This is a genomic window from Ruegeria sp. TASC047, assembly GCF_059612445.1.
The window spans coordinates 1-112,594 of the sequence record NZ_JBXWQP010000050.1 but is presented as its reverse complement, the minus strand read 5'-3'; the positions used below and the strand labels follow the sequence as shown (position 1 = coordinate 112,594).

Sequence of the window (112,594 nt, the reverse complement as noted above, 5' to 3'; positions counted from 1 at the left end):
CACCCGGCAAAATCAACCATCTTGCCGCCCAACTCAACGTGAAGCCCATACAACGGCGTGCGTCTAATCTCGGTCATTGATCCAACCTTTCACTCAACGGGACTGGTCGCGAACAACCATGACGGTGCAATGCGCGTTGCGCACGACACGGGCCAGGTTCGGACCGATTTCATAATTCGGAAAATCACCCTTGGTCGATGCCATGACGATCAGGTCAAAGCCGTCCTTGTAGGCGCGCTTGAGGATTTCACGGTAAACGCTGCCTTCTTCAACATGGACAGGCACGTCCGATGCGTTGCCATGATCCAGAATGGCCTGAACCGCATTTCGCACGTGATCTTTGGCGCCGGCGCCGTAGTTGGCGGGCAGGTTCGGCAGCTGGATGATCTCGGGGATGACGGCAACCGCGTGCAGTTCAGCTGAGTAGAATTTCGCCTGTTCCAATGCGACTGGCAGGGCATTTTTCCACGAACGGTCGTCGGTGTGATCAATGGGCAGCAGGATTTTCGTGGCCATCACGTCTCTCCTCGAGATATGGAATTCTGTTTCAAAGGCGGGGGGCCGGAATGGCCCCCCGGTTTCAAGTCAGACCAAGCTTATTCGGCAGGCGCGCCGCCCGGCTCTTCGGACTTGCCGCTCGAGGCGAAGAACTCTTTCGTCAGCTTGAAGACGATCGGGCTCAGCAGGGCCAGGGCGATCAGGTTCGGAATGGCCATCATGGCGTTCAGCGTGTCGGCCAGCAGCCAGACAAAGCCCAGATCCGCGGTTGCACCGAAGTAGATCGCGATGATCCACAGGATGCGGTAGGGAAGCAGGGATTTCACGCCCAGCAGGAATTCGACGCATTTCTCGCCATAGAAGGACCAGCCGAGGATGGTAGTAAAGGCAAAGATCGACAGAGCGATGGCGATGATCGACCCGCCGATACCCGGCAGAGTGGTCTCGAACGCCAGCGAGGTCAGCGCCGCACCGGATTCCCCCGATGTCCAAGCACCTGACGAGATGATCGCCAGACCGGTGATCGAACAGACGATAATAGTGTCGATGAACGTTCCCAGCATCGCGATCAGGCCCTGGTTGACCGGGCCTTTGGTCTCGGCTGCCGCGTGCGCGATCGGAGCGGAACCCAGACCCGCTTCGTTCGAGAAAACACCCCGCGCCACACCAAAGCGGATGGCGGCCCAGACGGCTGCACCTGCGAAACCACCTTCGGCGGCTGATTGGGTGAAGGCGTAGGTGAAGACCAGCGACAGCGCATGACCGATGTTGCCGATGTTGATGATCAGGACCAGCAGTCCGGCAACGATATAGGCAATCGCCATGAACGGAACCAGTTTACCGGCGACCGCACCGATACGGGTGATACCACCCAGAATAACAGCGGCGGTCAGAACCATCAGAGCGACACCGGTGACCGAGGTGTTTACTCCGAAATTCGATTCCAGAACCTGTGCAACACCATTGGCCTGCACGCCGTTACCAATGCCAAAGGCCGCAACTGCGCCAAACAGGGCAAAGGCAACACCCAGCCACGCCCATTTCGCGCCCAGACCGTTCTTGATGTAGTACATCGGGCCGCCGACGAAGTTGCCCAGCTCGTCCTTTTCGCGGTATTTCACCGCGCAGACAGCCTCGGCATATTTGGTGGCCATGCCCACCAGGGCGGTCATCCACATCCAGAACAATGCGCCCGGACCGCCCAGGAAGACAGCAGTGGCAACACCGGCGATGTTCCCCGTACCGATGGTGGCCGACAGCGAAGTCATCAACGCGTTGAACGGGCTGATCTGCCCTTCGCCCTGACCTTCACGGCCTTTGAACAGCAGGCTGAAGCCCGTGCCAATGCGCAGGATCGGCATGAACTTCAGTCCGACCTGCAGGAAGAAGCCGACGCCAAGGATGAGAACCAGCATCAGCGGCCCCCACACGACGCCATTGATGGCCCCTACGATTGAATTTAACGCTTCCATGGATTCCCTCCCATTTGCGTTTGGTTTATGCCCCTTTGGCGATAGCCCGCTGGCGAGCCTGCCTGAGAGCAGCGAAATCTTCGTCCGCATGGAACGACGACCGGGTCAGCGGGGTTGCTGACACGTGCAAAAAGCCCTTGGACCGGGCAATCTGTTCCAGCTGGGCGAACTCTTCCGGTGTCCAGAACCGGTCGATTGGATGGTGTTTCGGGGTTGGTTGCAGATATTGGCCAACGGTCAGGAAATCGACCTGCGCTGCACGCAGATCATCCATGACCTGACGCACATCCGTGAGTGTTTCCCCCAGGCCCACCATCAGGCCGGATTTGGTGAATAGTTCCGGATTGGCGCGCTTGGCATCATCCAGCAGCCGCAGCGACGTGTAATACCGCGCGCCAGGACGGACGGTCGGATATAGGTGCGGCACGGTTTCCAGATTGTGGTTGAACACGTCCGGTGCGGCGTCAAAGACTGCCTTGGCGGCGTCGCCCTTGCCTAGAAAATCGGGGGTCAGAACTTCGACCGTGGTGCCGGGCTTTTGGTGGCGTACCGCCCGAATGGTCTGGGCAATATGCTCGGCCCCGCCATCGGCCAGATCGTCGCGATCGACCGAGGTGATGACGACATGGCGCAGGCCCAGCTTCCTGACCGCCGCTGCAACGCGACCGGGTTCGAAAGCGTCCAGCGCGTCGGGGCGGCCAGTCGATACGTTGCAGAACGAACATCCGCGTGTGCAGACCTCGCCCATAATCATCATGGTTGCGTGGCGCTTGGACCAACACTCGCCGATATTGGGGCAGGCCGCCTCTTCGCAGACCGTCGCCAGATTGTGATCCCGCATCAGGCGCCGGGTTTCGTAATAGGCGGAGCAGTCGCCTTTTTTCTTGCGTATCCACTTGGGTTTGCGCGGAATGACGCTGTCGGCCTTTTTGGCTTTTTCCGGGTGACGTGGTCTAAGCTGGATGGTCATCTGGCTGGTCCCCGCTACGCGTGAATTGCCCGGCCCATGGCGTCAAGGCAGGCTTCTTTCACAGCCTCGCCCATCGCCGGGTGGGCATGGCAGGTGGCTGCGACCTCGGCGACGGTGATGCCCTTGGCCATGGCCAGAACCAGCTCGGCAATCAGATCTCCCCCATGCGCACCGCAAATATGCGCGCCCAAGATCTTGCCTTCGGAACTGGCCAGCACCTTGACGGCCCCGTCGGTCTCGCCGGTCGAGCGCGCCCGCGAATTGGCCATGAAGGCAAACTTCCCGACCACGTATTCAATGCCCGTTTCTTGCAAGGCTTCTTCGGTCAGCCCGACCGAGGCGACCTCGGGGTCGGTGTAAACCACGCCGGGCACGGTATTGTAGTCAACATGCCCCGCTTCGCCTGCCAGCATCTCGACACAGGCAACGCCATCCTCTTCGGCTTTGTGCGCCAGCATCGGCCCTGGAACGCAGTCGCCAATGGCATAGATGCCGGGAACAGAGGTACAGAATGTGTCATCCACCTGAATAAATCCGCGCGGGTCGCAGGCTATCCCCAGTTCTTCCAGCCCCAACCCGCGCGTTACCGGTCGGCGTCCGACGGCGATCAGAACCTTGTCGGCCTCGATCACCTCTTCCTTGTCTTTGCCAACCCGATCCAGAGCAAGCGTCAATCCGGCCGTGGTCTTGTTGACGGATTTCAATGCCCGACCAAGCTGGAACTTCAGGCCGCGCTTGGCCAGCGCCCGCTGTGCCAGTTTTGCAATCTCGCCATCTATGCCGGGCAGCACACGGTCCAGATATTCGACGACGGTGACTTTCGCGCCCAGACGCGCCCAGACCTGACCAAGTTCCAGACCGATCACACCTGCGCCGACCACCACCAGATGATCCGGCACGCTTTCCATCGCGATCGCGCCGGTCGAACTCAGGACGTCCTGCTCATCAATCTCGATCCCCGGTAGCGAGGTAGGTTCCGACCCGGTCGCGATCAGAATGTTCTTTGCCTCATAGATGTCAGCGTCAACCTTGATCTGCCCGACTGAAGGGATGCTGGCCCAACCTTCGATCAGGTCAACGCCGTTCTTCTTGAACAGGAATGCGATGCCTTTGGTCAGGTCCCCCACGATCTTGTCCTTGCGCTCCATCATCGCGCCGACATTGATGCTGCCCCCCTCGACCGCAACACCGTGGGAGGAGAGATGTGCAAGCTCGGCATATTTGGCCGAGGAGGTCAGCAACGCTTTGGAGGGGATGCACCCCACGTTCAGACAGGTGCCGCCAAGAGCGCCGCGCCCTTCGACGCAGGCAACTTTCAGTCCCAGCTGAGCCGCGCGGATCGCGGCAACATAACCGCCCGGTCCGCCTCCGATGACAATCAGATCGTAGGTGTTCATTTCGCGCACTTTCAGTAGATCGGGTGGCTTGCGCAAAGCGCGCGAACCTTTTCGCGGGTTTCTTTTTCGATGGCCGCGTCGCCTTCGGGCGACTGCGCCAACGCGTCCAGAACATCGCCGATCAGATGGCCGATCTGTTTGAACTCTTCAGGGCCAAAACCCCTGCTGCACCCGGCGGCAGTGCCCAGACGGATACCGCTGGTGATGGTGGGCTTCTGGGGATCGCCCGGAACGCTGTTCTTGTTACAGGTGAACCCGGCACGTTCCAGCGCGGCCTCGGCATCCTTGCCGGTCACACCGATCGGGCGCAGATCGACCAGCATCAGGTGGTTTTCGGTGCCACCCGAAACGATGTCACATCCACGCGCCATCATGACATTGGCCAAAGCCGATGCACTGTCGACAACGCGCTGCATGTATTCTTTGAACTCCGGCTTCAGCGCCTCTCCGAATGCAACCGCCTTGCCGGCGATCACATGCATCAGCGGTCCACCTTGCAAGCCCGGGAATACGGCAGAGTTGATCTTTTTCGCCAGCGCTTCGTCATTGGTCAGAATGATCCCGCCCCGCGGGCCGCGCAGTGTCTTGTGGGTGGTTGAGGTGACGATATGCGCGTGCCCAATGGGCGAAGGGTGCAGGCCAGTTGCGACCAGACCCGCGATATGCGCCATGTCCGCCAGCAACCACGCACCAACTTCATCTGCGATCTCGCGGAAACGGACAAAGTCGATCTTCTGGGAATAGGCCGATGCGCCTGCGATGATCAGCTTGGGCTTTTCCACCCGAGCCAGCTCGGCCACCTGGTCGTAATCGATCAGGCCGGCTTGGGTCAGACCGTATTGTACCGGCCGGAACCACTTGCCGGATTGGGCAGGTTTTGCACCGTGTGTCAGGTGTCCGCCCGCATCCAGCGACATGCCCAGGATGGTGTCACCGGGGCTCAGCAACGCCAGTTTGACCGCCCCGTTCGCCTGAGCGCCGGAATGGGGTTGAACGTTGGCGTATTCACAACCGAACAGCTGTTTCAGCCTTTCGATGGCTTCGACTTCGACCTCGTCGACATATTCGCACCCGCCATAATAGCGGCGCGCAGGATAACCTTCGGCGTATTTATTGGTCAGGACCGAGCCCTGAGCCTCGATCACAGCTTTCGAGACGATGTTCTCGGACGCGATCAATTCAATCTGTTCCGCCTGACGTATTCCTTCGCGCGCGATCGACGCGGCGATTACCGGGTCAGCCTCATTCAGCGACGTTTTGAACATTATCCCCTCCTTCGGTTCCGAATCCTCAGTACGAAACTTTGTTTCCAATAGTGGAAAATGATCCAACAAGGCAACAAAAATCTCTTATTCAAGAAGTTGCGTATGTATGGGAAAACCTGTAGCCTTTGAAAAACAGGGGGAAATCCATGGTCGATGAAAGCCAAAACGATGTTTCCGGGCTGGAAGAACCGGACGAAGGCGAGGCTTTGGGCCGCTCCATTCGCGATGCGCGGCGATCAAAAGGCTGGACTTTGGAAGAGGCTGGCCGTGCTGCGGGTATTGGTCGGTCCACTCTGTCCAAGATCGAAAACAACCAGACACGGCCTAGTTTTGAAATCGTGCGGCGCCTGACACAGGCGCTCGACATGAGCACGCCACAGCTGTTCCTGCAATCGGGTCAGTCGGGCATCTCGGGTCGCCGCGATTTCACCCCAAAAGGCGAGGGGGAATTCAAGACCACGCCCACCTATCATCACGAACTGCTGTGTTCTGAACTGACCAGCAAACGGATGCTACCCTATATCGCAACGATCAAGGCGCGGGATGTATCCGAGTTCGACACTTGGATTCGGCACTCTGGCGAAGAATTCATGTATGTACTCAGCGGCGAGCTGATTTTCCTTTCCGAACATTACCGACCCTTACCCATGAAGGCGGGGGATTCACTGTATTACGACAGTGGAATGGGCCATGGCTGTATCTCGACCAGCGACGAAGACGCCAAGATTCTGTGGGTTTCGCTGGAGTGACATCAGAAAACCGCATGCTTTATTGCAGGTTGTGAAAAGCAACAAACGGCTTCCCGCCAGTCCGGGCTCATCGCCCCGACAGGTTTCCATTCCGAAATGCGGTCGGCGTTTGACCGAATTCGGCCTTGAACGCGCGGGTCATGGCGCTGGCGTTTTCATATCCACAGCGCCCCGCGATCTCGGCGATGGATTGTTCCGTATCCTCGGCCAGATTGCGCGCGCGGTTCAGGCGCAGACGCCGGTACAGCGCTTGCGGAGTTGTTTTCAGTTCCGCCTGAACACGCGTTTCAAGCCGTTTTTGCGAACACCCGATTTTCCGGGCCACACTCCGGACTGACAGCGGTGCTTCAAGATGCGCCTGCATGACGGTCAGCGCACGATTGACCAGCGTGTCCTCGGATTTCAGAGGCAGGTCATAATGGCCACGCCCGTTCCGGCTCATGAACAGGTGCTCAACCTCCATCGCCAGCAGCGGGCCGTGATCCCGGCGGATAAGGGTCAGGGCCAGATCGAAGGCTGCCATGGCCCCGGAACAGGTCAGACGGTTGCCATCGATGACAAACCGTTCCTGCACGGCCTCTACCGCCGGAAACCTTTCTTCGAACCGCGAAAATTCGTCCCAATGAATGGTTGCCCTGTGGTCATCCAGCAATCCGGCGCTGGCAAGCAGCCAGCTTCCCGTATCCAGCCCGGCCAGGTGCTTGTGTTTCTTGGCCGCAGCCAGCACGGCACGCATGGTCGACCGCGTATCCAGCTTCAGGTATCCATATGACGGCATGACAACAAGAAAATCCCCCTGTTGATCGCCGATGGCCCCGTTCGGGGTGACGACAAGGCCGCTGGAGCTTTGAACAGGGTTGCCGTCAAGCGAACAGAAGCGCCACGCATATAACGCCTGCCGCGACAGGGTGTTTGCCGCCCGCAACGGTTCGACCATGTTCGCAAGGCAATGGTTCGAGAACCCGTCGAACAGCAGGACATTGTACTGCTGCGATAATATTTTCGAATTTGGCATGAAACTGATCTATCTCTGCATGCCGTGACCATGAGCGATGGCGTTTGGTTGGTCAACCACCGATCCAGGGAACACGCGCCATGCAGTTTGGTCTGACAGAAGAACAGAACATGATCGTTTCGACGGTCCGCAGCTTTGTAGAAAAAGAAATCTACCCGCATGAAGACGCGGTGGAACGCAGCGGAACGGTCCCGCTGGAGCTTGGCAATGAGATCAAGCAGAAATGTATCGATCTGGGGTTCTATGCTTGCAACTTCCCCGAGGAAGTGGGCGGCGCGGGCCTGTCGCATCTGGATTTTACACTGGTCGAGCGTGAGCTGGGTCGTGGGTCGATGGCGCTGACGCATTTCTTTGGCCGCCCGCAGAACATCCTGATGGCCTGCAACGATGAACAGCGCGAACGCTATCTGCTGCCTGCTGTGCGCGGGGAAAAGATGGACGCGCTGGCGATGACTGAACCGGATGCCGGATCGGACGTGCGCGGCATGAAATGTCAGGCGGTGCGCGACGGTGGCGACTGGGTCGTCAACGGATCGAAACACTTCATCTCGGGCGCGGAACACGCGGATTTCTTTATTGTCTTCGTTGCCACCGGCGTGGATGAGACCCCGAAAGGCCCCAAAAAACGCATCACAACCTTCCTGGTGGATCGCGGCACACCGGGCTTTGAAGTGCGCGACGGTTACAGATCCGTCAGCCACAGGGGCTATAAAAACTGTATCCTGTATTTCGACAATTGCCGCCTGTCCGATGCCCAGGTTCTGGGCGAGGTCGATGGCGGCTTTGCGGTGATGAACGAATGGCTCTACGCGACCCGGCTGACGGTTGCGGCCTTCTCGGTCGGTCGTGCGCGGCGCTGCTTTGACTATGCGCTGAACTACGCCGCCGAGCGCAAGCAATTCGGCCAGCCCATCGGCAAGTTTCAGGGTGTCGGTTTTCAGATTGCCGACATGATCACCGAGATTGATGCCGCCGACTGGCTGACCCTTGCCGCTGCTTGGCGTTTGGATCAGAACCTGCCCGCAAACCGCGAGATCGCCTCGGCCAAGCTCTATGCCTCCGAGGCATTGGCGCGGGTCACCGACACGACGCTGCAAATCTTCGGCGGCATGGGCCTGATGGATGATTTCCCGATTGAACGGTTCTGGCGCGACGCCCGGGTCGAACGGATCTGGGACGGCACCAGCGAGATTCAGCGCCACATCATCAGCCGCGATCTTCTGCGTCCGCTGGGCGCCTGACCATGACCAAAGACCTGACCCGGCTGCTGCGCCCGAAATCCATCGCTGTCATTGGCGGCGGTGCATGGTGCCAACAGGTTATTCTGCAATCCGAACGCATAGGATATGCCGGTCAGATCTGGCCGGTCCATCCCAAGGCTTCGGACATTGCGGGCCACAAGGTTTATGGGCATATCGAAGACCTGCCCAACGCACCTGACGCGGTTTTTATCGGTATCAACCGCCACGCCACGGTCGAAGCGGTTCAAGTCCTGTCCAGCATGGGTGCGGGTGGCGCTGTCTGCTTCGCCTCGGGCTTTTCCGAGGCCGTGGCCGAGGACCACACCGGCGGGGATTTGCAGGATCAACTGATCGCAGCGGCCGGTGACATGCCCATTCTGGGCCCGAATTGCTATGGCTTCATCAACGCGCTGGACGGGGCATTGCTGTGGCCGGATCAGCACGGGGTTGTGCCCGTCGACAAGGGCGTGGCGATCCTGACGCAAAGCTCGAACATCTCGATCAACCTGACAATGCAGAAACGCGGGCTGCCGATTGCCTATATGGTCACCTGCGGAAATATGGCTCAGACCAGTCAGGCGCAAATCGCCTCGGCCCTGATCGATGACCCGCGCGTGACTGCCGTGGGCCTGCATATCGAAGGCTTCAAGAACATCCGCGAGTGGGAGGCGCTGGCCGCCAAAGCCCATGCAAAAGGCATCCCTCTGGTCGCCCTCAAGGTCGGCGCATCGGAACAGGCGCAAGCGGCAAGCGTTTCCCATACCGCATCTCTGGCGGGCAGCGATGCCGGGGCGCAGGCGCTGCTTGACCGGCTTGGCATTCCGCGCGTTTCGGCACTGCCTGACTTCCTTGAAACGCTTAAACTGTTGCACTGCTACGGGCCGCTGCCGGGGGGCAACATTTCCTCGATCAGCTGTTCGGGGGGCGAGGCGAGCCTGATTGCCGATATGGCCGTCGGCAAGGGGTTGCAATTTCCACGGCTGAGCGGTGAAAAGCTGACCCGCCTGCGCGGCGCGCTCGGGCCAATGGTCGCGCTGAACAACCCGCTGGATTATCACACCTATATCTGGCGTGACGAGCAGGCGATGACGCGGGCCTGGTCGGGCATGACGGGTGACGATATCGACATGACATTCTCGATCGTCGACTACCCGACCACCGACTCCACCGATTGGGCCTGCGCAACGCAGGCAGCGCTGAACGTACGGGCAGAAACCGGCGCCCGGTTTGCGATTGTCGCCACCTTGCCGGAACTTTTGCCGGAAGACATCGCACAACAGCTGATGGCCGGGGGTGTTGTCCCCTTCATGGGTCTGCGCGAGGCGCTATCTGCGACCCGCGCCGCAGGGCAGGTCAAGGCCCCATCCGCAGCGCCCGTTTTGCAACCGGGCATGATGGAACCAACCCAAACCCTGACCGAAGGCGCCTCGAAGGCGGCGCTGGCGGCATGCGGCCTGCGTATCCCGCAGAACCGGACGGTGCGGGGCGCGGAAGCTGCCCGTGCCGCAGCGGACCAGATGGAAGGCCCCTTTGCCGTCAAAGGTGTCGGGCTTGCGCATAAATCCGAACACAGCGCCGTTCGGCTGGGCATCCGGGCCCAGGACGTCGCGGCTGTCGCGGCAGATATCGGCACCGAAGACATCCTGATCGAGGAGATGGTTACCGGACCCGTTGCCGAACTTCTGATTGGCGTGGTGCGTGATCCCGCCCATGGGTTTGTTCTGACCCTTGGGGCAGGGGGCGTGCTGACCGAACTGCTGCGCGACACGGTATCCTTGCTGGTGCCCAGCCCGCCCGAAGACGTCCGCTCCGCCCTCGGTCAATTGAAGATCGCCCCGCTGCTGGCGGGCTATCGCGGTCAACCGGCGGCTGATATGGATGCGGTTGTTGCCGCGGTCGAGGCCGTTCAGACCTATGTCATGCAAAATGCCGACACGCTTGGCGAGGTCGAGATTAACCCGCTCCTGTGCACGCCGGACAAAGCCGTTGCCGTGGACGCCCTGATAAGAAAGGCCTGAGATATGGACCCGATCAAAACCCGCCGCGATGACTCGATCCTCGAGGTCACGCTGGACCGCCCTAAGGCAAACGCGATCGATCTGATCACCAGCCGCAGAATGGGCGAGGTCTTTGCTGAATTCCGCGACGACCCGGACCTGCGCGTGGCCATCCTGACCGGCGCTGGCGAGAAATTCTTTTGCCCCGGCTGGGATCTGAAAGCTGCCGCCGACGGCGACGCGGTGGACGGAGATTACGGCGTCGGCGGGTTCGGAGGCCTGCAAGAGCTGCGCGACCTGAACAAGCCCGTGATTGCCGCCGTCAACGGTATCGCCTGCGGCGGCGGGCTAGAGCTGGCCTTGTCAGCAGACATGATCCTAGCAGCTGACCACGCCACTTTTGCCTTGCCGGAAATCCGCTCGGGCACCGTTGCGGATGCCGCCAGCATCAAACTGCCCAAGCGCATCCCCTATCACATTGCGATGGAGCTGCTGCTGACAGGCCGCTGGTTTGATGCCGAAGAAGCCAACCGCTGGGGTCTGGTGAACGAGATTGTCGCCGCTGATCAGCTAATAGACCGCGCGTGGGAACTCGCCCGCCTGCTGGCGTCAGGGCCGCCGCTGGTCTACGCGGCCATCAAGGAGATCGTGCGCGATGCCGAAGACGCCAAGTTTCAGGACGCCATGAACCGCATCACCAAACGGCAACTGCGCAGCGTGGATGTTCTCTATTCCAGCGAGGACCAGCTTGAAGGTGCGCGTGCATTTGCTGAAAAACGCGATCCGGTCTGGAAAGGCAAATAATAACGCGGTGTGTTTGTCGCGCGGATCCGGTAAATTTCCCATTTACTGATCTGCGCCACAGGTGCACAGTTAGGCATGCCTTATTTCGAACGAAAACCATACGTTAGCACGCCACTTCCGGTCAGCCCGATCGCGCCGCAGCCGGATGCGCAACCGATCTCGGACATTGCCCGCCGCGTGCTTGGGGCTGAACGGGGCGCGCAACAGCCGCTTGAAGGGCCATTTGCGTGCCGCAAAACCTGCCACCCCGGCGGTACCGCAACCATATTGCTGTCCTTTGACGCACCAAACGGTGGCGGGCCTGTCGCATTACAGTTCGAACCGGGCGACCTGATCAACCGGAACGGCGACACTCTTCCGGCAAACCGGGTCAATGTTGTCCCCCCGCAAATCCAGTTAAACCCCGGCGAGTCAACAGATGTTGCCGTCATTGTAACCGTGCCGGATCTTGCCGATCCCGGCGAATATCACGGTCGGATTGCCTGCACGGGCACAGTGCAAACCTCGATCGTCGTGATGTATGAGGTGGCGGGCGCTCAAACCTGACGGGTTACGAGATAGTCCATGAAATGGCCCAGAAACGCGCGCGGCACTTCTTCAGTGGCTGCAAAAACCTGCGCAAACTCCTGACGGGCCGAGGCCAGCAAGTCATTGGCCGCGTCCTGTGCATATCGGATGCAGCCATAGTGATCCATGCGATCCAGAACCCAGCTGACATCCTGCGTCGAGCGGCTGTCGCGCGGGTTTGACAGCATCTCCGACAGGCGCGCTTTTTCGGGCTCGTCCGCCTGCAAGCTAAGCCGCCCCAGCATCAGCGTGCGTTTGCCTTCGTAAATGTCCCCGCCGATCTCTTTGCCATATTTGTCCTGCGAGCCCACGAGATTCAGAACATCATCCTGTATCTGAAACGCAGCCCCCAGAAAAAACCCAAACGCGTTAAAATCGTCCAGGTTCAACGCGCCAGACGCCACATCATGAGGCCGGGCAATCAACGCCCCGATGCGCATGGGGTGAATGAAGCTGTACCAGCAGGTCTTTTTCAGACACATCGTCAGATAATCCGATGCATCCACGTTCAGCCGGTTGTCCCGTATCCAGCCAAGCTCCAGCGCCTGACCTTCAATGGACTGCTGCAACAGATGATCAAACTCGTCCACCACGCGTATGCCGGTTTCAGGGCCCAGCGGCCCAAGGTTCTGGCGCAACAGGCGCAGGGCCAGCGATTGCATCCCGTCACCGGTATTGATCGCCAAAGGGACCCCAAGACGCTTATGCATACATTCGCGCCCGCGCCTGAAATCGCTTTGATCCTCGATATCGTCATGGATCAAAAACGCGTTGTGCAGCAGTTCAAGAACGGCGGCTGACACTCGCGCGGTCTCGCTGTCACCACCGAAAGCCTCGCAGGTGGCCAGCAACAGCGCGGGCCGCAAACCCTTGCCCGAGGTTTCGATGTAATCCCGCATCGGCCCGTACAGATAGGCCTGCGGCTCGCCCGTCGGCAGCAGTTGCAAAAGCGTCTCACGGGCCCGATCCCCGTATGAGGTCAGCGTTTTCAGAAAATCCTGCTGTACCGCAGGATCCAGATGTGCTGTGCCAGTGGCCACAGGGTCATCCCTTCTGGGTGATGATCACACGGGTTTTGGTCTCGTTCCTGCCCGTCTCGGCAAGGTTTGGTCCGGTTGCGGAAAAAGGTGAATCCGTCAGCGGCAAGGCTTTGGACAACACCCCTGTCTGGCCGCTGTCCCGGCCCAGATCAAAGGCAACATCCTCTGCAATCTCCTCTCCCGGGATCGGAAGATCAGCGGTCGGCTCGTAGGCCACCATCAGGTCAAACAGCTCTTTCGGAGGGCAGATCATGCGCAACGCGTCCGCAATCGCAGGGTCTTCGGTAATCCCGCCGGGTTTTGAATATTCCGTAGCCGGTTTCGCAATGACGGCAAGCGGCCCTTCGCCGCCACGCTCAACACCCACTGCATCCTGTCCCATCCTCAGCGCGGCTTCGACCGCAACTGCAAACCGGTTGTCCCAGGGCAGGCCGGCCTGATAACGGGCAAAATCATAGGCGCGCAGCGGTTTCAGGATATCCGGCTCGTGCAGGTCCCAGATCTGGCAGGGCTCTGCTTTTGATCCGCCGCGTTGCAGGATGGCGTTGACCGCCCGGCGTGCCGCTTCGTTTGCCCCTTCCATGGTGGCAAGGTCGGTGTAGGTGCGCACATAATCCGATGCCAGCATGAAATTCGGGATCAACGTGGCCGCCTCAGGGCGCAACCGCCAGCTGTTGATGCGGTTGACCAAAAGCGGCTCCACATTGGTTTGGCGCTTGGGGTCGTTGGGATCCTGCACAATATCCGGATCAAGGAACCAGTAATGCATGTCCTCGTCGCGCAGGACGGTCTGGCCATCTACGTTGACGCTCCGCTTGAGCTGTTCCCAAACCTCTTGCGCAATCTCCTCGCGGCTGCAATCACGCGCGGTTTTTCCGTTCAGGCCCGGCTTGTCCCATTCCGAAATATCTATTGAAAGCAGACCTTTGGTCTTGCCTTCTGCCCAGTTTTCAAAGTTGATGGCCGACCAGAACTGTTTTTGCGAAACCGCGGTCAGGGCCCAGGGGCAGTCAATGAAAATGACATGGCCGTGCGTCAGTTCAACATCCTTGGTCAGATAGAATTGAATTCCGTTCATCCATTGCACATCTTCGGCCAGCAGGGGCAGCTTGGCCAGAGACGGGTCGATTGCCGTCATCGCAGGGGTGATCAGCGGCGCGATCCGTTCGATCGGCATCGCACCGATGAACCAATCCCCGGTGACCTGCTTTTCTTCGCCATCCTGTTCAACCGTCGCGCTGACGATGCGGCCATCCTGGCAGTCGATGCCCGTGACCTTTGAGTTGAACTTGTACACGACCCCCTTGCTTTTGAGGTAATCCAGCCACGGCTGTATCCAGACAAGGTTGGTGGGACCGTTCAACAACCGGTTGCCATGCGGCTCGGGCGTCGCGATACCCAGTTGAAGCTGAACGGCAATGTCGCCCACCGTCTTTGTACTGGCAGTTGTCGCCTTCGCGGCCACTAGCGAACGGGTCAGGCCAATCGCCAGAAACTTCTGATACGCTTCCGAGCGTTGTTCGGCACCGATGAAATCCCACCACCCGATGCGTTCATATTCGTCGAACCGGCGTTCCTTGCAGGATGTCGCGATGCGCCACATGCAGGCGATGAAATGTTCGACATCCTCATAGGCGATCTGGTCCCGGGGCGAGAGCGTGAATGCAACCGTCTTGAGCGCGTCGGCCACGTCTTTCAGCGTGCGGGGAAACCGTTCGGGTACGATGATGCCTGGGTCGTCAAACTGGCTGACCAGAACCTGAGTGGTGGACACCAGATTATCATAACAGGTGCCTTTGCCGTAATAGGGCGTGCGCGCCATCGTATCGGTGATATGGCGGTAGAAATTCGGAAAGAACCGGAACCCGTGCTCGCCGGGCAGCCAGGGGCGTTTCACGCCTGGGGGATAACTGGCACCGTCCATCTCGGCCCATTGTTCAAGAGCCTTGATGTGTTTCGCCTTGGACCCGTGTTCGCCTTCGCCCTTCATCACGGGGATGCTGCGTGCCTTACCGCCGGGGATCAGCTGGCGCTCGTGAATCTCGACCTCGTACCCGCGCTCGATCAGCTCATGCGCGGCGCTCATTCCGGCCACGCCACCGCCCAATATGACAACCTTTTCAGCCATCGGATGTTCCTTTCGCGGAATAGACGTCAAAGCGCAGGGTGATATCGGACAGGCTGGCTTCGCCGATGCCGAACCCCTGCAACCTGTTCATCCAGGCATAATTCGGGTTTGACGTCAGGTATCGCGGCGCAAGCCGGACCGGGGCTGAGGCGGGCAGATTGCCCTTCGCCAGCCCGGCATACCCATCTGGGCCAAAGTCACAAACGCCGGTATCTTCAAACAGGATCGGCGCACCCCCTTCAACGGGTTGAATAAGCGCTCGGGCGTGCAAAAGCCCAACTCCGTCGGACCGCACGCGCATCCAGTCGCCCCCCAGCGGATCGATCGTCCCCTTCAGATGAGGCCCTTCAACCGTTCCGCCCCCTTTGATCCCGAAATGCAGCCAGATGCCGTCCGGTGTTTCACCCGAAGGATAGAACTCGTCGGTGAACGGCACTACAAACCTGCCCACATGTTCAAGCGCGGGCACTTGCGTGACTGGCTTTGCCGGGCTTGGCGGCGCAGGTTCGGAGGGCTTTCCGGGGCCAGGATCATATTCGCGACCACCGGTCGTCAGCACCGGTCGCCAGGTCAATGTCTTTTCCTGGGTCACAGATGGCAGCATGGCTGCAAACTGCTGAAACCCTGTCATCGGGTCGCATTGCAAGGGCCAGCCGCGAATGGCGCGTTCGGGGCCACCATCTTCGGAACAGATCACGCGGACCACGTCATGCGAAGACACGGCGGGTCCGGCTTCGATCAGCACCCGATTAAGCCCATTTTCGTTGATCAGCTCGGACCAACGCAATGTCACGCCCCGGTCTGTAAACTCCCCCATGACCAGATCTCCGGTCAGCACGTAATGGTGCAGATCGCCTGTGCTTCTTTGATCCTCAGGTGGAATTTCTGCTGCACGCGGAAGATGTGCTCACCGTCAGACGAGGTTTGCAGATACTTCACCGCGATATCCGAAGGCACGACAATCTCGACCGGCGCGCCTTGCAGCGATACAAGTGCTGCCTTGTTTGCGGGAAGGGTGCCCGATCGCAGCAGCGGGCCGTCAAGGAACGGAAGAATACTGTCACGCGGCAGCACCATCGAGTTTTCGATCGGCGTGGTCACGGCCTGAAACAGTCCGTTACCCATCACGCAGGCAAAAGGCCCAAGGTATCCGTGCGCTTCCAGCTTGTTGATGCCCGCAACCACGGCCTCGAATACTTCAGGGCCGGAACAGGGCTTTTTCTTCCCGTTGATCGAAATGGACTGACCTTCGCCAGCCTCCAGCAGCCCCGGGTATTTGCCGCCCCCGCTGACGGTATAAATCGGCGGCAGATCGGCAGGTGCGCCACCGGCATGTTTGGGGGCTTCGCTGCTGCCTGGCTGGCCGTTGAAAACGATGTCATCCTCGACCTTGGCCACGACGGCGGCGGCCCGGCGGAACATGATCATGGCCGCGGCCAGTTCCGGATCAGCCACCTGCGCGCCTTTCAGGTAGACGTTCACGGAAACCGTCGTCAGCCGCAGGGTGTCATAATCATTCACTTCCAGACGCTTGGCCGCGCCCGATGCGTTGTCGACCAGACCCAGCTTGTTCAGGGGAACAGATTGCGTGTCCGCAGGCAGCGGCCCATAAAGCGGCAGAAAGCTCGCAGCCACCCGCGCACGCAGCGCCTCATCATGGACCGCCTTGTTAACGGCATTCCACTGTTCGGTGTTCCAATCCAATGCATCGGTCATTGTAAATCCCTCTTGGTGATGCTGCCCTGTTTGGCCGGGCAGTCCGTCTCGTTCATTCGGCTTTCGTCAAACTGTCCAGAAGTGCCCCGGCGCGTTGTTCCTGAACAACGGCACCACATTCGCGGGCAAGCGCCAATGCCTGTTCAACCTCGGCAATCGCGCTGTCCCGATCACCCTTGGCTGCAAAGGCTTTGGCCCGCACGCGGTGATATTCCGGTTTGTTCAGCGTTTCTCCTCGTTCCCAACCGGGGGTACACACGGTTTCAAGCCGGTCCAGGGCCTGATCAATATCCCCGTGATCGATCATCAACTCAGACAGAACAATCTGATTCTGCGGAAAAGTAAAGTTTCCACCAGACTTGGAGATCAGGTTCATGCAGGCCTCGATATGGGCCGGAACGCCCTCGATGTCTCCTTTTCCCGCCTGCGCAAGACCCATGTAGATATCCTGCATGGCGTGAAGATACAGGAACCCTTCCTCGTCGGCGATCTTGCGGGCTTCCTTCATGGTCACATCCAGCCGGTCCCACTCGCCCGCGTAGGGCAGGAACATGCTGCACGCGCCCATGATGTAGACAAGGTTGGGTGCGTGGTTCAGTGCCCGGCTGACGTCGATGGCTTTCAGACGTGCGGCCTCCGCCTCATCAAACTTGCCCTGCTGCCACAGAAGGCACCCCTGAATGGCCAGCAAAGACGCCGTGGTCGAGGACTGGGTCATCGGCATCATGGCCATGTCCAGCTCGGGGGTAATCAGGGCAAAGGCACGGTCAAGCTGCTGCTCGCAATCCGCGAATTCCCCGCGGAAGTAATGCGTAAAACTCAGCGCGCGGGCCGCCAGCACGTTGGCGACAGGATCGCCGCTCATACCGGCCATCGCGTCCAGAGCCTGTCCCATCTCCATTGCGCGGTTCATCTGGCCCGCGACAAAGAAATTGGTCCAGCGGCAGAAAGTGGCCGCGAAAAGGGTTTCTCCATCGCCCAATGCATGGGCAAGCTCCATCGCGCGGGCGGCTGTCTCTCCGACCTGATCGGAGGACCATCCATAGATCGCCATGTAAGCTGGCAGGATATTCATCTGCACCCGAAGCTCGAATCCGTCACGCTCGGCATTGGCGGGCATCGTTCCGATATTGCGCAGTGCCGCGCGAAACGCCGAGATCGCAGGCAGGTTCGCCAACCGCGTCAGGGCTTGTTCGCCTGCCGTAAACCAGTTGGACACCGCCTCATCCTTCAACCCGCCATGGTCGCAGTGATGCGCCACGGTATCGGGGGCGGGGTTTCCGAATGCGTTATGTCCGGCCAGCAAGGCCCGGGCGATTTTCAGATGAACCTTCTGCCGGTCTTCGCGCAGCAGCGAGTTATAGGCCGTATCCTGAACCAGCGCGTGGTTGAACGTATAGGTGGCCGTTCCGGCTTCGCCCGTGATCAGCACAACCCCAGCCGCCATCAGCTGCATCAGTGCGCTTTCCACATCCATGGTTTCCTGCGCCACCGCCTGGATCATCGCCGAGGTGAAACTGCGCCCGATAACAGACCCAAGCTGCGCAATGGGCTTGGCGTTTTCCATCCGGTCAAGACGCGACATCAACGAATCCTGAAGGGTCGCGGGGATACTCAGGGCATCCAGAACCTCGGCGTTGATCGGCGCATCTTGCGGCAGCTGGTCCAGAACCGCCTTTGTCATCTCTTCGATGTAAAGCGGCACGCCATCGGCTTTCTCGACAATCTGCCTGATCAGGATGACCGGCAAACTGTACGGCTCGGCCACGCGCCGGACCAGTTCCGAGGCTTCACTGCCGGCCAGAGGCGTCAGATCGATGCGCGCCGCGCGGCCCTCGTAATGCTCTGGCGGCTCATATTCAGGGCGATGCGACAGGACCACCAGTATCGGGAACCCGTCCAGTCCTGATGCCAGCGCCTCCAGCACGTCCAGCGTGGTTGCGTCAGCCCAGTGCACGTCTTCCACCACCAGCAGCAAGGTGCCGCGCCTGTCACACAGGCTGCCAAGGCTGCGCAACAACACGTCCAGCGATTTGCGGGCCTTCTTCAGGGGATCGGGGTCCGGCGCTGCGCCCGTTTCGACCCCGGCCATATCCAGAAGAACAGGCAAATCCGTGTCGCTCAGTCGAGAGGCGGCCTGAACAAAATCGGAAATCGCGGCCCTGATGCTGTCATCGGACTTGTCGCCTGAAACACGCCTCAACTCTCCTACGATCGGGTGAAGCGGAAGGCTGGCCAGATGCGGAATGCACTGCAAGGTAAAGGGTTTGACGCCAATTGTTTCAGACAGGGACTTGATTAACCGCGACTTGCCAATGCCTGCGGCGCCACCGACAAACGCAAACCTGCCGGACCCCGCCTGTGCATCTTTCCAAAGCTGGGTCAGGACCGAAAGATCGTCGCCACGGGCGACAAGATCAACAGCTGACTGTCCGACACGCGCATCGAACCGGCTGGTCGCAACGCTTTCGGAAATGGCGCGATAGACCGTGCGCTGATTGTCAAATCCTTTCAGGTTGTGGCTGCCACGGGGCTCGAATTCGAATGCACCCTGTGTCAATCGCCACGTTTCGGCGGAAACGATCACCTCCCCCGGCTCGGCCAGACCTTGCAAGCGGGATGCAAGGTTCGCGGTTTCACCGACCAGAAAGTCCTGCGACCCAAGACTTGTTGACGAGACCACTCCCACAACAACCATACCGGTGGCAATTCCCGCGCGCAGATCCAGTTTTTCGCCAAACCTGTTTTCAAGGTTTTGTACGGCTTCGATGGTTTCCAGCACGGCGCGAACGGCGCGTTCGGCATCGTCCTCCATGGCTTTGGGATATCCGAAATAGACCATGATCCCGTCGCCCTGCCTGTAGGCCAGATGACAGCCATGCTGTTTCAGGGTGCCAATCGCCGTATCCAGATACAGGTTCATGATCTGCATCAGGTCTTCCGGGTCATACCGCTGGGCCAGCTGCGTCGACCCTACGAGATCGCAGAAAACCAGCGTAAGCTGCCGCCGTTCGGCTTCGGACCTAAGCTCCTGCCGGGTCGATGCTTCCTCAGATTTCAGACGGGCCTGCGCCTTGCGAAACCGTTTCCGTTCGCCAACCGTCAACCCCAGATCACGCAGTTCGGGATCTGTCAGCTCGTCCAGAATATCATCATCCACACCTTCCTGCCGAAACAGGGTGGCATGGTTTTCCAGATCAGCCAATTGAAGAACTTTTGAGATACGCGGCGATGCCTCAAGGACCCCCGTCATCGTTCTGCGCCCCCGCCCAATTTTCTTCCCCCCTTATTCCCCTCAAAACATATTGTATTTGTATAAGCAAAAATAGAGAGGAATTTACGTTCTATCCACATGACGCTGGGACACCATTGTTAACTTGTTATCTGCTGTGACAGATGTCGTTTCGAATTTCCACTCCACTTTGAATTTTTCTTGCCAAATCATTGGCTTTCGGTTTCATATTGATTTTTCACGCGCGAATTCGGGCCTGGCCTGCTGCCTTGCCGCGCGGAATGGGAATGGGTGTTTTGCCCTTGGCGCTAGGGCCTCGTACGCTTTCATCGAAGTTGTGGAAATGCGAAAATCAGACCCTGCCGATTTTCGTTGCTGCCGCGCTCCTTAAACGCTTCCGCTACGTCAATGGACGTGTCGCGCGCGGTACAAGCACCCGCTTTGGCGCTGGAAACGTGACCCGGCAGGATACCGGTTCCACCAATGGGCAGAACCGGTGTCTTATTCAGACAGTTGCGCCTTTCAGACGGATGGCAGTGCCAAGGCTGCCCGCGCAAAGCCCGACCAGAACCGAGATGCCCAGTTCCAGCGCTTCCACATGGGCAAACTGAAAGCCCGCGAAAACCAGCGTTTCCAGAATGCCGACACCGGCCCCCAGTGCCGCACCCAACCACAGCTTGCGGGTCATCATTCCAAGCGCCAGTCCCAGTATGCCGGGCAGGCCCAGGACATTGGCGCCGATTGTTCCAAGTAAGTCTAACATGTCTGCCCCCACCCTAATTCGAGCTGTTGTTCAGAAACGCGCGGATGTCGCTGCCCGAGGCGGAAGCATGTTCCTGAAGAACCACGCCCTCCACGGCCTCGCTTATCTTCTGGTATTGTTCCAGATAGTTCGCGGGCAGATTATGCGCGATGCCCTGATGGCAATCGATGCATGTCATGCCGGTGTCGATGGCGCGCTGGTGTTCCGACCCGGCGCGGGTTTCCTGAATGGTAAAGTCCATGTAGTCAAAGTTATGACAGTTGCGGCATTCACGGCTGTCCGATTCCTTCATCTTCTTCCAGACGGCCGAAGCCATGCTCAGGCGATGCTCTTCGTACTGCTCGGGTGTGCTGATGGTTCCGGCCAGCTCATGATAGACGTCTTTGACGGCCATGATCTTGGCTTTGATCTTGTGGCTCCATTCATCCGGCACGTGGCAGTCGGAACAGATCGCGCGAACGCCGGAATGGTTGTTGTAATGAACCGTTTCGCGATACTCGCCCAGGTTGGTTTCCATCGTGTGGCACGAGGTACAGAATTCTTCGGTATTCGTCAGCTCAAGGGTCCAGTGAAATCCACCCCAGAACAGGATACCGGCCAGAAATCCGGCCAGAACCAGAAAGCCTGAACTGAACAGCACCGTCGGCGTCCAGATCGCGTTCCAGAGGCGACCAAGCAAGCCGCGGTTTTCAGGAGAGTCGGCCATATCGGTGCTCCTTTCAGTCTTGCGTTGGATCAATTGCCGGCGGAGGGCTGGAACACGTTTTCGACCAGCGGCGGGGCGTCGGCCTGCGGTACGTGGCACTGGTTGCAGAAATACCGGGTTCCGGCGATCCGATCCAGTTCGCGGCCTTCGCGGTCCAGATAATGGGTCATCGAAAGGGTCGGTGCATTTCTCTCACCAGCTTTGGACCAGTCATGGCATGACAAACACTGATTGGTGCGCACATCGATTTGATACTGTTCGATCGAATGCGGGATCAGCGGCGGCTGCTGGCGATAATTACGCTGCATCCGTCCCTCTACATTCTTGTGGATTTGATCCAACGGGATCAGCTCGTCCACGTCCGCACCGCGCAGGGTTTCAACCTGAGCAGATTGCGCGACGGCCCATCCGCTCAGCAACAATACGGGTAGAAGGGCAATTCCGCCTGTAACGATTGATTTTTTCATCTTGGCACTCCCCTAGATAGGTCTGGCGGCGCGCGGCTCGGGCGCGGCAACTGGATCGGAAGGTTGGACGACATGGTCGTCGAACCGGTGAGTAAAGGTAAAAACGTCGACCGCGCAGACATCGATGCAGCGGCCACAATTCGTGCAGTCGGGTGACAGGATCAGCGGGGTACTTCCCGGTTTGCCCTTCAGCGCGGGCGAGATCACCTGATTTTCTGGGCAGACCGCATAACAATCCATGCAGTCATCGCAGGCGGCGCGGTTTGCGGCGCTGATCCGCAGCAGGCTTTTTGCTCCAATCAGGCCATAGAACTCGCCCACCGGGCACAGGTGTCCGCACCATCCGTGGCGCGAGACGAAGACGTCAAAGACAAAGATGGCGGCGATCAGGGCCCAGACAAAGCCCATTCCAAAGACCAGCCCGCGATGCAGCATGGTGATCGGGTTGTTCAACTCCCACGCGATCATGCCGCTCAGACCCGAAACAAGCAGGACAGTTGCCAGAATCCACAGGCGCGTGCCGCGCTTGGGCTGCCAGCCTTTCGGCAGGTCCAGCTTGCGGTGCAGCCAGTTGGCCGCGTCTGTCACCGGGTTTATGGGGCAGACCCAGGAACAATAGACACGGCCACCAATCAGCGCGTAGACCACCAGAACGATCAGCCCACCGATCAGCGCGGTCATTTCGGGCCAGTGGCCTGCAACCATGCTCTGCAACAGGATGAACGGATCGGTCAAAGGCAGCACGCCCAGCGTCAGCGACCCAGCCAGCGTGCCCTGAACAATCCAGATACCGAACCATGGGCCCAGCAGAAACAGAACCAGAAAGAACAGCTGGCTTGCACGGCGCAGCAGCAGATAGCGATGCGCGCCGATCCAGCCCTTGCTGGCGATGGCCTCGTGACCTGTGGGCATATCTGTGCGGGCGCTCATTGTCCCACCCCCGGCAGATCATATCCCGGTGCAAAGCCGCCGGGCGTGGCCAGATTGTCCGTACCCGGTCCGGGCAAACGGTCCGGCAGATCGATGATCCCCTCGACCACCGGCGCGCCTTTCGCGGCCTTTTCTTCCCAGCCCTTGCGGTAATGCTCTGCCGAACTGCCCCGTGCCAGCCGGGCAGGCAGCACCTTGATGGCGGCCTCGGGCAGAACACAGCTTTTCTCGCACATGCCGCAGCCGGTGCAGCGGTCGGCGTGGACGGTCGGGATGAACATCGCGTGATGACCCGACCGCGTGTTGTGCGTGGTGTCCAGCGTGATCGCCTCGTCAATGACGGGGCAGACGCGGTAACAGACATCGCAGCGCAACCCGAGGAAGTTCAGGCAGTTCTCCTGATCGACCAGAACCGCGACCCCCATCTTGGCATCGTCGATATTGTCCAAAGCGGGGTCCAGTGCCCCGGTCGGACATGCAGCGACGCAAGGGATGTCGTCGCACATCTCACAGGGAATATCCCGGGCGGTGAAAAAGGGCGTTCCCGTCGCTACCGCGTCCGAGCCTAACTCGGCCAGTTTCAACGTATCGTATGGGCAATCCCGCACGCATAATCCGCAGCGGATGCAGGCCGACAGGAACTCCTTTTCCGGCAGCGCGCCGGGCGGGCGCAAAGCCTCGGCCGGCAGGGCGCGGGCGTCGCGGGCCAGATAGGCCAGCACCGTCCCGGCGACCACGCAGCCGCCCGCCGCCCGCGCCGAATCCTGCAGGAACCGGCGCCGCTGCGGCGAAAGGGGTTTGTCGGCAAAAGACATGAGGATTTACCCGTACGATCCTTGTTGCCTATGCACGCTCGACCTTGCAGGCGCATTTCTTGAAGTCGGTCTCTTTCGACAGCGGGCAGGTCGCGTCCAGCGTCAGCTTGTTGGTCAACTGGCCTTCATCAAACCACGGCATGAACACCAGACCGCGCGGCACCTTGTTGCGCCCACGGGTCTCGACCCGGCTGGTGACCTCGCCCCGACGGGTGGACAGAACTATCTCCTGACCCCGGCGCAGATCCCGATCCTTGGCGTCCTGCGGATGCATGTAAACCACAGCCGCCGGGTAGGCGCGGTGCAGCTCTGGCACACGGCGCGTCATCGACCCCGAATGCCAGTGTTCCAGCACACGACCAGTGCACAGCCACAGATCATATTCCGCATCCGGTTCCTCGGCCGCAGGCTCGTAAGGCGCAAAGATGATGCTCGCCTTGCCATCCTTCTTGCCATAGAACTTCACGCCCGCGCCCTCTGGCACATAAGGGTCATAGCCTTCGCGGAAACGATACAGCGTTTCCTTGCCATCCACGACCGGCCAGCGCAGGCCACGGGCTTGGTGATAGGTTTCAAACGGAGCCAGATCGTGCGCGTGGCCGCGTCCGAAATTGGCATATTCCTCGAACAGACCCTTCTGAACGTAGAACCCGAAATGCTCGGATTCGTCGTTGTCAAAGCCCTCGGCCGTTTCCGACAGCGGGAACTTGTCGACGCTGCCATTGGCAAACAGAACCTCGTACATGGTCTTGCCGCGATGTTCCGGCATGGTGGCCAGCAACTCTTCGCCCCAGACCTCCTCAACGGTGAAACGTTTCGAGAATTCCATCACCTGCCACACGTCCGACTTGGCCTCGCCCGGTGCCTTGACCTGCTGCCGCCAGAACTGGGTGCGGCGTTCCGCGTTGCCATAGGCACCTTCCTTCTCGACCCACATGGCGGTGGGCAGGATCAGGTCGGCGGAAACCGCTGTGACGGTCGGGTAGGGGTCTGAAACGGTGATGAAATTCTCGGGGTTGCGATACCCGGGATAGCCTTCTTCGTTGATATTCGGTGCGGCCTGCATGTTGTTGTTGCACTGCACCCAATAGGCGTTCAGATCACCATCCTTCAGCTTGCGGTGTTGCAGCACGGCGTGAAAGCCGGGCTTGGCCGGAATGGTACCCGCTGGCACATTCCAGGCGGTTTCGCAAATCTTGCGGTGCTCGTCATTCATGACAACCATGTCGGCAGGCAGACGGTGGGCAAAAGTGCCAACCTCACGCGCGGTTCCGCAGGCCGACGGCTGACCGGTCAGCGAGAAGGGCGAGTTTCCGGGCTCGGAAATCTTGCCCACCAGCAAGTGCACGTTATACATCAGCGAATTCACCCACGACCCGCGGGTATGCTGGTTGAACCCCATGGTCCACAGGCTCATGACCTTGCGGTTCGGGTCGGCATATTGCTGGGCCAGACGCTCCAGCTTGTCCGCCGGAACGCCGGACAGCTCCGAGGTGTATTCCAGCGTGTATGCCGATACCGCCTCGGCATATTCCTCAAAGCTGATCGGCTCCATCTTGCCGACATCGGGGTTCGCGGCCTCTTGTTGCAGCGGGTGATTGTCGCGCAGGCCATAACCGATATCGGTGGCGGTCTTGGTGATGTTGACGTGGTTCTTGACGAACTCTTCGTTCACCGCGCCATTCTGAATGATGTAATTGGCAATGTAGTTCAGGATCGCCAAATCGGTCTGCGGGTTGAACACCATGCCATTGTCGGCCAACTCGAACGAACGGTGCTCGAAGGTCGACAGAACATGCACTTCGCATCCCGGCTTGGTCAGGCGCGTATCGGTCAGACGCGACCACAGGATCGGGTGCATCTCGGCCATGTTCGACCCCCACAGAACAAACGTATCTGCGTGCTCAAGGTCGTCATAGCAGCCCATCGGCTCGTCGATGCCGAAGGTCCGGATAAAGCCGACCACGGCCGACGCCATGCAGTGACGCGCGTTGGGGTCGATGTTGTTCGACCGGAACCCGGCCTTCATCATCTTGGCCGCCGCATAACCTTCCCAGACGGTCCACTGACCGGAACCGAACATACCCACGCTGGTCGGGCCTTTCTTGGCCAGCGCCTCTTTCCACTTGGCAGCCATGACGTCAAAGGCTTCGTCCCAGCTGACCGGCTCAAACTCGCCATTCTTGTCATATTCGCCGTTGGTTTTGCGCAAAAGCGGCGTGGTCAAGCGGTCCTTGCCATACATGATCTTGGACAGGAAATAGCCCTTGATACAATTCAGACCCCGGTTGACCGGCGCATCCGGGTCGCCCTGCGTGGCGACTACGCGGCCATCCTTGGTGCCCACCAGAACCGAACAGCCCGTACCGCAGAACCGGCAGGCGGCCTTGTCCCAGCGGATATCAGGCGCGGCGGCCTGGGCGCTGGCCGAACCAGCGGCCAGTGGAATGCCGGCAGCCGAGGCCGTGGCAGCCGCTGCGGACGCTTTCAGAAATGTACGACGGGATTCAGAGATGGTCATTGCATGGGCCTCCTGCTGGACGGTTGGCTTGGAGCATCGGGACGCGGAGCAGCCTCCGCGGGATCTTCGAAATGGTGATAGGTCAGCGATAGCGAGATCACGCCGGGGATCTGGTGCAGATCCATGATGGTTTCCGAGGCCAGCCGGTCGGCTGTATCCTCGACAACCACGACGAACCGGCCATCCTCGGCCTCGGCATGAAGCTCGACGCCATCGGTGCCGGTCATCGCCGCGCGCGCGGCGTCGGTGTGATCGGGGGCGATGTGGACAAGACAGCCACAGATATTCATTGGGTCACCTCCGGGTGCAAAGGGGCGGGGCGGTGCATCGTGATGGCCCCGGCGGGGCAGGCGGCAGAACATGTGCCGCATCCGATGCAGGTTTCGGTTTCAAGCGCCGGTTCAGCCCGCCCGCCCAGTTGCAGGCGAAAGCGGATGGCTTCCTGTTCGCAAGTGTCCTGGCACAGGCGGCAGCTTACCCCGTTCATCGACAGGCAGCTTGCAGCCTCGATCCGTGCGCGCCACGGCCACTCTGCCACACGCTCGGGCAACAGCGCCGGGGTCGGGCAAACCTCGGCACATGCACCGCATAAGGTGCAGCCGCCTGCAGAAAGATCCAGAACCGGAAAGCCGCTGTTGTCGAATGTGATGATCTCTTCCGGGCAAGCCCCGGCGCAGTCTTCGCAGCCTGTGCACAGATCGGCAAATCCTGTCACGCCCGCGCCCGGCGGACGGATCGCATCAGGATCCTCCCGTAGGATACGTGCGCTCAGAAAAGCGCGTCTGCTGGTCAACTGGCTCATGGCTGGCGACTCGAGTGTGGATAGATTGGTTCGCGTCCTTACTTCCTAGCTGCGCGAAGCAGCACACGAATTGACCTATATCATGTTTTTCGCGAATTTTCCTAACCCACCTGAGAGTTGCGACCATGCGTCATACATTCAGCTCGATATGGGCCTCGGGAAAACGCCGCAAGATTTCAGTGACTTGACTTTGAGATGTCGCGCAAATTGCCGTGGACAGACCATCTGCCATCACCGCATCAGGGGCAGAAACCGAAACCGTTCTGTCCCGGTTTGCAGGCCCGTCCGGGGTGATGATGTGACCGAAACCCTGTCCCAGCTGCGTCCCCAGCGATGATGACGTCGCGACAGCGCGGTCACGCAGCGCGACCCGCTTCAGAACCCGCTGGTCCGGCGCGGCCAACCCGACTTTCCAGGGCGTGCCGTCGCCTCGCGCACCTAAGGCGGCAACCTCTCCCATATCGACCAGAACATCACGCAAGCCAAAGCCCCGCAGCAGCGCGGCGATCCGATCCGTGATCGCGCCTTGGGCGATACCGTTCAGCGTCAGGGCCGACTGGCCCGGCACCGGCAGCCGCACCGACGCAGCATCGAAAGACACCCGTTCCCAACCCACAGCAGCGCGGGCGGCAGCCAGATCTCCGGGGCCTGCCCCTGTTGCCAAAGCATACCACAGGGGCTGAATGCTGGGATCGAAAGCGCCGCCGGATGCCTGATGCAGCGCACTGCTCAGGCTCAGCACCTCCAACAGCTCAGGCGCGGGTGCGGTCAAAACACCGTCGCGGTTCAGGCGGCTCAGCTGTGACTGCGGACGGTACAGGCTGAAGATATCCTCCAGCCGGGTCACCTCACCCTCGACGGCGGCAATGATCGGTGCGGCCTCGGCATCCGCCAGCCCGACCAGCCGCAGGCTGGCCGCAGCCCCAAGGGCTGTGCCGCGCCAATGCGCGTCCGAAGCCATGGCCGGGGTGGCCGCACAGGCAGCTGAAATGATCAGAAAACGGCGACGGGACAGGGCGGTCATACGGGGGTCTCCAATGTCAGATCAAGATCGACAGGGCCCAGCACTTCGGCATCGGGAATGTCGGGCAGGCGCATTGCGGTCCCGCCATAGGTCTCCGCGAAAACCTGCGCATCGGCAGGATCGGCAAAGGGCACCACTTCGCGCGCCCCCATGCCACCTGCCACATCGGCACCAACGACAAAAGTCGCACCATCCGCAGCGATCCAGTTCGAAATCCCCGGCTGCCGCCAGCTTGGCGCGACGCCCATATCGCTGACATATATGGCAGTGATATCCGCATCGCGCTCGGGGCTTTTCAGATAGGCCACCATGTCCCGCACCTGCGCGAAAAACAGCGGGGCCGGATAGCCTTCCAGATGAACCTGCCCCTTGGGGCCGCCATGCTCGGCGACATTCATCTGACAGAAATAGCTCAGCGCATCCGGTGTCAGATCGACCGGGTCAGGTGCCTCGGCGAACTCTTCCTTGCAGGCCACCAGTGCAAGCAATGCGATCAGGGCAAGGCGTCTCATGGCTCGACCCTCCGGAAAGCCAGCCGGGCGAGGGCAAAGCCCAGCACCGGCCAGATCAGCAGCGACGCGGGTGCGGCCCAGACCGGCAGGGCCTGTGCGGCCCCGGTCATGCCCGAAGCCATGGCCACGCCTTCCGTCGCGGCGATGTTCCACAAACGGAACGCGTCGGCCGGGTTGGCCACCATCACCCATGGAAAGACGGATTGGGTAAAGGTGCCGCCCTTGTCCATGACGACGGCCCCCAACAGGCCCAGATCGTAAAGGACGACAAAAACCAGCCAAAGCCCGGCCGACAGACCCGCTGCCGCCGTGGCGCCCCTCGCCAAAGCGGACAGCAGGTATCCAAGCGCCAGAAACACGGCGCCCAACAGGATCGAGGTCAGGATAAGTCGCACCAGCGCCATCAGGCTTTCCGGCCCCGCACCACCAAAGAACGCGGCTACCGCACCTGCGGTGCCAAAACCCACGGTCATGGCAAAGGCCAGCGCGGCCAGATGGGCGCAGAACTTGCCCAACAGGATTTCCCCGCGTCCAGCCGGATAGGACAGTAGCAGCGACAGGCTGCCCCGGTCCACATCGCCCGCGATGGCATCGAAGGAAATCATCAGCGCCAGCAAAGGCGCAAGGTAAACCGACAGCGTGGTCATCGACGCGACCGAGACGGTCAGCATATCAACACCCAATGTGCCGGTGGGCGCGCTGCCCGCAAAGGTCAGCGCCAAGGCGAACAGCACCATGATCAGCGTGGCAACCAACAGCCAGCGGTTGCGGCGCAGAATCAGCATTTCAGTTCGGGAAATGGCAAGGAAGCGGGTCATGTCCTCTCCTCCTGTGCGTAGTGGCGATAAAGGTCCTCCAGCTTGGGCGGTGTCATTTCCACATCCGCCACTGCATCGCCCAATCCGGCGATCCGGCGCAGGGCCTCCATCTTGTCTTCGGGTGTGCACAGCAGCTCGACCGATGCGCCGTTGATCCGGTTGCCGCCCAGTTCGGCGGCCAGGGCATCCGCATTGGCGGTGGCGCGCACCTTCAGGCGGATCGGCAGACCGGCCAGCGCCGACAGGTTGTTCAGCGTGTCATCGGCCACCATCCGACCCTTGCGCATGATGGCGATCCGGTCGGTGCGCGCCTCAACCTCGGTCAACGCATGGCTGGCAATCAGCACCGCGGTACCCTGCGCGGCCAACTCGTCAATAATGGCATAGAGGTCCTGGCGCGAGATCGGGTCCAGGCCCGATGTCGGCTCATCCAGCAGCGCCACTTTCGGCTGACCCAGCAGCACCTGCGCCAGCCCCAGTCGTTGCCGCATCCCCTTGGAATAGGCACCGATCCGGCGGTCCAATGCGTCGCTCAGGCCAACGCGCTCCAGCAGGCCGGGAACATCGGCTTTTGACCCGGACAGTTTTGCAAACAGCGTCAGCTGCTCGCGCCCGGTCAACGCCGGGTGAAACGAGACCGCCTCGGGCAGATAGGCCGTATCCCGTCGCGCTTGCGCGCTGCCGGGGGTGGCGCCCCCGATCCGAATGGCTCCGTCCCGAATGGGTGTCAGGCCAAGGATGGACTTGATCAGGGTCGATTTTCCCGCGCCGTTATGGCCCAGCAGCGCCACGCGCTGACCGGGGGCAAGGGACAGGGTGATATCGTCAAGAACGCGGGTTTTCCCCCGGTTCTTGCAAACATGGTCAATTGACAGGGCCTTATCCGTCATGAGGCACCTTTTTCATAGCTGGGGGTTCAGGGGCTTGCATCAATGGGTTGCTGTCCATCACACCCCCCGGCAACAACGCCGGGAAGGCCGATTGCGACCAGCGCACCAGCTGCACGGCAGGCGAGCCGAGCAGCAATTTGGCTGCGGGTTGGGTCCACAGCACATGGTCCATACTGTCATTGGGTCGATAGGGGACATCGGCGATTCCGTTGCCATCCACATCATAGGCGGCAAAATCGGACCAGTAATTGCCGCGCCCGTCTTCGGACCACTCGACCCACTTGGTCGAGACGTATTTCACCTGCGTCCGGTTTCCGATGAATGAATTGCCAACAATGCGGTTGCGTTCGCTGCCAGCGGTAAAGTGGATACCGATGCCACATCCCTCGAACCAGTTGTCGGTGAATTCGTTCTTGTTCGAGTTATACAGGAAGGTGCATTTTTCCTTGGCACCTTTCACGACATTGCCGGTGATGACGCTCTTGTTGGCATAGTTCAGCATCACGCCATGTTCGCGGTCCCCGATCGAGACGTTGTTGGCGACCCGCACATTGGTCGTGAACATCACCGCATAGCCCAGATCGTTGCCGATCGAGACATTGTCGCTGACGACCGAGTCGTCGGCATACATGTAGTGAACGGCAAACCGCAGATCGCGGAACAGGTTGCCGGTAAAGGTGTTCTTCTTGGACGAATTCACAAAGATCCCGTCGCGGCCATAGCGGATGTCATTGCCTTCAACCACCGCACCCGGCGCGTTCCAGACATAGACACCATTGCCGCGCGCATTCATATGGCGATCCTGCCGCCCTTCAATCCGGTTGCGTCGTACGATGCTGTCCTTCGCACCGTGGATGTCGATGCCGTAAAGATTGCCCAGCAGCACGTTATCCTCGACCACCGGCGCGCGCGCCGTCTTGGTCAGCTGGATGCCGCTGTCGATCCCGTCATGGTCCGATCCCGATCCGATCACCGTCAGACCGCGTACGGTCACGCCCGGCCCGGTCACTGTGATCACACTGCCTTGGCCTTGGCCGTCGATGGTGGCCTGTCCCAGCCCGTCGAGGGTCACGGGCCGGTCCAGAACCAACTGCTCGACGTAAACGCCGGGGCTCAGGCGAAGGGTGTCCCCATCCGCCGCCTGCGCCAGTATCTCGTTGATGGCCCCCGCCCGATTGGGCACATCCCAGTCCGCCGCCCAAAGGGGCGAGCCGAGCAGGAGCGGTATGAGCAGGGGCCAACGCATGTTTATGCGCTCCGCGGCTCAACAAACATCCGGCCGCGCATCTCCATGTGCAGCGCGTGGCAGAACCACTGGCAATAGAACCAGTGCACGCCCGGACGGTCTGCAATGAACGTGACCGAGGCGGTGGCCTGCGGTGCGACCTCCATCGCGATACCGAAGTTCGACAGGCAGAAGCCGTGGGTCACATCGTCCACGTCGTCCAGGTTGGTGACATAGACGGTCACCTCGTCACCCTGTTTGACGGTGAACTTCTCCATGCTGAACACGGGCGCGGTCGAGGTCATGTAGACCCGCACCTTGTTGCCATCCCGGATTGGTTCCTCGGCACCTTCGTCCAGATCGACACCGTCAGCGGCAGCCTGCGCCCGCGCCTCTTCCCACATCGGGTCGTTGCGGTCCCAGACATTGACCGGGTTCACCTTGGACCGGTGAACAATGATCGAGTCATGGGGCTCGGCAAAGGTCGGGCCGTCATGGACCACCTTCATCTTGTCGCCGGAAATATCGATCAGCTGCTCATTCTCGGGCTTCAGAGGACCCACGTTCAGGAAGCGGTCTTTCGAGAACTTATTCATCGAAATCAGCCACTTGCCATCCGCTTCGGCGGTTTCACCCATCGAGGTCGAGTTGTGGCCCGGCTGGTAATGCACGTCGACCTTGTCGACGATCGGGTCAACATCGGCACCCGCATAGGCCTCGATCGCCTTGGCGATGTCCCACTTCACCACCTGGCTGTCCAGGAACAGGGTGGTATAGGCGTTGCCCTTGCCGTCGAATGCCGTGTGAAGCGGGCCAAGGCCCAGCTGCGGCTCGGCGACAACAGCGGAACGCGGATCGGCGTTTTCGCTGAACAGCGCATCGACCTTTTCCACATCGATCACGGATACAGTCGGCGACAGCTTGCCGTTGATCATGATGTGTTTCTTGTCGGGTGCCGCGTTCACACCGTGTGGCGAGTTCGGGATCGGGATGTACCGGGTCAGGTTTCCACCCGCCTCTTTACGCCCGTCCACGACCTTGACGCCGTTCAGTTCCTGATAGTTACCTGCGGCAATCGCATCCTCGATGCCCTTGAGGTTGAACACGACCACATGGTCCAGCTCGTTCTCGGTCATCTCGGCCAGGTTCATACCCATTTCCGAGTTATACGAGGTCGAGAAGGCGTATTTGCCCTGATAGTCGCAGTCGGTGTTGTCGAGGTTGCCCGACACCATCACCTGCCACGCAATTTCCATGCTGTCGCCGTCGATGGCAGTAAAAATGTTCACATATTGCGACGGATCATCAAGGATCTGGCCGTCATTGACCAGTGGGGCCTCGTGCTCACCATTGGCAAAGACATAGCCGGTGCGCGGGAATTTCTGCGGACGCAGGCCGTGGATGTCATGCGCGTTCGGGATCTCGATGATCTTGTCGCATTTCATCACGTCACAGCGCACACGGGCCACGCGGGTGTTGGCCTTGTCGTTCATGAACAGATAACGGCCATCATAGGTGCCGTCGGTGAACGACATATGCGGGTGGTGCAGGTCGCCGTTGTCATAGGTGACCTTGCCGTTTGCAGCCAAGAACTCCTTGGTTTCAGGCAGCAGGCCTTCGGTCAGAACCTTCAGCGACTCGTTGGTCTGGCCCCAGCCCGTGGCCGAGCAGCGGTTGAACACCGGCACCCGCATCAGCTCGCGCATGGACGGCACGCCCAGAATGCGCAGCTCGCCAGTCTGGCCCGACGACCAGAAGCCGTAATATTCGTCCAGCTCGCCCGGTTCCAGATGCTGCTTGGCGGCAGCGCTGGCCTCTTTCGCGGTCATCAGGGTCGATCCCAGACCGGTCCCGGCGATGACGGCACCGGTGGCAGTGGCCCCCAGCATTCCGCGGCGCGTGATGTTCAGTTTGTTTTCTTGGTCCGACATGGTCGTTCCTCCTTTTTAGGAAACGGTTTTCGGTTTGGCGTTCGGATGGTTCGCCGGTGGTTGCCCGAGGGGGGTCTTAGGTGTGACCGACCCGGTCTTGGCCCGCCGTTTCAGTTGGCGGATAACGACGGGACATTTGTCCTCGGACTGATAGAGCACCTGACAATGCAGGCAGGTGACGCACTCGTTCGGATTGATCTCACCGGTGGGGTGGATCGCCTGAACGGGGCATTCATTGGCGCAGGTCTGACAGGGCGTGCCACAATCGTTGTAGCGGCGCAGCCAGTCGAACATGCGGATACGGGCAGGGATCGCCAGCGCTCCGCCCAGCGGGCAAAGATAGCGGCAATAGAACCGTTCAACGAACAGCCCGATCCCCAGCAGGACCAGCGCAAAGACCACAAACGGCCAGTCGCGCATGAATTTCAGAATGATCGCGGTCTTGAACGGCTCGATCTCGGCATATTGCTCGGCCAGCGGGATCGAGACGAAACTCAGGCCAAAAAGACCCAGAAAGATCATGTATTTCGCAGGCCAGAGACGCTCGTTCAGGCCCCAGGGCAAAGTCCATTGCGGCACTTTCAGCGCCCGCGCGATCTTGTTGGTCAGCTCCTGAAGCGCGCCAAACGGGCACAGCCATCCGCAATAGGCCCCACGGCCCCAGAACAACAGGGCTGCGGCCACGGCAAACCACTGGATAAAGACCAGCGGGTCCAGCAGGAACGCATCCCACGAGAACCCCGTGCGCAAACTGCCCGCCAGCGCCATCAGGTTCACCACGCTCAGCTGTGCATTGGCATACCAGCCGATGAAGAACAGGGTTATCGTCAGGTACCCGATGCGGAACCAGTAGAAGACGCGCGCATTCATCGTGGCGTGGAACTGGAAGAAGAACGTGGCAGTCAGCACCAGCAGCATGACACCAAGCCCGGCGATCTCGACAGTGCGATCCTTCCAGATGCGCTGCCACAGGGCGGCCTTGGCAGCCGCTTCGCCGGTTGCATCATCCACGACCGATGGCGCGGTGACGGGCAACAGGTACTGTTCCGGCAGTTTGTATCCCAGATCGAAGGTCAGAAAGGTCTTTTCAACCGCCCCGACGGCACGCTGCACCAGCAATTGCAGGCGGAACGGCTCGGCCGGGTCAAACTCGGCATCAGCGGGAATCTTGAAGATATCCAGTTCGGTAAAGCTGGGGGCATCTGGCGCGGCAACCTCACCCAGACGGCGCTGCTGCTTGTCAAAGAACCGCACTGAGCTGTCGCCCTGGATCAGCTGAATCCGGTCAAAGATCCCACCCCGGACATAGCCCGAGCCCTTGAAACTATAGGCCCCGCGCCCCAGTACCAGAATGGCCTGTTCGCCCTCGTCCAGCCAGTTGGTCAGGTTCTGGTATTCGGCCTCACCCAGCAGCGACATGCCGATAGACGGGACCGAAACCAGCGCCAAATGCATGTCGATGAAGGTGTCATCCGGCTCGCCCAGTTCGGGTCGCTTGATCGCGCGCTGATCCCCGGTGGCTTCAAAGGCGGCATTGACCTGCCCGACATCCAGCGTCATCCGCCGGACCGAGCCGTCTCCCGACAGTGTGGTCCAGTCGTAAATGGCATCCTGCGCCATATCGACTTCGCGCTGCGGCCCACCAGCCTGTACCGGAGACAATCCACCCAGCCCTAGCGCGCGGGCTACTTTGATCCCTCCGCGCACAAGGCTGTCGTCGATCACCATGATCGTCACGGTCGCGCCCGAGATAATGTCGAGGTCATGCCCCTCGCCCCCGGTTTCGGCCTCTCGTTTCAGGTCAAGCCCCGCATAGCCTTCGGTCAGTTCGACCATCCGGGAATTGGGAATACCGATCAGCACGATGGGTTCGGAATGCTTGACCAGCTGAACGCCGGTCAGAACAGCGTCCGCGTCGATGGCGGCAACCACGTGAATGGGTTTGCCGGAATAGCCGGTCGTGCCGACAAAGTCCGAAGTCAGAAAAGCCCACGCGATGGTATCGCCACCCCGAAGGACCGGGGCGACCTTCACGTCGCTGCGTACCGGGCCAAACGCGTCGGCACCCGGGGCTAGGTCAGCCGGATCAATGTCAGGAAGAAAGCTGGCAAGACTGTCGGCGCGTGCACTGATTGCGACACCGCAGGACAGAATGAGGGCCAGAAGGAAATGGATTGCGCGACTTATGACCACGGCGCACCTCCGATCAATTGGGTGGACGCCATGGACGCGCGCGGCGCGCGTTCAGATTCTTCTTGGGTCGTGAACGGGGGCCCTCGGGTTTCGGGCCACAGGTGTTTGGGGTTGTACAAAATGCACTTCCCCCCATGTTCAAAGCGTACATTTTGAACATTTCCGATGCTTGCGGACAGCAAAGCGCCCGGCATCGGTGCTGACGCCGTCACCGCACAAAGCGCACAGTCCGCGCATTTCGGGCAGGGCGCGGTTGGATCGGTGCTTTCCTCATCAAGGTCCACCTCAACCCAAACCGCTCCTGCCTCCGAGCAGATCTCCACCCACATGCTCTCACCGGGACTCGCCAGCACCGGGCCAAGCATTTGCAACAACAGAAGGAAAATGCCTGCCAGTCCACACGCCGCGCGTAACGCGCGAACAGGGAGGGTGTGGAAGGAGTTAAAGGCAGGCATGGAGAATCCAACTCGGTATTCTTTCCCGAGTCGTAGGCGGTTTTCCCTGTCCGATACTTGACTTTCGTCAGGCCTTTGGAATTTCCCTTCAGCCGTCCGCTTCGTCCATCAACCCACGCACCCATCGCCCTGCCAACCAGGACGCGGGTATGCCTAATGGTATTGACCAAAGGATTGCCGGAACCGGTCCAATCACCCCGAAACCGGCGCTGTGCAGGATCAGCCCGGCCAGAAACAGGTTGATGGCCACGGTCAACATGGTGGCTGGATAAAGCAGAATGGCCAGTTTCCAGACCGGCCATTTGCCTTCAGTGGCTGGTGCCTTCCGAGAAGGTGATTTTGTTCCAGACATTGTACTTCCCAGACGGTTTACGCATCGGCAGGCGGCGCACTTCTTCCAGCGTCTGCGCATCATAAACGATCACCGCGCCGTCATCTTCCCAGATCGAGACCAGCGCGTGGCGGCCATCCTTTGTGAACTCTACATGTGCCACGGTCTTGCCCGGGGCAGGGCGTAACGTCTTCACGATTTCAAGGCTTTGCTTGTCGATCACATGCATGGCATCCTTGTTGGGACCAAAGAAGACATCGGCCCAGACGTAAGGCGAGTTTTCGTGACTCCGCATGAAGAATCCCGGCCCTTCGGTCTTGATCCGCTTGACGGTTTCCCAAGTCTCCATGTCGATCACCGACACCGTGCCGTCGGTCAGATGCGGTGTGGCCATAACGGTCGTATCGCCATGCTTCCACGTAATCCCCGAGCCCAGATGCGGCATCCCCGGCAAGTCCAGATCGGCCACCTTGTGCCCAATAACAAGGTCGATCACCTGTCCGCCCTTGCCATCGCGCGCGGCACCCATGACGTATTCATAGCTTTGATCGAAAAAGAAATCGTCCAGATAGTCGGGCGTGGTGATCTTGCGCACCGGGAAGGGGTCAGGGTTCTTGAACTGCCCTTCGATGCGGAAGTCGTGACCCAACCCGGATTGCGGCGGGTTGGCTCCGTAAAAGACCTCCCAGATCTCGGGAACATCCTTGAGCGCCAGAACAAAGCTCTCGCGCGGGGGGGCCTGATACACTGCGGATACGCGGCTGGATTTTCCCGCTTTTCCTTTGATCGCAATGACTTTTGCCACCGACAGGTCTTCGGTCGACAGCAGGGTCAGACTGTTTGGCAGATAATTCGCAACGGCCAGCCACTTGCCGTCGCCGGACATTGCGATGTTTCGGCTGTTAAGCCCCGCCCGTACGCGCCCCACCTGTTGCAGGGCCCAGATGTCGTATTTCTGAACCCAGCCATCCCGGGACATGATGAAAACGTAACGCCCATCCGGGCTGAACTTCGGCCCGCCGTGAACCGCGAAGGGTGTCTCGAACCGGTCCAAAACCTCAAACGTGTCACCGTCCAGCACGCTGACATGATGATCCCCGGTTTCGACCACCAGGGTGATGTTCATCGGGTCACTTGACCACACTGGCGCATCAACCGGGATATAACCGTCATCCAGCGTGCGGCTGTCCATGATATGGGCCTCGCCCCATTCGGGGTCGGATTCCAGCGGTGATTTCAACCAGCCGGCCAGCTCTTCAATCTGCAAAGCATCGAGTTCGTGCGAGAAAGCAGGCATTTGCGTCGCCGCGCGCCCTTCCGCAATCACCGCCGCGATACGCGGCCCACGCATGCGCTGCAGCGTCTCTGAGATCAGTGCCGGGCCCACACCGCCCAGGCGGTTTTCACCGTGGCAGGACGCACAATGCTCGGCATAATCCGTTGGTGCATCCGCCCAGGCACCACCGGCGCCCAGTACAGAACACATCAACACGACCTTCATCTTTTCAAAAATACTTCCGTCGGAGGCTCCGTTAAGTGTCTCTAGCGCCCATGTCGAAGGCTCAGAGCAGACGGGACTAAAAGAATTGATGCGCCGGATCATGGCTTTTCCCCCGGAACGGCGTAACCCGCAGACGCTCACCTGCGTCGTCAACACCGATTTCTTCGTTTGTCAGGTAACAGGCAGGATCTTCGGCCCAAGGATCACCGGTCAGTTGCAGGGCTCGAATGCGGGTGTTGCCACCGCAGACATCCTTTAGCTCGCAGGCCCCACAGCGCCCCTTGAGGGGGCGCGGGCGCGTGCGCAGCATGGCCAGCATCGGATCGTCGCTGGTCCAAAGCTCGGAAAACGATGTCGTCTTAACGTTGCCTACTGTGTAATCAGACCAGTACGTGTCAGGATGAACCCGGCCCAGATTATCGATATTGGCCACACCCAAACCGCTGGAATTTCCTCCCCAAGCGGCCAGATGCTCGCGGACATGCGCAGCCTTGTCAGAGTCGAAATGCGCACGAATCCAGTTCAGGAAATACCCCGCATCTGCATCATTGTTGCCGGTCACGATGTCCAGCGGGCGACCGCCCGAGGCAGCCTCCCACGCGCGTTCCAACAGCAAATCCATTCCTTTACGGGTGCGCTGATGCTCGGCATCCTCGCCGCGGTTCTTGTCACCGCGCCCGGCATAAACCAGGTGCGACAGGTAAAACTTGTCGACGCCCTCGTCATCGCATAGCTGCAGCAGGTCCTGCAGGTGATGCTGCGTGCCTTCGGTCAGGCAAAACCGCAAGCCAACCTTGATGCCGCGCCTCTTGCATTCGCGCACACCGCGCAGGGCGTCGGCAAAAGCCCCTTCAACACCGCGGAACCAGTCATTCGTGGCCCCGATCCCATCCAACGAGATGCCAACGTAGTTGAAACCAACGTCGGCAATCATGTCGGCTGTTTCATCATGAATTCGTGTGCCGTTGGTCGACAGCGCCAGCATCGGCACAAGGTCGCGGGCACGTTTGGCAATGTCGAAGAAATCGAACCTGTCCAGTGGTTCCCCACCCGAGAGGATCAGGGCCGGGACGCGAAACTGGCCCAGATCCTCAAGGGTTACCATGGCTTGCTCGTGGCTGAGCTCGCCCGGGAACGCAACATCCGCCGAGACAGTATAACAATGGCGGCACTTCAGATTGCAGCGCCGCGTCAGGTTCCAGATTACAACCGGTTTCACAGGACCGGGGCGGCGTTTTCGCACCGGGGTCGGTTTGACCAGCTGGTGCATGTATTCGGTCAGGCGGAACATCGTCTCAGCCTTTCTTTTTCAGGCGCAGCCCGGTCTTTTTCAGAATGCGCGTGGAATAGAGGATATCCTTGGCCCGGCAGGCATCACCCAGGATCATAGTGATCTGGGCGCGTTTTTCCTCGACTTCATCCCGATCCGATCCGTGAACCATGGCAAACAGATTGTAAGGCCAGTCGGGCAGGGCGCGCGGGCGTTCATAGCAATGGGTGACAAAGGGTAGAGCACCGATCTGAGCGCCCAATTCGGCGATGCGGTCATCTTCGACATCCCAGACAGTCATGCCGTTCGAGGTCATGCCAAGCTTGTAGTGGTTGGGGGCGGCCGCGATGCGGCGGATTACGCCGCGCGCTTTGAGGGCTGACAGCCTCTCAAGCAGATCGGCTTCCTGCATCCCCAGATCATCAGCAACCTGAGCATATGGAGCAGAAACCAGAGGCAATCCGCCCTGTAGCGCTTGGATAATCTGTCTGTCTGTTGCGTCGATCATGCCGCCACCCGAAAGCCGATGTAGAATTCCTGAAGTTTGGGGAAACAAAGAACCTCGATCCCCGTTTCCCGTTCGATTGCATCGGCTGTGGCCTTGATCCCTTCGGGCGTTTCAGTGGCCAGTACGAACCACATGTTCAGCCGGTGCGTGCGTTCATAATTATGGGCGACCTCGGGGTGTGCATTGACTTTGGTCACGACGGCTTCAAATTCCCCGGCTGGAACGGCCATCGCACAGAGGCAGAAGGCACCGCCCATTGCAGCGGCATCGAAGAACGGCCCAAAACGTGTGATGACGCGGGTCTCTTTCATGCGCGTCAGGCGCGCCAGCAATTCGGCCTCGGACAGGTCAAGTTCTTTGGCGACTGTTGCGTAAGGATGTGAAACCAGTGGCAGATCGTCCTGCATACGGTTCAGGATCGCACGGTCAGTATGGTCCAGCGTCATGCGGCGACCTCTTTGGTTTGAATCAGGGCACCGGTCTGCTTGAAACAGCGGGTAGAGAACAGAACCTTGTTCCGTGCACCTGTCAGTTCGGACAGGGTCGTCGCACGGGCCAGTACGTCCAAAGCTTCGCTGCGGGACCGCGCGTGGATCATGGAATACAGGCGATATGGCCACACATCGGGCACCGGGTTGCGCTCGTAACACAAGGTCACCCCTGGGAAAGCGGCCAAAGCGGGGCCAGCGATGTCGATCTGCTCTGCCGGCAGGTCCCAGACCACCATCGCATTGGCCGACCAGCCAAGCGCCCGGTGACGTACGATGACACCCAGCCGCGAGATGATACCGGCAGCGTGCAACGCGATGACCCGCGCCATCACCTCATCAACGTCCCGGTTCAGCGAATGTGCCAAAGCTGCATAAGGTTCGGCGACCAGAGACAGTCCCGAGCTGAGCGTTTGCAGTAGACACCGATCGCCGTCGCGCATGGCGGATGCATCCACCTGACGCGCTGTGGGCACATTTTTGACCCCTCCGATCATGCGGAACCCAAGATCAACGTTGAAAGGGCGCACCAGCCGCAAATCCAGTACCCGCAGCCCGGTGACTCGGCTGATCCGTGCGAGGGAATCATCCACATGCGCCCGATCCGGGCCGGTAGCGACGAACCATAGGTTCCAAGCGTCCTCGCGCTGATAATTGTGGTTTACACCCGGCTCGGCGTCGATCAGGGCGGCAACCTCTTCCAGCCGCTCCTCCGGGACGGACACTGCTGCCAGCGTACTGGCCGTCACCACGCCGGGTGTGATGGTTGCGCCAACCCGCGTGATGCGGCCTGTGGTGCGCATTCTGGTCAGGCGGTGGATGACTTCGCTTTCGTCCAGTTCAAGAGCGGTTCCAAGAACCTGAAACGGGCGTTCGGTCACCGGGAAATCACGCTGAAATTCATCCAGCAAGCGGCGGTCGATCGGGTCTGTAATGTGTTGCATGACTTACAGACCCGTTTTGTGCGCACGCGCGGTAAAGAAGATACCCGACGGGCTTTCGGCCTCGATCTCACGTAGTTTTTCGAAGCTACGCGTGTCATAAACCATGACCTTGTTCGCATCGCGCACACTGATCCAGACCTCGTGCCCGCGCGGTGTGAATTCCATGTGCAAAACGGCCGGGCCGGGTTTGAATTCGTGAATAATCTGTTTGCTGACGGTATCGATGACCTGAATGGTATCGTTCAGCGGGTGGGCAAAGTTAACCCAGACCTGCCGCCCGTCCGGGCGGGCCATGGCAAAGACCGGCTGTCCGTAGGTTTGCGTGCGTCCGGTCTCGGTCAGGGTGGTGGCGTCGATCCACAAAACCTCGTGGTGGCCAACGGCGGGCAAGACAAATTCGGACCCTGTCAGCGCCCAACCTTCCAGATGGGGCATCTTGTAGACCGGCATTTCCTCCTGACCACGGCCATAGCCGGGTAGAACGCGGATCGGTTCCGGGTTGTCGGACCACAGATCAAGCGCGGTCAGACCATCCTCGCCAAACAGGCCGGTGATATAGGTGCGGCCATTGGCAGTGATCAGCGCGTCATAAGGGTTCTTGCCGATATCGGGGATCTTGGTGATCTCGGGCGCGCCTTGTGCGAAATCCGCGATCCATGTCTCGCCCGTGTCCCACATGGTGAAAACGAAACGGCGACCCGGCGCGTCGACCAGACCAATCGTTTTGCTGCCGGTGGGAATGTCAGCCACCATCTCCAGCGTTTGCGCATCAAACACCCGCACACCGCCGGGTTCGTAATTCGATACAGCGACAAGGGCGCCATCGTCCGAGATTGCGCCGCCAATGGCGTTTCCGGACTGCACAACACGGTTCACGATCTGGCGGGTGACGATGTCAACCTTGGTCAGGCCTCCGTCACGGCCAAAGACATAGGCAAAACGTTCATCCGGTGAATAGACCATCGAGGCGTGGGACAGATCGCCCAATCCTTCTATCCGGGCCAGAGCTGCACGGTCGGACTGGTCCACCAACAGGACCGATCCGCTGGCACGTTCGATCACCAGCCCAAGGTCTCCTGTTGCCATCGGCTCGGCCTGGGCCGTGGTCATCATCAATGTCGCCGCAAGGCTGAGGATAAGGTGTTTCATTGTGCCTCCTGTTCCAGCAGGTATCGGGCAATCCATTCGGCCTCTTCTTCGCTGATCAGGGGCCGCCACGGGGGCATCGCCGTATCGGGGATGCCGTCAAGGATGACGCCGGTCAAAACCTCGGCGTCATAATGCTCCAGTGTTTTCGAGCGCAGATCAGGCCCCAGGCCGCCTTTCAGCGACAACCCGTGGCACGAGCCGCAATCCTGATGCACAAGTCTTTTCAGTGCGTTGGGATCAATGACATCGGCAGCAAAGGCGGAAGTTGCGGCCAGAACCGCAGTTGTCAGAAAGGTTCGGGCAACCCACCCCTTGTGGCCGGGCACATTTCTGTTCGGTGCGGGACACGGCATATGTTTTCTGCACCCCAGCTTAGCCATGGGCCCGTTCCAGAATGGTCGCCACGGGCTGTTCGGCGTAGAGTGAGACAACTTTGCCGATGATGAAAAGCGTTGGTGCCTTCAACCCGGAGGTGCGCACGTCGTTGGCCAATTGGTCCAGCCGTGACACCAGCCGGCGTTCATCAGGTGTCGTCGCATTTCCGATGGCCAGAACCGGTGTTGATCCCGGTAGGTCTTCGGTCATCAGCCCCATGGCGATCTGGCCGATATTGGCCACACCCATATAGACCACCAGTGTCGTGTCCGGGTCGGCCAGGCGTTTCCAGTCCAGATCCAGCACTTTGTCTGCCTGCCGGTGTCCGGTAACATATTGAACCGAGGTGGCCAGACCGCGATGGGTCAGTGGCACGCCGGTCGAGCAGGACGCGCCCTGCGCCGCCGTGATCCCCGGTGCGTATTCGACTGCCACGCCATGGGCCATCAGATAAGCGGCTTCTTCCGAGCCGCGGCCAAAGATCATCGGATCGCCACCTTTCAGACGGGCGACCGTGTGACCTGCGCTGGCCTCTTCCAGAAGGATTTCGTTGATCCGGTCCTGTGGGACGGTGTGGCATTTGGGCGCTTTCCCAACAGGGATCAGCCGCGCGCCTTCGGCGCGCAGATTCAGGATATCAGCAGACACCAGCCTGTCATAGACCACCACATCTGCTTCCTGCAGCATTCGCAGGGCACGCAGCGTCATCAGCTCGGGGTCGCCGGGGCCTGCACCAATCAGAAAAACCTTACCGCTCATGTTCAAACTCGCTGGGTCTGAATGTCTTCGAAACCCGGGGTTTCCTGCGCGAATCCAATGCTTTTGCGGGACGTTGCTGGGTAGGCCGGGCGTGTCATGACGGCAGATTGGCGCAATCGAAAACCAACCTCCTTGACATAAGTTAAGGAGCGCGGGATTTGCTCCCGCGCCCCTCTGTTCAGCCTATGAAAAACCCGGGATCAGGGCTCGACAGTGATCATCCCGATCATGTTCTGTGTCTCCCAATGGGGCCCGCAGAGATAATTCTGAGGGCCGGGTGTGAGGAAGGTCATTTCGACCGTTTCTTCCGGGAACAACCGGTCGCTTTCGGGTTCGCTGCCATCTTTCAGCAACACACTGTGGCTGGTGCGCTTGTCGACATTCACCCATCGGACAGTTGTACCTGCCTTTACGGTCAGTTCGAACGGGCAGAAATTGTAGTTGTACATCAAAACCACTTTGGCGTCCTCGACCGAGGCCGAGGGGTGGCCGAACAGCTCGACATAACGTTCTTCGGCTTCGGCGCAGATCTCGGCGGTTTCATCTGACCAGGCTGGCGCAGCAAGAAGCAGCAGCGCGGGAAGAAGGCGGTGGGGTTTCATGGTCCATGTCTCCTTTCCAAAGTAATTGGGGCCGGGAGAACCGGCCCCAAACTGTTATTGCTTGACCACGTTGATAAACGCGCTGTCGTCGTCGAGCGCTAGGCTGGTATCCAGCGTTACGTGGTGGAACCGTGCGGCGGCAAAGTCATCATGGATTGCAAAACCGACCGTATAGGTTTGACCGGCCTCCAGCGGGACATCGCCGGGTGCGCCGGAGTTCAGCGGACGTGTGAAAACAACCGTCCACATGCCACCAGACAGGTTTGCCGAGGCTGCAATCTCACCATCATTGACCACCCGCTGTTCCAGCAGATAACCATTTGTGGCACTGCCGTCTGCGTAGACACGCATCAGGTCAAGATAGGTACCGTCAGCCAGATACTGCTCGATTTGTTCGGCGGCCTGCAACTTGTCCCAACCGCCCAAAGCCTTGCCGCCTCGACCTTTGATCTCGATCTCGGTGCGGCTTTCGCTGAGGTACTTGGTCACGGTGTCCTGAGCGGTCAGGCGACCGGAAACATCCCCGTTTGCGGCAATTGCATCGGCCTCAGGCGCAAAGGGCATATAGGTGTTGTCGGCGTGGCACGACGCCCAGCACCCGACCTGATCGCCCAGCTCGATACCGGTTCCGGTGATCATCATAGCGACCTTGATCTGGTTTTCAGGATCCATTTTGCCGCCATCGACAAACGGAGCAGGGTTGTGCCCCGCATCCGGCCATTGCAGACGGATGTACAGGTTTTCGTCATCATGTGCCGCCTGAACGGTTGCGTCGATCACACCGCGTTTGCCGGGGATCGGAGTGGGTTCCAACTCGCCACCGGCAACGATCTTGTTACCAATCGCATCCAGTTCCTTGGCATGACAGGTCGAACATTGATCGCCACCTTTGGTCAGCGGACGGGCCCCGCCATGGGTTTTTCCGTTCTGCACCCATTCAAACGACGCCTGGCCTGGATAGAACAGTTTCAGGTCCGCACTGGCCACCGCATTCCAGTCGATGTTGGCACCGACATCGCCGCTTTCACTGCTGGCAGGTGTTGCCGAACCATCGGTTGCAGCCGCTGCCCGCTCTTCCGCGACAGCGGCATCAACTGCTGCCGCAATCTGGGCCTGAACGGCCTCCTGCTGGGCTTTCTTTGCAGCTTTCTCAGCCTCGGCCTCGGCAGCTTCCTTGGCTTCGATCCGCTCAAGGCTGGCAAGGTATTCTGGCGGAATTGGTCGAATGAAGGCCGGATTTGGCGCTTCAAGCTCTTCCAGATATTCGTCGGATGCGCGGTCTCGGATGTTCGAGTGTGCAATACCCTTGTGGCAGTCGATACAGGTCTGACCGGTTTCCATTGCGTTCAGGTGCTGCTGACGTGCACGCGGACGCTGGAATTCGGGCATCATCGATTCAAAGTCATGGCAGTTTCGACATTCACGCGAGTCCGTCGATTTCATCCTCTCCCACTCATTCATGGCAAGATGAATGCGCTTGGCTTCGAATTTCTCACGTGTGTTGATGGTGCCGACCATCTTTCCATAAAGCTCTTTCGAGGCTTTTATTTTGCGGATGATCTTGTGGGTCCAGTCCTTGGGCACGTGACAGTCCGAGCAGACCGCACCAACGCCCGACCGGTTCACGTCGTGGATCGTGCCCTGGTATTCTGCATAAACAAAGTCTCGCATCTCGTGACACGAGACACAGAATTCCTTGGTATTCGTGGCTTCCATGGCGGTGTTGAACCCACCCCAGAAGATGATGCCGGCGGCAAAGACCGCAGCAATGCCGGCCACAGGCATTCCCCACAGGAAATACCGGCGCCAGATCGGTTTTTTCTTATCCGGTTCGGAAGTCATATCCGGGCTCCGTTTTGGCTGTCTTATCTGGCCTTTGGTGGCAGGCCGGTGAGTTTGGCGGATCTGTCAAACGAGGAAAGGGCGGGCGAGGGGCCCGCCCTTTCCGGTTTAGGCTGCGAACCCGTCAGGTGACGTGGTTCGACCGGTTGTGGACATTGAATTTGCCGGTCGGGGCGTAAAGCCCGTCAATCCGACCGATTTCTTCCAATGTCTTGGCGTCGAAGATCACGATCTGGCCATTGGGTTCTTTCGAATCCGACAGGTTCCACTTGGAAACCCAGACCTCGGTTCCGTCGGCGTTGAATTCGAAGTGAACAGCGGCGCTGCCTTCGTCTTCGGTGATCTGGATGGTTTTCACTATCTCGCCGGTCTCTTTCGAGATGACCTGAACCGATTGCTGAATTTCCGGCTCGGGGTGTTTGGTCTGGTCAGCCCAGATGTAGTCCGAGTTCGGATGGGTGCGGACAAACAGGCCGGGGCCGTCGGTTTCCACCTCGTAACAGGTTTTCCAGGCCTGATCCGGGTGACCTTCTGGGTCGTTGCCCCAGACTGTCACGGTACCGACACCCAGGTGGGTTGTGCCCGCCACAGGTCCGCAATTCGGGTCAATCCAGTTGGCGCCCGGACCGGGGTGCGGCAGGGCAGCGGTGTCGATCATCGCCTCAAGCTTGTGCGTTTCGGTATCGACAACGACCATCTTGTTCGATGCGTTTGCCGCGATCTGGAAGTACCGGCCTGTCGGGTCGAAGAACCCATCATGCAGGAACTTGGCCGAGTTTATCTTGTCGATCCGCAAATTGTCGAGGTCGGTGTAATCAACCTGCCAGAGCTGCCCCAGCTCTTTCACAGCAACAATCCATGTGGGTTCATTCGGCGTGGTGTAGATAGCGGCCACACGGGCTTCTTCCACATACTCACCATCTACGTTGGTGCCACGGGTCGAAACGACTTTGACCGGCTCCATGGTCTGCGCGTCAACAATCGCAAAGTGCGGCGGCCAATACCCACCACCGATCACGTATTTGCCGTCACCGGACACGGCGACATCGCGCGCGTCATAGGCGATCTTGACTTCCGAAACCAGCATCTTATCCGGCGTTTGCCAGAGATCGATCTTGGTCATCTTGCCGTCACGGCCCATTGTGTACCAAAAACGTCCAGGTGTTTCGGGTTCGGTGATGTTGTGATGTTCCGAAGCTTTCAGGACGTGCACGGCATAGCCGGTCGGAATATGCGTCAGCACTTCTTTCGTATCACCGTCGATGACGGCAACCTTGCCCACATCGCGTTCGATGACGACAAAGAAGTTTTCCCAGTTGCGACCGTGCAGCGGCTCGGTCGGATAGTCCGCTTCTTCGACATAAACCTTGCGGGTTGCCTTCATCTGTTCCAGCGACATTTCAGGCGGCTTTGGGGCCTCCATCATGATGTAGGTCGCCATATCCTTGATTTCCTGCTCGGACATGATGTCCGAGAAGTTGTTCATCCCGCCTTCAGTTCCCCAGGCGATGATTTTCTCAAGGCGTTCCTGACCCAGTTTCAGGGTGCCGCCTTCGGTTACGGTGCCGTCGGCTGCGGTCTTCTTCCAATGCGGCTCCAGGTTTTTACCGGTAGCGCCTTTGCGCAAAACCCCGTGGCAGCCTGCACATTGTTCAAAGTACAGTTGTTTCGAAGCTTCAAAGGCTTCGTCGCTAAGTGTTGGCTCGTCGGTAAAAGCTGGAGCAGCGACGCTGCCCAACAACATTGCCAATCCGACCCCAAAAGCGCGGCCGGTCTTGTTGTAGCTGATTCCAAGTGACATGATCACTCTCCATTTGCGTGGTGAGGCAATGCGGAGACTGATCCATCATGGGATTGTCATCCTTGACCAAAGTCAACGGGCGCGGCGCTAACTTCGTTCTTTGGGCAAAAACCGGGTGCAGATTTCAACAATAAAACCTGTTTTTTTCGCACATGTTTTTGATGTCTTGATTTCGGTTAAGTGCCCCAATCCCGTCGGACGGTACTGCTTGTTGAAGGACGAGATGGGCCATGGAGAGCAGGCATGTCATCTGCAATATCGCGCATTTTCAGCGAAGGCTTTCGGGTTTTTTTCCTTTCCGCCGGTCTTTATGGTGTGTTTGCTGGTGTCGCCTGGGGTGTTTGGCTGGCCGCACTGGATGGGCTTTTACCATATACCGACCAAAGTTATGGAATGCCCCCGGTCATGTGGCATGCCCATGAGATGATTTTTGGCTATGCAACGGCAGCACTGGGTGGGTTCTTTCTGACAGCAGTTCCAAACTGGACCGGCACGCCGGAAGTGCGGGCGCGCTTTGTCACGATCGTAGCGCTGATCTGGATGGCGGGGCGGCTGGCGGTGTGGTTTTCAGGATCGCTCTCTCCGATTACCGTCGCGATTATCGACCTGAGCTTTGTTCCAATTCTTGTCCTGAAAATTGCCAGCCAGCTGATGCGCAGGCCCAAGCCACAGAACATGATATTTCTGTATCTCCTGAGTTTGGTGTGGGTGGCCAACCTGATGGTTCATCTGGAATGGATAGGTGTCGCCGCGGACACGTTGAATACTGGGGTGCGCGCAGGGCTGCTGACCTTGTGTTCAATGATAGCGATACTGGGGGGACGTATTACTCCGGCCTTTACGCGCAATGCTATGAAACGCGACGGTGTGCCCGAAGCCCTGTGGCCGGTTTCAAACGCGGTGCTGGAAAAGGCCGTGATGGCGCTTGCCCTTGTGCTGCCGTTGTTGGTTCTGACCTTGGGCAGTGTTTCCTTGGCGGGTATATGCGCGCTGCTGCTGGGCGGCGCCCAGGTGATGCGCATGGCACGGTGGAGAGCGGGTTGGGCACTGCGGCAGCCGATCCTGATTGCTTTGCACCTGGGCCTGATGATGCTGGCCCTTGGGTTGTTGCTGTGGGGGGCTGCCGTCATCGGATATGGTAATGAGATCGGCGCGCTGCACATTTTGGGGATCGGGTGCGTTGGTGGCATGACCCTTGCCGTCATGAGCCGCGCCGCCCTTGGCCACAGTGGCCGGCCCCTTGTTGCTCCGTCGCCCATGGCGGTCGGATACGGGCTTATGGCGGCGGCGGCTTTGGTCCGCTGGCTGGGGTCCGGGCTGGCAGGTGCCTATATGGTGGCCATGCTGACGGCTGACGGGCTATGGATTGCCGCAATTGGGTTGTACCTGTTTGCCATGTGGCCCGCGCTGACAGGCCCGCGCGCAACAAAGCAGGGCTGACCCGTTCGTTTCGCCGCGGCTTGCCGTTTCAGGATATTAAGGGGCGTTCATTCTTGACGTGACGCTGGACGAGCGCGCGTGCGCGTCTTCCTTTTGCGGGTATTTGCCGCGCAGCCTGAGGGACGTGCCCCGGTTTAGCCAGTTCCGGAAACAGATTGAAGATTTCCTCTCGGGCGTCAGGGTGAACGCTGGACATGGCCTGCGCACCAGTGAACAGGCTCTCTGACGGGGCCCCTTCCGCGTAGATGATTTCATGACGGTCGAACAGCAAATGGAAATACGTGACTGACACGGTTTCGTCTGCGACACAGATTCCGGGGCTGGCAACAAGTATGTGGGCCGGAACAAGGATTTCTTCGGTTTCAAACATTCTGACGGCGATCCGGGATCGAACCAGCATACGGTGCTGTGGCGAAACAAGCAGGTCGCGCCGTGGTACCCGATCGCCCAGTGAACCGGCCTCGATCCGAATGGGTTTCAGCCTGGGACGGGCGCGAAGCGCCGCTTGATCAAGATGCCGCGTTCCGATCCAACGTATATGTTGCGGTCCATTGTCGGCAGTCACGACCATGTCACCCACCTTCAGATCCTCGATGGGCATCGGACCTTCTGGCGTCATTATAAGTGTTCCGGCAGTAAAGCACGGTACGTCAATGATGGCAGCCGGGTCAGTTGTGTCGGGCGCATTGGTCGGCGTGACATTCACGATGTTCATCGAGTAGGTCGTACCGGGCACAAGTGGTTCAGAGGTTATGTAGCCGCCCAATACGCCGTCAACTTCGACGCGATAAACAGTGATTGTGCCTCCGCCTGGTTTGGACAGAATGTAGGATTCTTCCAGGTATATTGAGCCACTCAAAAAGGTGGTCGAACCATCGAGGGTGGTGATAGTACCGGTCTGCGTCAGGTCATCGCCGTCTTCGTCGTCAAAGCGGTCACCGTTGAAAACATCCCCTGTATCGACAACAGGTGGTCCACCTCCGCTTTGAATAAAACCACCAGCTGCGTCAGTCACGCTAAACAAACGACGATCCGTGTCGGGATCAAAATTGACATCCAAAGTAACCGTGTCCGGCCCGATCGTATTTACCGTGATTACACCAGGCGTATAACCGATATAGGAATAGTTCGCCATTTCCACCCATCAATCTTTGAAACGAAATAAACACCTGTTTTCTCAAGCGCTTGAATAAGTTCGTCATACAATAAAGTCGATGCGAAAATGATGAGAATTGGTTCAGGTTTCAAGGCGATCCCAAGGTCATTTCGTTATTCTCGCTGTTTGCGGATGTCTGATCGCGTTTCTGAGCATACTTGAGAAGTCTTGACTTTCGTTAAGGCAAACCCTGCGCTCACCCTTCATGTTTCATGCACTAGCTAATCTGCGCAAAGGAGAGCGCGATGCGAGAAGTCATGACAAAGAGCATGGCTCGCAACATATTCTATGGCGGGTCACTGTTCTTCATCCTCATCTTTCTGGCTCTATCAGCCCATTCACACCTGTATATCGTCAATTCCGAAAATGCCGCGAAGCTCGACGAAAGTGTGGTTCGGGGCAAACATGTTTGGGAAAAACACGCCTGTATCAACTGTCACACGATCCTTGGCGAAGGGGCGTACTTTGCCCCTGAGGTCGGCAATGTGATGACACGTTGGGGCGTGTTGGACGACCCGGAATCGGCCTTTGAATCCCTCAAGGGCTGGATGGAGGCACAACCCACCGGCATTCCCGGTCGTCGGCAGATGCCGCAATTCAACCTCAGCGACGAAGAGATCCGGGATCTGACCAACTTCCTGATCTGGACGGACAACATCGACGCTCAGGACTGGCCACCCAACGAGGCTGGCTGAGAAGGGGAATGGAGCAATGAAATACGAATCCCAAAAAATCGCCTATGCCTACTTTGCGGTAGCCATGGCACTGTTCGCGATACAGGTGATCGGCGGCCTGCTGGCCGGCTTCATCTATGTATTCCCTAACTTCCTGAGCGAGCTTCTGCCGTTCAACATCGTGCGGATGCTGCACACCAACGCGCTGATCGTCTGGTTGATACTGGGCTTTTTCGGTGCGGCCTATTTCCTGATCCCGGAAGAGGCCGAGCGTGAAATCCACTCGCCCAAGCTGGCCTATTTGCAGCTGATCATTCTTGTGGTCGGTACGTTGGGCGTGGTTTTGACCTATGTCTTCAACCTGTTCGAAGGCAACTGGTTGCTGGGCAAAGAGGGGCGCGAGTTCCTTGAGCAACCCAAATGGGTCAAGGCCGGTATCGTCGTTGCCGCTCTGATGTTCCTTTACAATGTGTCGATGACCGTTCTGAAGGGGAAGAAGACCGCAATTACCAATATCCTGTTGTTGGGCCTGTGGGGTCTGGCGCTGCTGTTCCTGTTTGCCTTCTACAACCCAGGCAACCTGTCTCTGGACAAGCAATACTGGTGGTATGTTGTCCACCTGTGGGTCGAAGGTGTGTGGGAACTGATCATGGCGTCGATCCTGGCCTACCTGATGCTGAAGCTGACCGGTGTGGACCGTGAGGTGGTCGAAAAATGGCTTTATGTCATCGTGGCCGCTGCGCTGTTCTCGGGAATTCTTGGAACAGGTCACCACTACTATTGGATCGGCACCCCCGGTTACTGGCAGTGGATTGGGTCGATCTTCTCAAGCCTCGAGGTGATCCCGTTCTTCGCGATGATGGCCTTTGCCTTCGTCATGGTCTGGAAAGGCCGTCGTGACCATCCCAACAAGGCCGCTTTGCTGTGGTCGCTGGGCTGCGCAACGCTTGCCTTCTTCGGTGCTGGTGTCTGGGGCTTCCTGCATACGCTGCACGGGGTAAACTACTATACCCACGGCACACAGATCACTGCGGCCCACGGTCACCTGGCCTTCTACGGAGCCTATGTTTGCCTCAACCTGGCGATCTTCAGCTATGCAATGCCGATCCTCAAGAACCGTGATCCTTACAATCAGGTGCTGAACATGGGATCGTTCTGGCTGATGACCAGCGGTATGGTCTTTATGACCTTCGTGCTGACCTTCGGCGGAACCGTGCAGACGCACATGCAACGTGTGGTCGGAGATTACTTCATGGACGTACAAGACCAGATCGCAATCTTCTACTGGATGCGTCTGGGTTCCGGTATCGTCGTGGTCCTTGGCGCGCTGCTGTTCATCTACTCGATCTGGGTTCCCCGGAAAGAAGTTATTGAACCCGGCGCCGCCGAAACCCCTGCGGAGTGATGATGGATATGGATGGCTCCATAAAACTGAATGAGGGGGCGGCAAACGCCCCCTTCTACCTGCCCCAAGGCGATGAATGCGATGTGTTCACCGCGGCTTATAACAACGACTTGCCAGTTCTGCTGAAAGGTCCGACGGGCTGCGGCAAGACCCGCTTTGTGGCCCACATGGCCGCAAAACTTGGCCGCCCGCTTTATACCGTAGCCTGCCATGATGATCTGGCGGCTGCCGACCTGATTGGCCGTTATCTGCTGAAAGGCGGGGAAACCGTCTGGGTCGATGGCCCCCTGACCCGCGCAGTGCGCGAAGGCGCGATCTGCTACCTCGACGAGGTGGTCGAGGCCCGTAAGGATGTGACTGTCGTTCTGCACCCGCTGACCGATGACCGGCGCATCCTGCCAATCGACCGCACCGGCGAAGAGCTTGAGGCCGCACCTGGCTTTATGCTGGTGGCGTCGTACAACCCCGGATACCAGAATATCCTGAAAACCTTGAAACCCTCGACCCGGCAGCGGTTCATCTCTTTGGAGTTTGATTTCCCATCCGCGCAGATGGAAGCCGAAGTGGTCGCACAGGAAAGCGGTCTACCGCTGGAACGTTGCAAGCCGCTGGTTCGGCTGGCGGGTAAGCTGCGCGGGCTCAAGGGTCAGGATCTTGAGGAAGGCGTTTCCACCCGACTGGTTGTTTATGCCGCAACACTTATCGCACAAGGCATGTCCACCGACCGCGCCATCCTCGCCGCCATGATTGAACCTCTGACAGATGACGAGGATATCAAACGCGGGCTCCTCGATCTTGTTACGGCTGTCTTTGGGTGAGGCCGGCCGATGGTCAAGATCGATTTTGAGCCATGGGAACCCGAAGAAACGATCGGGAAACTGTGGCACACCCTTGCCAGCCGCCTCGATGCACCCCAGGTGCACGATGGAGCCGCGGTCGACCTCTCTGAGGTCGCGGGGCGGCTGGCCGTCCTCTTTCGAGGGCTGGGCGGTGGCCCGGGCGTAGAATTGCGCCCGGTCTCGCCCGAGGTTTCACATCATCGCCTAAGTTGGCGTCGTCGTCTGGCGACCGAAGTGGAGCTGATGCCGCGCGCTTCGTTTGATGGCGAAGTCTTGCGCTTGCCGGACCGGTTGGCGGTTTTTCCTGCGCGCGAAGCCAATGGCGCGCTGTATGTCTGGCTGGCCGCTGCGGCTGCCCATGCCGGAACGCGAATTGATGAAGACGATCCGCTGCGTGCCGACCTGCGCGCGCTGATCGCCGCGCAGAAAATGGTTGATACTACGCTGGACGACGCCCCCGGCCTGCGCCCGCTTTACACTGAACTTTGCAAGGGCGTGCTGCATCAGCGCGATATCCCCAACCTGCCACCGATTGAGGACGCAGTTGAAGAGCTGATCCGCCATAAGTTGGGTGACCCTCAACCGCTGTCGGCGAAAGCCGAGCAGCTTCTGACACTGGACGAGGACCTGATCGCCCCTCGCGGCTATCAGCCTATGCGCCCGGTTCCCCTGTGGCCCGAACTGCGCGCAGTTGGCTTTTCCGAACATAACGAGGTGGAAAACCCCGAAACTGAAGGTCCACCCGAGGAATCCGGTGAGAAAACCCACCGCGCCCGTCGTCGCAAATCGGATCAGGCCGAGCGCAGCGACAGTTTCATTCTGCATAAGTTCGAAGCCATCCTCAGCTGGGCCGAGTTCCTGAACATCAACCGCCGCATCGACGATGATGATCCCGACAATGCCAAGAAAGCGGCCGATGACCAGGAAGAGATTGGCCTGGGTCAGATATCAAAAGCGCCGCCAACGCGGCTGAAACTGCACCTTGATCTGGCACCCGAGGATGTGAACCGGGAGCGTCTGTCTGGTCGCATCCTTTATCCCGAATGGGACGTGCGCTCGGGCCGATATCTAGCAGATCACGTCAACGTCCTGCTGTCGGATGCGGATATCCGCGACGATGCTGCTGCGTTTGGTAAGGACCCTGCCACCGCCCGCCGTATCCGCGCGGTCAAACGCCAGTTCGAGGCGCTGCGCCCTGGGCGCGTGATGACACGCGGCCATCTGGACGGTGACCAGTTGGATATCGAAGCCGCCGTGCGCGCCGAAACTGACCGTATGGCCAGTGGCGAAAGCAACGACCGCATTTGGCAACAATCCCGCCCCGAGGCGCGCGATCTGGCAGTCTCGATCCTGCTGGATGTCAGCCGGTCCACTGAAAGTGCCGTAACCGGTCGCGCCGTGATCGACATTGAACGTGAAGCCCTGGCTGCTTTGGCCTGGGGCCTGAACGCCTGCGGTGACGATTTCGCCATTCATGCCTTCAGTTCGCTGAAACGTCAGCGCGTCTATATCCAGCGATGCAAACGGTTTGATGAGCCGATGGGCGCCAAAGTTGAACAACGTATCGCATCACTGCGACCCGGTCACTACACGCGGCTTGGGGCCGCGATCCGCCACTGTTCAAAGGATCTGGCAAGTCAGACCCGCAAACGCCGCCTGTTGCTGGTGATCACCGATGGCAAACCCAATGACCTTGACCATTACGAAGGGCGTCACGGTATTGAAGACACGTGCATGGCCGTGCGTGAGGCACGCCGCGCCGGGCAATCGGTTTTTGGTGTCACCATCGACAAAACCGGCAAAAGCTGGTTCCCCCGCATGTTCGGACAGGGCGGTTTCGCTGTTATCCCAGACCCGCACCGCCTGACCATGGCGTTGCCGCAAATATATCGCCAATTGGTCGGTGCATGAGTGAAACCTCCTTCATCGACGAGCTTCCGGGCGAATTGCTGATGTGGGTTCTGATTATCAGTGAGCTGCTGGTTTTTGGTGCCGGGCTGATCGCGTTCATGGGCGTTCGCCTGACCGACCCTGCAGGCTTTGCCGAGGCGCAATCGCATCTTTATCGAACAGGTGCAGCCTTTAACACTGCAATACTGGTCACATCTGGCTACCTGGCCGCGCAGGCGCTGAACTGGCGCCGCGCGGCATTCCGGTTCAAGGCCAGGCTTGCCCTGACAGGCGCGGCCGTACTTGGGATCGCATTCCTGGTTATCAAAAGCGTGGAATATGCTGGAAAGGCGGGGCAGGGCATTACCTATGAAACCCACCCGTTTTTCATGTTCTACTACCTGCTGACAGGATTTCACGCGGCGCATGTTCTGGCCGGGGTGGGTATCCTGTTGCTGGTCGCGTGGCGCGATGATCCTCGTAACATCGAGGCGGGCGCACAGTTCTGGCACATGGTCGATCTGGTCTGGATCCTGCTGTTTCCCGTGATTTATCTTCTAGGATAAACAATATGTCGGCAACTTCATCTATTACTAAATACTCCCGCCGGAGGCGTCCGAACTCACTCACCGGCGCGTGGCTGGCGCTTTTGGCGCTCAGTCTGGCTTCAACGCTTTTGACCCTGATGAAAACGCCTGACGCACTCATTGCAGGCGGTATCCTGCTCCTTGCCCTGATCAAAACCCGTGTGATTCTGGCCCGATATCTGGACCTGGCTGAAAGCCCGGGCTGGCTGCGTGGCTTCACCTTGGTTCTGACGGGGTTCTCTGCTGTGATCTTCGCACTTTACCTGATCTGAAAAAAGCCGCCCCCAAAAGGGGCGGCAGGTTACCAAGCAAAGGGACGCTTAGGTTATTGTGCGGCCATTGGCATCCGCGCGATCTGACAGCGCTGCCACAGCGCCGACAAGGCGCCCACCAGATGATCGATGTCCTCATCCGTATGAACGGGTGACGGCGTGATCCGCAGGCGCTCGGTTCCTTTTGGAACTGTGGGATAGTTGATCGGCTGAATGTAGATGCCAAACTCCTCAAGCAGGGTGTCCGAAATGAATTTACACTTCACAGGGTCGCCAACCATTACCGGGATGATATGGCTGGGGTTGGGCAAATGCGGAATGCCCTCGGCATCCAATCGGGCGCGTACCTGCGCCACGCGAGTCTTTTGCAAGTCACGCTCTGCACTTGAATGCTTCAAATGCCGGATCGATGCGGCAGCGCCGGCTGCAATCGATGGGGGTAGGGCAGTCGTGAAGATGAAGCCACTGGCAAAGCTGCGGACAAAATCACACAGCGCGGCTGAGGCCGCGATATACCCACCAACCACGCCGAACGCTTTGCCCAATGTACCTTCGATGACCGTCAGGCGATCCATCAATCCATCGCGTTCAGCAATCCCGCCACCGCGCGGACCGTAAAGGCCGACGGCATGAACCTCGTCCAGATAGGTCATCGCGCCGTATTTGTCAGCCAGATCGCAGATTTCCTTGATGGGAGCGATATCGCCATCCATGGAGTAAACCGATTCAAATGCGATCATCTTGGGTGCGTCGGGATCCGCTGCGGCCAATTTGGCGTCCAAATCCACCAAGTCGTTATGTTTCCAAATCACCTTCTGGGCACGCGAATGCCGGATACCTTCGATCATCGAGGCGTGGTTGAGCGCGTCAGAAAACACGATCAGCCCGGGAATTCGCGCGGCCAATGTCCCCAAAGCAGCCCAGTTCGACACATATCCCGAGGTGAACAGCAACGCGGCTTCTTTCCCATGTAGATCGGCCAGCTCAGCCTCAAGCAGAACGTGATCATGCGTGGTGCCCGAGATATTGCGCGTACCGCCAGCGCCTGCTCCGCAGCGATCCAGTGCGTCGTGCATGGCAGAGATCACCGAAGGGTGCTGACCCATGCCCAGATAGTCATTTGAGCACCAGATCCGCACATCCCGCTGAACCGGCCCGTCGGTTTGACGCGCGTTCGGAAACGCGCCACGACGGCGTTGCAGGTCGATGAATATCCGGTAGTTGCCTTCGTCTTTCAAAGTGTCGAGGCTCTGGCTGAAAAATTGCTCGAAGTCCATCTGGCGTGCTCCCCGGATAACTGAAATTTCGTTGAACCTATGCCAGTGGCGCCCGCCCTTACATGACAATAGTCAAGTTGGAGACTGAGAAAAGGGTGGCACCCCCGCGCTGGCTTTGGCATAGCATATCTCGGGGTTGATCATCCGGGGGTGTTCCCGGAGCGGACGAATAAGGGGCTGCCTTCTTGTCACACGAGGCACAAAAGATAATTGCGCGGCAGTCACTGCTCTTGCGAAGCCTGCCAGAGCAACATGTCGATACTCTGCTGCGTCAGGCCGTCTGGCGGCAATACGACCGGGGCGAGACGATCTTTCTGCAAGAGGAAGAGGCCAAGGCCGTACATGTTGTACTGGCTGGTTGGGTCAAGCTGTTTCGCATTTCCCCGACCGGTGCCGAAGCCGTGGTGAGCGTTTTCACGCGCGGTGAAAGCTTTGGCGAAGCCGTTGCGCTGCGCAATGTGCGCTATCCCGTTTCGGCCGAGGCGGTATCTCCCTGCGAGATCATGCACATCCCAAGTCCAGTGCTGCTTTCGCTGATGAAGCAAGACCCGGAAATCTGCGTATCGATCCTGGCGGCCACATTCACGCATTTGCATTCCCTGGTGGCGCAACTCGAACAGCTCAAAGCCCAGACGGGCGCGCAGCGTGTCGCGGAATTCCTGCTGAACCTGTGTGATTGCGATGCCGGCCAGTGCGAAGTTGAACTGCCGTATGACAAGATGCTGATCGCCGGGCGTCTGGGGATGAAACCCGAAAGCCTGAGCCGCGCTTTTTCGAGGTTGAAACCAGTCGGGGTTAAGATCAACCGAAACCACGCGGAAATTGCAGATATGGATGTATTGCGGAATTACGCGGAAAGCGACCCGAGTGAGAAATAGAGCCGCGTGGCCGTTGCTCTGTGCAGTAAACTGGCCATTCCCGGTCTGCGATCTTTCCGGCAATCACTATCCTTCCTATTCTTGCTGGATATGCCCTATCGGGCGCGATCCTGAGTGGGTGAGTTGATGGAACACAGACATGACGATTGAACAGCTACTGGCCGGTTTTCCCCGCGCGAGACTGGTGACAGCCGCTACGCCGGTCGAACGGCTCGATCGTCTGTCCGACCAACTTGGTCTGAATCTGTGGATCAAACGGGATGATCTGACAGGGTTGAGCTTTGGCGGCAACAAGACCCGACAGCTTGAATTCTATATGGGCGAGGCACAAAAACAGGGGGCAGATACCATTCTGATCACCGGCGCTGTGCAATCCAATTTCGTGCGCACGGCTGCCATGGCTGCATCGAAGCTTGGGATGGAGGCCGTGCTTCAATTGGAAGAGCGTGTGCCGGATATGGGAGAACATTATTATTCCTCGGGAAATGTACTTCTGGCCCGGCTTCTGGGTGCCGAGCACATGCACTACGATACCGGAGAAGACGAGGCCGGCGCCGACAATGCCCTTCACGCGCGGGCAGATCAGCTGATCGCTGAGGGCCGAAACCCATATGTAATTCACTTGGGCATCGATCATCCGCCCTTGGGGGCGTTAGGTTATGTGGCCGGGGCTGCCGAACTACTGGATCAGATCGCCGATTTCGACGTGGCGGTGGTGCCATCCGGCAGCGGTTCGACCCACGGCGGGTTTTTGGCCGGGCTGCGGCTGGCTGGCAACACGGCACCTGTTTATGGCATCTGCGTTCGCCGCGACCGCCACCAGCAACATGCGCGGTTGCAAAAGGTATTGGAACGGTTGGCGGGTATGATGAAGTTTGACCCGGCTCTGGTCATGAATGACATCCTCACATGGGACGGCACATTGCCCCCTGGATACGGGCGGATAGGTCCGTCCACACGGAGGGCGCTTGAACAGATGGCGCGTGCCGAGGGTGTTTTTCTTGATCCGGTCTACTCGGCCAAAACCTTTGCAGGTTTGTTGGAATTACTTGAAAACGGCACAATTCAACAGGGCCAGAAAGTTGTGCTGTTGCATACGGGTGGGCAACCGGCGCTGTTCGCATATCAGGAAGAGCTGTTCCCGGCCTGAGAGCCATCCGAGAAGCCACTATAGCGGAAGTCGCGCTTGGCCAGCCAACCCGTCGTTTCGAAGCACGCGACGCGGTTTCACGTGACCTATGTCAATGACAGCACCGCGGATGTCGTGTCGGTTGAGCGAGCCTAGCCCACCTTAGAATAGGTGGAAGACATGTTCGCAGAGTTGGAGGCTGGATATGGCTGATGGATGCGGCTGTGATCGACACGCGCATATGTATCTGAGCGTGGATGAGGCCCTGCGCCGGGGCCTGTCCGCTGCTGATCCGATCACAGAAGCGGAAACGCTGCCTTTGGCCGCTGCAATTGGGCGAATTCTGGCCCGCGACTGTTTCAGTAAAGTCGATATGCCCGCTTTCGACAATTCGGCAATGGATGGCTATGCGGTTCGAACAGCCGATCTTGGCGATACCGACCTGTTCCAGATGCCGGTGGCGGGTCGCATCGCGGCGGGGGACAGCGGATCTCATGCTGCACCTGCGGGCAGAGCGCTGAGGATTTTTACCGGAGCGCCCGTTCCCTCTGATTACGACGCCATCGTCATGCAGGAAGATTGTGATGTTGTAGAGGGGCAAATTCGCTTCAGCCGCCGTCCAAAGCCTGGGCAACATATCCGGCGTGCCGGTGAAGACCTTCATGCCGGAGCGCCGATCCTGCGGCGCGGCTGCGAGATTGGCCCGCGTGAGGTGGCAGCCCTTGCATCCGCCGGGTATGGCGAGGTCGTGGTCCTCCGCAAGCTGAAGGTTTCGATCTTTTCAACCGGCAGTGAGTTGCGCCAACCGGGTGAGCCCCTTGGGCCGGGGCAGATCTATAACTCGAACCGTTACATGCTGCTTGCGCTGTTGCAGAAACCCTGGATTGAACTCACGGACCGGGGGCAGGTTGAAGATGACCCCAAGCTTTTGAAACAGGTCTTGCTGGACGCGACTGAAACCTCTGACCTGATTATCACAACCGGTGGTGTTTCTGTCGGCGATGAAGATCATATGCCGCGTCTGTTCACCGAGATCGGTGGCGTGACGGATGTGGTGAAAGTCGCAATGAAACCGGGCAAGCCTATCATGTTCGGTCGACGTGGCCGTGCGCTTTACATTGGCCTGCCGGGCAACCCGGTTTCTGCTTTTGTGACCTGGCAAATTATCGGATCGCAGATGATGGCGCGCCGCGCCGGTCTGCACCACACACCGCACGCAGCCGTACAAGCAGTTCTGTCGGAACCTTTGTACCGCACCGCGGGCCGACAGGAATACCGCCCGGTTCAGATTGACGGTTACACACCGGACGGACGGCCCCGATTGCGTCTGATGGAGCCGTCCTACAGTGGTCGTGTTGCTTTGCTTGCGCATGCGGATGGATTGGCGATCATCCCGGCAGAAGTGACGGAATATCCCGAAGGGCAACGCCTTGAGCTATTGCGGTTTTAAGCCCTAAGCGCTTTTCCTGCGGCATCAAAGGGCGGTTCATGCAGGATTGTGGCCCTGTGTGGGCGCCCCAGAACCATAACCTCGACCTCATCACCTGGCTGGGCATTTTTCACATATCCCAAGGCCAACGACATTCCGACGGTGTAGCCATAGGTGCCCGAGGTCACCCGGCCGATCCCTTCACCGTTCTTGAAGATCGGCTCGCCACCGGTCGCGTCGGCGTTAGATGCTGTCACATCCGCTTCGTTCAGGTGCAGGATCACCAGGTGTTCCCGAGCCGGGTTCTGCAATACTTTCTGCGCAGCTGCCTTGTTGAGGAAGTCCTTTTCGAATTTGCAGAGGCGATCAAGATCCACTTCATGCGGCCAGTATTCCGGGCTGTATTCGCGGCTCCAAGACCCATATCCCTTTTCGACCCGCATAGACATTAGTGCCCGGCTGCCAACAGGGCCAGCCCCGAACTCTTTGCCTGCCTCAAGCAAGGCATTGTACAGCCGGGCCTGATCTTGGGTGTCGCAATGCAGCTCCCACCCCAGATCGCCAGTAAAGGAGACGCGCAGGGCAAGGACCTGGACTCCCGCCAGCTCGATCTTGGCGGACCGCATGAACGGGAAATCTTCGGTTGCCAGCGATGTGTTGGTCAGACGTTGCAGGATGTCACGGGATTTGGACCCGGCCACGTTAAAGCCGCACATCGCTTCGGTTTTGCTTTCGAAAGTGGTGCCCTCAGGCAGCGGAACCTGTTTGAAAAAGCGTTTGTGATACCGTTCTGCCATGCCCGAGCCGATCACCCAGAACTCGTCATCAGCCACGCGGGTGACGGTAAAGTCGCCTGCAATACCGCCGCGCTTTGAAATCAGTGGGGTCAGACAGGACCGACCAACGGTTTTGGGCATGGTGTTGGCAAAGACGGCGTTCAGCCAGTCTGCCGCACCCGGACCCTTGCAGACATATTTGGCGAAATTCGAGATATCGATGATCCCGGCACGGTCGCGCAACATCCTGCATTCCTCGCCCACCGGTCCCCACCAGTTCTGACGGGTAAAGCCATTGGTGTCTTTGGTGCCGGGCGTTGCGGCAAACCACAGTGGATGTTCCCAACCGGCGTTCAGGCCAAAAACCGCGCCCATGGCTTTCTGCGCCTCATAGATCGGGCGAACCCGTGCCGGACGACCGGCGCTGCGTTCTTCATTGGGGAAATGGATCGCGAACCGATGACTGTACTGATCTGCCACGCGCGCTTTGGTGAATGCCTTGGTGGCCCAGCTGTCAAAACGCGCCAGATCCCAGGCGAACATGTCGTATTCCGTTTCACCCTCGATGATCCATTGCGCTGCCATCAGGCCCATGCCACCCGATTGCGAGAAGCCGGGGATGATACCATTGCAGCAGAAATAGCCGTCGACCTCGGGCACCGGCCCCATCAGAACGTTCGAATCCGGTGACCAGATCATTGGGCCGTTGATGACACGCTTGATCCCGGCTTCACCAACCGCGGGCAGGCGTTCGATGGCGTTCATCATGTTCTCTTCGATCCGTTCCAGATCATCAGGGAACAGGTCGTGGGCAAAATCCAGCGGCGTGCCTTCTTCGGCCCAGAACCTCATGTCTTTCTCATAAGCGCCGACCAGCAAGCCGTTGCCTTCCTGACGCAAGTAGTATTCGCCATCCCGGTCTGACACAGATGGCAGGCGGGTGCCGTGGCTTTTCACATCCGCCATGGATTCGGTTACGAAATACTGGTGCTCTGTAGGTTGCAGCGGCAGTTCGATTCCAGCCAGTGCAGCAACCTCGCGCCCCCACAGGCCCGCTGCGTTCACCACCCAGCGTGTCCTGATGTCACCTTTTGGCGTTCTGACGATCCAACTACCATCCTCCTGCTGCTCGGTTGCGGTGACCGGAGTGAAACGGTGAATTTGCGCCCCGCGTTGACGTGCGCCGACCGCATAGGCATTGGTCACGCCCGACGGGTCCACATTGCCGCCATCGGGTTCGAACATCACGCAACGGATACCGTCGTAATTGACCAGCGGGTTCAGCTTCTGGGCTTCCTCGATGCTGATCTCATAGAAATTCATGCCATACAGCCTGGCCTTTGCGGCCTGTAGCTTCAGCTGATGTTCGCGCTCTTCTGTCTGGGCCAAGTATAACGAGCCGGGCTGGAATACTCCGCAGCTTTGACCGGTTTCAGCTTCCAGCGCTTTATACAGGCTCATCGTGTAATGCTGGATGCGGCTGATATTGGTACTGTCGTGCAATCCGTGAATGTTGGCGGCTGCGTGCCAGGTTGACCCCGAGGTCAGCTCGTCCCGCTCTAACAGAACAACATCCGACCATCCCAGTTTGGTCAAATGATACAGGATCGAGCACCCGATCACTCCTCCGCCGATGACCACGGCCTGAGCTTCGTTTCGCATTTTGGCTATCTCGCGCGTTTTCGTTCGCGCCTGTTCTTTCATGAAGACTGGCCCATCGACAATGTCGACAAAATTCGAGATCGAATGAAGTCAGCTAAACTCAAACTTTGAAAATTGCCTAGCGGCGCGATACGCTTAAGCAAACGAATTCGTCAGAACGTCAATCGGTGTGCACGGCCACGTTCAAACAACTTCAGGTTCAACTCATCTGCTTCCGGCGCGCCATATTCCAACGCAAACACAAATGCGTGGGTCAGATAGAAACACGCGGCTTCATGATGCTGGCGCTCTTCGGCGAGAATCGCCGCTTGGTGATACAGCCGGATCAATGCGGGTACATCTTTTTCCGCATGGGCCCGCAAGAGTTGTTTATCGAGTTCGTTCAGATCCACTGTGACCCTTTCAGCGAATTCACCGGCTATTCACTAGGAGGCAAAAGACTGTAACGCCGTCCCGTCTGCTGTTGTTACAGCCGATCCGCGATCTGGTCAGAAGGGCCTGACCAGATCAACATTTTCAGGATTGCTTACACTTCAGCGCGGGCTTTTTCGATTTGCGTGGCCACCCAATGATGAAAACAATGGGTCGGGCCGTCCATCGCGGGCGAGAAACGGCCGCCATCGAATTTCACGCCGTGACGGCCTTTCTGCATGCCTTCAACCACAAAGACGTCTTCCTCGAACACCGTTTTCCACAGTTGCGCATTCTTGGCACGCAGCGCTTCGTGTTCGGGCGCGTCTTCGGGTTTTTTGGCGTAGTAGAGCTCAATCCGTTCGTTCGAACGCTCATGCGTGATCGGATCGATGAGGAAGGCAAAGCCGTGGTCACGCTGAACACCCAGCAGGGTATTCGGGTAAACGACGATATATTCCGCGCCGTCATTCCACTGCTCACTCAGATTCTCGAAATCATCCAGCTTTTCGCCATCGTGACCCTCGAACTGGCGGTAAACATAGGTGCCCTGACCCGAATATTTGCCCAATTCGTTGATGTTGTAGTGGTCTTCCAGACGCGAGTAGCTGTTCAGGCCGGGATGAACCCAAGGCAGGTGATAGCTTTCGCAGTAGTTCTCAACAGCCAGTTTCCAGTTCGAGTTCAACTCAAGGTAAACCGATGCGCCAGCGCCACCGTGATACATCGGTTGATCGAATTCTTTCCAGCGTTCCATCAACTCGCCATGGACATCTTCGAATTCCGGCGCGTCGCCGCTGACATTGACAAAGACAACATCCCGCCAGACATACGAGCGGATGCGGATAAGGCCCAACTCGGCGAAGTCCAGATCCTCATGGGTGTTCTGCCCGGGGCCACCGACATGAGGGGCAGTCCGCAATTCACCATTCAGGCCGTAGCACCAGCTGTGATAGGGGCAGCGGATCGCGCCGCGGATTTTTTGCGGCTTGTCGACCAAAATCATGCCGCGATGGCGGCAGGTGTTCTGGAACACGCCGATCTGACCGTCGCGATCACGAACCATCAACAGCGGCACACCGAGGAAATTGATCGGATACGCATCTCCCGCCTCGGGAATGTCTTTGCCAAAGCCGATGCCGGACCAGTTCGCAAACAAGACCGCATCCCGTTCTTCGGCAAAAACTGCGGGATCAATATAATGCTCGTTCGGCAGACCCTTTGCGGTGTTTACCGGTGTCAGAACAGACGAAAGCGGTGCGTGCTTGTTCATCGGCCACTCCTGAGTGATTTTGAATGAGTTTATCGCTGCATCCATTGGCGGCTGAGGCCGCCCACGTTCAATACTAAAAAACCTAATGGCAAATTGAGGCAGGCTAAACCGAACCTTCAGACAGTTCGTTGAGCAACCAATTCTTGAGAGCCAGCGCCCCTTCCGAGAGCTGATCGTCCGGGCGACCGACAAGATAGAAGTTGTCCGGGGCGGGCAGGCTGAATTCCTCCAACGCGACGAGTTTTCCCGAAGCCAGCATGGGCTGGACCAGACGTTTCCATCCCAGCGCAAGGCCCGCCCCTTTACGCGCCACCTGAAGGGCAAGCGCATAGCTGTTCACCCGCGATTCCACGGGAACAACTCCAGAAAACCCGAGGTCGTGGAACCAGGATGACCAGGTCGTCCAGGTGCTGTCCTGAGTTTCGAGATGGATCAGCCGCCGCTGCACGAGGTCTTCAAGGCTGGCCCCTTTAAGGTCCGCTGCCATCTGGGGGCTGCAAACGGGTGTCAGGATATCGCGATACAGTTTCGTGTGCGTGAGTTGCGCGTTCGCGTCCCGGCCATAGCGGATGAACAGGTCGATATCCGGCCGGTCCGTGAACGCCTTGTCCTGCGCCATCTGGTTCACTTTCACGTGCGGATAATCCTGCCAGAACCGGATGACAGACGGCGACAGCCAAAGTGCGGCGACTGCAGTGGTTGATCCAACGGTTACGTGGTTCTCGGAATCATTGCTGCGAATCTTTTCAAGTACCTTTGAAATCTGCCGGAACGAAACGCCGAGTGCCTCAAACAGGTCTTGCCCATCCTCGGTCAGCTCCACGCCGCGGTGTTTTCGGACAAAAAGTGCCGCGCCCAGCTCGCTTTCCAGCGCCTTTATCTGATGACTGACGGCACCCGGCGTCACGGAAAGCTCGCTTGCGGCTTCCTTGAAACTGAGATGCCGAGCGGCGGCTTCAAAGGCCGATAGTGTCGTAAGTGGAGGAAGGTTGTAGTGGCGTCGAGACATGGAGGTTTGTTGGCTTTTGAACTCTGGTTGAGCTCAATTCACCCGAATGTTAGAAATTTTGCAATTGAAATCTATCTTTTTTCCTGTTGTTTGCTGAACGACGCAGAATGTACGCCACGTGAGACCGAACAGGACAAGTGATGGATACTCAAGTTGCCCGCCTTGTGCGAAAAACATCGCTCAGCCCCGACACCTCTGATTTCTGCTTCGAGATCGAAAGCGGGCGCTTCACCAGCCTTGAGCCCGGGGCGCATGTGGACATCCATCTTGAAGACGGTCTGATACGGCAATACTCGCTGTGGAGCTGGAGCCAGGATGGACGCCTGATCAACGTGGCAGTCAAACGCGAAGACGAAGGGCGAGGCGGGTCACTGGCGATGCATGACCTGCAAGAGGGCGTGACCGTGGAAATCGGCGGTCCCCGCAACCATTTCAAACTCGAAAGCCATGATCGGCACGTCACTTTGATCGCTGGCGGTATCGGGGCCACACCATTGGTTGCAATGGCACGTGAGCTGCTGAACCGAGGGCAGGATTTTCGTGTCTACTATCTTGTTCGATCGAAAGAATACGCGGCGATGGATGCGCAATTCCGGGCGCTTGGACTGGATGAATGGTATCATTTGCATTGTGATAACACAGACGGGCTATTCGATCTGAGATCGGTCATGCAATCGATGCCGATGGGCGCAGACGTTTATACCTGCGGCCCGGAACCGATGTTGAATGCGGTACTGGAAGCTGGTGCCTTGCTGCGTGGCGGCGCGATACACTTTGAACGGTTCGCCGCCGCGTCGGACATTGAACATGCCCCGAACGCCGATTTCCAGATCGAGATCCAGTCGACCGGCGCGGTCTATCCCGTTGGCAAGGACCAATCTATTCTGGAGGTTTTGCAGGCCAATGGTGTGCAGGTTGATTTCGGCTGCTCCGAAGGGCTTTGCGGAACCTGTATCGTTGATGTCGTTTCCGGCGAAGTTGATCATCGCGACGGTATACTTACTCCGCAAGAGCAGGAAACGCATGAGTTCCTGTGCACATGCGTTTCGCGGGCCAAGTCGTATAAATTGGTATTGAAACTGTAGAAGGAACCACAATCACGCCCTTTACTTGTTCTCGCTAACACATGTTTCGAGTAACCGAGAGCGTCGTTTCGAGTAGCATAAGGGTCGGATTCTTGGGTGAGCTGCCCTAACCTCTGTCATAGGTTTTCCCGAATTGAAGGGCGCAACCACTTCTTGCGAAGCTGCTACCAGGTTCAACGGCAGACAGACTTGCCACAACGAACCAACAGCTTTTGCAAGCGAACACAATCTGGGAGGAAAAGAGCGGTGGGCGATCCCACATGGTGTGTGGTCTTCCCCGTAAGTCTCAGCTGAGTTGCAGTCAACTCGCTGATCGTTTGGTGCATTGGCATGTTTGTTTACGCCGTCCCGCGCGGTGCACCCCAAGCAGAAATCAAAAGAACAAGAAACGGCGAACACACGGAGGAAAACGCAATATGTCGATACCCGATCCATTCACGGACGTTGAGATAAAGACGGCGGATGCCGGTTTTTATGAAAACTACAGCGTACCAATTGCCCTGATCAGCAAGGCCATCATGGTCGCGCTGGTTTTGTGGGCACTAGTATTCCCTGCAAATGCAAACGGCACGCTTGGCAGCCTGAACGGGCGGCTGCTTGAGCTTTTCAACAGCTTCTACATTGTCATTGTCGGGTTGTTCCTCGTTTTTCTGGCCGTTGTCGCCGCTATTCCGTCCACGGGTCGCCGTGTGATGGGAACACCCGGTGAAAAGCCCGAGTTTTCGAACTTCTCATGGTTCTCCATGATGTTCGGCGCTGGCCTGGGTGTTGGTCTGATGGTTTTTGCTACCGCAGAACCGTTGGGGCTGTGGGGTTCGAACCCCGAAGTCGTATCCGAGGCGGTCGTTGGAAATACACCCGAAGCACTGCAGTCGGCTTACCGCTATACCTTCTTGCACTACGGGTTTCACGCTTGGGCCATCTATGTGGTGACCGGTTTGTCGCTGGCATATTACGCTTATACCCGCGACATGCCTCTCACCATCCGCTCGGCACTGACGCCCCTGTTCGGCCGCTTCGTCAATGGTTTCTTCGGCCATGTGGTTGACGTACTTGGCGTTGTTGCAACGATCCTCGGTGTTTCCGTCACCATCGGCTATGGTGTCAGCCAGTTCATCGACGGGCTTTATGCCATCACCGGTATGGAGTGGGTCATGGATCTGGGTGGTGAAGTTCCAACCCCCAGCAAAGTGGGTCTGATCACCGGTCTGGTCGTCATCATGTGCCTGTCGATTATTTCGGCCGTATCAGGCGTTGGTCGTGGCGTTAAATACCTGTCGAACCTGAACCTCGTATTGTCGATCATCCTGTTGGGCACGTTTGTTGTTTTCGGCTCGTTCGTCTTTGCCATGACCACTTATGGCACTGCAATGGTCGACTATATCCTGCATATCCTGTCGCTCAGCTTTAACGCCTATGGCCCGCTGTCAGTTGAAGCCTTCGCTGCGGCTTTGCCTGCCGAAGCACAAGCCCATGCCAATGATCTGATGGGCGGAGCTACCAATGCGTGGGGCAGCTTTGACGGTTTCAAGAGTGGCCTGGAAGGGGCAGCAGCAGAGTTGGATGAAGCAACCCTGGCAGCCGTTTATGCGGCGGGTGAGCAGGGGCGTCAGTTCGGCTGGCAATCGGGTTGGACCACGTTCTACTGGGCCTGGTGGATCGCGTTCTCGCCCTTCGTGGGCCTGTTCCTCGCGCGTATTTCGAAAGGGCGCTCTGTCCGCGAGTTCATCGTAGGCTGTGTGTTCGCCCCGGCTTTGGTGTGCTTTGCATGGATGACTGTTCTGGGTGGAACTGCGATTGATCTGGAACTGGCAGGCGCTGCAGAAGGTGCAATCATCGGCGCATCGAACACCAACAAGCTGTTCGTGACACTATCTTACATGATTGACGGTGGTCTGCTGTCAATGCTGAACGTGATGTGCGTGATCCTGATCATGACATTCCTCGTCACGTCGGCAGACTCGGGCATTCTCGTGATGAACACCATCATGTCGGGTGGCAGCCAGGAGACGGGCATCAAGCACCGCATCATCTGGGGTGTCATCCTGACAGCTGTGATCGGCGCGCTGATCCTCGCAGCCGGTGAAAACAACCCGATGGATGCGCTGCGAAACGCGATGATCATCGGTGCATTGCCCTTTACTGCTGTGATGGGTCTGATGTGTATTGCTCTGGCCAAAGCTTTGTTCCGCGACAGCCAGCGTGACAAACACGCCGCTACAGGTGCACAAGCCGCCGAATAAAGCGAAAGCTTAGCTTATGACTTGATCAGGCCGCCCGGAATTGGGTGGCCTGATTTCCTTTTGCGCAGACACTGGCCACGACCCTCAAACAACGGAGAAGTGCTGGCCAGCCCGACCTTGGTGAGACACCAAAACCATATCTCAACGAAAAAGCCCCGGTAAAAACCGGGGCTTTTGAGCATCTTGTCGTGAAATTCCTACATGCAGGCTTCCACGGCGCGTTTGGTCATGACCGACACAAGATGCGCCCGGTATTCCTTGCTGCCATGTAAATCAGCGATCATGTTGGCGGGGTTAATCCGAAGGTCCATCAAGGCGTCCGGGCGAAACTCCTTGTTCAGCGCCTGCTCGGCTTCGCTCCAACGGAAGACGCCATCCTCACTTGCGCCGGTCACCGCCACGCGCACGCCGTCCGTGAAACGGGCCAGATATACCCCAACAAGTGCAAACCGCGATGCTGGTTGCAGGAATTTTTGATAGCTTGCCGCCTGCGGAACCGGAAAGCGGATCGAGGTGATGATCTCTCCTTCATCCAGGGCTGTGGTGAACATGCCCTGAAAAAAGTCATCTGCCGCAATTTGACGCGCGTTGGTCACCACGGTTGCGCCCGATCCCAGCACACCCGCCGGATAGCAGGCAGCCGGGTCATTGTTCGCAACCGAACCACCGATGGTTCCACGATTGCGCACTGCCGGGTCGCCAATTTGTCCAGCCAATGCCGCCAGCGCGGGATAAGATCCTGCAGCGTCGCGAACAACGACAGCGTGAGGTGTTGCACCCCCAACAGAGACCGAGCCGTCATCATCAACGCAGACGCCTTGCATCTCGGCAATGCCGCTCATCGACACCAGTTTGGACGGAGCCGCCAATCGCTGTTTCAATGTCGGGATCAGGGTTTGCCCGCCTCCCAACGCCTGCGCATCCTCTGCTGCCAATGCTGCAACCGCGTCAGCAATGGTCGAGGGCTTCTCAAACTCGAAATTGTACATTTCGTTCTTCCTTTCCGAAAGGCGCTGATCCGCCCTTCATCTGGCTATAAATATCCCGGGGAGCACGAGGGGCTGGCCCCTCGCACCCCAACCTCTCAACCATGCATCGCCGTCCAAACGCGTGACGGGCTCATCGGCATGTCGATATGATCAACAGCCCTTCCACCCGAGTTCAACGCATCCAGCACCGCGTTGACCACCGCTGGCGGTGAGCCGATCGCTCCGGCCTCGCCGCAACCCTTCACGCCCAGCGGATTGTGCGTACAGGGCGTCTGGCTGGAATGATCCACGCCGTAGAACGGGACATCATCGGCGCGTGGCATCGCGTAATCCATGTAGGACGCGCTCAGCAATTGGCCGTTCTCATCATAGGCACAGTTCTCCAGCAAGGCCTGACCGATGCCCTGGCCGATACCGCCATGCACTTGTCCGTCAACGATCATTGGATTGACGATATTGCCAAAGTCATCTGCAGCCGTGAACTTCTCGATACTGACCTGACCTGTGTCTGGATCAACCTCGACCTCACAGGCATAAGCCCCTGCCGGGAAAGTAAAGTTGGCCGGGTCATAGAACGCGGTTTCCTCCAGTCCTGGTTCAACTTCCAGCGGATAGTTGTGCGGGACATAAGCCGTGAGGGTCACATCCCCCCAAGCTACAGACTTGTCGGTCCCCGCAACGCTGAACTGACCGTCCTTAAGTTCGATATCCGCCTCGGACGCTTCCAGCAAATGGGCTGCGATCTTTTTGGCCTTGTCGATCACCTTTTCGGTGGCCTTGACCATAGCCGAGCCGCAAACCGCCAGCGAGCGTGAGCCATAGGTGCCCATGCCAAACGGGATCTTTGAGGTATCCCCGTGCACAATCTCGACCATCGACTCATCGATACCGATCATGTCGGCCACGACCTGCGGGAAGGCTGTTTCATGGCCCTGCCCGTGGCTGTGTGCGCCAACCATCACACTGATCGAACCGGTGGCGTTCACCCGAACAGTTGCCGCATCATAAAGACCCGCCCGGGCCCCCAACATGCCAACGATATTCGAAGGCGCGATGCCGCAGGCCTCGATATAGCAGTTGACACCCAAGCCCCGCAGCTTGCCGTTGGCCTCGCTTTTTGCACGACGTGCGGCAAAGCCTGCCAGATCGGCAGCCGCCTCAAGCTTGTCCATTGTCCCGTTATAATCCCCGGTGTCGTAAGTCAGCGCCACCGGCGTGTCATAGGGGAACTGCGTGACAAAGTTCTGGCGACGCAGGGCGATCGGATCGACACCCAACTCGCGCGCGGCCTTGTCTATGACGCGCTCCAGCTGGAAGGTTGCTTCGGGTCGACCAGCACCGCGATAGGCATCCACGGGCACCGTATTCGTGAACATCGCCTTCACATTCACCTGAATGACCGGGGTCTTATAGTTGCCAGCCATCAGCGTCCCGTGCAGCCATGTCGGAACCGAGCTGGAGAAAGTCGACAGATAAGCGCCCAGATTGGCATAGGTGTTGGTCCGCAGGCCGATGAAGTTGTTATCAGCATCCAGGGCCAGCTCAATCGTGCTGACATGGTCACGACCCTGCGCATCCGACATGAACGCCTCGGACCGGCTGGCGGTCCACTTGACGGGGCGGTCGCAGGCCTTGGCGGCAAAGGTGCAGAACGCTTCTTCTGCGTAATGGAAAATCTTGGTGCCAAAACCACCGCCCACATCCGGGGCTACGACGCGGACTTTATGTTCCGGCAGACCCAGAACGAACGCGCACATCAACAAGCGGATGACATGCGGGTTCTGCGACGTGGTGTAGAGCGTATATTCATCCGTGCCCCGGCTGTACTCGGCCACAGCCACGCGCGGCTCCATCGGGTTGGCGACCAGCCGGTTGTTCACCAGATCCAAAGTGGTGACATGCGCCGCATTGGCAAAGACGTCGTTCACCTTGGCGTCGTCGGCCTCACCCAGCTGCCAGTCATAGCAGATGTTGTTTTTAAGATCGTCATGAACCAGCGTCGCGCCCTCCTGCGCGGCGGATTTCATGTCGATCACGGCGGGCAGTTCCTCGATATCCAGATCAATAGCCTCGGCCGCGTCACGGGCCTGTTCCAGGCTGTCAGCCACCACGGCAGCGATCGGATCACCCACGTGGCGCACCTTGCCCTGTGCCAGAATTGGGTGTGGTGGTTCCTGCATCGGCGCGCCGTGCTTGTCGGTCACTTCCCAGCCACAGGGCATTCCGCCCACGCCTTCAAAGTCTTTGCCGGTGAATACTCTGACCACACCGGGCATACCTTCAGCGGTTGATGTATCTACAGAATTGATCCGACCATGCGCGATGTCGGACCGCAGGAAATATACGTAAGCCTGACCACGTACGTTGATGTCGTCGGTATAGTTGCCTGCTCCGGTCAGAAAGCGGACGTCCTCGCGCCGCTTGGAACTGGCTCCGATGCCACTGTCTTTGGGCATTGCTTGTTCTCCTCCCATAAACGGATGCTGCTGCACCCTTCACTTTTCCCACGGGCGCAACGTTTACGCCCGCAGCGGCATCATTCCGCAGCGATACTGCCGACGTCCTGGCCTGAGGCGGCCATGATCGCCTTGACGATATTGTGGTACCCGGTGCAGCGGCACAGGTTGCCTTCCAGGTACTTTCGGATTTCGGCCTCAGATGGGCGCGGGTTGTCTTTCAGCAGCGCTGCGGCGCTCATTACCATACCCGGTGTACAGAACCCGCATTGAAGGCCGTGATGATCCTGAAAGGCTTGCTGGATCACGTTCAGCGAACCGTCCGCATTTGCCTGACCTTCGATGGTGCCAACATCAGCGCCGTCGGCTTCGACCGCCAGCATATTGCACGATTTCACGGCCTGACCATTCACATGTACAACGCAGGCGCCGCACTGGGCCGTATCACAGCCGACATGCGTGCCCGTCAATGACAGTTGCTCGCGCAGAAAGCCGGACAGTAATGTCCGGCCCTCGACCTCGCCGCTAACGGCCTTGCCGTTCACGGTCATTGAAATTTTCATGACTTTCTCCTCCCTGAGTTCCAACGGTTCAACCGCCCAATACGCGCTTGAACCAACCTTTTTTTGCTTCGCCGCCTTCACCCTCGGCAGAAGGTTCAGCTTGAACCTGATCCGAGGTTTCCGGATCGGGTGTTTTTTCGGGTTCGACCGCGTTCTGAAAATTTTCAAAGAACCGGTCGGCCATTTTTCTGGCGACGCCATCGATGACCCGGCTGCCCAGCTGGGCCAGCTTGCCACCGACACGTGCGTCGACGGTATAGGTCAGCAGAGTACCTTCGGGCACATCAGACAAACTGACATCGGCCGCACCCTTGGCAAAACCCGCAGCCCCACCCTTACCTTCACCCGAGAGCTTCACGCTTTCAAGCGTTACGATATCAGAAAGGGTAACGGCCCCTTTGAAGGTCGCTTTTACGGGGCCGACTCTCTGCACCACCGTTGCTTCGAACCCGTCATCGACCGAGCCGGTCATTTCCTGACATCCCGGAACGCATTCTTTCAGAACCTCAGCCGACAAAAGCGCGTCCCAGACCTTGGATCGCGGCGCGGCGATGACGCGGCCGTCACTAAGCTCCATCTCTCTTCTCCAGGTGTTTTTTCGTACGCTACGTGGTGTTTTTCGCCCTGCCTATTAGACCTTGGGTGTAGGTGACGCCGAGCCGATCTTATGTACGACTTTGGGCCAGTAGGCGCAGATTACTTTCGTTGTTAGGATTGGGTAAGCTGGGGACAACCTGATTGAAAAAGGCAATACCAAATGCTTGCTGACTCCATTGTAAGGTCTGGCTTCGAGAAAGTGCTGATCGTCGATGACCACCCCCTGTTTTGCGACGCGCTGTCGATGACCTTGCAAAGCGTGGCACAGATCGGCGAAATCCATACCGCGGACCGACTGGAAGGCGCGATGGAACTTCTGTCAGGGGGGCTGAAACCGGACGCGGTCATGCTGGACCTCAACCTGCCGGATGTGGAGGGGCTGGACGGCCTTGTCCGTCTGAAGGCTGCTGCGAATGCCCCGGTTATTGTGGTGTCCTCGATGACGGATAATCGCGTTGTCAGTCAGGTGATTCAGGCAGGCGCATCGGGTTATGTACCCAAGCATAGCCAACGCGATGTGTTTCGCCTGGCATTCGAGACAGTGCATTCCGGCAAAGTTTTCGTGCCCGAAGGGTGCGTTCTGATCAATGTCGAAGAGGATGAACACGCCGACGCGGTCAATCGGCTTGCGACGCTGACAAATCAGCAGGCCCGCATTCTGCAACTGATCTGTGAGGGCAAGCTGAACAAACAGATTGCCTATGACCTGTCCATTGCGGAACCCACGGTCAAAGCGCATGTCACGGCAATCATGCGGAAACTGGGTGTGCAAAGCCGGACGCAAGCCGTTCTGATTGCAAAGAAAGCTTCGTTTGCCAGCGTCTTGCAAGACCAAGGCTAAGCGTCATACTCTCACCACATCGTCGCGCTTTAGGGAGGAGGCTCGATGGACCAAGCAGTCGGGTGGGCGACAGCCCGGACCGGTGCAACAGGCATCGTCAAAACGGCTTTTGTGCGTTTCGACACCGGGCAGGCGCTTGGGGTGCTCGAACGTCAATTCGGAGCTGAACCACTTGCGCTGGTGATACTGTTCGTCAGTCCAAATGCGGACGCGGCTGTGGTCATTGCCAAAGCCGAGCAGGTGTTTGCGCCTACGCCGGTGGTTGGCTGCACCACCGCCGGAGAACTTGCGGATAGCGGTTATTGCGAAGACCAGATCGTCGCAATCGGCCTCCCGCAATCCCATTTCGACACGCGTACGGTCCTGGTTTCCGATCTGAACGATTTTGAGGCGGAAAGCATCATCAACGAGATGATCCATAACCGAAATGCCATGATGGTCACGGCGCCCGACTGGAGCCATGAATTTACATTCCTGATGATCGACGGATTGTCGACCAAAGAGGATGCGTTGACCTCCGAGTTGGCCGTCGGTTTGGGGCCGGTACCGTTGTTTGGCGGATCGGCCGGTGATGGAACCCGGTTCGGGCGTACCTATGTGCTGCATCAGGGCAAGGCGCTGAGCAATGCTGCCATACTGACTCAGGTTCGTACGCGGTGCCCGATCAAGGTGTTCAAAACCGATCATCTGGTTCCAACGACCCGGCGTATGGTCGTAACCAAGGCGGACCCGGCAAAACGCATCGTTCAGGAGATCAACGCCGAGCCCGCTGCCCGCGAGTACGCCCGTATCCTTGGCAAGGATCCGGAACAACTGACGACATTCACCTTTGCGGCGCACCCCGTTGTTGTGCAGATTGGCGGGCAGCATCACGTCCGCGCGATTCAGCAGGTGGCGGGCAACGGGGACCTCGTCTTTTTCTCGGCCATTGATGAAGGGCTTGTGCTGACGCTGGCCGAACCGAGGGACATGGTCGAGCACCTTGAGGAAGAAATTGGCCTTCTGACCGAGAAACAGCAACCCGACACAATTCTGGGCTGTGATTGCATTCTCCGCCGACTGGAAGCGCAGGAAAAGCAAAAGACCCGCGAAATCTCGGACATTCTGGCCCGCAACCACGTTGTCGGATTTTCAACCTACGGAGAGCAGTACAACTCTATCCATGTGAACCAAACTCTGACGGGTGTTGCGATTTATCCACCCGAGAAAGAGTAACGTATGATCGAGCATCTTACAGATCCCACGGACTCGGTTGACCGCCAGAACGAGAAACTTCGCAAGATTGCCGAAGCGCTAATGCGCCGGGTAGAAGAATCCACCGATGCGTCAGGCGCAGCTTATGCGCAGTTTCAGCGCGCGGCCGTGCTTGAACAAGAGGTCCGCGCCCGGACGAATGATCTGGAGCGTGCCCTTGAATTGCTGAACGATTCCAATGCCAGATTGGCACAGGCGAACAAGGACACCGAAGCCGCACGCGCTGACCTAGCTAATGCAATCGAAACAGTGCAAGAGGGGTTTGCCCTTTTCAATCGCGACGAAAAACTGGTGCTGTGCAACAGCCGTTTTGGTCTGCATATGCCTGACATTCAGGAGCGGCTGAGCCCGGGGCTGAGCTTTGCCGAATATGTTGAATTGGTCAGCCGATCAGGGTTCCTGTCCCTGCCTGAAACGATGACACCGACAGACTGGGCCAAAAGCCGTTTGGACCGGCATACGGACGATCATGTGGTGTTCAATGTCCGGCTTGTTGGCAATCGGTGGTCGCAAGTGTCCGAGCACCGCACACCAGATGGCGGAACTGTTATTCTGCAAACCGATGTGACTGATATCATGCGGATCGAACGGCAGGAACGTGACCGGATTCTGGATGACAAGGCTAGGCTGATCCGCGCGACGCTGGAACATATCGAACAGGGCGTTTGCATTTTTGACAACAAACACCGTCTGATCGGTTGGAACAACCGCGCCAGCGAGTTGCTGGCCATTCCGATCGCACAGTTTCAGATGGGGACCCGGTTTGAATCGCTGTCCAATCGCCTTGGCACGAACATCAGGTTCCAGAAGGGGGTAACGGAAGCCGATCTGCTGGATTGGGTGACGCGGCAAACTTATCGCCGTCCTCTGCAATTTCAGATGCACCGCGGAAGGTCAAAAATTCTTTCGGTGTTTGCGCAGGAAATGCCGGACCGGGGCTTTGTGATATCCTTCACCGATGTAACCGCAGAACGAAAGTCCGCTCAGGCCTTATACGAAGCCAAAGAGCTGTTGGAACAACGCGTAACATCGCGCACAATGGAACTGGCTGACGCGTTGAACGTGGCCGAGCGTGCAAACGCATCCAAGTCGCGATTTGTGGCAGCTGCCAGTCACGATCTGCTGCAACCTCTTTCCGCGGCAAAGCTTTATGTTGCATCGCTGGGCAGCGGCCTGGACAAAGACGACGCAAAGACCGTTGCAGGCAAGGCTGAAAGTGCGCTGAACAGCGTTGAACACATTCTGGAAGCGCTGCTGGATATCTCGAAGCTGGATTCAGGACGGGCCACCGCGCATTTGTCGACCATATCAGTGAGCACGCTGTTTTCGCAGATGGAAGACGCATTTCGCCCGGTGGCGCAGGCAAAAGGGCTTGAGCTGTCATTTGTTGACACGAACGCGCGTGTGACCAGCGACGCCAGCTATTTGCGTCGGATTTTGCAGAACCTACTGTCGAACGCGATCAGGTATACCGAGACCGGAAAGGTTCTGGTCGGTGTGCGGCGTCGCAAAGGCGCAATTGCCTTGCAAGTCTGGGATACAGGTATCGGTATCGCGTCAGACCAAAGAGACATCGTCTTTCAGGAATTTCAGCGCCTGCATTCTGATGCCAGCGCGGCAGAGGGTATGGGATTGGGCCTTGCAATCGTGGAGCGCGCCTGTGGGCTGTTGCAACATCCGATCCAGCTGTATTCCGAAGTAGGCAAAGGCACTGGATTCTCGGTCGAAGTGCCGTTGGCGCGGGAAGAGCAGACCACATCCAGCAGCGCCCCTGCGGCCCACGATCCGGGCTTAAAGGTACTTGGTAACACGGTTGTATTGTTGATTGAGAATGATGAAAACCTTCGTAGTGCACTGACCATGACCATCGAATCCTGGGGGGTCGAGGTTTTGGAGAGCGAAAGCGAAGACGAAGCAATCAATCTTCTTCGTGAAATTGACATTCTGCCCGATGCAATAGTCGCCGATTTTCAGTTGAATCACGATAGAACAGGTGTCGACGCGATACATGCCTTGACGAACGAGTTTGGACCTCTGCCCGGCTGCGTTATTTCGGCCAACCGATCACCTGAACTGGCCAGGCGCTGCAAGCGCGCCAACCTGCCTTTGCTCTACAAACCGCTTGATGCGCAACTTTTGCGGTCAACGCTGGAGTCATCGATTGAACAACGCAACTGAGCAGCACTGGAAACGTGTATGTTTTCAGGCGATTTCTGTCTGTGGGTTGGCACCTGTTCGATGTAGCATCGACAAAACCTCAGCCTTCCAGCCGGCTTTGATCTGCAACGCTAGCTGGGACGGAGGCCGGTGGTTCGGTGACAGAATCGCATATTCATACCTCAACGGTTCACTGAAGGGCAAAAACACGACACGGTCGTTTGAAATGTTCAACTCCCGCTCGGTAACGACTGTCAACGGATCGACAATCGTGCAGCATTGGCCCGATCCGACAAAGGGGATAAGCGGCAGAAAATATTGGCAGGTCACGGTTGGTGTGTAATTCGCCGAGACCACCTGAAACGCTTGTCGCACTTTTTCCTGAAACGGATGCGTGTCATGCAGCCCGCCCATTGGAACTCCGTCAAGATCGGATATCGTAACGGCGCTTTCTTTCGCCAGAGGGTTGTCTCTGTCCAGCGCGCAAAAACAGTCGCCGCTTATGATCTCGGCTGAGAACTGTGGTTGCTTACCTGTCGGATGTTCAAAATCAGCAAACCCGAAATCGATGTTCTGAGTACCCGCCAGTTCCATAATCTGCGGAGAGCTGCGGGTTGAAAGTGTAATTTGTATATCGGGGTTTCCACCAACTGAACGGCTGATGAAATTCGGAAAGGCAAAAGTGGAAGGGCCTGGCATCGCTGCAATATTCAAGCTACCGGAACTCCCTTTAAGAAGTCCGTGCATCGTACTGGAAATCGTAGATAATCTGTCCAGAATACCAGTGGTTTCCGACAATAGGTAGTGTGCTTCCGGTACTGGAATCAAACGGCGCCCTCTTCGTTCGAACAGGATCAGCCCCAAACTTTTTTCTAGGTTCTTGAGCGCAAGGCTGATGGCCGGCTGTGTCCGGTTCAGTTTTTTTGCGGTTTGAGAGATAGAGCCGCTTTCCATCACCTCACGAAAAACAGTCAATTGAGTAAGGTTCATTCCACATCCATAAGCCAAACTTTAATTTAGTTAAATATAACAAATTTGTATTTATGGTAAATCTCCATAGGCTGATTAGATCAGAGTTCGGACAAACCGAATCCAATGATCCAAAACTGGGAGCTTACGATGAGACTGATGAAATGCCTGACAGGTCTGGCTTTGGCAGGCGCTATGGCCGCGCCTGCACTTGCACAGGACCCAACTTTTTTCCGTATTGGCACCGGTGGTGCAGGCGGCACCTATTTTCCGATTGGCGGAACCATCGCAAATGGGATCTCGGCCCCTCCGGGCTCGCGCCCCTGCGAAGAGGGTGGTCAGTGCGGCGTACCCGGCCTGATCGCGATTGCGCAATCAACAACTGCGTCAGTCTTTAACAACGCGGCAGTGGAGAATGGCGAGCTTGAGGCAGGTCTGGCCGCCGCTGATGTCACCCGTTCGATGTATCTGGGCGAAGGCAAGTTCGAAGGCAAGCCGCATCCCAAGCTTCGCATTGTGGCAAACCTGTTCCCAGAGGATCTGCATCTGGTTCTGCCCGCAGGTCAGACCATTGGTGACCTGAGCGATCTCAAAGGCAAGCGCGTGGGTATCGCACAGGCGGGTTCAGGCACACAGGTGGCCGTGCTGCAGATGCTGGATGCATGGGGCGTAAACCGCGATAACATGGACGAAGCAGAGCTGAACAACAGTCAGAGCGCCGAGCGTCTGGCCGATGGGCAGCTGGACGCGTATTTCTACGCAGCTGGCTGGCCGGTCGCCGCTATGGTGCAGTTGTCATCGACCAAAGGCATGAACCTGCACTCGTTCAGTGACGAAGACCTTGCCAAGATCAACGAGATCATTCCGGCCTATATCCCTTCCGCCATACCGGGCGGTGTGTATGAAGGGATTGACTCCGAAACCAAGACCCCAGCGGTCAGCGCTATGCTGGTTGTGTCGTCGGACCTGTCCGAAGAACTGGTCTATCAGCTGACCAAAGCACTGTGGAACGACAACACCCGAAAACTGCTGGACAACGGTCACGCCAAAGGCAAGCAGATCACAGCTGACACAGCTTTGGACGGAGTCGAAGCACTGGGTGTCCCCCTGCATCCTGGTGCAGAGAAGTTCTACAAAGAAGCAGGCCTTCTGCAGTAATCGAACCTCATTGAAGCCTGTCGTCGGTGCCCCTGTGCGGGGCACCGCACTCTCCTTACACGCGCAATCAGAGGGCCATCATGTCCGAGACCGAAACACGCGATGACCACGACCTGACAGCCGAAGAACTGGCAGCCATCGAAGAACAGTTCGACGAAGGCGCCGCAGTACGTCAGGTTACACCGAACACGGCCAAGGTTCTGCGGGTTGTTGCCCTGTTATTCGCGTCCTATGAATTCTTCACCGCAGGTTTCGGCTTGCCGGCGGACCACTGGCACATGGGCATTTATCTGGCCCTGTTGTTCATACTGGTTTATGCGACCATTCCGATTGTCGGGGCCAAAAACCTATATGCGCTCAAAATCAGCAGGTTTCGTATTGGGAACGTCCCGCTTTATGACCTGGCATTCATGGCATTTGGCATCGTTGCGGCACTTTACGTTGGATTTGCCTGGCGCGGTATTCCCTTTCTCGGGATCGAGGAACAGACTTTTCGTATGGGTAATCCCAACAATTACGATGTCTTTCTTGGCGTGGTTATCATTCTGCTGGTACTTGACATCGCCCGTCGCACGCTGGGTTGGGTGCTGCCGCTGATTATCTGCGTATTCATCTCTTACGCTCTGCTTGGTCCTTATTTTCCCGGTTTGTTGCAGCATCCCGGTGTAAACTTCAAAACCTTCGTGTCGTCGATGTACTTTCCGCAGGAAGGCATCTATGGCGTCACGCTTTGGGTTGTTTCGACCATAGTCTTCCATTTCGTTTTGTTTGGTGTGATCGCGCAGCGCACCGGGTTGGGACAGTTGTTTATCGACAATGCCACCATTCTGGCGGGTCGCTATACAGGTGGCCCGGCCAAGGTGTCGGTCGTTTCATCGGCATTCTTTGGAACGATCTCGGGGTCCTCGGTCGCCAACACGGTTTCAACCGGCGCGCTGACCATCCCGAACATGAAACGCCTGGGTTATCCGGGCCATTTCGCGGGCGGGGTCGAGGCCGCTTCCTCGGCGGGCGGCCAGATCACCCCGCCCATCATGGGAGCCGCGGCCTTTATCATGGCCGAGTTCCTGGAGGTGCCTTACACTACTATTGTCATTGCCGCGATCTTCCCGGCGCTTCTGCACTACGTCGGTGTCTTTGCAGTTGTGCATCTGATGGCGCGCAAGCTGAACCTGAAGGGTCTGACAAAGGAACAATTGCCGCAACTCAAGGCTGTCTGGGCTGAAGGCTGGGCCAATATCGTGCCCCTGATTGGCCTGCTGGTGGTGCTGTTTACCGGTTACACGCCATTCATGTCGGCCTTCTGCGGCATATCGCTGGCAGTGATCGCGGGTATGTCGCGTATCAAACAGCCACCAACGCTGATTTACGCGGCGGCGTTTCTGGCCTTTGTGTTATGGAAATTTTCGGATGGCGGGTTCGACCTGACAATGACCGCGATACTCTGCGCGCTGTCTGTGACTGCCACACTGAACCCACAAAAACGCATCGAAGTGCCCGAGATGCTGGCTGCTGTCGAACTGGGCGTAAAATACTCGCTGGCGGTGGGTGCCGCTGCCGCCGCTGTCGGTATTGTTGTGGGTGTGATCAACACCACCGGTATCGGCTTTCGTATCGGATTTATGGTCACGCAAGGGGCAGGCAATCTGGCGGTGGATCTTTATAATATGATCTCGTTCGGCAGCTTCCAGCTGTTTGCAATCGAAGACCTGCAACTGTTCATCTCACTGATCTTCATCGCTGTCGTCTGCATTTTGATGGGGGCGGGTATTCCGACCACCGCGCTTTACATCATGCTGGTTTCTGTCGCGCAGCCCGCGCTGGCACAGTTGGGTGTTCCGCCCATCGCAAGCCACCTGTTCGTGCTTTACTACGGTGTGGTATCCGAAATTACACCTCCGGTCTGTACCTCGGCTTATGCGGCAGCGGCGATCGCCAACTCAAATCCTTTCCGCACCGGGCTGTCCGCGTTTACGCTCGGGTTGGGCAAGGTTATAGCGCCGATGGCATTCGTCTATGCGCCGGTTTTGTTGTTCGTGTCTTCCACTGGGTTTGATTTTTGGGAATTCACATATACTGCGGCAAGCTGCATAGCGGGGGTCATCGCTCTGTCCGCGGCGGTCGTCGGCTATTGGCTGCAACCGCTCAACGTATTGTCTCGTATTCTGATGGCCTTTGCCGGGATCATCTTCGTGGCACCCACGTTAACGGCTGACCTGATCGCGCTGGCCGTGGCGTCACCCGTGATCGTTGCGCAGTTGATCGCCCGCACCCGAACTCAAGCAACGGCCTGACATGTCTGAACGTGTTACCATAATCGGCGCCGGGATCGTCGGCATCTGCTGCGCGCTGTCATTGCAGGAACGTGGCAAAACCGTGCGGTTGATTGACCGGGGAGAGCCCGGGCAGGAGACCTCATTCGGTAATGCCGGTGTAGTCTCGCCATGGTCAGTGATCCCCCAAGCGGTTCCCGGTATCTGGAAGGCAATCCCCCGGATGCTGCTGGACCCCAAAAGCGCCTTGTCCGTCAGGGCCTCGTTCTGGCCGAGGATGGTCCCTTGGGGCCTGAGGTTTTTGAAAGCATCTGATGAACGATCGGTCCGCCGAATCTCGGATGCGATGGAGCTTCTTTGCAGACCGTCGATAGAGTTGTATCGACGTCATTTGCAGAACACTGGTTATGAAGACCTGATAGTCGCTTCCAACTACATCCATGCTTTCCGCCACCCGAATCAAGCTGACCTGAAGGCGCTGGGATATCTGATCCGACAGGAGAAAGGTGGGCAACTCGAGAGGATCGACGGCCCAGAGTTGCGCCGAATTGAACCCGCTCTATCCGGGGATTTTGAAGCAGCGATCCTTATCAAAGGTCAGGCACGGATTACATCACCCGGTCAGGTTGGCGCGGTTCTGGCTGAAAAAGCGCGCCAACAAGGCGCTGAGTTTATTCGGGCCGAAGTTCGAAAACTGAACCGAACCGACGAGGGGCGGTGGCATCTGACAACCCAGACCGATACGCTTCAGGCTGATACAGTCATATTGGCTGCAGGTGTGTGGTCTGCCGAGCTTTTGAAACCTTTGGGTCTGTCTGTGCCGCTGGCTGCTGAACGCGGGTACCATGTTCAGTTCCCCGCACCTTTGGCGAGCCTTCAGAATTCGGTCATGGATGTGGATGCCAAAGTGGTTGCCAGTTCGATGCAGGGCGGGCTGCGTGTGGCAGGCACCGCCGAGTTTGCGCGTGTAGATGCCCCGCCCGATCCACGAAAACAGGCGTTACTGACGCGACAAGCCAAGGCAATGATACCGGATCTTAATACCGCCGACACGCAATTCTGGATGGGGCGCCGCCCATCGTTTCCAGACAGCTTGCCTGCCATCGGGCCGATTGACGGACATCAGGGATTGTTCAGCGCTTTCGGTCATTCCCACTATGGCCTGATGATGGCGCCTAAAACCGGAGAGCTTGTGGCCGACCTGGTAGCTGGACAGCGTCTGAACATCAGTCTGGACCCATTTGCCTTGTCGCGGTTTTAAAACACGCGAAGCGACTTCTCGAGAAGGATCACAACGTCATGCCGATCTACCCAGGTGGACAGAATATCTGCGGGGCATCCATCGGAGTTTTGTGCCTGGAAAGCTATTTCCCCAAACCTCCGGGCCATATCAAAAACCCATCGAGTCTTCCGTTCCCGGTGCTGTATGAGATGATTGAAGGCGTCACAGTACCAAAGCTGCTGAACAACCCGACACCAGAGTTGCTGGAGCCCTTCATCAAAGGCGCGCAGAGGCTTGAATCCGAAGGTGTGCGGGCCATCACTGGCAGTTGCGGGTTTCTTGCATTGTTCCAGAAAGAGCTGGCCGAAGCCGTGTCCGTGCCCGTTTTTGCCTCAAGCCTGATTCAGGTGCCGCTGGCTTATTACATGACCGGTGCCAGTGCACCGGTAGGAGTGATAACCGCCGATTCCTCGGCGCTGACGCAACGCCATTTCGATGGGGTTGGGGCAGGGGATATCCCCGTAGCTGTGCAGGGTCTTGAGAACACGACCGAGTTCGCCGAAGTCATCCTGCGCAATACGCGCACCCGAATGGATACCGATCTGATTGAGGCTGAAGTTCTGAATGCTGTACGCAAACTGAAACGCGATACACCGGAAATCCGTTCGCTGGTACTGGAATGCACCGATCTACCGCCTTACGCGGCCTCAATTCAGAAGGAATTGAGCCTGCCGGTTTATGATCTGGTGACCTTGGCACATATGGCCCATTCGGTAAGCACGCGTAGCCCGTATCGCGGACTTATGCCGTGGGTTTGATGTGGACACTGCCTAGCGTGCTGACTTGATGAACAGCCAAACTGAAACGGCCTGACTGCGGAGTGAACCAAGGGTCTTCCCCTTGCCGAAACGGCTGGTTAAGAAGTTCTTCCACCGTCGCTTCAGGAGGCACCATTGGACCGTATCGCCCGCACTATCGCCACCGAGATTAAGGCACGTTCCGAGCAGGTCGGTGCCGCGATTAAGCTACTGGACGAAGGAGCAACCGTGCCTTTTGTCGCCCGATACCGGAAAGAAGCAACCGGAGGATTGGACGACACCCAATTGCGCCTGCTGTCTGAGCGGCTGACTTATCTGCGCGAGCTTGAAGCGCGGCGTGAAACCATTCTGAACTCGATCAAGGATCAGGGCAAACTGACCGACGATCTGAGTAAATCCATTGCGCGCGCGGAAACCAAAGCGCAGTTGGAAGACATTTATCTGCCGTATAAGCCAAAACGGCGCACCAAGGCGATGATTGCACGCGAAAATGGGCTTGAACCTTTGGTTGACGCTATTCTGGCGGACCGCAACTGCGACCCTGAAATATTAGCCGCGGCGTACCTCACCGAGGCGGTAACAACGACCCGGGATGCTTTGAACGGTGCGCGGGATATTTTGACCGAGCGGTTGACAGAAAACGCCGCACTGCTGGGCGAATTGCGCAGTTTCATGCAGCACGAGGCTCTGCTCAGCGCAAAGGTCATCGAAGGCAAGGAAAAGGACGGCGCCAAGTTCAGTGACTACTTTGACCATTCCGAATTGTGGGCGGACGTGCCGTCACATCGGGCATTGGCGATGCTGCGGGCATCCAAAGAGGGCATCGTCACGCTGGATATCGCGCCTGAACCGGAAATTGGTGCCGCGCGGGCCGAGACGATTGTCGCCGCCCATCTACAGACACGTGGCACTGGGCAGGCAGACGCATGGTTGCGCAAAGTCGCGGGCTGGACTTGGCGGGTGAAACTCTCGCTCTCAATGATGGTCGAACTGATGGCTGACCTGCGCAGCCGGGCGCAGGACGAAGCCATTCAGGTCTTCTCGCGAAACCTCAAGGATCTGCTGTTTGCCGCACCGGCAGGTGCCAAGGCGACCTTGGGTCTGGATCCGGGCATTCGTACGGGCGTAAAGGCTGCTGTTGTTGATGCAACCGGCAAGGTTGTCGCCACTGATACATTGTACCCGTTTCAGCCGAAGAATGATCTGCGAGGTGCACAGGCCAGTATCCTCAATCTGATATCTGCTCATCAGATCGAACTGATCGCAATCGGGAACGGGACGGCCAGCCGTGAAACCGAAAGGTTGGTTGCAGACACTCTTGCACTTCTACCTAAGACGGTGAAAGCACCAACAAAAGTGGTGGTGTCAGAAGCTGGCGCTTCGGTTTATTCCGCATCTGAACTGGCTGCGCGCGAATTTCCGGATCTGGATGTCTCGCTACGTGGCGCGGTCTCGATTGCGCGCCGATTGCAGGACCCCTTGGCCGAGCTGGTTAAAATCGAACCGAAATCCATTGGTGTTGGCCAGTATCAGCATGATGTGGATCAGCATCGCCTGTCACAGTCGCTGGATTCCGCGATCGAGGATGTGGTGAATGCTGTCGGGGTTGATCTGAACACCGCATCTGCCCCTTTGCTGTCACGCGTGTCTGGTCTGGGTCCGGCGCAGGCCGAAGCGATTGTCACCCACCGTGACCTGAATGGGCCCTTCCTATCGCGGAAGGATTTGCTGTCAGTCGCCCGCCTTGGACCACGTGCGTTCGAACAATGCGCCGGTTTCCTGCGCATCAGGGACGGTTCAGAGCCTTTAGATGCGTCTTCAGTGCACCCCGAAGCCTATGACATTGTGCGCCGGGTCGTTGCCGCCTGCGGTCGCGATATCCGGCACATCATGGGCCATGATGGCGCGTTAAAGGGGTTGCGGGCGGAACAATTTGTAACTCAGGATTTCGGCTTGCCGACCGTTCGGGACATCTTTGCCGAACTTGAAAAGCCCGGACGCGATCCCCGCCCCAGTTTCGTCACCGCATCTTTCACCGATGGCGTCGAAGAAATTACCGATCTGAAACCCGGAATGGTTTTGGAAGGCACAGTCACCAACGTCGCCGCCTTCGGCGCTTTTGTGGATATCGGCGTGCATCAGGATGGGCTTGTTCATGTCAGCCAGCTGGCGGACCGGTTTGTCAAAGATCCGCATGACGTGGTTAAAACCGGGCAGGTGGTTAAAGTACGTGTCGTAGATGTTGATGTCGCGAGAAAGCGCATTGGGTTGACCATGCGAAAACATGGGGGTGGAGGAAACCGTCGCGGCGGATGAAGTGAACTGTGCTTCGGAACCCGTGTTTGACAGCGTAAGATTAGTGCCTTGCACGTGTTCCAATCCATGATTACGACTAGGTTGGCAGGAATGAAGGTGATGTTGGCACCCCGGAAAAAAATGGGCTGAACGATCTTTTCTGCCATGGAGATTTGCAAAGACCGGGGTTTGTAGCGGTTGGCTGGCTCGTAGTCTTGGGTAATGTCTTAAACTCAACCTTGTACCAGAGCGGATCAGTAAACCTTAGGAACTTCACCTTTTCGCAAACCAGAGGATATGCATGACACATGTCGTGACACTGAATGCCGGATCGTCTTCGATGAAGTTCGGCCTGTTCGAACTGACAGAAGACGATCCAGTCATGGTGTGCACCGGTGTGGTCGAACGGATCGGCGAGCCAGAGCCAATCGTCAAAGCGCGGTCATCTGGCGGTGGAGTTCTGGCGAATGGCACGGCAGGCGATATTCACGACCACGCTGCTGCGCTGGACTGGGTACTGAACCTGTTGTCACGGGCCTTCCCCAGTTGCGAGGTCACCGCGGTTGGGCATCGTATTGTTCACGGTGGACCTGAGATCGATACGCCTTTGCCGTTGGCCGCCGCTGCTTTGGAGGAGTTGGACAAGCTCTCTCCGTATGCACCTCTGCACCAGCCGCACAACCTGGCTGGCGTCAAGGCAGCTATGGAACGTTTTCCAAATGCTGCCCAGATTGCTTGTTTCGACACGGCCTTTCATCGCAACCACCCCTGGGAGAACGACGTATTCGCCCTGCCGCGCGAGTATTACGACAAAGGCGTCCGACGCTATGGTTTTCACGGGCTTAGTTATGAATACATCTCAGACCATTTGGCCAAAACCGCGCCGCTTTTGCACGCGGGGCGGGTTGTGGTTGCGCATCTGGGCAACGGTGCGTCGATGTGTGCCATGATCGGGGGGCGATCCGTCGGTTCGACCATGGGGTTTTCGTCGTTGGACGGGCTGCCGATGGGATCCCGTTGCGGTCAGCTTGATCCCGGTGTTTTGTTGTATCTGATGGATCAGGAAGGGTTGAGCGCCTCAGAGATTTCCGACCTTCTGTTTCGCAAATCAGGGTTGCTGGGTCTTTCGGGACTTTCAAGCGACATGCGCACCCTTGAAAAAGCAGATACCCGCGAAAGTCGACAGGCCATCAGCTATTTCACGTTCCGCATCCGCCGCGAACTTGGGGCAATGGCCGCAATATTGGGCGGTATTGATGCCTTGATCTTCACAGGTGGTATCGGAGAAAACTCGCGTCTTGTACGTGACAGGGTATGTTCTGGAATGGGGTGGCTGGGGATTGAACTGGATCCCGATGCCAACGCGGACAATGATCGGATCATCTCGACAGACCTGTCCCGAGTGGTCGCCATGGTTATCCCGACAAATGAAGAGCTGGTTATTGCCCGTGCGGCCGCCGATCTGTTGGCAAATCGATCCCATCGGATAAGCGCTTAACCCGGCTGGTACGTCCAGCGATATGAGGGTGGGGTCGGCCCTTTGTTGCGACCACCTTGCTGCATCTGCTCCCAGGCATGTGCCAGAATACCCACTGATCGGGACAGGCAGAAAAGGCCGCGCGCCAATGGTGGCGCAAACCCAAGCTCGGCATAAATAACTGCGGTTGCGCCATCGATGTTCATCGGGACGGGTTTACCCTTACGCCGCGCAAGTTCTGCCTCGATCTGCTGCGCAATGCGCATGAATTGCCCATCGCTAGCACCGGTTTTCACCGCTTCGGCGACCAAGTCCATCAGGCGCGGCGCACGGGGGTCTGTAGGCGTGTGAAACCTGTGCCCAAAACCCGGAAGTATCTTTCCGTGGCTTTCGATCCACGCATCGATTGCCTGCGCCAAAGTGCCAGGGTAATGGCCCACAAAGTGGTAGAGTTCCACGGCCTGCTCGCCAGCCCCTCCATGAATGTCGCCCAACATGTTCACAGCGCTCGCCATCGCGTTGTTGAGAGGCAGGCCACAGGTAACCGCCATGCGCGCGGTTGCAATCGACGGTGCCTGAGGACCGTGGTCGACTGCCGCGACCAGCGCGGCTTCGAACAATTGGGCCTGCGCTTTTGATGGGCGGTCGCCGCGTACCATGAACCAGATCATCTCCGCAAAACCAAGGCGTCCGATCAGGTTTTGAATCGGCTCCCCGCGCAGGTCTATCCGGCCAGGTTCCATATCGATGATGGATGTTGCCCACCAATCTGACACATCGCTCATATGATCCCCTCTCTGCTCAGCGCGTCGACTTCCGCGTCGGTCAATCCGATTTCGGACCACACCGCCTTGTTGTCGGCCCCAAGTTTTGGTGGCGCGATTCGCGGCATTCGCCGGGCGCCATTCATTACGACGGGACTGCCTGCAAGTTGCATTTGTTCGCCGTGAACCAACAAAGAGCCAATCAGACCGCGATCGGAAAGTTGCGGGTCTGCAAGGGCCTCGGGCACGGTCAGAACTTGTCCTGTCGGTACCCCCAATGCGTTTAGTTCACTCGCCCACTCGGACGCAGCCTTCGTCTTTAGGGTGCGTTCCAGTTCTGTACGTAAGGCGTGGCGGTTTGTTTTGCGATCTTCACGCGTTGCGTAATCGGGGTTGTTCAGAAGATCATCCCGCCCCAGGCAGCGGGCAAGCGCCTGCCATTGCTCGTCCCGATTGGCCGCGATGTTGATCGGGTTGTCCCGCGTGGAAAATGTACCTGAGGGCGCTGAGGTTGTGTTCTCATTCCCATGCGCTCCGGGCGTTATGCCACCCACCAGATAATTTGAAACAACCCAACCCATCGTCGAAATCACGGCTTCGGACATCGCAACATCCAGGTAGGTGCCGCGCGGGTTGGCGTTCAATGCCGCCGCGACTGCAAAGGCGGCCGTCATCCCCCCGACCGTGTCCGCCAACGGATAGCCGACGCGATACGGTGCCGTGTCGGGGTCGCCGGTGATTGACATCACGCCGCTGATACCCTGCACAATCTGGTCATAAGCCGGATCGCCGCGCCGGGGGCCATCCTGCCCGAACCCGCTGATGGCGCAATAGATCAGGTTGGGATTAACGTTGCGCAGAACTTCATAACCAAGACCAAGACGATCCATTACTCCGGGCCGGAAGTTTTCCACCAGAACTTCAGCTGACTGGACAAGGCGTTTCAGAAGCGCCTTGCCCTTTTCCGATTTCATGTCCAGCGTGACAGACTTTTTCCCGGCGTTCTGCGCCAGAAAACTGATCCCCATCCCCGCCTTGTTTCTGGCGGGATCTGCACCCAGAACGCGAGCAAGGTCGCCACCATCGGGGCGTTCGACCTTGATCACGTCGGCACCCATCAATGCCAGTTGGTAGCAGCAATACGGACCCGCGAGGACATTGGTCAGATCGAGAACCCGTATTCCCGCCAGCGGGTCAGTCACCTTCGGCAACCCCTTCCGCCCGGGCCTGTGCACGGCGCGCGCGGTAGCTGGGTAGGAGCACCAGAAGCGCCGCAATAACCAGCAGACCCAGCGTCATCGGGCGTTCCCAGATAAAGGCGATACCATCGTACAACTGCATGGACCGTGAGAAGTTGTCTTCCATCATACCGCCGAGGATGAAACCGATCAGCAGTGGTGCCAGTGGGTAATCAGCAAATTTCAACGCCGTTGCGCATACCCCAAAACCCACCAGTATCAGCAGTTCGGTTGCATTGTTCTGTCCGATATAGGCCCCCATCAGAGTAAAGAACAAAATAAAGGGGATCAGATAGTTACGCGGCACCGAGAGAACTTTGGCAATATAGGGGATCAGCGGCAGATTCAGGATCAGAAGCACCAGATTGCCAATGAACATGGACATGATGACCGCCCAAAAGATCTGCGGTTCGTCCAGCATAAGGCGTGGGCCCGGCGTCACGTTCAGGGCAATCAATGCGCCAAGCAGGATCGCCGTCGTTCCAGATCCGGGAATGCCAAGCGTCAGAAGCGGCACGAACGAGCCTGTACAGGCGGCGTTGTTTGCTGTTTCAGGCGCGGCCAGCCCTTTGATCGACCCTTTGCCGAATTCGTCCTGCTCGGCCTTTGGGGCGATGTTACGCTCAACCGCATAGCCCAGAAAACTGGCAATCGTTGCGCCTGCACCGGGCAGAACGCCGATGAAAAACCCTTGGATAGACTGGCGACCAATCACCGGAGCAATGGCTTTGGCTTCCTCCCTGCTTATGCGCAGGTCCTTGATTTCACCTTCTTCGCCCTTAAGGTCCTTGGGTTTGAGAACAAGAAACAGCGCCTCGGGTAACGCGAACATGGCCATTGCAAGTGTGATAAAGCCAAAGCCCGACTGCAAATCCATGATGCCCATGGTGAAACGAGGCATATTGAACAGTGCGCCTTCACCGACGGTGGCCATAATCAATCCAAGGATTGTCATTATGATAGCCTTGGCAACCTGACCTGTTCCCGCAAAGGCGGCAATGGCCGACAAGCCGACAACCATCAGCGCGAAATACTCGGCTGAATGGAAAAGCAACGCAACAGACGACAGGGCAGGGGCGAAAATCATCAAAAGCAATGCACCTAGCGTACCGCCTGCAAAACTCGCGATTGCTGCAATGGTCAGGGCTTTGCCCGCTTTGCCCTGACGTGCCATCGGGTAGCCGTCAAAGCTGGAGGCGACGGTACCCGCGACCCCCGGCGCATTCAGCAGAATAGAAGAGGTCGAACCACCAAAAATGGCGCCATAATACACGCCGGCCAGCAGGATCAACGCAGCGGACGGGTCGCCCATGGAAATAGCTACCGGGATCATGATGGCGATGATCGACATCGGGCCCAGACCCGGCAGCATTCCGATGAATGTGCCAATCAGACAGCCCGCCACGACCATCAGCAGATTTTGCAGTGAGAATGCCGTTTGCAGGCCAATCAGAAGTCCTTCAAGCATGTCAGCCTCCGAAAATGCCGGGCAAAGGGCGCATGTATATGCCAAGGACTTCCTGAACCAGATACCAGACCGTACCGGTGGCGATCAGGGCGACGGGCAGCATGATATGCCATTTTCGTTCACCCAGGATAAAAGACCCAAAGATCAGGAAGGCCGAAGTTGAGATCAGGAACCCGACGGGACGCAGGCACAACGCGTAGACAACCATCAGAACCAGCAGCATGATCGCCCGACCAAGATGGTAATCGCCCAACCGCCGGTAATCGATTTCAGGTTCGCTGGGTTCAGCCTTTTCAAAGCCCAGCAGAATGATCGTGGCAGTGATGATCCCCAGAATTGACAAGACTTTTGGGAAAGTGCTTGGCCATATGGGGTTTCTTTGCATGAAAGGGGGTAGACTACTGTCCATCGTGAACCAAGCGGCGTAGCCATATGTTAAACAAACACCCAGAAGAATGAGCGCGATCCAGCGATCCAGCGCCATGAGACCCCCTCCTTTTTTTCGTCGTCAGGGATGGCAGAGCGGGTTACCGCTCTGCCCTAGTTGTATTCAGAGGAAGCCCAGCTTCTTCATCAGATCACCGATCTGTTGTTCCTGCTGCTCAAGAAATGACCGGAAATCATCGCCCGAGTTGTGGATGTTCACCCAACCGTTGCGTGCACGAACCTCTTCCCATTCCGGGGTGTCGTACATCTTGGCAATCGCGGCCTGGTAAGCTGCAAGCTTGTCCTCGGGCAGACCCGGGGCCGCAAAGAAGCCACGCCAGTTCACAAAGGTGGTGTCGATGCCCTGTTCTTGCATGGTCATCGCGTCTGGGGCGGCATCTACGCGATCTGCCGATGTGACGCCGATGATCTTAACTTCACCTGCGTTGGCCAGATCGACGGCTTCAGAGAAACCTGTAGACAGCGCTGCGATCTCACCGGACAGAAGGGCAGCCATGGCTTTGCCACCCGCATCATATGGAATGTACTTCACGCCAAGCGCATCTTTTCCGGCCGCTTCCATCACCATGGCTGCGACCAGGTGGTCCATACCACCAGGAACCGAGCCACCGCCGATGGCCGTGTTGCCCGGGTCGGCGTCGAAGGCTGCCAGCAGATCACTCATAGAGTTGATGGGGCTGTCTTTACCGACAACAATGGCTGCGTAATCACCGATCGTACCCGACACCAGCGTCAGGTCGCGGAAGTTGTGAGGGAACACGCCAGTCAACGAACGGATCACGATTGGCGTGGAGTTTACCATCAATGTCCCGTGGTTGCTGTCGGCGTTTTCAATCAGATAGCCGATGGCTTTGCCACCACCACCGCCTGACATGTTTTCATAAGACGCGGTGCCCACAAGGCCGGCGTTCGTCAGCGCTTCACCGGTGCCGCGGGCGGTACCGTCCCAACCACCACCGGCGCCGCCGGGTATCAGGAAGTGGATGCTGTCCACTACCTGGTCTTCAGCCAGAACAGGTCCTGCAAGACCTACTGCAGCTACAGCTGCGATAAGGGCGCGACGGCCCAGTGCGAATGTTGTCATGATGTCCTCCCATTTGACAACGGGCCGCATGGCGGCTCAGATTGGGAAGAACAAAAACACACCAACCTGACATCAACCTGTCACGCGCGAGAATAGTATTATAGTCCGATGAAATTTCTGCTTGTCGAAGACAATCTAGACCTCGCAAACGCGATCAGTTCCCGCATGAGGTTAGACGGGCATGTGGTTGATAACGCGTCTACATTAGGTGATGCAACTGCCTTCGTTGAAACTCAGGAATACGATCTGATCCTGCTGGATATCATGCTGCCGGATGGGGATGGTCGCGATTTCCTCAAGCGCCATCGCGCGAGCCATTTGGACACGCCGGTGATCGTTTTGACGGCCCGCAGTCAGATTTCGGATCGAATCGGCTCGCTTGATCTTGGTGCTGACGATTATGTCACCAAACCGTTTGATCATGCCGAGCTTGAAGCGCGCTGCCGCGCAGTTCTGCGTCGCAAATCCGGGAATACGAAGACAACGATAGAAGTCGGCGGCATCGTATTCGATCCCCTGGCTGGCCATCTGACCGTGGGTGACGAGACCGTGTCGCTGCGCAATCGTGAACTGCGCCTGCTGGAATTGTTCATCAGCGCACCTGGTCAGGTTTTTTCGAAACAAAAACTAACGGACCGGCTGTTTTCTTATGATGATGATGTCTCTGATAACGCGATCGAAGTTTATGTGGGCCGTTTGCGCAAGCATCTGGAACCCTCGGATCTAAAGATCACCACGCTTCGTGGGCTGGGATACAGACTTGACCATGCCTCCTGATCCCAATGTGTCAGGATCGCTGCGGAACAGGCTGGTTCTGACACTGATCGGCGGCGCGGCCATACTTGCGTTCCTGCTGTTTGTCGCAGTCCGAAACTATGCTGCGCAGGTCGCGCAACAGGGACAAGACAACATTCTTGGTGCATCGGTGGCCTCAATCCTCGATGCGGCCGCTTTGCGGGAAGGGGTGTTGGAGGTCGATATCCCATATGCCGCCTTCGCGATGCTAAGCACCCCTGCGGACGACCGGATCTTCTATTCTATTTTTCAGGACGGCACGTTTCTTTCCGGATACGAGGATTTTCCACCGACCATTGGACCGCGTGACGGAAAGTCGCTTTTCAGTTCCAGTCAGATTCGCGGTGAAACCATTCGTCAGGTCAGCGCCAGCCGGACTTTGGTGGGATTGGATAAGCAAACCGAACTGGTGGTCGCGCTGGGGCAGACACAAGACGCGTTGGCCGAAACTCTGGACCAGATTTCGCGCAATGCGGCGATTCTGGGCGTAGGGTTCTTTGCCCTTGCTGCCGCTCTTTCCTTCTGGGCGACGTCCTCGACCATCGGACAGTTGAATAGATTGACAACCTCTGTCACCCGCCGTGGGCCGCAGGATCTGAGCCCGTTCAAAAAGCCGGTACCCCGCGAAATGGCCCCCTTGGTTGCTTCACTGAACTCATTGATGGGTCGGCTTGATCAGTCACTCAGCCAGTCAGAAGACTTTATTGCCGAGGCGGCCCACCGTGTTCGCACTCCTCTTGCTACGGTCAGGTCCTATGCTGACGCCACTTTGCAAAGGGTTGAAAAAGAAGAAAACCGCGAGGCGCTGCGTTCGATGGTGCGCGCCATTGATGAAAGCTCTCGTGCAGCCGGACAGCTGTTGGATCATGCGATGATCACGTTCCGGGCTGACCACCTTGAGCGGGAAGACATCGACCTGAACGCTTTGGTCAGTGACCTTGTGCAGCGCCTGACACCAATTGCCGAGATGAAGGACTTGTCGTTGTCGCTTTGTGGCGACCCACAGGTCATGTATTCAGGTGACCCCATCCTCATTCAAAACGCCGTGCGCAACATGATTGACAACGCACTTAAATATGCTCCGGCCGACAGTTCTGTTCGCATCGAAGTCACGTCGGAGCCACGGGCTCAAATCCGGGTAAAAGACCGTGGCCCGGGGTTTCCCTTAAACGAAATTGACACTCTCACGCGTCGGTTTGAACGGGGTAAGAACGCAAGTGGTACCATTGGGTCCGGTTTGGGCCTGACCATCGCGCAGGACGTTGCAACAGCGCATGGTGGAGCGCTTGACTTGTCCAACAGACAGGGAGGCGGCGCATGCGTTACATTATCGCTTTAGTCTTCCTTTGGTTTCCCGCTGTTACACAGGCGCAAGTCTGGGAGGATCGGCAAGTATTCAACGCCGAAGCAGACGAGGCGCATATTCGGGTCATCTCAAGCACGGATACGTTTTTGTTTGAGCCTATGATTTCCAACTTTATCAAGGAAAACCCTGACATTTCTGTCGAGTATTTGGTGACCGGTACTGCTGACATCGATCGGATCGTGCGCGCCGCACCGAAAGATTTCGATATTGTCATTTCCAGCGCCATGGACCTGCAACTGAAACTGGCCAATGACGGATATGGACGAGTGATCGATGACATATCGCTGCCATCCTGGGCGCAGTGGCATCGCAGTCTTTTCGCCTTCACGTTCGAGCCCGCGACCATCGTGATCAACCGTGCCGCCTTTTCCGGCGCGCCTGTCCCAGAGACTCGACAGCAACTGATTGAAGCTCTTCGAATGCGACCGGACAGCTTTCGGGGCCGGGTGGGAACTTATGACATCCGTCAGTCCGGTCTCGGGTATCTGTTTGCGACGCAGGATGCCCGTGCGTCAGAAACGTTCTGGCGCCTGATGGAAGTCATGGGCGGGTTGGATGTGCGTCTGTACTGCTGTTCCGGCGACATGATTGATGATCTTGTCAAAGGTGAGATCGCCGTAGCCTATAATGTACTTGGCAGCTATGCGGATGCGCGCGCCGGGCACAAGGATACGCTTGAGGTTATCCTGCCGTCGGATTTTCAGACGACCATGATGCGCACGGCGATGGTTCTTGAAGGTACACCCGTACCCGAATTTGCCGCGTCTTTTGTTCGTCACCTTGTATCAAAGCAATCCACGCAGTCAGGTGGGGGCCACACCCTCCCGCCATTGGCACCTTTTGACACGGACGAAGAACGTGAAACGATTGGGCTGGATCCAGCGCTGATGACGTTTTTGGACAGATTAAAACGCCGCCGTTTTCTGGCCGAATGGGAAAGCGCAGTTATCCAGAGATAGCCCTGCCGTCATTCCCTAAATGCACGATTGAAGTAATCGGCCATCGGCTTGACCAGATAGGACAACGGGGTGCGTTCATCGGTTTTGATCAGTGTCTCAACAGGCATACCCGGCAAAAGCTCCTGACCGTTGAGACGGTCCAGCTCGCCATCATTCATAACCACTTCGGCGCGGTAGAATGTAAAGCCGGACTTTTCATCCGTGAATGTATCGGCTGACACGTTTTTGACCTGCCCGTCCAATTCAGGCGTTTCACGCTGATTGAAGGCCGGAAACCGCAGGGCGACAGGTTGACCCACATGCAGCTGATCCACATGGATCGCGTCAACGCGCGCGGCGACAAGCAATGGCGTATCCTGTGGAACAACATACATCATGGGTTCACCCGGCTGAACGACAGACTGAAGGGCAAAGACCTGACTTCCATATACTGTTCCGCTGACCGGTGCGCGGATGTCCAATCGTGTCAGCCGCTCGGACAGGGACAGTCGGCGTTCCGATAGTTCAGCAACTTGCGCCTGTACGTCCCGCAACGTGGTAATTGCCTCTTCCCGGCGGGTTGCAGTCAGTTCAACGATCTGGATCTCGGTTGATGCGATCTGCCCTTTGAGGCGGGCGACAGCGGCTTCCAGTCGGCCTATTTCACCTGTCAGGCTGGCTTCTTCCCGTTGCAGGGCCAGTACACGACTGGTTTGTGTCAATCCACGTTTCAACAGGCTTTGCTGGTCTTCCAGCTCATCCTCGATCAATTCAACCTGACGGCGCAGCGAAACGAGTTGGGCCTGCGTGCCTTCAATCTCACTCTCGATCTGAACCAGCTGCTTGTTCAGCTGTTCTTGCTGTTTGGATAGGGTTTCCACCCGGGCGTCGAACAGGTTTTGCTGACCTTCGATCAGGTCCAGATCAATGCTGTATTCCGTCTGAACCTCGTGCAACCGCGCCGCCAACTCTTGCGACGAAAGCCCGTCGCGTTCGGCCTGAAGCCGGACACGCCGTGTCAGAAGCTCAAAAAGCTGCGCTTCCACAATCGTCTGTTCGGACGATAGGAAAGTATCATCCAGCCGCAACAGCATCTCGCCCGAGGCGACCACATCACCATCGCGTACAAATATTTCGCCAACAACGCCGCCATCAGGGTGTTCGACCACCTGACGGTTGCTTTGTACCTCGATCACTCCTGAGGATACGATTGCACCAGCGAGGCGCGTCTTCACTGCCCAAAGGCCCAGTCCGCCAACCAAAATGGCAAGCGCGGCGAATCCTACCAGGGCGGGAATTTTCATACTCCAGGCCTGCGCCTGCTTCTTGGTCGTGTTTTTTGCCATTATTCACCTACGGGGCTAAGCTTGCGCTTAATCGCGCCCGCGTTCTGCACCATTGCGCTGAGAACCTCGTCACGACTGCCGAACCTGACCACTTGTCCTTTTTCGACAACGGCCAGATCGTCACATTCCGAAATGGCCTGCGGGCGGTGTGTCATGATGATGGCGGCTTTGCCTGCCGCCTTGAGCCCCCTCACGGCCGCGTTCAAGGCTTCGGTGCCATCCGCGTCCAGTGCCGAGTTTGGTTCGTCGAGAATAAGCAGAACAGGGTCGCCATAGAGGGCGCGGGCCAGAGCGATGCGCTGTTTCTGCCCGCCTGACAACTGACTGTCATTGCCTTCAAGGAAGGTACCATAACCTTTCTCCAAAGACAGGATCAGGTCGTGCGCATTGGCTTTCTTGGCTGCGGCCACCACCGCTTCGGAATCCGGGTTTTCTGACATCCGGGCGATGTTCTCGGCCACGGTCCCGTTAAACAGGGTAACCTGCTGCGGCAAATATCCGATATGGCTGCCCAGATCGTTGGAGTCATATTGATCCAGAGTGGCACCACCCAGTCGAATTTCACCGGCTGCCGGATTCCAAAGCCCCAGCAACGCCTTGGCCAGTGTCGTCTTTCCCGATCCGCTTTTGCCGATGACACCCAGCGCCTTGCCCGGTTGCAGCTTCAGATTCACGTTCCGCAACGTTGGCGTTGTTGCCCCGGGGGGAATGACAGTCAGCGATTTGGCTTCCAACTGCGCTTTCGGGATGGGCAAGCGAATCCGCTGCTCTTCGGGAGGGGTCTGATCCAAAAACCGGCTTAGGGAAGTCCAGGCCGTTCGCGCACGTTCGATCATGCCCCATTGGCCGACCGCTTGTTCGACCGGGGCGAGGGCCCGACCCAAAAGGATTGAACCCGCGATCATCGCGCCCGGTGTCATTTCGTTTTGCAAAACCAGCCACGCGCCCAAGGCAAGCATTGCAGATTGAAGAAACAGTCGTAACGACTTGGTCAAAGACGTAAAACTGCCTGTCCAGTCGCTGGCCGAAATGGTTTGGCGCAAGGCATTCGAACGCTGGTCCAACCACCGCTTTGTCACGTCCGCCTGCATACCCTGTGAGCGCACAACCTCTGCCGCTTGTCTCGCATGTTCCGCAAAGGCGTTTGCCCGCGCTGCTGCAGTTTGTGCTTCAGCGACTTTTCTGCTGGTCAGAGCCTGATTGAGCAGTGCAATCACGACAAGCAGAACACCGCTTGCCACGGCCAGCCAGCCCAGCAAGGGATGAAACAGGAAAATCGCACCCAGAAAAACAGGCGTCCATGGAATATCCATCACCGCCAGCAGAACGGGGGATGAGCACAGGTTTCGAATGGATTCCAAATCACGCAAGGCCGTTGCCGGGGCAGATCGTATTTGCGGCAAAAGTGAACGCCGCAGCGTTGCTTCGAAGACGCGCTCATCCAACTGTGACTGGAACCGTGCGCCGAACCGGGCCACGATGCGTCCGCGGGCAAAATCCAGCATCGCCATCAGCGCATAAAGCAACGCCACCAACAAAAACAGCGCTGTCAGGGTTTCCACCGCACGCGAGCCCAATACCCGGTCATACACCTGCAACATGAACAATGGGCCCGTCAGCATAAGCAGGTTCACAAAAATGCTGAACAAGAACGCCAAAGCAAGGAACGCGATCCCCTGATTGCGCACATTGCGCAGTTCATGCCGGGGGGCCGCAGATACGCGGTGTTCAGGTTTCAATGTTTTAAATCCATATTATCCGGAGATGCGCCCCCGCATTTAAAAAGTTAGATCAGCCTTGCCAAGTTTGCACATCTTTTTTTGGGCAAGAAACCGCGGGTCCCTAGCGTAAAGAAGCACTATTCAGCCGTAGCTGACAAAAACCTAACGGCAATTACAAGCGCCGCTGGGCGGGCGCTTCAGGGTTACGGCAAATCGGGCGGAATACAGCAAATAGACGGACGCGCGAAGACCGCAGCCTGCCAACTAGCCGCAGGCGATTAAGGCTGCATTGATCCCGCCGCGAAATGACCGAGACCGGATTTTTCGACTTCACCTGTAAGGATGACAAGCGCCTTAATAATGTCGGACATTATTGTTTATTTTGTCCTACATTAAATATAGAAGTGAATGAAATACGAATCGGAGAAGTCGCGCGTGGTCAAAAAAACGCCCTCAAAGGAAAAAGCTGAGAGTGTCGGCAACACCTTGAAGGTGCTACCGGCTGGCAGCAGCGGCCGGGACGTTCTGGATGCTCTCTCTGGAATGATCGAAGTGGAAGGATTGAAAGTAGGGGATCGCCTGCCGCCAGAGATCGAAATTGCAGATCAGCTTGGGATCGGACGGGCGAAGGTTCGCGAGGCCCTGACAAGTTGGCAGAATATGGGCATCGTTGTACGGAACAAGAAAGCCGGGACGCGATTGGCGGCCGAGGTATCTGCCAATACGATCCATCTCCCACTCACGCTGAAGCTCGAAGCCGAAAGCCTTTTGCGAACACACGCCGTGCGCCGGCCACTGGAAATCGAGGCAGCAAGGTTGGCAGCACTGAATTGCTCAGACGCGCAGCGGCTTTTGATTTCGGCCCGCGTTGCAGAGCTCATAGCTGTTCATTCTGCAGGTGAGGATTGGCGGCCGGCCGATTACCGGTTTCACGCGGCACTGCATGAAGCGTGCGGAAATCCACTTTTCGGGCAGTTGATCCGGCAAATTCAAAAAGCTTTTCACGAAGTATATGACACGCCCTTCGGTCAACCACACTTGGGGCAGGCCTCAATTCCAATACATGCGCCGCTGGCCGAAGCAGTTGTCTCCGGCCGTGCAGACGAAGCCGCAAGTATTATCGGCGCGATCATGGACATGGTCGAAGCAGAAGTCCTAGAAATCATGGAAAGCCAGAATGTCTGACTACGAAGACCTTTCGACGCGTCTTGCAGCAACTTTCCCGGATGCGGCTGGTTCGGTCACGCCGCCGATTGTTCAAACGTCACTGTTCACCTTCGACAATTACCAAAGTTTTGAAGACCGGATGGCCGGAAGATCAGAAACGGCCATCTACACGCGCGTGGAAAACCCGACCGTCGCCGCGTTTGAAACGCTTATGGCTGAAGCCGAGCAAGGTCAGGCAGCCGTTGCATTTGCTTCCGGGATGGCGGCCATTTCCTCAACGCTGCTGGCATTTGTCAAACCCGGTGACCGGATTGCCTGCGTCGAACATGTCTATCCGGATTCATTCCGGTTCATGGAGCGCATCCTGCGCCCGTTCGGGGTGCATATTGACTACCATGCGCCGGAGCGTTTCGAGAACGACCCCGATCTGCTTGCCGATGTAACGGTGGCCTATCTGGAGAGCCCCGGATCGATCATTTTTGAGGCGATGGATCTACGTCGCGTCGCAGAGCATGCCAGACGCCACAATGTGTTGACGATGATTGATAATTCATGGGCAAGCCCGGTGTTCCAACGCCCCCTCGCATTGGGCATCGACATCGTCATCCACTCGGCCTCGAAATATATTTCGGGGCACTCGGACACGGTTGCGGGCGTGGTGGTTGCCTCCCGGGACCATATCGCCCGCATCCGTGATCTGACACTTCCTTTGCTTGGGGCCAAACTGGCACCTTTTGAAGCCTTCCTGCTGACGCGCGGCCTGCGCACGCTGAACGCACGCATGATGCAGCATCAAGCAACGGCCAACACGTTTGTTGATCGCCTGGCCACTGTTCCGCAGGTCAGGCTGGTCAACTCACCCGGTGCCAACGACGTGCCCGGGTTGACCGGGCGGTCCGGTCTTATGTCGGTTGAGTTTGATGACAGTGTCGACATCGCAAAACTTTCTGATGCCTTGAACCTATTCCGCCTCGGTGTGAGCTGGGGGGGCTTCGAAAGTCTGATCCTGCCTGCGCGCGTCGGGCTTGCTCAGGCTGGTGAACAAAACTCAATGCAGAAATTTGGGGTCTCACCCAATCTGGTGCGCCTGAGTTTGGGGCTCGAGTCGGCAGAAGATCTATGGGCCGATTTTGCTTCGGCTCTCGCCGAAAGCGCGGCTTAGAACCGTTCGCTCAAAAAAACCAACAGGAGGAAAACATGAAGAAACTACTAACTGGAATGACGGCTGCGGCCGTGTTCATGGGTTCGGCATCTTATGCCGAGACCACACTGAAACTGGTCGAGGTTATTACAAGCCCCGAGCGTACAGAGGTGCTTCAGGGGCTGATTGATGAGTTTGAAGCCAATAACCCAGACGTCACTGTCGAGATTGTATCGCTACCCTGGGGCAACGCGTTCGAAAAGCTGGCAACAATGGTGGCAGGAGGCGACATCCCGGATGTGGTTGAAATGCCCGACACCTGGCAGGCCCTCTATGCCGGGTCCGATCAGCTGGTCAGTCTCAAGGATCATGTCGCCGGATGGGAACACGGGGCTTCGCTGACTGACAAGACAGTCGCCATGGGCAGCCAGGCGGGTGACCTTTATATGATCCCGTACGGCTTCTACCTGCGGGCGATGTTCTACAACAAGAAACTGCTGGCCGAAGCGGGTATCGACACTCCCCCGACTACGATGGAGGAGTTCAAGGCAGCCTCGGCCGCAGTGTCCGAGCTTGAGGGCAAGTATGGATACTGTTTGCGCGGTGGTCCCGGTGGAACAAATGGCTGGATCATGTTCGCGGCAGCCATGAACGGCACCAACGAGTTCTTCACAGAAGACGGTGTCAGCCGCATCAACGAGCCCGGCTCGGTCGAAGGTATCCAGTTCATGATCGATATGTATCAGAACGGGTATGCGCCCAAGGATGCCGTCAGTTGGGGCTTTAACGAGATCGTGGCCGGCTTCTATTCCGGCACCTGTGCATTCCTTGATCAGGACCCGGACGCACTGATCGCTATTGCCGAACGGATGCCTGCCGAAGATTTCGCGGTCATTCCGATGCCTGTCGGACCATCGGGCAAAGCTTTCCCAACAATTGGGTTCGCAGGCTGGTCGATCTTCAATGCGACTGAACATGAAGACGAAGCCTTTGATCTGGTTGCGGCCTTGTCGACGCCCGAAGCCAACGCCACGTGGGCAAAACGCGTAGGCGTCATTCCGATCCATAAAGGCGCCGATCAGGATCCTCATTTCCAGACCGAGCAATTCAAAGGCTGGTTTGAGGAACTGAACGGCGAGCAATATGTGCCGACAACAATGCCAACCAACCTGGAACAGTGGGGCTATTTTGGCAGCACGCTTCTGCTGGAAACCAGTCAGGAAGCCCTGTTGGGGCAGCGCAGCGCGCAGGACGTCGCGGATGAGTGGGCCGAGTTCCTCACTGATGAGCACGCCAAGTGGAAGGCAAAACAGTGATTTCGCGCACTCAGAAAACTGTCAGGCCCGGGGAAACCCGGGCACGACGCTCGCTCTACCTGCAATACATGGTCGAGCCGTTTTTCTATTTGTCACCCGCAATTCTTCTGATCGGTGCCGTGATCATGGTTCCGTTAATCATCGGAATCTCATATTCGTTCCAATCCATTGAGCTGTTGAAGCCTTTTGCTTCCGGCTGGATCGGATTTGAAAACTACGTTGATCTGTGGAGAGACCGCAAGTTCTGGATCGCGATGGAGAACACGCTGTTCTGGACCTTTTGGTCGATAACGTTCCAGTTTCTGCTTGGCCTCGGCCTGGCCATGCTTTTGAATACGCAGTTCTATGGAAAGAAACTTTTTCAGGCGCTTGTTTTCCTACCCTGGGCTGTCCCGACCTTCCTTTCTGCGCTGACATGGGCGTGGCTTTTTAACCCTGTCATCGGCCCGCTACCGCATTGGCTGGCCGCCCTTGGCATTCTGTCAGAGCCCTACAATATCCTTGGCGATCCCAAGCTTGCCATATGGGGCCCGATCACTGCAAATATCTGGTTCGGCGTTCCTTTCTTTGCGATCACACTGCTGGCGGCTTTGCAATCGATACCCGGTGAGCTTTATGAGGCCGCAGAAGTCGATGGCGCGACCCCCTGGCAGACTTTCACCAAGATCACGTTGCCGTTCCTTGCTCCGATGATCGCGATCACCGTGATGCTGAGGACAATCTGGATCGCCAATTTCGCCGACCTGATCTATGTGATGACCGGCGGCGGGCCTGCCAATTCGACGCAAATCCTGTCGACCTACATATTCACCACCGCATTTCGCAAATTGGACTTCGGCTACGCGTCAACCATTGCTGTGGCGCTGCTGCTGATCCTTCTGATTTACGCCGTTATCCTGCTCTGGCTTCGCAAGAAGCTGGTCAAGATTTGAGGAGTTGACCATGTCAGCTGTCAGGAAACCCAACCCTCTGCTGGTTGTGGGTAAATACGCGGCACTTGCGTTCTATCTGATCTTTGCGTTGTTCCCGCTTTATTGGTTGCTCAAGATCGGGTTGACGCCGGACGCGCTGATCTTTTCAGAGGGCACCCGCCTGTTTCCAAGCGAGGTGACCTTTTCAAACTTCAAAACGGTTATCTTTCAGACTGATTTTGTGGCCTATTTCCGGAACTCTCTTGTGGTGTCGCTGGGCGCGGCGTTCTTTACGACCTTGTTCGCAGCTGGGGCGGGTTATGCCTTTTCCCGCTTCGTTTTTGCGGGCAAACGCATCATCATCGCCTTGATGCTAGTCACCCAGATGTTCCCCCTGCTGATGATCATCGCACCCATCTACAAGATCATCGCGGACCTGGGGCTGCTAAATTCGCTGACAAGCCTTATCGTGGTCTACACTGCGTTCAACATCCCCTTTGCAACATTCCTGATGCAGTCATTTTTTGATGGCATACCAAAAGATCTGGAAGATGCGGCGATGATGGATGGCTGTACACGGTTTCAGGCGCTGCGCAAAGTGGTGTTCCCGCTGACATTGCCCGGGTTAGGGGCGACGCTTGGGTTTGTCTTTACTGCCGCGTGGTCCGAGCTGTTGTTTGCGTTGATGCTGATCTCGAAGAACGACGCGATGACATTCCCGGTTGGCTTGTTGACGTTTGTTTCCAAATTCTCGGTCGATTGGGGGCAAATGATGGCGGCCGGCGTGCTGGCTCTGATCCCAAGTTGCCTCTTCTTCATCTTCATTCAACGCTATCTCGTGCAGGGCCTCACGTCCGGCGCGGTCAAAGGATAGGAGGCCAGATCATGGCACGTATCGAACTTCGTGACGTTGCAAAACGCTATGGATCCGTCGAGGTCCTGCGCAACATCAATCTTGAAATTCAGGATGGTGAGTTCATCGTTCTGGTCGGCCCGTCAGGCTGCGGCAAATCCACTTTGCTGCGCATGGTTGCTGGCCTTGAACCGATATCAAGCGGCGACTTTCTGATCGATGGCGAGCGTATGAACGATGTGAGGCCAAGGGACCGGGACATCGCGATGGTGTTCCAATCCTACGCTCTCTATCCGCATATGGACGTCGCGCGAAACATGGGTTTCTCAATGGAAATCCGCAAAGCTCCGGTGGCTGAACGCATATCTAAGGTCGCCCAGGCGGCAGAGACGCTGGGATTGACCAAATTGACGGATCGCTTGCCCAAAGCCCTTTCGGGTGGTCAACGTCAGCGGGTTGCTATGGGGCGGGCCATCATCCGAGACCCGCGCGCATTTCTGTTTGACGAGCCATTGTCAAACCTTGACGCCGCTTTGCGTGTCGAGATGCGGCTGGAGATTGCGCGGCTGCATCAAAAGCTCAGCGCGACCATGATCTATGTGACCCATGATCAGGTCGAAGCGTTGACGCTGGCAGATCGGATCGTTGTTCTGAACGCAGGCGACATCCAGCAAGTCGGCAGCCCGCTTGAGCTTTATGAAAGACCGGCCAACAAGTTTGTTGCGCAGTTTATCGGCTCACCCACCATGAATGTTGTGCCTGTATTGGGAACTGAAACTGGCGTGAATGTCGGGAATGGGGTTGAAATTAAAATTCTCGATCAACCCCTTGCCGCTCAGGCCAAAGAACTGGGTGTAAGGCCGGAACACATCGATGTTGTGGAAAACGGTGCCGGTGATCTGTCGGCCGTTGCGGATGTTGTTGAACATCTGGGGTCGGACACGAACATCTACGTCAATGCCGAGGGGATCGGCCCCATGATGGTGCGCAAGCATGGCAATATCCCCGTGAAATCCGGGGATCGCCTCGGTTTGCGCATTCAAGCACAGAATGCACATCTGTTTGCTTCGGATGGTACAGCGTTGCGACGGGCTTGCTGAGAGGATGGGCAAGTTGGAAGATCGGGCCAAGTCGCGCACGACAGGACTCCATCCGCGGGATATTTAGATGAACGACAATCAGTTATTGCTTCCGGGGTCACAGTCCGAGACCGGGTTTTGGATTGAAACGCCAAGACACCGCGATTGGTTGATGAACCAGGCCAAGCGGCAACTTACGTTCTTCAGCGCAAGTTGCCGGGATGAACCCGGGTTCTATACACTTGGTCACGATCGTCGCCCGCTGCCCGGCAAGCTGCAGGAGCTGCACACGACAACCCGGTTGATTCATTCTTATGCATTAGGACATCTATCTGGTTTTCTAGGTGCTGAACGGATCATTGATCACGGTATGGCATATCTTGAAAGCCATCACCGAGATCGCGACCACGGCGGATATCTGTGGGCGCTGGAAGGGGATCAGATCAAGGACGACCGCAAGCTTGCTTATGGGCACGTCTTTGTCCTTCTTGCCTCGGCAAGTGCGAAAATGGCGGGTCACCCGGATGCAGACAAACTAATGACAGATGTCCGAAATGTTCTGGAAAAACACTTCTGGGACGAAGAAGCGGGCCTGTTTCGCGATGAATGGAACAGGGATTGGACGCCGTTTTCCGCATATCGTGGAATGAATGCCAATATGCACGGCGTTGAGGCGATGCTGGCTGCCTTTGAGGCAACAGGGGACGAAACCTACCTGTCCCGCGCCGGTCGCATTCTGGACTTTTTCATTGGCAAAATTGCACCCGGTGAAAACTGGCGTCTTCCCGAACACTATTCGTCTGATTGGCAAATTAATCGGGATTATGCGGGCGATCCGATGTTCAGGCCTTCCGGAACAACGCCGGGGCATTCGTTCGAATTGGGTCGGCTTCAGCTTCAGCATTGGGATTTGTCAGGCCGAACGAGCCCTAATGCTCCGAACACGGCGCGCCACCTGATTGCGCAGGCTTTGAAAGATGCGTGGCTGCCTGATGGCGGGTTGGCCTACACACTTGATTTTGATGGCCGCGTTGCCAACGCTTCGCGGTTCTGGTGGCCCATCACCGAAGCCATCGGGGCGATTGCCGCTCTGATCGTGCTAGACAGAAGGCCAGAAGACGAGGACTGGTACAGAAAGCTCTGGACCTATGCGAATGAAACATTTGTCGATCATCAGCATGGCGGCTGGTATCCAGCAGTAGATGGGGCAGGGGCTGTTGTGACGTCCATCTTTGACGGCAAGCCGGACATCTATCACTCGTTGCAAGCCTGTCTGTTTCCGCTGTCACAACGTCTGTCGAGGATGATGCCGCTTTAGAAACTAGATGTTTCGAAAAGCCTCAGATTCAGCTTGTTTTATCTGGGTACGGACCCGGTGCAGGGTCTTGTCGAATACCCGCAAACTACAAATCGTAGCCTGCGGCGGTGTCCGAATGTCAGGGGCGCGCTCGGTTGCCCTTGCATTCCAGCGTTATGCATTCCAAACAACCTCGAACTCCTCGCGAAACGCAAAGCGTTTCAGGTGGTCCTCTATAACACCCATCCAAAAGTTCAAATCCTCACGTGGGCCGACTGAAGCAACTATTTCCAGCCCTTCGTCCGTCGCTTTCATCGCAACCGCGCGCCGGTTTTCAAACGAAACGTTTCCTTCAGTTGCGTCAAATTCGACTTGCCCTTTGTGGGACCAGTGCTTGCATAACTGCTGAAGATACTTGCTGGCCATTTCTGTTCGCGCATTTCCAGACGCGCACTGGTCTGGCAACATTTCCAACGCAGTTTCGGCCGCCCCGCGCATAGACTTGGCAAAAAGTGTTACGTCGATATTCGTGGCCAGGAACGTAACCCCAAGATCCAGACACTTGCGTTGCATCACGGGGTCCAACGTTAGGATGCCCGCTGCCTTGCCCGCGGCCACGATCCTTGTCAACGCGTCCAAAACCGCTTCGACCACGTCGGGGTGGCCAGCATTGCCGATGTGCCCCATATCCGCGGCCAAATCTGACGGACCGATAAATACGCCGTCGACATCTGTCGTCAGAATGTCATCCAGTGCATCCAGGCCAAGGCGGTTTTCCACCTGAACCAACAGGCAAATCTGGTCGCCTGCCGTTGTCAGGTAATCCGGGATCGCCGCGAAACGCGAAGCACGCGCCAGAGCAGACCCAACGCCTCGAACTCCATGTGGTGGATATTGCACTGCGCGCACCAATTCCCGCGCTTGATCGCCGCTTTCAACCATTGGCACCAATATGCTTTGGACGCCAGCATCGAGATATTGCTTGATCATCCAGGTCTCGCCAATTGGCAGGCGCGCTACCGGCTGGCTACCTGTGCCTTCGATGACCCTCACTTGCTCAAGGATAGACCGCAGATCGTTCGGGGCATGTTCCCCGTCAACAAGCAGCCAGTCAAATCTGGATGTGGCGGCGATTTCGGCGGCATATGCATTGGCCATCCCAATCCAACATCCGATCTGGGGTTTTCCGGCTTTCAGTGCGGCCTTGAAGGGGTTTGTTGGGGTGGGCATTAAGGTGCTCCTTCAATCAAATTTGACATCGACCGAGCCGAAGGGTCCGAAATCGGCGTGAATTTCTGTGCTTGGCGGGCATTCGACGGGGCGAATGAAGCTGCCCGACAGGATCACTTGTCCGGGTTCAATACTTTGTCCGTATTGCGCCATGCGCCGGGCCAGCCAGACAACACTTTCAACAGGATCATTCAATACGCCGGCCCCAAGGCCGGTTTCCTCAATATCACCGTTGCGGAAGGTCAAGGCACCAACCCAGCGCAGGTCGAATTCGTCAATCGCGTGGCGCTCTGTACCCAGCACAATCCCTGCATTGGCGGCATTGTCGCTGATCGTATCAAAGACGGTTCTGGCCTTGCCGGTCTCGGGGTCCTGACGCTGAATACGTGTGTCCAGAATTTCAATCGCCGGTGAGACGTAGTCCGTGGCGGATACGATATCGTCGCGGCTGACATTCTCGCCACCGATGGCGGATTTCATAACAAAGGCGATTTCAGCCTCGATCCGGGGCTGGATGAAACGGCCCGCAGGGACCGTACCACCGTTTTCAAACGCCATATCATCAAACAGGATGCCGCTGTCGGGAATATCGATGTTCAGCGCATATTGCATCGCTTTCGATGTCAGACCGATTTTCCACCCGATGACCTTGCGCCCCTCGGCCAGCTTCTGGCGATAGATGGCGTTCTGCACCTCATAAGCGTCGTCCATACCCATCTGGGGGTGGCGCAGGCTCAGCAGACCGATCTGGTCGCCGGTGCGTTCGGCCTGAAGCAGGTCGGCTGCTGCGCGGGCATGCTCTTCGGGTGTCATGCCTTCTCATCCTCGACTGTGTTGCGCAGGGTGCCGATACCTTCGACAGAAACCTCGACCACGTCACCCGGTGCAAGATATTTTGGCGGGTCAAAGCGCGCGCCCGCACCGGTGGGGGTGCCGGTTACGATAATGTCACCCGGTTTCAGGGTCATGAAGGTCGAGATATACTCGATCTCGCGCCGGATCGGGAACATCATGCGGTCGAGGGTGTCGTCCTGACGCAACTCACCATTGACGCGGGTTTGAATGCGGGCGTCATCCAATTGCGCCGGGTCGGTGAAGGGCACCAGCCAAGGGCCGATCGACCCTGAATTGTCCCAGTTCTTGCCCTGAGTTACGTTGAACTTGGCATGGCGCACCCAATCGCGGATCGTGCCTTCGTTGCACAGCGTCAACGCGGCGATGTGCTCATAGGCTTCGTCCTGCGAAATCCGGCGACCCGCCTTGCCGATTACAATGGCCACTTCGCCCTCGTAATCCAGCGTGTGGTTTTCCGCCGGTCGGATCAGCGGGCGGTTGTGGCCGGTAAAGCCGCTGGCAAAGCGGGGGAACAGCGACATATATTCCGGCTGCGCGCTGCCATCCTTGTATTCCGCATTTCTGTCCGGGAAGTTCACGCCGACGCACAGAATGCGACGGGCATCCGGCATCACCATTTCATAGGTGAAATCGGAATGGGTCACAGGCTTACCCTCGGCCGCCGCAGCCAACCGGCTAAACTCACCCGCAGCGATGACCTCATACAGGCTGGAAAACTCGGGGAAATCACCGTTCAGGGCAATCGCACCATCATCGGTAATCGCGCCAAAGAAGGTATCCCCTTCGGCGGTATAAGTAGCAAAGCGCATTAAGCCTCCTCGGCGGTGTCGATGCCGCCCATGCACAGGTATTTGAGTTCCATGAAGTCATCCAGCCCATGGCGCGAGCCTTCACGGCCCAGACCAGACATCTTAACCCCGCCAAACGGAGCTTCCGCAGTCGAGATCAGGCCGGTGTTGATTCCGACCATGCCATATTCCAGCTTCTCGGAAACTCGCCAAACGCGAGCCAGGTCGCGGGAATAGAAATATGAGGCAAGGCCGAACTCGGTGTTATTTGCCGCAGCGACGACTTCGCTTTCGGTGTTGAACTTAAAAAGGGGTGCGACCGGGCCAAACGTCTCTTCGGTCGCGACCGCCATCTCCGAAGTAACACCGGTCAAAATGGTTGGCTCAAAGAATGTGCCACCCAGATCGTGCGACTTGCCGCCCAGAGTGACTTCGGCACCTTTCGAGGTCGCATCAGCGATGTGCTCAGCAACCTTGTCGACTGCCGCCTGATCGATCAGCGGACCAAATATGATACCTTCGTCAAAGCCATTACCAGTGGGCAAAGTCGCTACTTTGTCGCGCAGCTTGGCGGCAAAGGAATCGTAGACACCGGCCTGCACGTAAATGCGGTTGGCACAAACGCAGGTCTGACCATTATTTCGAAACTTGGCGATCACCGCCCCTTCAACAGCGGCGTCCAGATCAGCATCATCGAAAACAATGAAGGGCGCATTGCCACCCAGCTCCAACCCCAGTTTTTTGATCGTTGGTGCGCATTGCGCATATAGAAGCGTTCCGATCTCGGTCGAACCGGTAAAGGTCAGTTTCTGTACTGTCGGGTTCCCGGTCATCTCGCCGCCAATGCCACGGGCTGAGCCGGTGACGACCGAGAACAGCCCCGCAGGCAGGCCCGCTCTTTCGGCCAGAACCGCCAACGCGATAGCTGAGAATGGAGTCTGGCTGGCCGGTTTCAGAACCATGGAGCAGCCCGCCGCCAGAGCAGGGCCAGCCTTGCGCGTGATCATAGCGTTTGGGAAATTCCACGGCGTAATCGCGGCTACAACCCCGATGGGTTGTTTGATCGTCAGGATGCGTTTGTCTGGAGCGTGGCCTGGGGTGACATCACCATAGGCGCGGCGGGCCTCTTCTGCGAACCACTCAATGAAGCTGGCACCATAGGCGATCTCACCTTTGGCTTCGGCCAGTGGCTTGCCCTGCTCAGCTGTCAGGATGGCACCCAGATCGTCCTGGTTCTCCATCATCAGTTCGTACCAGCGACGCAGAATTTGACTACGCGTTTTGGCGGTGCGTTTAGCCCACCCGTGGCGCGCGGTCTCGGCGGCAGCAATAGCTTCGGCGGTTTCGGCGGCACCCAGATTGGGAACATGACCAATAACTTCACCGGTGGCGGGGTTGGTGACTGCCAGGCTGTTGGCCGGGTCAGCTTCAATCCAGCGTGTACCTACAAGGGCAGCCTCTCGCAGCAAACCGGGGTCATTCAAAGGAAACATTTGGGGACCTGCATCAGTTCGAATTGGATAGATCAACGGCTTGCCCCGCCAAAAGGCACCAGGGGCAAGCAATCGGAATGGAAACCGCGATCCTCAGACCGGGAATATGACGTTAGTCTGACCGGTGCCCGAGGACGGGAAATACTCGGTCACAACCTCGCATTTCTTGACGTAAGCGTCCCAGCCGAGTGCGCCGTATAGCATCGCGGTATCATGCATCGAACCTTCACCGCAGCAGAAGTTGGCATAGTCACCCAGCATCTTGAGGAACGTAGCGTGATCGCCGTTTTTCCACATTTCCAGCACGTGCAGATCCATCTGGCGATTGAATTCTGAGCTGATTGTGAAAGTGCCGTTATTGGCGGCATAGTCCTTGTTGGCCCAGATCTTGTGCGACAGCGAACCCGACGCAACCAGCAGCACCTTTTCGTCGCTGGCCTCGACTGCTTCGCGGATTGCCTCGCCGACGATACGGCTCTCGTCATGAGCGTGCACGGTGCACCACGCACCGATCGACACCACTTTCATTTCGTGTTCACGGCTCATGAACCGCATCGGTACCAGCGTGCCGTATTCCACCTCAAGGCTGTCCAGGTGATGGGCCAAGGTATAGGCACCCTTTTCGGTCGCAATCCGCGCAATCGCATCACCCAATTCGGGGTTGCCCTCATATTTATAGGGCAGGTCCTGAATGAACTGCGGGAATTCATTCGATGTGAATAGACCCTCAAAATGGTCGTTGGCGTTTATGTGAAAACCTGCGTTCAACACCCAATGCGTATCACAGATGACAACCGTTGTTGCGCCCAGTTCCTTGGCGCGACGAGCAATCTCCCGGTGACCATCAATAGCCGGTTTACGCTTGCCTTTGATCGGTCCTTCCTGCTCGGACATGAGCAGGGTAGGTACGTGAGTCATTTTGGCGGCAAGTACGATTTCTCCCATGGTCTCCTCCTGGAGTTAGAGTTTCTTCGCGCGTATTTCGAGTGCAGTCGGTTACAGTTTCCCGAGCTGCATGATTTTGTGTTGGCCAGTTGCGAAGCCGACGTGTTTTTGTTCCATGTAGAACTCGAAGCTCCA

97 protein-coding genes are annotated in these 112,594 nt (G+C 57.8%); 36 read left to right on the top strand and 61 right to left on the bottom strand.

Annotation, left to right across the window (positions count from 1 at the left end; genetic code table 11):
* Positions 1-93: 93 nt before the first annotated feature.
* The 5 genes from AC2FLO_RS18145 to glyA form a co-directional block, all read right to left on the bottom strand.
* Positions 94-516, bottom strand: coding sequence for a universal stress protein (locus AC2FLO_RS18145; protein WP_496754041.1), 423 nt, complete (start codon positions 514-516; stop codon positions 94-96).
* An 80-nt stretch (positions 517-596) separates the two neighbouring features.
* Positions 597-1,970, bottom strand: coding sequence for an alanine/glycine:cation symporter family protein (locus AC2FLO_RS18140; protein ID WP_496754043.1), 1,374 nt, complete (start codon positions 1,968-1,970; stop codon positions 597-599).
* 25 nt (positions 1,971-1,995) lie between these two features.
* Positions 1,996-2,940: a lipoyl synthase gene (gene lipA / locus AC2FLO_RS18135; protein ID WP_496754045.1), complete on the bottom strand. Its 945-nt coding sequence runs from the start codon at positions 2,938-2,940 to the stop codon at positions 1,996-1,998.
* Positions 2,941-2,954: 14 nt separating this feature from the next.
* On the bottom strand, positions 2,955-4,337 hold the full coding sequence (gene lpdA / locus AC2FLO_RS18130; RefSeq protein ID WP_496754047.1) for a dihydrolipoyl dehydrogenase: 1,383 nt from the start codon (positions 4,335-4,337) through the stop codon (positions 2,955-2,957).
* Positions 4,338-4,348: 11 nt separating this feature from the next.
* Positions 4,349-5,602, bottom strand: a complete 1,254-nt coding sequence (glyA, locus tag AC2FLO_RS18125) for a serine hydroxymethyltransferase (RefSeq protein WP_496754048.1) — start codon at positions 5,600-5,602, stop codon at positions 4,349-4,351.
* Positions 5,603-5,748: 146 nt separating this feature from the next.
* Between glyA and AC2FLO_RS18120 the strand changes: the two genes are divergently transcribed.
* Positions 5,749-6,351, top strand: a complete 603-nt coding sequence (locus AC2FLO_RS18120; protein ID WP_480588523.1) for a helix-turn-helix domain-containing protein — start codon at positions 5,749-5,751, stop codon at positions 6,349-6,351.
* 67 nt (positions 6,352-6,418) lie between these two features.
* On the opposite strand, the gene AC2FLO_RS18115 is transcribed toward AC2FLO_RS18120, so the two are convergent.
* Positions 6,419-7,366: a GlxA family transcriptional regulator gene (locus AC2FLO_RS18115; protein ID WP_496754049.1), complete on the bottom strand. Its 948-nt coding sequence runs from the start codon at positions 7,364-7,366 to the stop codon at positions 6,419-6,421.
* Between the two features lie 80 nt (positions 7,367-7,446).
* Here AC2FLO_RS18115 and AC2FLO_RS18110 point away from each other — a divergent pair, with 80 nt between their 5' ends.
* The 4 genes from AC2FLO_RS18110 (at position 7,447) to AC2FLO_RS18095 (ending at position 11,954) form a co-directional block, all read left to right on the top strand.
* Positions 7,447-8,607 (top strand): acyl-CoA dehydrogenase family protein, encoded by a 1,161-nt coding sequence (locus AC2FLO_RS18110; RefSeq protein WP_496811736.1) that lies wholly within the window; start codon positions 7,447-7,449, stop codon positions 8,605-8,607.
* A gap of 2 nt (positions 8,608-8,609) precedes the next feature.
* Positions 8,610-10,625, top strand: coding sequence for an acetate--CoA ligase family protein (locus AC2FLO_RS18105; protein WP_496804376.1), 2,016 nt, complete (start codon positions 8,610-8,612; stop codon positions 10,623-10,625).
* A gap of 3 nt (positions 10,626-10,628) precedes the next feature.
* Positions 10,629-11,408, top strand: coding sequence for a carnitinyl-CoA dehydratase (locus AC2FLO_RS18100; RefSeq protein ID WP_496754052.1), 780 nt, complete (start codon positions 10,629-10,631; stop codon positions 11,406-11,408).
* Between the two features lie 75 nt (positions 11,409-11,483).
* On the top strand, positions 11,484-11,954 hold the full coding sequence (locus tag AC2FLO_RS18095; protein WP_480833124.1) for a hypothetical protein: 471 nt from the start codon (positions 11,484-11,486) through the stop codon (positions 11,952-11,954).
* Here AC2FLO_RS18095 and AC2FLO_RS18090 read toward each other — a convergent pair.
* From AC2FLO_RS18090 to AC2FLO_RS17935, 32 genes are all read right to left on the bottom strand, one after another.
* Complete coding sequence (locus AC2FLO_RS18090; RefSeq protein WP_496754053.1) at positions 11,945-13,015, bottom strand: polyprenyl synthetase family protein; 1,071 nt, start codon at positions 13,013-13,015, stop codon at positions 11,945-11,947. The two genes, AC2FLO_RS18095 and AC2FLO_RS18090, sit on opposite strands and share 10 nt — an antisense overlap.
* Positions 13,016-13,019: 4 nt before the next feature.
* Positions 13,020-15,143: a hydroxysqualene dehydroxylase gene (locus tag AC2FLO_RS18085; protein WP_496754055.1), complete on the bottom strand. Its 2,124-nt coding sequence runs from the start codon at positions 15,141-15,143 to the stop codon at positions 13,020-13,022.
* The gene (locus tag AC2FLO_RS18080; protein WP_480588510.1) at positions 15,136-15,960 is read right to left on the bottom strand and encodes a DUF3237 domain-containing protein; all 825 of its coding nucleotides are present in this window, start codon (positions 15,958-15,960) and stop codon (positions 15,136-15,138) included. Before AC2FLO_RS18080 ends, AC2FLO_RS18085 begins: the two co-directional genes overlap by 8 nt.
* Before the next feature lie 14 nt (positions 15,961-15,974).
* Entirely contained in the window at positions 15,975-16,859 is an 885-nt protein-coding gene (locus AC2FLO_RS18075) for an encapsulin (protein WP_209507025.1), read from the bottom strand.
* A 52-nt stretch (positions 16,860-16,911) separates the two neighbouring features.
* Positions 16,912-20,112 carry an adenylate/guanylate cyclase domain-containing protein gene (locus AC2FLO_RS18070; protein WP_496811735.1) on the bottom strand — a complete coding sequence of 1,067 codons (3,201 nt, stop codon included), beginning with the start codon at positions 20,110-20,112 and terminating at the stop codon, positions 16,912-16,914.
* 484 nt (positions 20,113-20,596) lie between these two features.
* Entirely contained in the window at positions 20,597-20,854 is a 258-nt protein-coding gene (locus AC2FLO_RS18065) for a hypothetical protein (RefSeq protein WP_267363546.1), read from the bottom strand.
* A 13-nt stretch (positions 20,855-20,867) separates the two neighbouring features.
* Positions 20,868-21,560, bottom strand: coding sequence for a NapC/NirT family cytochrome c (locus AC2FLO_RS18060; RefSeq protein ID WP_496754057.1), 693 nt, complete (start codon positions 21,558-21,560; stop codon positions 20,868-20,870).
* A gap of 29 nt (positions 21,561-21,589) precedes the next feature.
* The gene (locus tag AC2FLO_RS18055) at positions 21,590-22,027 is read right to left on the bottom strand and encodes a nitrate reductase cytochrome c-type subunit (protein ID WP_480588504.1); all 438 of its coding nucleotides are present in this window, start codon (positions 22,025-22,027) and stop codon (positions 21,590-21,592) included.
* Positions 22,028-22,039: 12 nt separating this feature from the next.
* Positions 22,040-22,957, bottom strand: coding sequence for a quinol dehydrogenase ferredoxin subunit NapH (gene napH / locus AC2FLO_RS18050; protein WP_496754059.1), 918 nt, complete (start codon positions 22,955-22,957; stop codon positions 22,040-22,042).
* Positions 22,954-23,772 (bottom strand): ferredoxin-type protein NapG, encoded by an 819-nt coding sequence (gene napG, locus AC2FLO_RS18045; RefSeq protein WP_267363552.1) that lies wholly within the window; start codon positions 23,770-23,772, stop codon positions 22,954-22,956. The genes napH and napG overlap by 4 nt, the downstream gene beginning before the upstream one ends.
* Positions 23,773-23,800: 28 nt before the next feature.
* Positions 23,801-26,293, bottom strand: a complete 2,493-nt coding sequence (napA, locus tag AC2FLO_RS18040) for a nitrate reductase catalytic subunit NapA (RefSeq protein WP_496754060.1) — start codon at positions 26,291-26,293, stop codon at positions 23,801-23,803.
* Positions 26,290-26,583 (bottom strand): chaperone NapD, encoded by a 294-nt coding sequence (locus tag AC2FLO_RS18035; RefSeq protein ID WP_267363554.1) that lies wholly within the window; start codon positions 26,581-26,583, stop codon positions 26,290-26,292. The genes napA and AC2FLO_RS18035 overlap by 4 nt, the downstream gene beginning before the upstream one ends.
* Positions 26,580-27,095, bottom strand: coding sequence for a ferredoxin-type protein NapF (gene napF / locus AC2FLO_RS18030; RefSeq protein ID WP_496754061.1), 516 nt, complete (start codon positions 27,093-27,095; stop codon positions 26,580-26,582). The genes AC2FLO_RS18035 and napF overlap by 4 nt, the downstream gene beginning before the upstream one ends.
* A gap of 130 nt (positions 27,096-27,225) precedes the next feature.
* Positions 27,226-28,119 (bottom strand): FAD:protein FMN transferase, encoded by an 894-nt coding sequence (locus AC2FLO_RS18025; protein WP_496754063.1) that lies wholly within the window; start codon positions 28,117-28,119, stop codon positions 27,226-27,228.
* A complete protein-coding gene (locus AC2FLO_RS18020; protein WP_480588492.1) occupies positions 28,116-28,631 on the bottom strand; it encodes a nitrous oxide reductase accessory protein NosL in 516 nt (171 codons plus the stop codon). Before AC2FLO_RS18020 ends, AC2FLO_RS18025 begins: the two co-directional genes overlap by 4 nt.
* Positions 28,628-29,449, bottom strand: coding sequence for an ABC transporter permease (locus AC2FLO_RS18015; protein ID WP_480588490.1), 822 nt, complete (start codon positions 29,447-29,449; stop codon positions 28,628-28,630). The genes AC2FLO_RS18020 and AC2FLO_RS18015 overlap by 4 nt, the downstream gene beginning before the upstream one ends.
* Positions 29,446-30,339, bottom strand: a complete 894-nt coding sequence (locus tag AC2FLO_RS18010) for an ABC transporter ATP-binding protein (protein ID WP_480484301.1) — start codon at positions 30,337-30,339, stop codon at positions 29,446-29,448. The genes AC2FLO_RS18015 and AC2FLO_RS18010 overlap by 4 nt, the downstream gene beginning before the upstream one ends.
* On the bottom strand, positions 30,329-31,585 hold the full coding sequence (locus AC2FLO_RS18005; protein WP_496754065.1) for a nitrous oxide reductase family maturation protein NosD: 1,257 nt from the start codon (positions 31,583-31,585) through the stop codon (positions 30,329-30,331). The genes AC2FLO_RS18010 and AC2FLO_RS18005 overlap by 11 nt, the downstream gene beginning before the upstream one ends.
* Positions 31,586-31,587: 2 nt before the next feature.
* Positions 31,588-33,495 (bottom strand): TAT-dependent nitrous-oxide reductase, encoded by a 1,908-nt coding sequence (gene nosZ, locus AC2FLO_RS18000; RefSeq protein ID WP_209507040.1) that lies wholly within the window; start codon positions 33,493-33,495, stop codon positions 31,588-31,590.
* Between the two features lie 15 nt (positions 33,496-33,510).
* Positions 33,511-35,688, bottom strand: coding sequence for a 4Fe-4S binding protein (locus AC2FLO_RS17995; protein ID WP_496754067.1), 2,178 nt, complete (start codon positions 35,686-35,688; stop codon positions 33,511-33,513).
* A gap of 543 nt (positions 35,689-36,231) precedes the next feature.
* On the bottom strand, positions 36,232-36,495 hold the full coding sequence (locus AC2FLO_RS17990) for a hypothetical protein (RefSeq protein ID WP_209507042.1): 264 nt from the start codon (positions 36,493-36,495) through the stop codon (positions 36,232-36,234).
* Positions 36,452-37,960, bottom strand: a complete 1,509-nt coding sequence (locus AC2FLO_RS17985; protein ID WP_496804379.1) for a cytochrome D1 domain-containing protein — start codon at positions 37,958-37,960, stop codon at positions 36,452-36,454. Before AC2FLO_RS17985 ends, AC2FLO_RS17990 begins: the two co-directional genes overlap by 44 nt.
* 91 nt (positions 37,961-38,051) lie before the next feature.
* The gene (gene nirJ / locus AC2FLO_RS17980; protein ID WP_496754069.1) at positions 38,052-39,266 is read right to left on the bottom strand and encodes a heme d1 biosynthesis radical SAM protein NirJ; all 1,215 of its coding nucleotides are present in this window, start codon (positions 39,264-39,266) and stop codon (positions 38,052-38,054) included.
* Positions 39,267-39,270: 4 nt separating this feature from the next.
* Positions 39,271-39,753, bottom strand: coding sequence for a siroheme decarboxylase subunit beta (ahbB, locus tag AC2FLO_RS17975; protein ID WP_480484307.1), 483 nt, complete (start codon positions 39,751-39,753; stop codon positions 39,271-39,273).
* On the bottom strand, positions 39,750-40,199 hold the full coding sequence (locus tag AC2FLO_RS17970) for an Lrp/AsnC family transcriptional regulator (RefSeq protein WP_496754071.1): 450 nt from the start codon (positions 40,197-40,199) through the stop codon (positions 39,750-39,752). Before AC2FLO_RS17970 ends, ahbB (AC2FLO_RS17975) begins: the two co-directional genes overlap by 4 nt.
* Positions 40,196-41,185, bottom strand: a complete 990-nt coding sequence (gene ahbB, locus AC2FLO_RS17965; protein ID WP_496754073.1) for a siroheme decarboxylase subunit beta — start codon at positions 41,183-41,185, stop codon at positions 40,196-40,198. The genes AC2FLO_RS17970 and ahbB (AC2FLO_RS17965) overlap by 4 nt, the downstream gene beginning before the upstream one ends.
* 3 nt (positions 41,186-41,188) lie before the next feature.
* On the bottom strand, positions 41,189-42,334 hold the full coding sequence (locus tag AC2FLO_RS17960; protein WP_496754075.1) for a cytochrome D1 domain-containing protein: 1,146 nt from the start codon (positions 42,332-42,334) through the stop codon (positions 41,189-41,191).
* On the bottom strand, positions 42,331-42,660 hold the full coding sequence (locus AC2FLO_RS17955; RefSeq protein ID WP_480488726.1) for a c-type cytochrome: 330 nt from the start codon (positions 42,658-42,660) through the stop codon (positions 42,331-42,333). The genes AC2FLO_RS17960 and AC2FLO_RS17955 overlap by 4 nt, the downstream gene beginning before the upstream one ends.
* Before the next feature lie 46 nt (positions 42,661-42,706).
* On the bottom strand, positions 42,707-43,468 hold the full coding sequence (gene cobA, locus AC2FLO_RS17950) for a uroporphyrinogen-III C-methyltransferase (protein ID WP_496754076.1): 762 nt from the start codon (positions 43,466-43,468) through the stop codon (positions 42,707-42,709).
* 200 nt (positions 43,469-43,668) lie between these two features.
* A complete protein-coding gene (locus AC2FLO_RS17945) occupies positions 43,669-44,070 on the bottom strand; it encodes a cupredoxin domain-containing protein (protein ID WP_496754078.1) in 402 nt (133 codons plus the stop codon).
* A gap of 54 nt (positions 44,071-44,124) precedes the next feature.
* On the bottom strand, positions 44,125-45,912 hold the full coding sequence (locus tag AC2FLO_RS17940) for a NapC/NirT family cytochrome c (RefSeq protein WP_496754080.1): 1,788 nt from the start codon (positions 45,910-45,912) through the stop codon (positions 44,125-44,127).
* Between the two features lie 124 nt (positions 45,913-46,036).
* Positions 46,037-47,713 (bottom strand): cytochrome D1 domain-containing protein, encoded by a 1,677-nt coding sequence (locus tag AC2FLO_RS17935; protein WP_496754081.1) that lies wholly within the window; start codon positions 47,711-47,713, stop codon positions 46,037-46,039.
* Between the two features lie 243 nt (positions 47,714-47,956).
* Here AC2FLO_RS17935 and AC2FLO_RS17930 point away from each other — a divergent pair, with 243 nt between their 5' ends.
* Positions 47,957-49,153 carry an NnrS family protein gene (locus tag AC2FLO_RS17930; protein WP_496754083.1) on the top strand — a complete coding sequence of 399 codons (1,197 nt, stop codon included), beginning with the start codon at positions 47,957-47,959 and terminating at the stop codon, positions 49,151-49,153.
* 28 nt (positions 49,154-49,181) lie between these two features.
* Here the strand turns inward: AC2FLO_RS17930 and AC2FLO_RS17925 are convergent, their stop codons facing one another.
* The gene (locus tag AC2FLO_RS17925) at positions 49,182-50,288 is read right to left on the bottom strand and encodes a Hint domain-containing protein (RefSeq protein WP_496754085.1); all 1,107 of its coding nucleotides are present in this window, start codon (positions 50,286-50,288) and stop codon (positions 49,182-49,184) included.
* 266 nt (positions 50,289-50,554) lie between these two features.
* On the opposite strand from AC2FLO_RS17925, the gene AC2FLO_RS17920 reads away from it, so the two are divergent.
* Genes AC2FLO_RS17920 through AC2FLO_RS17895 form a run of 6 tightly spaced genes read left to right on the top strand, consistent with a single transcriptional unit; the run spans position 50,555 to position 55,976 of the window.
* Entirely contained in the window at positions 50,555-51,004 is a 450-nt protein-coding gene (locus AC2FLO_RS17920; RefSeq protein WP_209597154.1) for a c-type cytochrome, read from the top strand.
* A gap of 16 nt (positions 51,005-51,020) precedes the next feature.
* Positions 51,021-52,388 carry a cbb3-type cytochrome c oxidase subunit I gene (locus AC2FLO_RS17915; RefSeq protein ID WP_480477361.1) on the top strand — a complete coding sequence of 456 codons (1,368 nt, stop codon included), beginning with the start codon at positions 51,021-51,023 and terminating at the stop codon, positions 52,386-52,388.
* 8 nt (positions 52,389-52,396) lie between these two features.
* Positions 52,397-53,206 (top strand): CbbQ/NirQ/NorQ/GpvN family protein, encoded by an 810-nt coding sequence (locus AC2FLO_RS17910; RefSeq protein WP_267365163.1) that lies wholly within the window; start codon positions 52,397-52,399, stop codon positions 53,204-53,206.
* Between the two features lie 9 nt (positions 53,207-53,215).
* Positions 53,216-55,138 carry a nitric oxide reductase activation protein NorD gene (locus AC2FLO_RS17905; protein WP_496754087.1) on the top strand — a complete coding sequence of 641 codons (1,923 nt, stop codon included), beginning with the start codon at positions 53,216-53,218 and terminating at the stop codon, positions 55,136-55,138.
* Positions 55,135-55,683, top strand: a complete 549-nt coding sequence (locus AC2FLO_RS17900; protein ID WP_209597161.1) for a cytochrome c oxidase subunit 3 — start codon at positions 55,135-55,137, stop codon at positions 55,681-55,683. Before AC2FLO_RS17905 ends, AC2FLO_RS17900 begins: the two co-directional genes overlap by 4 nt.
* A 5-nt stretch (positions 55,684-55,688) precedes the next feature.
* Positions 55,689-55,976, top strand: a complete 288-nt coding sequence (locus tag AC2FLO_RS17895; RefSeq protein WP_496754088.1) for a cytochrome C oxidase subunit IV family protein — start codon at positions 55,689-55,691, stop codon at positions 55,974-55,976.
* Between the two features lie 53 nt (positions 55,977-56,029).
* Here the strand turns inward: AC2FLO_RS17895 and hemA are convergent, their stop codons facing one another.
* Positions 56,030-57,253, bottom strand: a complete 1,224-nt coding sequence (gene hemA / locus AC2FLO_RS17890) for a 5-aminolevulinate synthase (protein ID WP_496754090.1) — start codon at positions 57,251-57,253, stop codon at positions 56,030-56,032.
* A 185-nt stretch (positions 57,254-57,438) separates the two neighbouring features.
* On the opposite strand from hemA, the gene AC2FLO_RS17885 reads away from it, so the two are divergent.
* From AC2FLO_RS17885 to AC2FLO_RS17875, 3 genes are all read left to right on the top strand, one after another.
* Positions 57,439-58,131 carry a Crp/Fnr family transcriptional regulator gene (locus AC2FLO_RS17885; protein WP_267365173.1) on the top strand — a complete coding sequence of 231 codons (693 nt, stop codon included), beginning with the start codon at positions 57,439-57,441 and terminating at the stop codon, positions 58,129-58,131.
* A gap of 139 nt (positions 58,132-58,270) precedes the next feature.
* The gene (locus tag AC2FLO_RS17880; RefSeq protein WP_496754092.1) at positions 58,271-59,281 is read left to right on the top strand and encodes a D-cysteine desulfhydrase family protein; all 1,011 of its coding nucleotides are present in this window, start codon (positions 58,271-58,273) and stop codon (positions 59,279-59,281) included.
* A gap of 184 nt (positions 59,282-59,465) precedes the next feature.
* On the top strand, positions 59,466-60,710 hold the full coding sequence (locus AC2FLO_RS17875; protein ID WP_496754094.1) for a molybdopterin molybdotransferase MoeA: 1,245 nt from the start codon (positions 59,466-59,468) through the stop codon (positions 60,708-60,710).
* Here AC2FLO_RS17875 and AC2FLO_RS17870 read toward each other — a convergent pair.
* The 4 genes from AC2FLO_RS17870 to AC2FLO_RS17855 form a co-directional block, all read right to left on the bottom strand.
* Entirely contained in the window at positions 60,707-63,127 is a 2,421-nt protein-coding gene (locus AC2FLO_RS17870) for a GcvT family protein (protein ID WP_480588455.1), read from the bottom strand. The genes AC2FLO_RS17875 and AC2FLO_RS17870 overlap by 4 nt on opposite strands.
* Positions 63,128-63,279: 152 nt before the next feature.
* On the bottom strand, positions 63,280-63,519 hold the full coding sequence (locus AC2FLO_RS17865) for a hypothetical protein (RefSeq protein ID WP_496754096.1): 240 nt from the start codon (positions 63,517-63,519) through the stop codon (positions 63,280-63,282).
* Between the two features lie 134 nt (positions 63,520-63,653).
* Positions 63,654-64,811, bottom strand: coding sequence for an aromatic ring-hydroxylating oxygenase subunit alpha (locus tag AC2FLO_RS17860; RefSeq protein WP_267367492.1), 1,158 nt, complete (start codon positions 64,809-64,811; stop codon positions 63,654-63,656).
* Between the two features lie 103 nt (positions 64,812-64,914).
* Entirely contained in the window at positions 64,915-65,820 is a 906-nt protein-coding gene (locus AC2FLO_RS17855) for a LysR substrate-binding domain-containing protein (protein ID WP_496754098.1), read from the bottom strand.
* Between the two features lie 140 nt (positions 65,821-65,960).
* On the opposite strand from AC2FLO_RS17855, the gene AC2FLO_RS17850 reads away from it, so the two are divergent.
* Both AC2FLO_RS17850 and AC2FLO_RS17845 read left to right on the top strand, forming a co-directional pair.
* The gene (locus tag AC2FLO_RS17850) at positions 65,961-66,905 is read left to right on the top strand and encodes a PDR/VanB family oxidoreductase (protein WP_496754099.1); all 945 of its coding nucleotides are present in this window, start codon (positions 65,961-65,963) and stop codon (positions 66,903-66,905) included.
* Positions 66,906-67,321: 416 nt separating this feature from the next.
* Positions 67,322-69,148 carry a BCCT family transporter gene (locus AC2FLO_RS17845; RefSeq protein WP_480616798.1) on the top strand — a complete coding sequence of 609 codons (1,827 nt, stop codon included), beginning with the start codon at positions 67,322-67,324 and terminating at the stop codon, positions 69,146-69,148.
* A 197-nt stretch (positions 69,149-69,345) separates the two neighbouring features.
* Here AC2FLO_RS17845 and AC2FLO_RS17840 read toward each other — a convergent pair whose 3' ends face one another.
* The 4 genes from AC2FLO_RS17840 to AC2FLO_RS17825 form a co-directional block, all read right to left on the bottom strand.
* Positions 69,346-70,137: an FAD binding domain-containing protein gene (locus AC2FLO_RS17840; protein WP_496754101.1), complete on the bottom strand. Its 792-nt coding sequence runs from the start codon at positions 70,135-70,137 to the stop codon at positions 69,346-69,348.
* A gap of 95 nt (positions 70,138-70,232) precedes the next feature.
* Positions 70,233-72,593: a xanthine dehydrogenase family protein molybdopterin-binding subunit gene (locus AC2FLO_RS17835; RefSeq protein WP_496754103.1), complete on the bottom strand. Its 2,361-nt coding sequence runs from the start codon at positions 72,591-72,593 to the stop codon at positions 70,233-70,235.
* Positions 72,594-72,673: 80 nt separating this feature from the next.
* Positions 72,674-73,156 (bottom strand): (2Fe-2S)-binding protein, encoded by a 483-nt coding sequence (locus AC2FLO_RS17830; protein WP_209507073.1) that lies wholly within the window; start codon positions 73,154-73,156, stop codon positions 72,674-72,676.
* Between the two features lie 28 nt (positions 73,157-73,184).
* Positions 73,185-73,733: an SRPBCC family protein gene (locus AC2FLO_RS17825; protein WP_496754105.1), complete on the bottom strand. Its 549-nt coding sequence runs from the start codon at positions 73,731-73,733 to the stop codon at positions 73,185-73,187.
* A gap of 180 nt (positions 73,734-73,913) precedes the next feature.
* Between AC2FLO_RS17825 and AC2FLO_RS17820 the strand changes: the two genes are divergently transcribed.
* The 3 genes from AC2FLO_RS17820 to AC2FLO_RS17810 are packed head-to-tail and all read left to right on the top strand — an operon-like array spanning position 73,914 to position 78,026.
* Positions 73,914-74,594, top strand: coding sequence for a response regulator (locus tag AC2FLO_RS17820; RefSeq protein WP_267367519.1), 681 nt, complete (start codon positions 73,914-73,916; stop codon positions 74,592-74,594).
* Between the two features lie 45 nt (positions 74,595-74,639).
* Complete coding sequence (locus AC2FLO_RS17815; protein WP_496754107.1) at positions 74,640-75,809, top strand: FIST N-terminal domain-containing protein; 1,170 nt, start codon at positions 74,640-74,642, stop codon at positions 75,807-75,809.
* Positions 75,810-75,812: 3 nt separating this feature from the next.
* Positions 75,813-78,026 (top strand): hybrid sensor histidine kinase/response regulator, encoded by a 2,214-nt coding sequence (locus AC2FLO_RS17810; RefSeq protein WP_496754108.1) that lies wholly within the window; start codon positions 75,813-75,815, stop codon positions 78,024-78,026.
* 24 nt (positions 78,027-78,050) lie between these two features.
* On the opposite strand, the gene AC2FLO_RS17805 is transcribed toward AC2FLO_RS17810, so the two are convergent.
* Positions 78,051-78,995, bottom strand: coding sequence for a LysR family transcriptional regulator (locus AC2FLO_RS17805; protein ID WP_480588443.1), 945 nt, complete (start codon positions 78,993-78,995; stop codon positions 78,051-78,053).
* Between the two features lie 129 nt (positions 78,996-79,124).
* Here AC2FLO_RS17805 and AC2FLO_RS17800 point away from each other — a divergent pair, with 129 nt between their 5' ends.
* The 6 genes from AC2FLO_RS17800 (at position 79,125) to AC2FLO_RS17775 (ending at position 88,238) form a co-directional block, all read left to right on the top strand.
* Entirely contained in the window at positions 79,125-80,132 is a 1,008-nt protein-coding gene (locus AC2FLO_RS17800) for a TAXI family TRAP transporter solute-binding subunit (RefSeq protein ID WP_480774227.1), read from the top strand.
* Positions 80,133-80,212: 80 nt separating this feature from the next.
* Positions 80,213-82,426 carry a TRAP transporter permease gene (locus tag AC2FLO_RS17795; protein ID WP_496754111.1) on the top strand — a complete coding sequence of 738 codons (2,214 nt, stop codon included), beginning with the start codon at positions 80,213-80,215 and terminating at the stop codon, positions 82,424-82,426.
* Between the two features lies 1 nt (position 82,427).
* The gene (locus tag AC2FLO_RS17790; RefSeq protein ID WP_496754113.1) at positions 82,428-83,666 is read left to right on the top strand and encodes an NAD(P)/FAD-dependent oxidoreductase; all 1,239 of its coding nucleotides are present in this window, start codon (positions 82,428-82,430) and stop codon (positions 83,664-83,666) included.
* A gap of 38 nt (positions 83,667-83,704) precedes the next feature.
* Positions 83,705-84,445 (top strand): aspartate/glutamate racemase family protein, encoded by a 741-nt coding sequence (locus AC2FLO_RS17785; protein ID WP_480484339.1) that lies wholly within the window; start codon positions 83,705-83,707, stop codon positions 84,443-84,445.
* A gap of 135 nt (positions 84,446-84,580) precedes the next feature.
* Complete coding sequence (locus tag AC2FLO_RS17780) at positions 84,581-86,761, top strand: Tex family protein (RefSeq protein WP_496754115.1); 2,181 nt, start codon at positions 84,581-84,583, stop codon at positions 86,759-86,761.
* A gap of 280 nt (positions 86,762-87,041) precedes the next feature.
* A complete protein-coding gene (locus AC2FLO_RS17775) occupies positions 87,042-88,238 on the top strand; it encodes an acetate/propionate family kinase (protein ID WP_496754117.1) in 1,197 nt (398 codons plus the stop codon).
* Here AC2FLO_RS17775 and AC2FLO_RS17770 read toward each other — a convergent pair.
* The 5 genes from AC2FLO_RS17770 to AC2FLO_RS17750 form a co-directional block, all read right to left on the bottom strand.
* Positions 88,235-89,002 carry a citryl-CoA lyase gene (locus AC2FLO_RS17770; protein ID WP_496754119.1) on the bottom strand — a complete coding sequence of 256 codons (768 nt, stop codon included), beginning with the start codon at positions 89,000-89,002 and terminating at the stop codon, positions 88,235-88,237. The genes AC2FLO_RS17775 and AC2FLO_RS17770 overlap by 4 nt on opposite strands.
* Complete coding sequence (locus tag AC2FLO_RS17765; protein ID WP_496754121.1) at positions 88,999-90,183, bottom strand: CaiB/BaiF CoA transferase family protein; 1,185 nt, start codon at positions 90,181-90,183, stop codon at positions 88,999-89,001. Before AC2FLO_RS17765 ends, AC2FLO_RS17770 begins: the two co-directional genes overlap by 4 nt.
* Complete coding sequence (locus AC2FLO_RS17760) at positions 90,176-91,687, bottom strand: tripartite tricarboxylate transporter permease (RefSeq protein ID WP_480588430.1); 1,512 nt, start codon at positions 91,685-91,687, stop codon at positions 90,176-90,178. The genes AC2FLO_RS17765 and AC2FLO_RS17760 overlap by 8 nt, the downstream gene beginning before the upstream one ends.
* 1 nt (position 91,688) lies before the next feature.
* Positions 91,689-92,171, bottom strand: a complete 483-nt coding sequence (locus AC2FLO_RS17755) for a tripartite tricarboxylate transporter TctB family protein (RefSeq protein WP_496754124.1) — start codon at positions 92,169-92,171, stop codon at positions 91,689-91,691.
* Between the two features lie 66 nt (positions 92,172-92,237).
* The gene (locus AC2FLO_RS17750; protein WP_496754126.1) at positions 92,238-93,218 is read right to left on the bottom strand and encodes a tripartite tricarboxylate transporter substrate binding protein; all 981 of its coding nucleotides are present in this window, start codon (positions 93,216-93,218) and stop codon (positions 92,238-92,240) included.
* A 108-nt stretch (positions 93,219-93,326) separates the two neighbouring features.
* Here AC2FLO_RS17750 and AC2FLO_RS17745 point away from each other — a divergent pair, with 108 nt between their 5' ends.
* Genes AC2FLO_RS17745 through AC2FLO_RS17735 form a run of 3 tightly spaced genes read left to right on the top strand, consistent with a single transcriptional unit; the run spans position 93,327 to position 96,338 of the window.
* Complete coding sequence (locus tag AC2FLO_RS17745; protein WP_496754128.1) at positions 93,327-93,995, top strand: response regulator transcription factor; 669 nt, start codon at positions 93,327-93,329, stop codon at positions 93,993-93,995.
* Positions 93,985-95,352: a sensor histidine kinase gene (locus AC2FLO_RS17740; protein WP_496754145.1), complete on the top strand. Its 1,368-nt coding sequence runs from the start codon at positions 93,985-93,987 to the stop codon at positions 95,350-95,352. Before AC2FLO_RS17745 ends, AC2FLO_RS17740 begins: the two co-directional genes overlap by 11 nt.
* The gene (locus AC2FLO_RS17735) at positions 95,331-96,338 is read left to right on the top strand and encodes an ABC transporter substrate-binding protein (protein ID WP_496754130.1); all 1,008 of its coding nucleotides are present in this window, start codon (positions 95,331-95,333) and stop codon (positions 96,336-96,338) included. Before AC2FLO_RS17740 ends, AC2FLO_RS17735 begins: the two co-directional genes overlap by 22 nt.
* 8 nt (positions 96,339-96,346) lie before the next feature.
* Here AC2FLO_RS17735 and AC2FLO_RS17730 read toward each other — a convergent pair whose 3' ends face one another.
* Together AC2FLO_RS17730 and AC2FLO_RS17725 are read right to left on the bottom strand one after the other, a co-directional pair.
* On the bottom strand, positions 96,347-97,621 hold the full coding sequence (locus AC2FLO_RS17730; RefSeq protein WP_480588422.1) for an HlyD family type I secretion periplasmic adaptor subunit: 1,275 nt from the start codon (positions 97,619-97,621) through the stop codon (positions 96,347-96,349).
* A 41-nt stretch (positions 97,622-97,662) separates the two neighbouring features.
* A complete protein-coding gene (locus AC2FLO_RS17725; RefSeq protein ID WP_480484348.1) occupies positions 97,663-99,402 on the bottom strand; it encodes a type I secretion system permease/ATPase in 1,740 nt (579 codons plus the stop codon).
* Positions 99,403-99,792: 390 nt separating this feature from the next.
* Between AC2FLO_RS17725 and AC2FLO_RS17720 the strand changes: the two genes are divergently transcribed.
* The 7 genes from AC2FLO_RS17720 to AC2FLO_RS17690 all read left to right on the top strand — a co-directional run bounded on the left by AC2FLO_RS17720 (position 99,793) and on the right by AC2FLO_RS17690 (position 107,169).
* The gene (locus AC2FLO_RS17720) at positions 99,793-100,569 is read left to right on the top strand and encodes a FadR/GntR family transcriptional regulator (protein WP_496754132.1); all 777 of its coding nucleotides are present in this window, start codon (positions 99,793-99,795) and stop codon (positions 100,567-100,569) included.
* Complete coding sequence (locus AC2FLO_RS17715) at positions 100,562-101,713, top strand: aminotransferase class I/II-fold pyridoxal phosphate-dependent enzyme (protein WP_480488678.1); 1,152 nt, start codon at positions 100,562-100,564, stop codon at positions 101,711-101,713. Before AC2FLO_RS17720 ends, AC2FLO_RS17715 begins: the two co-directional genes overlap by 8 nt.
* A gap of 35 nt (positions 101,714-101,748) precedes the next feature.
* Positions 101,749-103,008: an ABC transporter substrate-binding protein gene (locus tag AC2FLO_RS17710; protein ID WP_480488675.1), complete on the top strand. Its 1,260-nt coding sequence runs from the start codon at positions 101,749-101,751 to the stop codon at positions 103,006-103,008.
* Positions 102,990-103,940 (top strand): carbohydrate ABC transporter permease, encoded by a 951-nt coding sequence (locus tag AC2FLO_RS17705; protein ID WP_496754134.1) that lies wholly within the window; start codon positions 102,990-102,992, stop codon positions 103,938-103,940. Before AC2FLO_RS17710 ends, AC2FLO_RS17705 begins: the two co-directional genes overlap by 19 nt.
* A 10-nt stretch (positions 103,941-103,950) precedes the next feature.
* Positions 103,951-104,793 (top strand): carbohydrate ABC transporter permease, encoded by an 843-nt coding sequence (locus tag AC2FLO_RS17700; RefSeq protein ID WP_480477286.1) that lies wholly within the window; start codon positions 103,951-103,953, stop codon positions 104,791-104,793.
* A gap of 11 nt (positions 104,794-104,804) precedes the next feature.
* On the top strand, positions 104,805-105,872 hold the full coding sequence (locus AC2FLO_RS17695) for an ABC transporter ATP-binding protein (protein ID WP_480508753.1): 1,068 nt from the start codon (positions 104,805-104,807) through the stop codon (positions 105,870-105,872).
* A gap of 67 nt (positions 105,873-105,939) precedes the next feature.
* Positions 105,940-107,169 (top strand): AGE family epimerase/isomerase, encoded by a 1,230-nt coding sequence (locus AC2FLO_RS17690; protein WP_496754136.1) that lies wholly within the window; start codon positions 105,940-105,942, stop codon positions 107,167-107,169.
* 153 nt (positions 107,170-107,322) lie between these two features.
* Here AC2FLO_RS17690 and AC2FLO_RS17685 read toward each other — a convergent pair whose 3' ends face one another.
* The 5 genes from AC2FLO_RS17685 to hpaD form a co-directional block, all read right to left on the bottom strand.
* Complete coding sequence (locus AC2FLO_RS17685) at positions 107,323-108,378, bottom strand: aldolase/citrate lyase family protein (RefSeq protein ID WP_496754137.1); 1,056 nt, start codon at positions 108,376-108,378, stop codon at positions 107,323-107,325.
* Positions 108,379-108,390: 12 nt separating this feature from the next.
* Entirely contained in the window at positions 108,391-109,191 is an 801-nt protein-coding gene (hpaH, locus tag AC2FLO_RS17680; protein WP_496754139.1) for a 2-oxo-hept-4-ene-1,7-dioate hydratase, read from the bottom strand.
* Positions 109,188-110,042, bottom strand: a complete 855-nt coding sequence (locus tag AC2FLO_RS17675) for a fumarylacetoacetate hydrolase family protein (RefSeq protein ID WP_480588404.1) — start codon at positions 110,040-110,042, stop codon at positions 109,188-109,190. Before AC2FLO_RS17675 ends, hpaH begins: the two co-directional genes overlap by 4 nt.
* Positions 110,042-111,514 (bottom strand): NAD-dependent succinate-semialdehyde dehydrogenase, encoded by a 1,473-nt coding sequence (locus tag AC2FLO_RS17670; RefSeq protein WP_496754141.1) that lies wholly within the window; start codon positions 111,512-111,514, stop codon positions 110,042-110,044. The genes AC2FLO_RS17675 and AC2FLO_RS17670 overlap by 1 nt, the downstream gene beginning before the upstream one ends.
* A 93-nt stretch (positions 111,515-111,607) precedes the next feature.
* On the bottom strand, positions 111,608-112,459 hold the full coding sequence (hpaD, locus tag AC2FLO_RS17665) for a 3,4-dihydroxyphenylacetate 2,3-dioxygenase (RefSeq protein ID WP_496754143.1): 852 nt from the start codon (positions 112,457-112,459) through the stop codon (positions 111,608-111,610).
* Positions 112,460-112,594 lie beyond the last annotated feature (135 nt).

Bases quoted from the DNA above. Each gene is read 5' to 3' on its own strand.
- AC2FLO_RS17970 (WP_496754071.1), bottom strand. From the start codon at position 40,199: ATGACGCTGGACCATACTGACCGTGCGATCCTGAACCGTATGCAGGAC.
- AC2FLO_RS17915 (WP_480477361.1), top strand. From the start codon at position 51,021: ATGAAATACGAATCCCAAAAAATCGCCTATGCCTACTTTGCGGTAGCC.
- AC2FLO_RS18110 (WP_496811736.1), top strand. From the start codon at position 7,447: ATGCAGTTTGGTCTGACAGAAGAACAGAACATGATCGTTTCGACGGTC.
- AC2FLO_RS17840 (WP_496754101.1), bottom strand. From the start codon at position 70,137: ATGTACAATTTCGAGTTTGAGAAGCCCTCGACCATTGCTGACGCGGTT.
- AC2FLO_RS17820 (WP_267367519.1), top strand. From the start codon at position 73,914: ATGCTTGCTGACTCCATTGTAAGGTCTGGCTTCGAGAAAGTGCTGATC.
- AC2FLO_RS17870 (WP_480588455.1), bottom strand. From the start codon at position 63,127: ATGCGAAACGAAGCTCAGGCCGTGGTCATCGGCGGAGGAGTGATCGGG.
- lipA (WP_496754045.1), bottom strand. From the start codon at position 2,940: ATGACCATCCAGCTTAGACCACGTCACCCGGAAAAAGCCAAAAAGGCC.
- AC2FLO_RS18060 (WP_496754057.1), bottom strand. From the start codon at position 21,560: ATGGCCGACTCTCCTGAAAACCGCGGCTTGCTTGGTCGCCTCTGGAAC.
- AC2FLO_RS18145 (WP_496754041.1), bottom strand. From the start codon at position 516: ATGGCCACGAAAATCCTGCTGCCCATTGATCACACCGACGACCGTTCG.
- AC2FLO_RS18015 (WP_480588490.1), bottom strand. From the start codon at position 29,449: ATGACCCGCTTCCTTGCCATTTCCCGAACTGAAATGCTGATTCTGCGC.
- AC2FLO_RS17875 (WP_496754094.1), top strand. From the start codon at position 59,466: ATGGCTGATGGATGCGGCTGTGATCGACACGCGCATATGTATCTGAGC.
- AC2FLO_RS17990 (WP_209507042.1), bottom strand. From the start codon at position 36,495: ATGTCTGGAACAAAATCACCTTCTCGGAAGGCACCAGCCACTGAAGGC.
- napG (WP_267363552.1), bottom strand. From the start codon at position 23,772: ATGTCTTTTGCCGACAAACCCCTTTCGCCGCAGCGGCGCCGGTTCCTG.
- AC2FLO_RS18095 (WP_480833124.1), top strand. From the start codon at position 11,484: ATGCCTTATTTCGAACGAAAACCATACGTTAGCACGCCACTTCCGGTC.
- nirJ (WP_496754069.1), bottom strand. From the start codon at position 39,266: ATGTTCCGCCTGACCGAATACATGCACCAGCTGGTCAAACCGACCCCG.
- AC2FLO_RS17720 (WP_496754132.1), top strand. From the start codon at position 99,793: ATGAAATACGAATCGGAGAAGTCGCGCGTGGTCAAAAAAACGCCCTCA.
- AC2FLO_RS17920 (WP_209597154.1), top strand. From the start codon at position 50,555: ATGCGAGAAGTCATGACAAAGAGCATGGCTCGCAACATATTCTATGGC.
- AC2FLO_RS17825 (WP_496754105.1), bottom strand. From the start codon at position 73,733: ATGGAGCTTAGTGACGGCCGCGTCATCGCCGCGCCGCGATCCAAGGTC.
- lpdA (WP_496754047.1), bottom strand. From the start codon at position 4,337: ATGAACACCTACGATCTGATTGTCATCGGAGGCGGACCGGGCGGTTAT.
- AC2FLO_RS17685 (WP_496754137.1), bottom strand. From the start codon at position 108,378: ATGCCCACCCCAACAAACCCCTTCAAGGCCGCACTGAAAGCCGGAAAA.
- ahbB (WP_480484307.1), bottom strand. From the start codon at position 39,753: ATGATCGACGCAACAGACAGACAGATTATCCAAGCGCTACAGGGCGGA.
- AC2FLO_RS17730 (WP_480588422.1), bottom strand. From the start codon at position 97,621: ATGAAAATTCCCGCCCTGGTAGGATTCGCCGCGCTTGCCATTTTGGTT.
- AC2FLO_RS17835 (WP_496754103.1), bottom strand. From the start codon at position 72,593: ATGCCCAAAGACAGTGGCATCGGAGCCAGTTCCAAGCGGCGCGAGGAC.
- napF (WP_496754061.1), bottom strand. From the start codon at position 27,095: ATGAGCCAGTTGACCAGCAGACGCGCTTTTCTGAGCGCACGTATCCTA.
- AC2FLO_RS17830 (WP_209507073.1), bottom strand. From the start codon at position 73,156: ATGAAAATTTCAATGACCGTGAACGGCAAGGCCGTTAGCGGCGAGGTC.
- AC2FLO_RS18075 (WP_209507025.1), bottom strand. From the start codon at position 16,859: ATGACCGATGCATTGGATTGGAACACCGAACAGTGGAATGCCGTTAAC.
- hpaD (WP_496754143.1), bottom strand. From the start codon at position 112,459: ATGGGAGAAATCGTACTTGCCGCCAAAATGACTCACGTACCTACCCTG.
- AC2FLO_RS17790 (WP_496754113.1), top strand. From the start codon at position 82,428: ATGTCTGAACGTGTTACCATAATCGGCGCCGGGATCGTCGGCATCTGC.
- AC2FLO_RS18100 (WP_496754052.1), top strand. From the start codon at position 10,629: ATGGACCCGATCAAAACCCGCCGCGATGACTCGATCCTCGAGGTCACG.
- AC2FLO_RS17735 (WP_496754130.1), top strand. From the start codon at position 95,331: ATGCGTTACATTATCGCTTTAGTCTTCCTTTGGTTTCCCGCTGTTACA.
- napH (WP_496754059.1), bottom strand. From the start codon at position 22,957: ATGAGCGCCCGCACAGATATGCCCACAGGTCACGAGGCCATCGCCAGC.
- AC2FLO_RS17905 (WP_496754087.1), top strand. From the start codon at position 53,216: ATGGTCAAGATCGATTTTGAGCCATGGGAACCCGAAGAAACGATCGGG.
- AC2FLO_RS17795 (WP_496754111.1), top strand. From the start codon at position 80,213: ATGTCCGAGACCGAAACACGCGATGACCACGACCTGACAGCCGAAGAA.
- AC2FLO_RS17910 (WP_267365163.1), top strand. From the start codon at position 52,397: ATGGATGGCTCCATAAAACTGAATGAGGGGGCGGCAAACGCCCCCTTC.
- AC2FLO_RS17675 (WP_480588404.1), bottom strand. From the start codon at position 110,042: ATGCGCTTTGCTACTTATACCGCCGAAGGGGATACCTTCTTTGGCGCG.
- AC2FLO_RS18055 (WP_480588504.1), bottom strand. From the start codon at position 22,027: ATGAAAAAATCAATCGTTACAGGCGGAATTGCCCTTCTACCCGTATTG.
- AC2FLO_RS18005 (WP_496754065.1), bottom strand. From the start codon at position 31,585: ATGCGTTGGCCCCTGCTCATACCGCTCCTGCTCGGCTCGCCCCTTTGG.
- AC2FLO_RS17775 (WP_496754117.1), top strand. From the start codon at position 87,042: ATGACACATGTCGTGACACTGAATGCCGGATCGTCTTCGATGAAGTTC.
- nosZ (WP_209507040.1), bottom strand. From the start codon at position 33,495: ATGTCGGACCAAGAAAACAAACTGAACATCACGCGCCGCGGAATGCTG.
- AC2FLO_RS17945 (WP_496754078.1), bottom strand. From the start codon at position 44,070: ATGAAACCCCACCGCCTTCTTCCCGCGCTGCTGCTTCTTGCTGCGCCA.
- glyA (WP_496754048.1), bottom strand. From the start codon at position 5,602: ATGTTCAAAACGTCGCTGAATGAGGCTGACCCGGTAATCGCCGCGTCG.
- AC2FLO_RS17935 (WP_496754081.1), bottom strand. From the start codon at position 47,713: ATGTCACTTGGAATCAGCTACAACAAGACCGGCCGCGCTTTTGGGGTC.
- AC2FLO_RS17855 (WP_496754098.1), bottom strand. From the start codon at position 65,820: ATGTCTCGACGCCACTACAACCTTCCTCCACTTACGACACTATCGGCC.
- ahbB (WP_496754073.1), bottom strand. From the start codon at position 41,185: ATGCAACACATTACAGACCCGATCGACCGCCGCTTGCTGGATGAATTT.
- AC2FLO_RS17985 (WP_496804379.1), bottom strand. From the start codon at position 37,960: ATGTGTTCTGTACTGGGCGCCGGTGGTGCCTGGGCGGATGCACCAACG.
- AC2FLO_RS17740 (WP_496754145.1), top strand. From the start codon at position 93,985: ATGCCTCCTGATCCCAATGTGTCAGGATCGCTGCGGAACAGGCTGGTT.
- AC2FLO_RS17880 (WP_496754092.1), top strand. From the start codon at position 58,271: ATGACGATTGAACAGCTACTGGCCGGTTTTCCCCGCGCGAGACTGGTG.
- AC2FLO_RS17895 (WP_496754088.1), top strand. From the start codon at position 55,689: ATGTCGGCAACTTCATCTATTACTAAATACTCCCGCCGGAGGCGTCCG.
- AC2FLO_RS17810 (WP_496754108.1), top strand. From the start codon at position 75,813: ATGATCGAGCATCTTACAGATCCCACGGACTCGGTTGACCGCCAGAAC.
- hemA (WP_496754090.1), bottom strand. From the start codon at position 57,253: ATGGACTTCGAGCAATTTTTCAGCCAGAGCCTCGACACTTTGAAAGAC.
- AC2FLO_RS17670 (WP_496754141.1), bottom strand. From the start codon at position 111,514: ATGTTTCCTTTGAATGACCCCGGTTTGCTGCGAGAGGCTGCCCTTGTA.
- AC2FLO_RS17900 (WP_209597161.1), top strand. From the start codon at position 55,135: ATGAGTGAAACCTCCTTCATCGACGAGCTTCCGGGCGAATTGCTGATG.
- AC2FLO_RS17755 (WP_496754124.1), bottom strand. From the start codon at position 92,171: ATGGCGCTGGATCGCTGGATCGCGCTCATTCTTCTGGGTGTTTGTTTA.
- AC2FLO_RS17800 (WP_480774227.1), top strand. From the start codon at position 79,125: ATGAGACTGATGAAATGCCTGACAGGTCTGGCTTTGGCAGGCGCTATG.
- AC2FLO_RS17860 (WP_267367492.1), bottom strand. From the start codon at position 64,811: ATGAACAAGCACGCACCGCTTTCGTCTGTTCTGACACCGGTAAACACC.
- AC2FLO_RS17770 (WP_496754119.1), bottom strand. From the start codon at position 89,002: ATGAGCGATGTGTCAGATTGGTGGGCAACATCCATCATCGATATGGAA.
- AC2FLO_RS18080 (WP_480588510.1), bottom strand. From the start codon at position 15,960: ATGGGGGAGTTTACAGACCGGGGCGTGACATTGCGTTGGTCCGAGCTG.
- AC2FLO_RS17695 (WP_480508753.1), top strand. From the start codon at position 104,805: ATGGCACGTATCGAACTTCGTGACGTTGCAAAACGCTATGGATCCGTC.
- AC2FLO_RS17940 (WP_496754080.1), bottom strand. From the start codon at position 45,912: ATGACTTCCGAACCGGATAAGAAAAAACCGATCTGGCGCCGGTATTTC.
- AC2FLO_RS18035 (WP_267363554.1), bottom strand. From the start codon at position 26,583: ATGAATATCTGTGGCTGTCTTGTCCACATCGCCCCCGATCACACCGAC.
- AC2FLO_RS17745 (WP_496754128.1), top strand. From the start codon at position 93,327: ATGAAATTTCTGCTTGTCGAAGACAATCTAGACCTCGCAAACGCGATC.
- AC2FLO_RS18085 (WP_496754055.1), bottom strand. From the start codon at position 15,143: ATGGCTGAAAAGGTTGTCATATTGGGCGGTGGCGTGGCCGGAATGAGC.
- AC2FLO_RS17700 (WP_480477286.1), top strand. From the start codon at position 103,951: ATGTCAGCTGTCAGGAAACCCAACCCTCTGCTGGTTGTGGGTAAATAC.
- AC2FLO_RS18140 (WP_496754043.1), bottom strand. From the start codon at position 1,970: ATGGAAGCGTTAAATTCAATCGTAGGGGCCATCAATGGCGTCGTGTGG.
- AC2FLO_RS17760 (WP_480588430.1), bottom strand. From the start codon at position 91,687: ATGCTTGAAGGACTTCTGATTGGCCTGCAAACGGCATTCTCACTGCAA.
- AC2FLO_RS18020 (WP_480588492.1), bottom strand. From the start codon at position 28,631: ATGAGACGCCTTGCCCTGATCGCATTGCTTGCACTGGTGGCCTGCAAG.
- AC2FLO_RS17690 (WP_496754136.1), top strand. From the start codon at position 105,940: ATGAACGACAATCAGTTATTGCTTCCGGGGTCACAGTCCGAGACCGGG.
- hpaH (WP_496754139.1), bottom strand. From the start codon at position 109,191: ATGACACCCGAAGAGCATGCCCGCGCAGCAGCCGACCTGCTTCAGGCC.
- AC2FLO_RS17960 (WP_496754075.1), bottom strand. From the start codon at position 42,334: ATGAAACACCTTATCCTCAGCCTTGCGGCGACATTGATGATGACCACG.
- AC2FLO_RS18065 (WP_267363546.1), bottom strand. From the start codon at position 20,854: ATGTTAGACTTACTTGGAACAATCGGCGCCAATGTCCTGGGCCTGCCC.
- napA (WP_496754060.1), bottom strand. From the start codon at position 26,293: ATGACCATCTCTGAATCCCGTCGTACATTTCTGAAAGCGTCCGCAGCG.
- AC2FLO_RS17805 (WP_480588443.1), bottom strand. From the start codon at position 78,995: ATGAACCTTACTCAATTGACTGTTTTTCGTGAGGTGATGGAAAGCGGC.
- AC2FLO_RS17710 (WP_480488675.1), top strand. From the start codon at position 101,749: ATGAAGAAACTACTAACTGGAATGACGGCTGCGGCCGTGTTCATGGGT.
- AC2FLO_RS17785 (WP_480484339.1), top strand. From the start codon at position 83,705: ATGCCGATCTACCCAGGTGGACAGAATATCTGCGGGGCATCCATCGGA.
- AC2FLO_RS18010 (WP_480484301.1), bottom strand. From the start codon at position 30,339: ATGACGGATAAGGCCCTGTCAATTGACCATGTTTGCAAGAACCGGGGG.
- AC2FLO_RS17750 (WP_496754126.1), bottom strand. From the start codon at position 93,218: ATGACAACATTCGCACTGGGCCGTCGCGCCCTTATCGCAGCTGTAGCT.
- AC2FLO_RS17850 (WP_496754099.1), top strand. From the start codon at position 65,961: ATGGATACTCAAGTTGCCCGCCTTGTGCGAAAAACATCGCTCAGCCCC.
- AC2FLO_RS18105 (WP_496804376.1), top strand. From the start codon at position 8,610: ATGACCAAAGACCTGACCCGGCTGCTGCGCCCGAAATCCATCGCTGTC.
- AC2FLO_RS18070 (WP_496811735.1), bottom strand. From the start codon at position 20,112: ATGACGGGGGTCCTTGAGGCATCGCCGCGTATCTCAAAAGTTCTTCAA.
- AC2FLO_RS18025 (WP_496754063.1), bottom strand. From the start codon at position 28,119: ATGACCGCCCTGTCCCGTCGCCGTTTTCTGATCATTTCAGCTGCCTGT.
- AC2FLO_RS17930 (WP_496754083.1), top strand. From the start codon at position 47,957: ATGTCATCTGCAATATCGCGCATTTTCAGCGAAGGCTTTCGGGTTTTT.
- AC2FLO_RS17715 (WP_480488678.1), top strand. From the start codon at position 100,562: ATGTCTGACTACGAAGACCTTTCGACGCGTCTTGCAGCAACTTTCCCG.
- cobA (WP_496754076.1), bottom strand. From the start codon at position 43,468: ATGAGCGGTAAGGTTTTTCTGATTGGTGCAGGCCCCGGCGACCCCGAG.
- AC2FLO_RS18120 (WP_480588523.1), top strand. From the start codon at position 5,749: ATGGTCGATGAAAGCCAAAACGATGTTTCCGGGCTGGAAGAACCGGAC.
- AC2FLO_RS17845 (WP_480616798.1), top strand. From the start codon at position 67,322: ATGTCGATACCCGATCCATTCACGGACGTTGAGATAAAGACGGCGGAT.
- AC2FLO_RS17925 (WP_496754085.1), bottom strand. From the start codon at position 50,288: ATGGCGAACTATTCCTATATCGGTTATACGCCTGGTGTAATCACGGTA.
- AC2FLO_RS18115 (WP_496754049.1), bottom strand. From the start codon at position 7,366: ATGCCAAATTCGAAAATATTATCGCAGCAGTACAATGTCCTGCTGTTC.
- AC2FLO_RS17815 (WP_496754107.1), top strand. From the start codon at position 74,640: ATGGACCAAGCAGTCGGGTGGGCGACAGCCCGGACCGGTGCAACAGGC.